This window comes from Burkholderia cepacia (assembly GCF_029962485.1).
Classification (GTDB): Bacteria; Pseudomonadota; Gammaproteobacteria; order Burkholderiales; family Burkholderiaceae; genus Burkholderia.
Map to the genome: position 1 here is coordinate 909,819 of NZ_CP073638.1, position 115,343 is coordinate 1,025,161.

Sequence of the window (115,343 nt, forward strand, 5' to 3'; positions counted from 1 at the left end):
ACGACGGCGAGTTCCGCTTCGAAGGCCGGCCGGTCGAATCGCTGAAGAGCCTCGACCGCACGGGCCTCGTCGCGTACGTCGGCACGTTCTCGAAGACGATCTTTCCCGAACTGCGGATCGGCTACGTGATTCCGCCGCGCGCACTGCGCGGCGCGCTGGCCAAGGCCAAGCAGATCGTCGACTGGCACACCTGCACGCTGACGCAGGCGGCGCTCGCGCGCTTCATGCTCGAAGGCGATTTCGCGCGGCACCTGAAGCGCGTGCAGAAGCACTACGACGCGCGCCGCAAGATGCTGATCGCGCACCTGCGCAGCGAACTCGCGCCGTGGTTCGACGCGATCGTGCCGACGGCCGGCATCCACCTCGCCGCGCACCTGAAACCGGAGATCGACGAAGCGGCGCTGGTCCGCACCGCGCGTGCGCAGGACATCGGCCTGTACGGAATCTCGGCGTTCCATGTCGGCGTGCCGGTCCGCGCGGGGCTGCTGTTCGGCTATGGCGGGATCGACGCGCTGCGCATCGACACGGCGCTCGCGAAACTGGCCGGGCTGCTCGGTTCGGGCATCGCCGGTGAATCGCCACTGGTCACCTGAATTTCCCCAGAATTGGTTATTCAAGCAGGCCAGTCCAGGTCTTAAAGTGGGTCCTGTCGCGCCACCCGGGCGCTACCCAACCGAACAAGGACCTGCCATGCAACCGCGCCTGAACTTCTATACCGCCAGCCCGAATGCCATCAAGGTGATGCGCAACGCCGAGGATTTCATCGCGAAAAGCTCGATCGAGAAGCCGCTCGCCGAACTCGTCCGCCTGCGCGCATCGCAGATCAACGGCTGCGCGTTCTGCGTCGACATGCACACGACCGACGCACGCAAGGGTGGCGAAACCGACCGCCGTCTCGCGACCGTCGTCACGTGGCGCGAAACGCCGTTCTTCACCGAGCGCGAACGCGCGGCGCTCGAATGGACCGAGGCGCTGACGCTGGTGGCCGGCAACCATGTGCCCGACGCCGTCTGGGAAGCCGTGAAGCCGCACTTCACCGACGAAGAGCTGTTCGACCTGTCGATGCTGATCGCGACCATCAACACGTGGAACCGCTTCGCGATCGCGTTCCGCAAGATGCCCGAGTAAGGAGGCGACGATGATCCGCTCCCCGCTCCATCGCGCCGTTCTGTGCACGGCGCTCGTGCTCGGCGCCGCCCTGCCGGCAGCAGCCCACGCGCACGATGCCGGCGACAACGTGCACGCGATCATGCAGCAGGCCGTGCCCGAAGCACCCGGCAAGCTCGTCGTGGTCGCGACCGTCGACTATGCGCCCGGCCAGGCGTCCGAAGCGCACCAGCACCTCGGCTCGGTGTTTGCCGTCGTGTCGAAAGGCGAAGTGCTGTCGCAGGTGAACGGCGGCCCGCTGCACCGCTACCGCGCCGGCGAAGGCTGGTACGAGGCGCCCGGTTCGCGCCACCAGGTGTCGCGCAACGCGAGCGCGACCGAGCCCGCACAGCTCGTCGTGTTCGGGCTGACCGGCGAACACGTGCCGCTCACGTCGCCGATCGATCAGTGACGACGTTTCGGGGGTGCGGGCCCGATCGGGCCCGCACCCCCGCTTCGCGACCAGCTTCCCTGCCATTCCGTACCGTTTCCTCGCAGCTTTCCTTCCGCCGGCTTCGCACCGCCGTTCCGCATTAATCGCTTCCTACACTGCACCACCGACACGCTGCCCGCCGTCGCGTCACTTCCCTGCCCGTCCGCGCCGCCACTCGACGCTCGCCTGATCCCGATCAATGGCGGCGAAAACCCTTCCTTGAAATTAACTAACTCATCAATTAGCGTCGATTTCATGAACGCGAAATCCACCGTCGCCAGGCCGCGCGGGCGCCGCCCGTCGGTAGACGATTTCGACCTGCGCGGCCACATGCTCGACGTCGCGATCCAGTTGTTCGCCGAGCGCGGCATCGCCGCGACGACGGTCGCGCAGATCGCCGCCGCCGCCGGCGTCACGTCGGCGATGGTCCACTACTACTTCACGAACCGCGAACAATTGCTCGACGCGATCGTCGAGGAACGGATCGCGCAGGCCATCGCGTTCGTGTGGCGGCCGACCGAGCCGCAGATCGAAAGCGATTCGGTCGCGCTCGTCGCCGAACTCGTCGACCGCTTCTTCGACGTCACGCGCCGCATGCCGTGGCTGCCGTCGATCTGGCTGCGCGAGATCATCCACGAAGGCGGGCTGCTGCGCGAGCGGATGGTCCGGCGCATTCCGCTCGAGCATGTCGGGCGTTTCGCCGAACGCATCCGCGGCGCACAGCAGGCCGGCACGCTGAACCCCGCGCTCGAACCCGCGTTCCTGTTCCATTCGATCATCGCGCTCGTGATGCTGCCGCTCGCGACCGCGAAGCTGTGGCAAAGCGCGCGCGGCCTGCCGCCGATCGATCGCGACGTGCTGCACCGGCACGTCCGCGCGCTACTCGGTTCCGGCCTGCAACCGCCGACCGCCGCGCCGCGCGCCCGCTCGCCGCGGAGGCCTTCATGAACGCGGCCCGCGCGCTGCCGCTCGCGCTGGCCGCCGCCGTCGCGCTGCTCGCCGGGTGCGGGCGGTCGACCGGTAACGGGACGACCTACCAGGGCTATGTCGAAGGCGAATTCGTGTACCTGTCGTCGTCGCAATCGGGCACGCTGACGCAGTTGTCGGTCGCACGCGGTCAGGCCGTCGCCGCCGGCGCACCGGCGTTCTCGCTCGAAGCCGTCAGCGAAACGGCCGCGCTGCTGCAGGCGCAGCATCAGCTCGCGGCCGCCCGCGCGCAGCTTGCCGACCTGCAGACCGGCAAGCGTCCGCCGGAAGTCGCGGTCACGCAGGCGCAGCTCGCGCAGGCCAGCGCACAGGCCGCGCGCGCCGCCGCGCAACGCGCGCGCGACGAACGCCAGTACGCGGCCGGCGGCTTGTCGAAGCAGCAGCTCGACGATTCGCGCACGTCCGCGCAGACCACCGCCGCGCAAATGCGCGAACTGCAGAAACAGGTCGACGTCGCGCGCCTGCCGGGCCGCGCGCAACAGGTCGCCGCCCAGGCCGCGCAGGTCGACGCCGCGCAGGCCGCCGTGGCCGAAGCGCAATGGAAGCTCGACCAGAAACGCGTCGCCGCGCCGGCGACCGGGCGCGTGTACGACACGCTGTACCGCGTCGGCGAATGGGTGCAGGCCGGCAATCCAGTCGTGCAGATGCTGCCGCCGCAAAACCTGAAGGTGCGCTTCTTCGTGCCGGAAGCCGCCATTGCATCGCTCGCGCCGGGGCGCGCGGTCGCGATCCATTGCGACGGCTGTGCGGCCGACGTGCCCGCGCACATCACCTACGTGTCGAGCGAGGCCGAATACACGCCGCCCGTGATCTACAGCAACGAGAGCCGGACCAAGCTCGTGTTCATGATCGAGGCGCGCCCCGCCGTCGCCGACGCAGCGAAGCTGCATCCGGGCCAGCCCGTCGCCGTGAGCGTGCAATGAACGCGCCGCCCGCACCGTACGCGATCGACGTCGACCGGTTGAACAAGCGGTTCGGCGACAAGCACGTCGTGAAGGACGTGTCGCTGCGCGTCGCGCGCGGCGAGATCTTCGGCTTTCTCGGGCCGAACGGCAGCGGCAAGACGACGTCGATCCGCATGATGTGCGGGCTGCTCACTCCCGACTCGGGCAGCGGCACCTGCCTCGGCTACGACATCGTGCGCGACAGCGCGCAGATCAAGCGGCGCGTCGGCTACATGACGCAGCGCTTCTCGTACTGGGAAGACCTGTCGATCCGCGAGAACCTCGACTTCGTCGCACGCGTGTACGGGATGCGCGACCGCAAGGCGGCCGTCGCGCGCGCGCTCGACGGGCTCGGCCTCGCCAGCCGCGCCGACCAGCTCACGGGCGCGCTGTCGGGCGGCTGGAAGCAGCGCCTCGCGCTGGCCGCGTGCATGCTGCACGAACCCGAGCTGCTGCTGCTCGACGAGCCGACCGCCGGCGTCGACCCGGCCGCGCGCCGCGACTTCTGGGAGGAACTGCACCGGCTCGCCGCGCAGGGCATCTCGGTGCTCGTCAGCACGCACTACATGGACGAAGCCGAGCGCTGCCACAAGCTCGCATACATCGCGTACGGCGAACTGCTCGCGCAGGGCACGTCGGCGGAGATCGTCGCATCGCAGCACCTGTCGACCCGCACGATCACCGGCGCTCGCCTGACCGAACTGTCCGCGCGGCTGCGTACGATGCCGGGCGTCGACCAGACGGTCGTGTTCGGCTCGGCGCTGCATGTGAGCGGCCGCGATCGCGCGCGGCTCGACGCGACGCTCGACGAGGTTGCCCGCGACACGTCGCTGCAGGTCGCGCCGATCGACACCGGGCTCGAGGATGTCTTCATCTTCATGATGGGCCGCGCGGCCGCGCCGCCCGGCGGGGTGTCGTCATGAACGCGTGGGCAAGCCTGCGCGAATCGTTCTCGGTCGCGCGCTGGTGGAGCATCGTGCTGAAGGAATTCCTGCAGCTGCGCCGCGACCGCGTGACGTTCGCGATGATCGTCGGCGTGCCGATTATCCAGCTCACGCTGTTCGGCTTCGCGATCAACACAGATCCGAAGCACCTGCCGACCGCCGTGATCGTCGCCGATGCGAGCCCGTTCACGCGCAGCTTCATCGCCGCGATGCGCAATTCCGCGTACTTCGACATCGTCGAGACGCTGCCCGACGAAGCGGCCGGCCGCCATGCGCTCGCACGCGGCGACGTGCAGTTCGTGCTGAGCGTGCCGGCCGATTTCTCGCGGCGGCTGCTGCGCGGCGAGCGTCCGTCGCTGCTCGTCGAAGCGGACGCGACCGATCCCGTTGCCACGGCGTCGGCGATCGGCGCGCTGCCGGGGCTCGTGCAGCCCGTCGCGGACAAGGACCTGACGGGCCCGCTTGCGCGCCTGAACGGCCGCCCGGCCGCGTTCGACGTCGTGCTGCACCGGCTGTACAACCCGGAAGGCATCACGCAGTACAACGTCGTGCCGGGCCTGATGGGCGTGATCCTCACGATGACGATGGTGATGATGACGGGCCTCGCGATCACGCGCGAACGCGAGCGCGGCACGATGGAGAACCTGCTCGCGACGCCCGTGCGGCCGCTCGAGGTGATGACCGGCAAGATCGTTCCGTACGTACTGATCGGGTTGATTCAGGTGTCGATCATCGTCGCCGCGTCGCGGTTCGTGTTCGACGTGCCGTTCGTCGGCGGCGTGTTCGCGCTCTACCTGTCGGCGCTGCTGTTCATCGCTGCGAACCTGACGGTCGGCATCACGCTGTCGTCGCTCGCGCAGAACCAGTTGCAGGCGATGCAGCTCGCGGTGTTCTACTTCCTGCCGAACATCCTGCTGTCGGGCTTCATGTTCCCGTTCGCCGGGATGCCGAAGTGGGCGCAGTTCATCGGCAACCTGCTGCCGCTCACCTACTTCAACCGCCTCGCGCGCGGCATCCTGCTCAAAGGCAACGGCTGGGCCGACCTGTGGCCGTCCGTTTGGCCGGTCGCGCTGTTCACCGTCGTCGTGATGGGTGTCGCGCTGCGCTTCTACCGGCGCACGCTCGATTAGGCGGCACGCGATGAAACCGGCCTCACCTCGCGCCTCCCATGCCACCCGCGGCTGCGCATTGGCCGCCGCGCTGCTCGTCGCCGGCTGTGCGGTCGGGCCGGATTTCCGCACACCGGATGCGCCGGCCACGCAGCGATACACGCATGGCGAGCCGCCCACGACCACCGCCGGTGCGAGCGGCCCGGCCGGCGACGCGCAGACTTTCTCGTCGGCCACGCACACGCCGCAGCGCTGGTGGACGCAGTTCGGCTCCGCACCGTTGAACCGGCTCGTCGATACCGCGTGGCAGAACAGCCCCACGCTCGCCGAGGCCCGCGCGCGGCTCGACGAAGTGCGACAGAACCATGCAGCCGAAGCCGGCGCGACGATGCTGCCGCGCGTCGACGCGAACCTGTCCGCCACGCGCGAGCAGGTCGACACCACCGCGTTCGGGCTGCCGGCCAACCTGCCGAGCCCGGGGCCGTTCACGCTGTACGACGCGTCGGTGAGCGTGTCGTACGTGCTCGACGTATTCGGCGGCAACCGGCGCGCGCTCGAAGCGCTGCGCGCGCAGGTCGACTATCAGGCATACACGCTCGACGCCGCGCGGTTGACGCTCGCGGGCAATGTCGTCGCCACCGCGATCCTGCGCGCGTCGCTCGCGCAACAGGTCGCGCTCACGCGGCAGCTCGTCGACGCGCAAACGCGGCAGTTGCGTATCGTCGAAGCGCGCCATGCAGCGGGCGGCGTATCGCTGGCCGACGTGCATGCGCAACGCGCGCTGCTCGCGCAGACGCAGGCGTCGCTGCCGCCGCTCTCGGCCCGCCTTGCGCAAGCCGGCCACCGGCTCGCGATCCTGCTCGGCGCGCCGCCGTCCGACGCCGCGCTGCCAGATCTCTCACTCGATGCGCTCGCGCTGCCGCGTACGCTGCCCGTCACGTTACCGTCGACGCTCGCGCGCGAACGGCCCGACATCCGTGCGGCGGAAGCCGTGCTGCATCAGGCGAGCGCGAACGTCGGCGTCGCCACCGCGAACCTGTACCCGCGTTTTTCGATTTCGGCGGGGATCGGTTCGGAACGCACGCGCATCGCGGATATCGTCAGCGGGCTCAACGTGTGGAATGTCGGCCTCGGTCTCACGCAGCCGCTCTTTCACGGCGGCGAGCTGCGCGCAAAGAAACGCGCGGCTGAAGCGGCCTATGACGCCGCGTTCGCGAGCTATCGGGAAACCGTGCTGCAGGCGCTGCAACAGGTGGCCGACGCGATGCGCGCGGTCGAACAGGATGCGGCCGAACTGCAGGCGAGCGATATCGCCGCGCGGGAAGCGGCGGCCAGCAATACGATTGCCGGCGACCGTTACGCGGCGGGCGGAATCAGCACGTTCGACCTGCTCGACGCGCAACGGCAGGCGTTGCAGACGTCGCTCGACCGCACCCGCGCGCAGGCCGACCGGCTTGCCGATACGGCGGCGCTGTTTCAGGCGCTGGCGGGGCGCTGGACGGATGAGGCTGCGCAGTGATCAGTCGTCCGGCGCCGGTACCGATTGAACACTGCGTCATGCACTTCATGAGCGGCGCGCCTGTCAGGCTCGACGGGTGTCGCCGCCCGCTTCCATTCGACGCCCGCTGATGACGGAACCTGCACTGCGCGCAATGCGTGCCGCCCATAAAAAAACCGGCCCGAAGGCCGGTTTTTCATACCGCATGCCGTAAGCGGCGCTCGCGCGCCGCGCGACATCAGAAGCGGTGGATCATGCCGACGCCGACTGCAACCTGGTTCTGGTTCGAACCTGCTGCCACGCCGTCGCCGATCTGCGTCGTCGCTGCCTGGATGCCGCCCGTCTTGCTCAGCGTATTGCCGGTTGCGTGCTGGTAAGCCTCGAGTGCGTACAGGCCCGTGCGCTTCGACAGGCTGTAGTACTGCGACAGCGTGACCTGATGGTACTTGGCCGCGCTCGTGATGCCGTTCGACTGCGTCGCCGCCGTGTACGAGTAGCCCACCGCGAAGTCCCACTGTGCCGCTGCCTTCCAGTGCAGCACGGCGCCAGCCGTGTTGAAGATCGCCGAGTTGCGGAACGCCGAGCCGACACCCGGGGTGTACTTGACGTTCGTGTACGACGCCGACACATCCCACGCCGGCGTGAACTGGTAGCCGGCCGTCACGCCGATGCGCTGCTGCGACTGTGCCGTCTGATAACCGGCGTTGATCGCCGACACGGCCGGCTGGCCGCCGCTCGTGACCGTCGAGTTGTCGCCCCACACGCCGCCGCCGAGCGTCGAGTTGTTGACCTTCTGATAGCCGACCGAGATACCTGCCGGACCGTTCAGGTACTGGACCGCCGCGCTCCACGTCGAGCCGCGGTTCACGCTGCCCGGCACGCCGCCGAACGAGTACGAACCACCGACCGTGAAGCCGTAGAACTTCGGCGACATATAAACAAGCGAGTTGTTCGCGCGGTAGCTGGTATCCAGCGAATCGATATCGCCCGGGTGCGCGCCGTATGCGCCCGTCAGCCACGTCGTCGGGCTATACGGCGACAGCAGCGTGTAGTACGCCGTGTACTGACGGCCAGCCGTCAGCGTACCGTATGCCTGGTTCGTCATCCCGACCCATGCTTGACGGGTGAAGATGCCGCCTGCCCATTGCGACGCACCGGTCGCCGAGTTCACGCCTGCTTCCAACTGGAAGATCGCCTTCGTGCCGCCACCGAGATCTTCGCTGCCCTTCAGGCCGAAGCGGCTGCCCGCCCATACGCCAGTGGACATCGACACCTTCGAGTGACCGCCGGACGTCGCACCGGTCGACGGTGCTGCATTGTTCTGGTATGCCAGGCCGTTGTCGACGATACCGTACAGGGTCACGCTGCTCTGGGCGTGGGCGGCGGTAGCGGCTGCAAGGCCCACTGCCGTCATGGCGAAAGCGACGCGCTTTTTCATTGATTCTCCGTCCTCAAAGAATGATTTCTTTTCTGGTGTGGTTTTATGACTGACACATGTGCGAGTACATGCCGACGCGATTCTGACGGATTACCAATTGTTTCCCAATACGTGCAGTCGGTCATCGTATGATCGACGCAACGCACGGGTTCACCAAGCAGTTACATAACACCTTGAAACGCTTGTGCGGCGGGCCTTTCCGGCATTTCCCGGTGAAAACCCTAGCTTTACATTTTTACGGGTGCAACGCGACCGTCCAATGTCGTCAGACGCCTTCGGCAAAAATCATCTTACAAATGCGCAATCGCAGCTGACACCGCGATTCACGCCGCCGCGCAGGATCGCTGACATTCATGACACCCATGTTTCGTGAAACGAAATCATGAAAACGTTTCAGTGCGTGTGGGGGAAATCGGACGGGGACGGCCCGGCGAATGCGGGCCGAGGAGGATGCCGGCGCGACGCGCCGGCGATAGTCAGCGCGATGCCGGGTCGGCGAGCCGCGCGGTCACTGCATCGGCGAGCGCGGCCATGCGCGCGCGGATCGCCGCGTTCGAACCGACCAGCGCGAGCGACGACGCCATGATCCGGTAGATGCGCTTTCTCGGCACCTTGGCCGGCTTCGCCGGATCGAGCCACGCATCGTGGCCGGCCAGCAGTTCGAGCGTTTCGAGGCCGATCATGATCGGCCACAGGCACGCGAGCCGCAGCCGCACGAAGCGGCGCGGGATCGCGAGCGTATACAGGCACGCGTCGCGATACTGGTCGAGCGTCACGCGCAACAGGTCGACCAGCACGCTGCGCGCGCGCGCCGACGCACCGGGTTGCATCAGGTCGGCCATGGCCAGCCCATGCGCGCCCAGTACGTCGTCCGGCAGATAGCAGCGGCCGATGCGCAAGTCCTTCGCGCAGTCGCGCAGGATGTTGGTCATCTGCAGCGCCTTGCCGAAACGGATGCCCTTCTCGCGCATGTCCGGCAGGTCCCAGCCGCGCGCGGCGCGTGTGTGCGCGCCCGTCATGTCGGTCCAGAACTCGCCGACGCAGCCGGCGACGAGGTACGTGTAGCGGTCGAGTTCGTCGCGCGTCGGCAGCGACGCGACCTGCCCCGACTGCTCGTCGGGGAACGTGCGCAAATCGAATTCCATCCCCGACGTGAGCGTCGCGACGACCTTGCGGATCGACGCGCGATCGGCGTCCGGCTGCGCGCGCAGCAGCGCGAGCATCGGCGCCATCGAGCCGAGCAGCACATGCTCGTGCGAATCGGTCTGCATCCGCGTCACGTCCTCGAGCGAATGCGACAGCGCCACGCCGTCGCCGAGCCGCTCGACCTCGTCGCGCAAGTCGGTCAGCAGCGCCGCGCGGCGATCGGGCGCGACGAGCGCGGTGTCGGCGATCGTGTCGGCCGCGCGCGCGAGCAGGTACGCAAGGCCGACCGGGTCGCGCATGCCGTCGGGCAGCACGCGCAGCGTCAGGTAGAAGGAGCGGGAAACGTTCTTCAGCAGGTCGCCGAGCAGGAAGGCGGAATCGGTTCGAGTCGTCATGGGTCGGGAAAAATCGGCCGGCGCGGGCCCCGGTCGCACACGGGCGCCGGACGCCCGCGCCGGCCCGCGAGTCGCCGCATCGTCGCGCCGGATGGGCGTTGGCCCCGGTGCAGCGATGCAAAATTCCCGCAAGTTTAGTGCATCCGGCGCGCGGCCTGCCTGCGGCGGCCGGATTGCGGCACGCGCCCGGTCATCGCCAGCGGTCCGGTCACGGGCATCGCGCCCTAAAAAACAACAACAGAAAGGTCGAAGTAATAAATATGTAATTATTCGATGCGACGATCGCGCACCGTTCGATTCCCGCCGCACGGCACGACAGCCGCGCCGCCGGAGCGAGCGCCCTTTTCCGACTCCCGTTTCGAAGGTTCATCGACATGCTCTTCAAGCGCCCGACCTCCCTGAGCTACGTCCCTCTCGCCTGTGCCGCCGCGTTTCTGCTCGCCGCGTGCGGCGGCGACGACGATGTGGCGTCCGATCCCACGCAGCCGATTTCCGCGAAGGTCCAGGTGGTCGGCCATCGCGGCGCGAGCGCGCTGCGCCCCGAACACACGCTGGCGTCGTACCGCAAGGCGATCGAGGACGGCGCGGACGTGATCGAGCCCGATCTCGTGTCGACGAGCGACGGCGTGCTGGTCGCGCGCCACGAGAACGAGATCTCGGGCACGACGAACGTGTCCGTGCTGCCGCAGTTCGCGAGCCGCAAGGCGACCAAGACGATCGACGGCGCGCAGCTGACCGGCTGGTTCACCGAGGATTTCACGCTGGCCGAGCTGAAGACGCTGCGTGCTCGCGAGCGCATTCCGCAGATCCGCCCCGCGAACACCGCGTACAACGACCAGTTCGAGATCCCGACGTTCGACGAGATCGTCGCGCTCGCGAAGCAGATGTCCGCGCAGACCGGCCGCACGATCCACCTGTACCCGGAAACCAAGCACCCGACCTACTTCCAGTCGATCAACCTGCCGCTCGAGGATCGCCTCGTCGATGCGCTGCTGAAGGATACGTACACGTCGCGCACGGCGACCGTCTACATCCAGTCGTTCGAGGTCGCGAACCTGAAGACGATCCGCAACCGGATCAAGTCGAGCCAGCCGAACTGGAAGCTCGTGCAGTTGATGGACGACGCCGGCCAGCGCCCGTACGACTTCGTGAAGGCGAACGACAAGCGCACCTACGGCGACCTGTCGACGCGCGACGGCATGCGCGAAATCGCGACCTACGCGAATGGCGTCGGCCCGTACAAGACGTCGATCATCGCGGTTGCCGCGGACGGCACGCTGCAGCAGCCGACGCCGTACGTGCGCTATGCGCACGAGGCCGGCCTGGTCGTGCATCCGTACACGTTCCGCCCGGAGAACAACTTCCTGCCCGCATCGCTGAAGGACGGCGGCACGCCGGCCACGCGCAACACGGCCGGCTCGGTGCGCGAGATCCAGGCATACCTGCGCGCGGGCATCGACGGCTTCTTCACCGACGATCCGGCCGTCGGCCGCACGGCCGTCGATACGTTCAAGCGCTGACATGCGCGAACCGGGCGTTGCGCGATGCGCGCGTTGCGCCCGGTTGCAACGACTCGGTCAGATCACGTTGAAGTGGTGCGTACCGTCCCGCTTCAGCTGATCGACCAGCCCGTATTCCCAGTCGAGATACGCCTGCATCGCGGCCGCCGCGTTGTCGGTGCCTTCGTACGGGCGCCGGTAGCGGTCGACACGCGCTGACGCGAGATGCGTCTCGCCGCTTTCGAGCGGCAGCCCGGCATCGATCCACGCGGCCGTGCCGCCGGTCAGGACCGAGATGCTGGCCGACGCCGGCAGCAGTGCACGCGCATCGTCCGCCGCAAACCGCGCCAGCAGGCTCGATCCGCACGTGAACACATAGCGCTTCGCCGGCGGGATCGCCGCGAGCGCGTCGCGCAACCGCGCGCGCACGGTGAACCACGCGCCCGGAATATGGCGCTTCACGTAATTCGCGCTGGCCGTCACGTCGACGATCGCGAGTTCGCCGGGCGCAGCCTCCTTCAGCCAGCCCGCGAGCGTCGCGGGCGACACGTCGGTCGCGGGCGGCGCACCGGCACGTCGCGCGGCGGCTGGCCGCGCTCGCCGGACGCCGCCTCGCCGGCCGGTTCCACGACGCGCACGTCCCAGCCCATCTGCGCGAGCCATGAGGCGGTCATGTCCGCGCGCACGCCGTCGTCGTCGGCGAGCACGATCCGTGCGCCGCGCACGGCCGCGTGATGATCGGTTTCCTGCACGAGCTGGCCACCCGGCGTGCTCAGAAAGCCCGACAGGTGGCCGGCTTCGTATTCCTCCGGCGTGCGTACGTCGAAGCGGTACAGCGTGCGGCCCGGCTCGTCGAGCGCGGCGACGTCGGCCAGCGCGATGCGCGGCACGCCGGCGCGTTCGGCCACCGCGCGTGCGGCCTGACGCGCGTGCGCGCGCTGCGTCGCGTCGATCTCGTCCGGAAAACGGCGTGCAGCGCCGCGCTCGAGCGTCTGACCCGCGAGCGTCCAGCCGATCGTGCCGTTGCGCAGTGCCGCGACCGGATTCGGCAGCCCCGCGTTGACGAGCGACTGCGTGCCGATGATGCTGCGCGTGCGGCCCGCGCAGTTGACGACCACCTGCGTTTGCGGATCCGGCGCAAGCGCACGCACGCGCAGCACGAGTTCCGCGCCCGGCACGCTCGTCGAGGTCGGAATGTTCATCGTCTGGTATTCGTCGAACCGGCGCGCGTCGACGATCACGACATCGGCCTTCGCATCGATCAGCGCCTGCACCTCCTGCGCGGACAGCGACGGCGTATGGCGCTCGGCCTCGACCCATTCGCCGAACGATTTGCTCGGCACGTTCACGTCGATGAACAGTTCGCCGCCCGCGGCCTGCCAGCCGGCGAGACCGCCGTCGAGCAACCGCACGTCGGTGTAGCCGAGCTGCGCGAGCTTCTCGGCCGCGCGCGGCGCGAGATCCTCGCCGAGCGCTTCGCCGAACACGACGATCGGCGTGTCGCGGCGCGGAATGCGCGTCCACGCGTCGAGTTCGAGCTTCGACAGCGGAAAGTTGGCGGCCCACAGTGGATGGCCCTGCGCGTACGGATCTTCCTCGCGTACGTCGATCAGCGCGAGCTCGTCGCGGGCGAGCAGGCGTGCGCGTACGTCCTGGTACGACGCGACGGGAAAACGGGAAAGGGAATCGGCGGATTGCGTCACGATGTCTCGGTGTTGAATACGTTGAAGTCGGTGAAGAAAGCGAAACGGATCGATCTTGAGCCTGCCGGCGCGCACCCGCAACGGGCCACGCCGACGAGCGTTGCGTCAGGCATTCGAATAGCCTGACACGAAAGGCTTCACGGTGCCGTCGTCCAGGAACACCGCGCGCTCGACCTTGCCGATGTTCGCGCCGTACACGTGGATGCTGATCGACACCTGGTCGGCAAACGCGTTGGTCACGCGATGGACATCGCCGATGCGCGGCGACACGGCCTCCACCTCGCCCGGCGCCAGCCGCACGGCGTCGCCCGCCGCCACCGGCTTGCCCGCGGCGTCGAACCGGTACGGCTGCGAGAACTCGCCACCGCGGAGCATCCCGATCAGCCCCCACACCGTGTGGTTGTGGATCGGCGTCGTCTGGCCGGGCCCCCACACGAAGCTGACGACCGAGAACCGCTCGTCCGGGTCGAGATGCAGCAGGTATTGCCGATAGCGCTCGGGATCGGGCTGCGCGAACGCGTCGGGCAACCAGTCGTCGTGTTCGACGAGGGCGGCGAGCAGTGCGCCGCCCTCGTCGAGAATGCGCGCCTCGTTCGCGCCGGATGCGAGCAGCGCGCCCAGACCGTCGACGAACGGACGCAGCGGCGTCTGCTGCAACGAAAGCGTACTCATCGGCTGTCTCCTCGAATATGATGCCGAATATGATGGAACGTCATGATGCACCCGAAAGACCATGCAGAACAAACATGAAAATTAGCGATATCGACGCTTTTGCAGCGGTCGTCCGCTGCCAGACCCTGAGTCAGGCCGCGGCCGAGCTCGGGATGACGCAGCCCGCGATCACGCGGCGCGTCCAGAATCTCGAGGAAGCGCTCGGCGTGATCCTGCTCGACCGCAACACGAAACCGCCGCGCCCGACCGACATCGGCCGGCAGGTCTTCGAGCAGTGTCGCGCGATCCTGCGCGAGGTCGATGCGCTGCGCGAGCTGACGGCCGGCGAGCAGCCGCCCGCCGGCGAATTCCGGATCGGGCTCACGCAGGGGCTCGGCGAACTGATGCTGCCCGCGCTGATCGCCGAACTCGCCACTCAATGGCCCGCCCTCGCGACCCAGGTCACGACGGCCTGGGGCGGCATGCTCGTCGAGCGTGTCGCGCGCCGCGAACTCGACGCGGCGCTCGTGTTTCTCGCGCGCGAAATGGTGTTGCCGGCGCAGGTCGTGGGCGAACGGCTGCTGGCCACGCGGCTCGTCGCGGTCGGCCGCAAGGGCGACTGGCCGCGACGCAGCTACCGGCTCGCCGACTGCCACGCGCGCGGCTGGGTACTCAATCCCGACGGCTGCGGTTTTCGCGCGGGCCTGCGGCGTGCGCTCGACGCGCAGGGCCTGCCGATGCCGGTCACGCTCGACACCTACGGCCGCGACCTGCAACTGCAGAGCGTCGCGAACGGCTTCGGCATCGGGCTGATGCCGCTGCCGCTCGTCGAAGGCAGCCCGCTGCGCGATGCGCTCGACATCGTGCCGCTCGCCGATTTCAAGCCGCAGATCGACCTGTGGCTGCTGCGCCGGCACGATGCTGCCCGCTTCGATGCGCCGCTTGCGGCCGTCGCCGCGCATGCGCGCACGGCGTTCTCGTTGCCCGAACAGACGCACGGCAAGGCTGCTTGACCGTACCGGGCGGCGGCGACATTGCGCCGCCCGATCAACGCCCGCGCCAGCGCTGCTCCAGTCACGCATCGCTGCGGCCGCCTCCGGTCTCGCTGACCGACGCCCCGCTCTTCGTTTCGCTCTTCGTTTCGCCCCGGCTCGCCGCGTCGAGCACCGCCCGCCCCGCCGCCACCGCGATCGCGTCGTCCTGTGGCGTATGCACGCGGCTGCACAGCACGTCGCGATAGTGGCGCTCGAGCGGATTGGTGCGACTCAGCCCGTGATTGCCCGACAGCTTCAACGCCTGCTCGACCGCGCGGATCGCCTGCTCGGTCACGGTGCGCTTGACGAGGCCGCTCGTCGTGACCGACGGCGCATTGCCCGCGTCGGTGCGCACGATGTGATCGTCGAGCAGCACGCGGTTCGCATGCAGCCAGCCCTCGATTTCGCCGATCGCTTCCTGCACGCGCGGCAGCGTCGCGAGCGGCGCACCGAGCCCGCTCGGCGCACGTGTCGTCGCGAATCCAACCAGCCAGTCGCGCGACGCGCGCGCCACCGCGTCGTACAGGCTGCCGAGCAGCGCGACCATCCACGCCTGCTGGTCGGCCTGCGCGTCGGCATCCGCATGGGTTGCAGTCGACACGGCCCACGCGTCCGGCGCACGTACATCGACCGCGTGATCGGCTGGCAGCCGCACATCGTCGAACACGACCTCGTGGCTGCCCGACGCACGCAGGCCGAGGTGGTTCCAGCTTTCGATCACGCGGATGCGGTCGCCATCGGCGTCGCGGTCGCGCGGCACGAGGAACACGCCGACGCGCGGCGCCGGCTCATCGGTGCGCGCCCACACGGCCAGCCAGCGCAGCGCCGGGATGCCGGTGCTGTACAGCTTGTGACCGGACAGCCGCCAGCCGTCACCGTCACGCCGAGCAATGGTCGCAGGCAGCCCACCGCGTGACGGCGAGCCGAGCGCCGGCTCGACGCGTAGCGCGTTGATCAGCGCGCCGTGCACGACCGCGCTGTCGAACACCGCGCGCCGCACCTGCGCGGGCCAGCGGTTGTCGGCACGGCCGAGCGCGCGATGCTGCAGGTACGTCATCGTCAGCACCAGCGCCGTTGCCGGATCGGCTCTCGCGACGGCGGCCACGATCCGGCTCGCCCGAGCGAGCGTCGCACCGGCGCCGCCATGCTCGCGCGGCACGACCTGCGCGATCAGCCCCGCGCGATGCAGCCGTGCGAAGTTCTCGTGCGGAAAACGGCCGCCGACGTCATTGCGGGCCGCATCCGCGGCGAGTTCGGGCGCGAGGCGGTCGAGCAGCGCGGCGACGCGCGCGTCGTCGACATCGTCGGTGGGCAGGAGGCGCAGCGAAGGCGGCTGCGGAGACGGCGAGGAAGCGGCAAGGCTGGCGGACATCGAAACGGATTCCCTGGGTAATACGGACAGGCGGCAAGCGCGACGGAAAGACGGCACGCGCGGCAATCGATCGCCGCGCCGCACGGCTTCTCGTGAAGCCGGCGATCCGGAACGCGCGGCGCCGGATTCGCTGGCGCCCGCGCGCCCGATCGTTCGTGAGCCCACAGCGTATGCGCAGCGCACACGCGCCCAAACCATGCAAATCTGATATTCAAATCGGGATTGATTATTTCCATTCCGCATGATCGCGGCGTTAACCTGCGCTCCATTCCTGCCCGGCCGCGTGCCGGGACATCCCTGCACCGGAGACCCAGATGAGCGTCGAATTCATCGGCATGATCCAGAGCCAGAAGCAGTCGGAGATTCACCCGGCGTCCGGCCCCGTGGTCGATCCCGACTACGTGCGCGACTTCGCGCGCGCCCACGAAACGGCCGGCTTCGACCGGATCCTCGTGCCGCACCATTCGACCGGCCCGTCGGCTACGCTGACGATCGGGTTCGCGGCCGCCGCGACCGAGCGCATCCACTTCATGCTCGCGCATCGTCCGGGCTTCACCGCGCCGACGCTCGCCGCTCGGCAGATCGCGACGCTCGACCAGTTCAGCCGCGGCCGGCTCGCCGTGCACTTCATCTCCGGCGGCTCGGACAGCGAGCAGCAACGTGACGGCGACTTCCTCGACCACGACGCGCGTTACGCGCGCACCGACGAGTATCTCGGCATCCTGCGACGGATCTGGACCGAGGCGCAGCCGTTCGATCACGACGGCGCGCATTACCGCTTCAAGCAGGGCTTTTCGGAAGTGAAACCGTTCCAGCAGCCGCATGTGCCGATCTACTTCGGCGGTGCGTCGGAAGCCGCGCTCGCGGTGGCCGGCAAACACGCGGACGTCTATGCGCTGTGGGGTGAATCGCTCGACCAGGTGCGCGACCTGACGACCCGCGTGCGCGCCGAAGCCGCGAAGCACGGCAGGCAGGTGCGCTTCTCCGTGTCGTTCCGCCCGATCCTCGCCGCGACCGAGGACGAAGCGTGGGCGCGCGCACACCGCATCCTCGACGAAACGCGCCGGCTGCGCGAAGCGGCTGGCCTCGGCGCCGGCGGCCCGCAGCAGAGCGAAGGCGCGCGCCGCCTGCTCGCCGCCGCCGATCGCGGCTCGCGCGTCGACAAGCGACTGTGGACCGAGATCGCGAAGCTCACCGGCGCGCGGTCGAACTCGACGGCACTGGTCGGTACGCCCGAACAGGTCGCCGATGCGCTGCTCGACTACTACGACCTCGGTGTGACGACATTCCTGATCCGCGGCTTCGACCCGCTGGAAGACGCGATCGACTACGGCCGCGAACTGATTCCGCGCGTGCGCAGCGCCGTCGCCGCACGCGACGCGGCGCGCCACGCTGCCTGAGCCCAACGGAGCGATACCTCATCATGTCCGCTGTCCTTTCCTCGCCCGTCCGCACTGCGTCGGGCCTCGAACTCGCCGAAGCACCGCGCCAGCATTTCTGGTTCGACGCGCCCGCGCCGCGCATCGACATCGCCGCCGAACGCCGCCACCGTCAGGAGCGGCTCGCGGCCGCGTTCCGCCTGTTCGCGCGCTTCGGTTTCGCGTCGGGCCTCGCCGGCCACATCACCGCGCGCGACCCCGAACTGCCCGACCATTTCTGGGTGAATCCGCTCGGCGTGCATTTCTCGCAGATCAAGGTGTCCGACCTGCTGCTCGTGAACGCGCGCGGCGAAACCGCCATCGGCACGCGGCCGCTGAACAAGGCCGCGTTCGCGATCCATGCGGCGATCCACGAAGCCCATCCGCACGTCGTCGCCGCCGCGCACACGCATTCGACCTACGGCAAGGCGTGGTCGACGCTCGGCCGCCCGCTCGATCCGCTCACGCAGGACGCCTGCGTGTTCTACGAGGATCACGCGCTGTTCGACGACTTCACGGGGATGGTCGTCGACACGAGCGAAGGCGCACGGATCGCCGATGCGCTCGCGAAACCGGACGGCACCACGCACAAGGGCGTGATCCTGAAGAACCACGGGATCCTGACGGCCGGCCCGACGGTCGAGGCCGCCGCGTGGTGGTACATCGCGCTCGACAACGCCGCGCACACGCAGTTGCTGGCCGAAGCGGCCGGCACGCCGCAGCCGATCGATCACGCCACCGCGCGCCACACGCACGGCCAGATCGGCGGCCCCGAGGGCGCGCTGCATGCGTTCGACAGCCTGTTCGCGCGCGTCGTCGCCGACGAACCCGACCTGCTCGACTGAGCGCCTTTCCGTACGACCGGAGACCAGACCACATGACCCGAACCACCGCACCCGCGCCTGTCCCCGCGCACGACGACACACGCCGCAAGCTGCTGCGCGCGGCCGGCGCCGCCGCGCTCGCCGTGCCGGCGATCACGCTCGGCCGCAAGGCATGGTCCGCGCCGCCGCTGAAGAAGCTCACCTTCGCGTGGAACCAGAACGCGTTCTGCCTGACGCCGATCGTCGTCGCGCAGGAGCGCGGCTTCTTCGAGAAAAACGGCCTGAAGGTCGAGCTGATCAACTACAGCGGATCGACCGACCAGCTGCTCGAATCGATCGCAACCGGCAAGGCCGACGCGGCGGTCGGCATGATCCACCGGTGGCTGAAGCCGCTTGAAGCCGGCTTCGACGTGAAGATCATCGGCAGCTCGCACGGCGGCTGCGTGCGGCTGCTCGGCGCGAAGGCGGCCGGCGTCACGACGCTGCAGGCGCTGAAGGGCAAGACGGTCGGCGTCAGCGATCTGGCCGCGCCCGGCAAACACTTCTTCTCGATCCTGCTCGCGAAGAACGGGATCGATCCCGAGCGCGACATCACGTGGCGGCAGTATCCGGCCGACCTGCTCGGCGTCGCGGTCGACAAGGGCGAGATCCACGCGATCGCCGACGGCGACCCGAATCTCTATCTGCTCGAAAAGCGCAGCAACGGCGCGTACACGGAACTCGCGACGAACCTGTCCGGCGAGTACGCGCGCAAGGTGTGCTGCGTGATCGGCGCGCGCGGCGATCTCGTCCGCAACGACCGGCCGTCGGCCGCCGCGCTCGCGCGCTCGATCGTGCAAGCCACCGAATACACGCACGACAACCCGAACGAAGCCGCGAAGGTGTTCGCGAAGTATTCGCCGAAGATCAGCCCCGAGGATCTGCGCAAGCTGTACGCGACGCTCACCTACACGCATCACCCGACCAACGTCGATCTGCAGCAGGAAATCGCGTTCTATGCGGACGATTTCCGCCGCATCAGCGTGCTGAAGAAGAGCACGGACCCGCAGCGCTTCGCGCAGCAGGTCTACGCCAACGTACTGGGGTAACGCGATGTCGACGATCGAACACGCTTCCACGGCCCGCACCGCCTCGGCGCCTGCCGGCGGCAAACCAGCCGCGCCCGCGCGCATCGCCTGCACGGCGTGCGAAGCCACGCTGGCCGCCGAAGCGCGCCGCGCGCGCACCTGGCCGACCGGGATCGCGGCCGCGCTCGCCTGGGCGGCACTCGGCGCGCTCACGCACCTGTGGCCGAACCGCGTCGTCGGCTTCAGCGACTGGGCGTATACCGATACGTTCGGCACGGCCGCGTGGACGATCGCCGCGCTGCTGCTCGCCGCCGCGACACTCGGCCATCTCGCCCCCGCGACGCGCACGCGGCTCGCACGCGTGCGCCCGGCCGGCCCGTGGCTCGTCGCGCTACCGCTCGTGCTCGCCGCGTGGGAAATCGCCACCGCGAAAACCGGCTGGCTGCCGACGCCGTTCTTCGCGCCGCCGCAGGCGCTGATCGAGGTCTACGTCGACGACTGGCCGCGCCTGCTGGGCAGCGCCGGCAATACGCTGAAGCTGCTCGCGCTCGGATTTGCCTACGGCGTCGCGGTCGGCTTCGCGGTAGGCGTGTCGATCGGCTGGTCGCGCCGGATCGGCTACTGGGTGCATCCGGTGCTGCGCGTGCTCGGCCCCGTGCCGGCCACCGCACTGCTGCCGCTCACCTTCTACTTCTTCCCGTCGAGCTATTCGGCCGCCGCGTTCCTGATCGCGCTCGCCACCGGTTTCCCGGTCGCGGTGCTCACGTGGTCGGGCGTCGCGAGCGTCAACAAGCAGTATTACGACGTCGCGCGCACGCTCGGCGCGAACGCGCGCTTCCTCGTGCTGCGCGTCGCGATTCCGGCCGCGCTGCCGCACGTGTTCGTCGGCATCTTCATGGGGCTGAGCGCATCGTTCACCGTGCTGGTCGTCGCCGAGATGATGGGCGTCAAGTCAGGGCTCGGCTGGTACCTGAGCTGGGCGCAGGGCTGGGCGTCGTACGTGAACATGTATGCGGCGCTGATCGTGATGGCGCTGCTGTTTTCCGGGTTGATCGCGCTGCTGTTCACGGTGCGCGACCGTGTCCTCGCGTGGCAGAAAGGAACCGTCAAATGGTAAGCGCCGCCGTACTCGAACCGTCCGTTACCGCAGCGCCCGCCGCTTCTTCCACCAGCACGCCGCCGCGCGGCGCGCGCATCGACATCCGCCGCGTGAGCCATGCGTTCGACGGCCCCGGCGGTGCGCTGCCGGTGCTCGACGACGTCACGCTGTCGGTCGCGGCCGGCGAATTCGTCGCGCTGCTCGGCCCGAGCGGCTGCGGGAAATCGACGCTGCTGCGCCTCGTCGCGGGGCTCGATGCCGCGCGGCAAGGCGCAATCGCGCAGGACGGCGTGCCGATCGAACAACCCGATCCGTCGCGCATCGTCGTGTTCCAGGACCCGACGCTGTACCCGTGGCGGCGCGTGCGCGCGAACGTCGCGCTCGGCCTCGAAGCGCGCGGCGTGGCGCGAAGCGCGCAGCATCGCGTCGACGATGCGCTCGCGCGCGTCGGGCTGCAGGACTTCGCGAACGTGTTCCCGCATCAGTTGTCCGGCGGGATGGCACAGCGTGTTGCGCTCGCCCGCGCGCTCGTCAACGATCCACGCCTGCTGATTCTCGACGAGCCGCTCGGCAAGCTCGATTCGCTGACCCGCCTCACGATGCAGGCCGAGCTGACCGCGCTGTGGCAACGCGACGGGTTCTCGGCGCTGCTCGTCACGCACGATGTCGAGGAAGCGTTGTTCCTCGCGCAGCGCGTGATCGTATTCGGGCCGCGCCCGGCACGAATCGTCGCCGAACTGCACGTCGACCTGCCCTACCCGCGCCATCGCGGCGACCCGCGCCTCGCCGCATTGCGTCACGACGCGCTGCGGCATCTCGGGCTCGACGCGAGCTGGTAAATGCGGGGAGCCGTTCGACGTCCGGTTGCTGCACGGCTCAGGCGCGCGCGATGAACGCACCGCCATTCGCCGACTGGGCCATCGCCTTCCTGCAACTGCTGTATCGCGCGCAAATCGCGTTGGCACGTGTGCTGCACGCGGCCGGCCTGACCGGTGACGCCGACGGTCAGGCTGCCTGGCCGTGGACGCACCGCGTCGCGCTCGAAACGCTGCGCATCGATGCCGGACTGACGCGGCAACTCGCGTTCGCCAGTGCAGTGACGGCGCTCGCCGTCGTGCTCGCCGGCATCGCGCTCGCTTCGCGCAAGTGGCGTATTGCATCGGCGATCGCCGCGCTGGCCGTCGCGTGGTTCACCCCGTGGCCACCGTCGTCGCTGTGGCTCGCGCCCGCCGTGCCGACGAGTTTCCAGCGCAATCCCGCGCCGTTTTCCGTAGCGAACGTGATGCGCGGCGCACACCTGTATGCGCAACACTGCGCGGCCTGCCACGGTGCGGACGGCCGGGGCGAAGGGCCGCTCGCGGCCACGCTCGCGCACTGGCCGCCGACCTTTGCCGGTGCGCTGCTTGCGCGTCGCCTCGACGGCGAACTGTTCTGGCGTGTGCGGCACGGCACGCACGATGAGCACGGCGCTTCGACGATGCCCGGTTTCGCCGCGACACTCGGCCCGCAGGACACGTGGGCCGTACTCGACTACCTGAAGGCGCTGGCCGCGGGCAGCGGCGCGCAGGCGGAAGGCGCGTGGCCGGTGCCCGTCCCGCTGCCGGCGCTCGACGTGCGCTGCGGCGACGCCGCGCCGCAATCGCTCGATCGCTGGCGCGAAGGCCAGCGCGTGCGCATCGTCGCGCTCGCGCCGGGCGCGCCGCCGCCGCCGGAAGACGCGCGCTGGCAAACCTTGCTCGTCACTGAACGCAGCGCGTCCGTGGCGCCTTCGACCGGCACGCGCGCGAACTGCGTCGCGACGACGCCCGATGCGTGGCGCGCGTTCGCGACGATCGCGGGGGTCGCGCCCGGGGCGCTCGGCGGCACACAGCTGCTCGCCGATCGCCGGGGCTGGCTGCGGGCGCGCGCGTTGCCGGGCAGTGCCGGCTGGTCGGATGCCGACCTGCTGTGCCGCTCGGATGCGGCTGCACGACCCGCCACGCCGGCCGCCGGCGGCGACGCGCTGACCGCCCTGCTGCTGCGCGTCGACACGGAACCCGTGCGCGACGTGCAGGCCGGGCTTCCGCATTGACTCCCCGAACCTTTCCCCTGACCGAACTAGACGATGAATCCGACCCGACGCCATTTCCTCGCGCAAGCGAGCGCCCTCGCCATGATCGCCGCGGCGCCTGTCGCGCTGCGCGCGCAATCGGGCGCACGGCCGCTGCTGCGCGCCGGCGACCAGAAAGGCGGGCTGCGCGCGCTGCTCGAAGCGGCCGGCGAACTGAACGGCCTCGCGTACGACATCGCGTGGACCGAGTTTCCGGCCGCCGCACCGCTCGCCGAAGCGCTGAACGCGGCGGCCGTCGACTGCGGGCCGATCGGCGACGCGCCGGTGATCTTCGCGCTCGCATCGGGCGCGCGCATCAAGGTGATCGGCGCGAACCGTTCCGATCCGTACGGCACCGCTGTGCTCGTGCAGCCCGACGCCGCGCTGAAAGGCGCGGCCGACCTGAAGGGCAAGCGCATCGGCACCACGCGCGGCTCGATCGGCCATTTCGTCACGCTGAAGGCGCTCGACGCGGCCGGCCTGCCGCCGGATGCCGTGTCGTTCCGCTTCCTGCCGCCGGCCGACACGATGCTTGCGCTCGCAACCGGTTCGATCGACGCATGGGCGACCTGGGAGCCCTACACGGCGCTTGCCGAAACGAGCGGCCGCGCACGCGTGCTGGTCAACGGCCGGGGGCTCTGGTCAGGCCTCAGCTATCTTGCGGCGACCGACGCGGCGATCGCATCGAAGCGCGACGTGCTGCACGATTTCCTGCGGCGCGTCGTGCGCGCGCAGACATGGTCGTACCGGCATGCCGACGCATACTCGGCGGCGCTCGCGCGCATCATCGGCATTCCGCCGGCCGCCGCGAAGCTGCAGTTCGAGCGCCGCAACACGCGCTGGCTGCCGATCGACGCAACGGTGATCGCCGAACAGCAGCGCACGGCGGACTTCTACCTGAAGGCCGGGCTGCTGCGCCAGCCGCTCGACGTCCGCACGACGTTCGACACGGGTTTTCCGCTCGCCTGAACAGCCGCACGGCAGCGTGCAACCGCTCCAACGGCTTCGGCACGATCTGGCACAATCGCGATTCGACCATCCTGCGTTCAGCCAGCGTCATGCCAGCCATCACCGAACTCTTCGTCTACCCGATCAAATCCTGCGCCGGCATCGCGCTCACGCGGGCGCAACTGCTCGAAACGGGCCTCGCGTATGACCGCCACTGGCTGATCACCGATCCCGACGGGCAGATGATCACGCAGCGCACGCACCCGCGCCTCGCACTGATCCGCACGGCGCTCGACAGCGATGCGCTCGTGCTGAACGCGCCGGGCATGCCGGAACTCCGCACGCCGCTCGACGGCGACGCAACGCCCGCGACGCCGAAAATGGCCGCGACCGTCTGGCGCGATACCGTCGACGCGATCGACACGGGTGCCGAAACGGCCGCGTGGCTCACCGACTACCTCGGCACGCCGACGAAGCTCGCGCGCTTCGGGTCCGGCTCACGCCGTGGCTGCAACCGCAAATGGACCGGCGAGATCGATACGCATACGCAGTTCTCGGACGGCTATCCGCTGCTCGTGATCGGCCAGTCGTCGCTCGACGACCTGAACGCGCGGCTCGCCGCAAAAGGCGCGCCGGCGATTCCGATGAACCGCTTCCGCCCGAACATCGTCGTGTCGAATCTCGATGCGTACGAAGAGGATTTCGTCGAACACCTCGACACCCATGGCGAAACGCCCGTGCGGCTTCGCCTCGTGAAGCTGTGCACGCGCTGCCCGATGCCGACGATCGACCAGGCCACCGGCGCGCCCGATCCCGCCTGGCCGCACGAGCCGACCGACACGATGCAGGGCTATCGCGCGAACCCGAACTACGACGACGCGCTGACCTTCGGCATCAATGCGATCGTCGTCGAAGGCGCCGGTGCGTGGCTGGAGATCGGTCAGCCGGTCGAAGCGGAGATCGGGTTCGGCGACTGAACCGCACTGACGACACCCTGTCACCTCACCGTCGGGAAGCCGCCGCTTGCTGCGTCGTCATGCGGCGCGCGGCACCGGCTCGGTCACCACCACCGGCAGCCGGATCGTCACGACCAGCCCGCCACCGGCCGCATCGGCGAGCGTCACGCCGCCCTGATGCACGCGTGCGATCTCCCGCACGATCGACAGCCCGAGCCCCGTCCCTTCGACCGTCTGCGTCTTGCTGCCGCGATGGAAGCGCTCGAACACCGCGTCGCGTTCGTCCACCGGAATGCCCGGCCCGTTATCGATCACGTCGAGCCGCGCGTGCTCGCCGTCGCGCGACACGCGCACCGTGATCACCGCATGGTCGCCCGCATAGCGGATCGCGTTGTCGATCAGGTTGCCGATCATCTCGCCGAGCAGATCGGACTGCCCGAGCACGTCGACGTCGGCCTCGTGCTCGAAGCCGAGATCGATGTCGCGCGCACGGGCGACCGGCGACCAGTCGAGCGTCACGCTGCGCGCGAGCCGGTGCAGTTCGACCGGCTTGTGCGCGACCGCATGGCCGCTGTCCGAATCGAGCCGCGACAGCGACAGCAGTTGCTGGACGATCTTCGCGGCCTGCCGCACCGCGCCGTTCGCGCGCCGCAGATGCCCGTTCGCGCGCGGCTGCTCGTCGGGCCGCAGCGCGAGCTCGACGCCGGCCTGCACGGCCGCGAGCGGCGTCTTCAACTGATGGGCCGCATCGGCAAAGAAGCGGCGCCGCGCGACCTGCATCCGCTGCGTGCGGCCGATGTACTGGTTGATCGAATCGACGAGCGGCGCCAGTTCGCTCGGCATCGCACCGGTGTCGAGCGGTGTCGTGTCGTCCTCGCTGCGCGCGGCGACGGTGGCCGACAGCCGGTTCAGCGGCCGCAGCCCGCGCCCGACGCCGAGCCACACGATCCCGAGCGCGAGCACGACCAGCAGCCCTTCCTGCAGCAGCGACCCGACCAGGATCTCGCGTGCGAGCGCCTGGCGCGCCTCGATCGTCTCGCCGACCATCACCCACACGATGCGCGACTGCGCGGTCGGCACGTCGTGCACCGGGATGCGCAGCGCGGCCATCCGCAACTGCTCGCCGCGATAGACGACGTCGTAGTAGCGCGTGACGAACAGCGCGCCGTCGCCCGCGTCGCGTCCCTGCGGCAGCGGCAGGTCCGGATAGCCGGTGATCGTGTGGCCGTTGTCTTCGCGGATCAGGTAGTAGATCTTGCCGCCGTCGCTCGATTCGAGCATTTCGAGCGCGAGATACGGCAGGTCGACCTCGATCTCGCCGTCGTTGAGCCGCACGCCTTCGCGAATCGACTTCAGCGACGACGACAGCGTACGGTCGAACGCGACGTGCGCGGCGCTCATCGCGCGCTGGTACGTGAGCCACGAGTCGAGCGCGAGCAGCCCGAGCAGCGGCAGCAGCAGCCACAGCGCGACCTGCGTGCGCAGGTTCGGGCGGGGCATCATGCCTCCCGCCGGACCGCCCGAAGGGGCGCAGCGGGGAATTCCGGTCCCATGCAAGGCAAGTGCGCGTTGGGGCGGTTCACTCGGCCGTCTCCGCCTTCGCTTCCAGCAGATAACCGAGCCCGCGCAACGTGACGATCGCGACACCCGTGTTTTCGAGCTTCTTCCGCAACCGGTACACGTAGATCTCGATCGCATCGGCATTGACCGACTCGTCGAGCCCGAAGATCTTCTCCGACAGCGTGTCCTTGTTGATCGCGCGGCCGTTGCGCAGGATCAGCACCTCGAGCACCGAGCGCTCGCGCGGCGTGAGCGACAGCGGCTCGCCCGCGAGATGAAAGCTGCGGTCGATACTGTCATACGAAAGCGGCCCGCACTCGACACGCGAATGCTCGTGGCCGAGGCTGCGCCGGATCAGCGCGCGGGCGCGCGCTTCCAGTTCGGTCAGCTCGAACGGCTTCGCGAGATAGTCGTCGGCGCCGAGATCGAGCCCCTTCACGCGGTCCTCGACCGACCCGTGCGCGGTGAGAATCAGCACCGGCACCGGGTTGCGGCGCGCGCGCAGCCGCCGCAGCACCTCCAGCCCGTCGAGCTTGGGGAGCCCGAGATCGAGGATCACCAGCGCGTAATCCTGCGTGCGCAGCACGTGGTCCGCCGCCTCGCCGTCCGCCATGTGATCGACCGCGAAGCGCGCGGCGCTCAGCGCGTCGTTCAGCGACTGGGCCAGGTTCGGATTGTCTTCGACGAGCAGCACACGCATGGGGATTCCGGTAAGGTCAGCGACAGGCCGCTACATTACATGATCCTTTCCATGCCGACGCCTCGCGGAAACACGGGTTGCGCGGGGGCCGCCAAGCCGCCGCGCGCCGCCTCGCCGGCTGCCGCTCAGCGCTCGGCAGCGGAACGGCTACCCGGCGTGAAGCGCGTATCGCCGGTCACGCGCCGCTCGCGAAAGCCGACCACCACCGCGGCGAACGCGACGCTCGCGCCGGCCGTGACGACGATCATCGGGCGCGCGGTACCGTCCGACAGCGATGCCAGCACGCCGCCGCACGCGGCCGTGATCGCCATCTGGATAAAGAAGAACAGCCCCGACGCCGTGCCGGCGATCTTCGTGTACGGCTGCATCACCGCGAACTGGCACGCCGGAATCGCGATCCCGACGGCGATCATCACGACGAACATCGGCACGACCAGGGCCGCTACGGCCGTCGGGGCGATCGTGCCGCCGATCCACAGCACGGTGGCGCCGGCCAGATTGACGACGGCCGCCGCCGCGATGACCGAATCGGGCTTCCAGCGCGTGCTGGTCCGCGCGAACGCGCTCGAGCCGATCAGGTAGCCGAGCACGGTCACGCCGAAGATCGCCGCATAGACCGGGCCGGACACGCCGATCTGCCGCTGAAACAGCGTCGACGATTCCGCAATGAACGGATAGTACGTGCAGTAGACGAAGCTGATGGCCAGCGAATAGCGCAGGAAACGGCGTTCGCGCAACAGGCCGGCGTAAGTCCGCAGGAGCCCCGGGCCGGACGCTGGCTGCACATCGCGTTCGCGCGTCTCGGGCAAATAACGCAGCACCATCGCGGTTGCAACCAGCCCGCCCGCCGCCAGCCACCCGAACACGCCGCGCCAGCCGAACCACTCGGCGATCGCGCTGCCGGCCAGCGGCGCGACCACCGGCGACAGCGCCATGCCGGCCGAGATATGGCCCAGCATCGTGGCCTGCGTCTCGGCCGGATAGCGTTCGCGCACGATGACGCGGCCGATCACCGTGCCGATGCAGCCGCCCAGCGCCTGAAAGATGCGCGCGACGATGAGGGCTGGGATGTTGATCGACAGCGCGCACGCCGCGCTCGCGACGACGTACACGCACAGGCCGCCGAGCAGCACGGGACGGCGACCGTAGCGGTCGGACAATGGCCCGGATACCAGCATCGACAGCGCATAGCCGACCATGTACAGGGTCAGCGTGAGCTGCAACTGCGCGTCGGTGCCGTGCAGCGCATCGGCCATCGCGGGCAGCGACGGCAGGTATGCATCGATCGTGACGCGCGGCAGGCACACGACGAGCATCAACAGGAACAACCAGCCCCGCTGGGGCAATGAACGTGTCTTCATGCGGCAAGTCCGTTTCCGGTCCGGAGAGATGGGGGTCGACAGCAATCTAAGGGGAAAGTGATATAAGCTGAAGGACCATTAAATCGACCACTGACTGGACCACTATGGCGCGAGGCAAAGCCGCGATTCCGCTGGACCTGCCGCGCCCTTCCGGGCTGGCGGCCGGCAGCCCGCAGTCGAAACAGGAATGCATCGCCGACACGATTCGCGACGCGATCCTGAAGCGCCTGCTGCCCGCCGACAGCCCGCTGCCGTCGAGCCGGACGCTGGCCGCGCGCTGGGACATCGCGCGCGGCACCGTCGAAGCGGCGTACGACATCCTGTGCGCCGAGGGCTACATCGCACGCACGCAAGGGTCCGGCACGCGGGTCTGCGCGGTGGTGCCGGACAGCTTTCTGCGCGCGGTCGCGCAGCCTCATGCCCGCGCTGCACGCGCCGCGCCGGCAAGCGCGCCGGATGCGGCCGAGCCCGAACACGGCGTACGCCCGGGCGTCCCGTTCGTCGCGCGGCTCGCCGATCCCGGCCTGATGCCGATGCAGCAATGGAAGAAGGCGCTCGGCGCGAGCCTGCTTGCCGCGACGGCGCACGACCTTGGTGCGACGCCCGCGCAAGGCGTCGACAGCTTCCGTGGCGAAATCGCCGCGTACCTGCGGGAATACCGCGGCATTCCGTGCGACGCCGGCGACATCTTCATCACGACCGGCATCCGCCATTCGATCGATCTCGTCGCGCGCACGCTGCTCACGCCCGGCTCGACGGTGCTGATGGAAGATCCCGGCTACGTGTCGGCGTGGCAGATCTTCACGCTCGCGGGCGCGACCGTGATCGACGTGCCGGTCGATCGGGAAGGCATCGACACGGCGTCGCTGGACCGGTATCCCGATGCGCGCGCGGCCTATGTGACGCCCGCCCACCAGGCGCCGCTCGGCGTCACGATGTCGGTGTCGCGTCGGCTCGAACTGCTCGACTGGGCGCAGCGCAGTCGCACGTGGATCATCGAAGACGACTACGACGGCGAATTCAGCTACCAGACCGCCCCGCTGCCCGCGCTGAAATCGCTCGACGCATGCGATCGCGTGATCTATTGCGGCTCGTTCAACAAGACGCTGTTCTCGGGGCTGCGTATCGGCTTCATGGTCGTGCCGGCGGAACTGCGGCCAGCGCTGTCGGCCGTGTGGCATGCGACCGCACGCGCGGTCGGCGTAGCGCCCCAGCTGGCGCTGGCGCGCTTCATCGCCAACGGCGATTTTGCGAAGCACCTGCGCGCCGCGCGGCACGCGTACCGTCAGCGTCGCGACATCGTGCTCGACCAGTTGGCGAAGCACGCCGGCGGACGGTACGCGGTGTCCGGCGAACACGCGGGCTTTCATTTCGTGCTGTGGCTGCCGCCCGGCATGGACGACGCAGCCTGTGTCGCACCGGCCCGCGCGGCCGGCATCGCGTTGCAGCCGATTCGCGAATTCTGTCGAAGCGCCCGGCGCGACGCGGGTGTCGTCGTCGGGTATGCCGCGCTGACCGCCGCGCAGGCGCGGCATGGCGGCCGGATCCTCGGCAAGTTGCTGGCGGCCTGCGCATAGCCCGCCGTCGTGACGGGCTTGCGCGCCCGCCCGAGCACCGCGTTCCTCCCTTTCGAACCGTGCCGCGCACCGCGGCACCGGCGGCCGCGGCCGCGTCGACCTCGGGAAATCCATGACACAAACAGCGCGACTGCGAACAGAAATGAAAGCAGGCTGAAAGTGCCCCGCAATTAACATCCGCTCCACTCGAACAACACTATGCGTAACTGGAGGAAGACATGCCGTTTGCACCGAAGCACCTCGCCGCCGCGCTGGCGATCGTCCTGGGCACTGCCGCCGGCAGCGCCGTCGCGCAGGTTCCGGCCGGGTATCCGGGTAACTACCAAGGCGTAATCGACGCCGCGAAGAAGGAAGGCAAGCTGATCGTCTACTCGACGACCGACACGGGCCTCGTACGTCCGCTGATCAAGGACTTCGAAAGCCTGTACGGCGTGAAGGTCGAGTACAACGACATGAACAGTACCGAGCTGTACAACCGCTACATCAGCGAGAACGCGGCGAGCAGCACCAGCGCCGACGTGCTGTGGAGCTCGGCGATGGACCTGCAGGTCAAGCTCGTCAACGACGGCCTGATGGCGTCCTACGATTCGCCCGAAAGCCCGAACCTGCCGCAATGGTCGCAATACCAGAAGCAGGCGTACGGCACGACGTTCGAGCCGCTCGCGATCGTCTACAACAAGCGCCTGATCCCCGAGAACGAAGTGCCGACGACGCGCGCCGACCTGATCAAGCTGCTCACCACGCAAGCCGACAAGTTCAAGGGCAAGGTCACGACCTACGACATCGAGAAATCGGGCGTCGGCTTCAACTACCTGACGCAGGACGCGCACGTAAACGAGAAGGTCACGTGGGAACTCGTGAAGGCGATCGGCGCGACCGGCCCGAAGCTGCAATCGAGCACGGGCGCGATGATGGAGCGCATCTCATCGGGCGAGAACCTGATCGGCTACAACATCATTGGTTCGTACGCTTACGCGAAGGCGAAGAAGGACAAGTCGATCGGCTATGTGTTTCCGAAGGACTACACGCAGGTCGTGAGCCGCCTCGCCACCGTGTCGAAGAAGGCGAAGAACCCGAACGCCGCGAAGCTGTGGGTCGACTACCTGCTGTCGAAGCGCGGCCAGACGCTGATCGCGAACCAGGCGAACCTGTACGCGATCCGCGCGGACGTGACCGGCGAAACGTCGGCCGCGAGCCTGTCGAAGGAGCTCGGCGATTCGCTGAAGCCGATCCAGATCGGCACCGGCCTGCTCGTCTATCTCGACCAGTCGAAGCGCCTCGCCTTCCTGAAGCAATGGCAGCAGGCGATCAAGCGCTGATCCGCTGAACAGCTGACCACCGGCCGCCCGCCGCGCATCGCGCGGGCGGCCCCTTCCCCTTACCGACTTCCTTGAGGCGGCCATCCGGATGGCCGCAGGGGCGAACTCATGCTTTCAACCAGCACACGCGGCACGGCACCGGCCGTTCCGCCCGCCACCGGCCCGCGCGACACGATTCCCGCGCTGCCGGTCAACAGCCTGCAGCCGCTCGCCGGCATGCTGCGCTGGATCGTCGTCGCGGTACTGACCATCGCGGTCGCACTGCCGCTCGGCTTCATCCTGTTCCAGAGCCTGCTGTCCGCGCCGTTCTTCGACGCGAACAGGACGCTCGGCATCGAAGGCTTCCGGTTCATCTTCAGCGATCCCGACTTCTGGTCGGCCGTGAAGAACTCGTTCATCATCGCCGGCGGGATGCTGTTCATCTCGATCCCGCTCGGCGGCATCCTCGCGTTCCTGATGGTGCGCACCGACCTGCCCGGCCGCCGCTGGCTCGAACCGCTGCTGCTCACGCCCGTGTTCGTGTCGCCGATGGTGCTCGCGTTCGGCTACGTGGTCGCCGCCGGCCCGGTCGGCTTCTACTCGGTGTGGTTCAAGGAACTGTTCGGGGTGCAGAACGTGCCCTGGAACGTGTACTCGATCTTCGCGATCACGGTGATCGTCGGCCTCACGCACGTGCCGCACGTGTACCTGTATTCGTCGGCCGCGCTGCGCAATCTCGGCTCGGACGTCGAGGAAGCCGCGCGCGTGACGGGCGCCCGCCCGTTCCGCGTCGCGCTCGACGTGAGCCTGCCGATGACGATGCCCGCGCTGCTGTTCGCCGGCGTGCTCGTGTTCTTCCTCGGCTTCGAGGTGTTCGGGCTGCCGCTCGTGCTCGGCGATCCGGAAGGCCACCTCGTGCTCGCCACCTACCTGTACAAGCTGACCAACAAGCTCGGCGTGCCGTCGTATCACCTGATGGCCGCGGTCGCCGTGTGCATCGTCGCGATCACGTTCCCGCTCGTGCTGCTGCAGCGCCGCCTGCTGAAGACCGCGAACCGCTTCGTCACCGTGAAGGGCAAGGCCGGCCGCGCGACGGTACTGCCGCTCGGCGTGTGGCGCTGGGTCGCGCTCGCGATCGTCGCGCTGTGGCTGATGCTGACCGTGATCGTGCCGATCTCGGGCATCGTGCTGCGCGCGTTCGTGACCAACTGGGGCGAAGGCGTCGCGCTCGCCGAGGTGCTCACGCTGTCGAACTTCATCGAGCTGTTCGAGCAGGACAACCTGGTGCGCGCGATCGTCAACACGCTCGGCATCGGCGTGATCGGCGGTGCGCTCGCGGTCGGCTTCTACTCGCTCGTCGCGTTCGCCGGCCACCGCCGCCCCGACTGGGCGACCAAGCTGCTCGACTACCTCGTGCTGCTGCCGCGCGCGGTGCCGGGCCTGCTCGCCGGTCTCGCGTTCCTGTGGATCTTCCTGTTCGTGCCGGGCCTGCGCGAGCTGAAGAACTCGATGTGGAGCATCTGGATCGCGTACACGGTCGTGTGGCTCGCGTACGGGATGCGGCTCATCCAGAGCGCGCTGCTGCAGGTCGGCCCCGAACTCGAGGAAGCCGGCCGCAGCGTCGGCGCGACCCGCAGCCGCGTGTCGCTCGACGTGACGCTGCCGCTCGTGCGTTTCGGCCTGCTCGCCGCGTGGCTGCTGATCTTCATGATCTTCGAGCGCGAATACTCGACCGCCGTCTACCTGCTGTCGCCCGGCACCGAAGTGATCGGCGCGCTGCTCGTGTCGCTGTGGGCGACCGGCGCCGTCGACCAGGTTGCCGCGCTTTCTGTCATCAACATCGCGATGGTCGGCGCCGGTCTCGGCGTGGCCCTGCGCTTCGGAGTGAAACTTCATGGATAAGCTCATCGTCGACGATCTGCATCTCAGCTACGGCGCCAATCCGATCCTCAAGGGCGTGTCGTTCGAACTGAAGGCCGGCGAAGTCGTGTGCCTGCTCGGCGCGTCGGGCAGCGGCAAGACCACGCTGCTGCGCGCGGTGGCCGGCCTCGAACAGCCGTCCGACGGCCGCATCCAGCTCGACGACCGCGTGTTCTTCGACGGCGCGAAACGCGTCGACCTGCCCGTCGAGCAGCGCTCGCTCGGCCTCGTGTTCCAGTCGTACGCGCTGTGGCCGCACCGCACCGTCGCCGACAACGTCGGCTACGGGCTGAAGCTGCGCCGCGTAGCGCCTGCCGAACAGAAGCGCCGCGTACAAGCCGCGCTCGACCAGCTCGGCCTCGGCCATCTCGCCGAACGCTTTCCGCACCAGTTGTCGGGCGGCCAGCAGCAGCGCGTCGCGATCGCACGCGCGCTCGTCTACAACCCGCCGGTGATCCTGCTCGACGAGCCGCTGTCGAACCTCGATGCCAAGCTGCGCGAGGAAGCGCGTGCGTGGCTGCGCGAGCTGATCGTGTCGCTCGGGCTGTCGGCCCTGTGCGTGACGCACGACCAGACCGAGGCGATGGCGATGTCCGACCGCATCCTGCTGCTGCGCAACGGCCGCATTGAACAGGAAGGCACGCCGGCCGAGCTGTACGGCGCGCCGCGCTCGCTGTACACGGCCGAGTTCATGGGTAGCAACAACCGGATCGACGCGCGCGTCGCGGCGGTCGACGGCGAACGCGTGACGCTCGCCGGCGACGGCTGGGAACTGCAGGCACTCGCCCGCGACACGTTCGCGCCAGGCCAGGACGCGCAGGCCGTGATCCGCCTCGAACGCGTGCAGGTCACCGACGGCCCGGGCGCGAACCGCCTGCAGGCCGATCTCGTCACGTCGATGTATCTCGGCGACCGCTGGGAATACCTGTTCCATTGCGGCGAGATGCGCCTGCGCGCGTTCGGCCACGTGCCGCGCGCGGCCGGCAAGCACTGGATCGAATTCCCGACCAACGACTGCTGGGCGTTCGCGAAAGCGGGCTGACCCGGTCGCGGCGGCACGCCTACCGCCGCATCTGTACGCCGCGCGCATCCCGCCATGCAATGACACGCCTGTCCCGCGGACGCATACCCGCGTTCGCCGCGGCCGGCTGCGCGCCGCCCCCCGTTTCACCCCACCCACAAGAATCAAGGAGACACCGTCAATGAAGTCACGCGCAGAACGTTCCCTTCGCGCCGCCGTCCTGACCGGATCGGCCGCCGTCGCCGGCCTCGCGGCAGGCGCCGCGCACGCGCAGTCGTCGGTCACGATGTACGGGATCATGGACGCCGGCATCGAATACACGAACCACGCGGCGCCGGAAGGCGGCAGTTCGGTCAAGCTCAAGTCGGGCAACAAGAACACGTCGCGCTGGGGCCTGCGCGGCGTCGAGGATCTCGGCGGCGGGCTGAAGGCCGTGTTCCGCCTCGAAAGCGGGATCGACCTCGCGAACGGCGCGTTCGACGACGGCCCCGACTCGATCTTCGCGCGCCGCGCGACGGTCGGCCTGAAAAGCAAATGGGGCGAACTGACGCTCGGCCGCAACTACACCGTCACGTACGACTACATGCTGCCGTTCGACCCGATGGGTTACGCGCAGAACTACTCGTGGGCCACGTCGTCGATGGCGACGGGCGGCCGCAAGGACGGCATGTTCACGCGCTCGTCGAACGCGGTGCGCTACGACGGCGAGTTCAGCGGCTTCAAGTTCGGCGCGATGTACGGCTTCGGCAACGTGCCGGGCAGCATGAAGACCAGCTCGAAATACGACGTCGCGGTCGGCTACGAGAAAGGCCCGTTCGCGGCGGTCGTCACGTTCGACCGGCAAAACGGCGCGGCCGACAGCGTCACGCCGGCCGATACCGTCAACTACATCCAGGGCATCCACGCGGGCCTGAGCTACGACTTCGGCAACCTGAAGACGATGGCCGGCTATCGCAACTACAAGCGCACGTTCCACACCACGGCGGCGAACCAGTTGAGCGACATGGTCTGGCTCGGCGGTTCGTACCAGTTCACGCCGGCGTTCTCGCTGATCGCGGCCGTCTATCACCAGAACATCAAGGGCGGCAGCGATGCCGATCCGACGCTGGTGTCGATGCGCGCGAACTACGCACTGTCGAAGCGCACGGTGCTGTATGCGGCCGGCGCGTTCGCGATCGCGAAACACGACCAGAAGGTCGGCGTGTCGCGCGATTTCGCGGGATACGGCACCACGCAGGTCGGTGTCACGGCGGGGATTCAGCAGCGGTTCTGAGTCCACCGCGATGGGTGACGACCGGCGTCTGTCGCCCGGTGTCGCCCTTTTACCCGACGCGCGGCGGCACGACGACGAATGACCGAATGTCGCCGCGCGGCTCGACCATCGGGCAATGTCCGGCAGGCGGCGGCTCGCTTGCCGCTCAGTCGCCGCGCATCGTGAACACCGGACGCACGAGACTGTTCGTATCGCTCCAGTGTTCGTCGACATCCGACAGCGGCACCGTGCGCGTGTCGATCGCCAGGCCCGCCGGCCCGGCCGCGTCGAACACACCGCGCACCGACGCCAGCAAGCGCGGCAGCGACACACTGCCGATGCCACTCCCCATCAGCTCGATTGCCGTCGCCCGCAACACGGCGCCCGGCAGCAGCACGTCCGCGCCGCCGATCGAGCCGATCTGCACGAAACGCAGCCGGCGGCCATCGGGCGTCGCCTTCGCGGCGGCAACCAGCAGCGCCTGCGCGCTGGCCCCCCACAGATAATCAAGCACGACATCCACGCCTTCACGGAAGTGCGGTTCGAGCGCACGCGCCAGATGCGCATCGTCCTGCTGCAAAGACACGACGGCATCCGCACCGGCATTCAGCAACGCCTGCAACGCAGCCGCGTTGCGGCCCGTCGCGATCACCTTCGCGGCGCCGAGATGCTTCGCGATCCGCACCGCCAGCCGCCCCGACGTACCCGTCGCGCCATTGACGAGCACCGTCTCGCCCGCGACAAGCCGCGCGCGTTCGGTCAGCGCCGCCCACGACGACATCCCCGGAATCGCGATCGCCGCGGCCGTGACGTCGTCGAGCGTGTCCGGGAGCGGCACGCACTGCGTATCGGGCGCGATCGTGCGCTCGGCCATCGCGCCGAACGGCGTGGGAGCGCCGAAGAAGTAAACGCGTCGACCATCGTCGAGGCGGCCAACGCCGTCGACGCCGACGACGAACGGATAGCGCGCGCCCGACGAGTAGTGCTTGCCGGATGCACGCGCCTGGGCGATCCGGCTCAATGCGGACGCCGTCACGTCGATCAGGCTGTGGCCTGCCATCGCGCGCGGCGCATCGAATTCCATATGAACGGGACGCTCGCCTGCGCCCGTCACGACTGCTGCTTTCATGGTGACTCCTTGATTCGGGGATCTCGATCGACGGTTCCGGCGCGCATCAGCGTGCGTCGAGCCACGCGCGCAGTGCGAGATCGCGCACTTCCAGCACGTCGAACAGGCCGAGCGCCCGCAGCGCGGGCAACGCGTCGATCGCGTCGGCCTCCGCGCGCGCCCGGTCGGCGGGTGCCGCGTTCGGGTCGGTCAGCACACGCGCGTTGACCAGGAATGCGCCGACAGTCCCCTTGCGGATCGTCGTTCCGCCGTTTTCAATCTGGTCGGCATGGTCGGGAAGCATCTGTTCGGCTCGCATCGCGTCGTACTCCGGTTGTCATCGATGGACGCAGTGTAGGCGTGCGAAGCCGGCCGATCTCCGGTATAACCGCCATTCGATACCGATATCCGGCCATGTCCGATCCGCTCCTGCCCGCCCGATTCATCACATCCGACGATGGCCCGTTTGTCGTCGCCGCCGTGCTGTCGCAACGCGACCCGCGCATCACGCCGCCGCATGCGCATGCGCGCGGCCAGCTTGTCGGCGCGCTGAGCGGGCTGCTGACGATCGGTCTCGACGATCAGGACTGGGTCGTGCCGGCGATTCATGCGATCTGGATTCCGCCGCATTGCCGGCATTCGCTGCGTTCGTTCGGGCCGATTGCCGGTTGGTCTGCGTTCGTCGCCGAAGCGCGTTGCGCGACACTGCCGGCTACGCCGCGCGCGATCCGCACGACGCCGCTGTTGCGCGAAGCCGTGCAGCGCGCGGCCAGCTGGGGCGATTCGGAACTGGATGCCGCGCAGACGCGGATCGCCGACGTGATCCTCGATGAAATCGCGTCGTCGGAAGTCGAGGCGCTGGGGCTGGTGCGGCCGCAGGACTCGCGGCTCATCAAGATTACCGATGCGCTGGCCACGAATCTCGCGGACAACCGACGCCTGGAGGAATGGGCCGAATGGGCCGGCATCAGTGCGCGGACGATGAGCCGCCGCTTCGTCGCCGAGACGGGGCTGACGTTCGCGCAGTGGCGTCAGCAGGCCCGGCTGCTGCGGGCGCTGGAGAGAATCGCGGATGACGTGCCGGTGACGACGATTGCACTCGATCTCGGGTACGACAATGTGAGCGCGTTCATCGACATGTTCCGGCGGGCGTTGGGGACGACGCCGGGAAGGTATTTGGAGGCGGGGCGACGAGCTGAGGGATAGCTGCAACCGACGGCAGGTGTGGACGGTCGCGGCCCACTTACTGATATGTCGGATAGGCTCCCGACAACCGTCGCCCGCCGCCGCTTCGTTCAATACGTCCCGTCGCCCTTCTTCACCGCCTCGCCGCCGTTCCCCTTGAACTGCGCGGCCAACCGCTCCGCGCTTCTCGCCAGCAGCGTCGTATCGACCCCGACCGCGACGAACAGCGCACCCGCTTCCAGATAACGCCGCGCGGCCACTTCATCCGCACTCAGAATCCCCGGCGCCTTGCCGGCTGCCTTGATCGTCCGGATCGCACCGTCGATCGCGGCCTGCACGTCCGGGTGTCCCGGATTGCCGAGATGCCCGAGATCGGCGGCCAGGTCAGCCGGCCCGATGAACACGCCGTCGACGCCTTCGACGCGCGCAATCGCATCGATCGCATCGAGCCCCGCGCGCGTCTCGACCTGCACGAGTACGGCCATTTCGTCGTTCGCGCGATGCAGGTAATCGCCCACGCGATTCCACCGCGACGCGCGCGCCAGTGCGCTGCCGACGCCGCGAATGCCGTGCGGCGGGTATCGCGTCGCCGCCACGGCCGCGCGCGCTTCGTCCGCGCTCTGCACCATCGGCACGAGCAGCGTCTGCGCACCGAGATCGAGCACCTGCTTGACGATCACCGGATCGTTCCACGGCACGCGCACGACCGGATGCGACGGGTACGGCGCGATCGCCTGCAGTTGCGCGAGGATCGTCGGCACCGTGTTCGGCGCATGCTCGCCGTCGATCAGCAGCCAGTCGAAACCGGCGCCCGCGACGACTTCGGCGCTGTACGGATTCGCGAGCCCGAGCCACAGCCCGACCTGCGCGTCGCCGCGCGCCAGCGCGGCCTTGAACACATTCGACGGAATCTGCATCGTTCGCTCACCTCACTCGAAGTAGCACTGGATCGTCCCGAGCGGACCGTAGTCGACGCTGAACGTGTCGCCCGATCGCGCCGCGCACGGCCGCGTGAACGAACCGCCGAGCACGATCTGCCCGGGTTCCAGCGCGACGTCGAAGCGTGACAGCCGGTTCGCGAGCCACGCGACGCCGTTCGCCGGATGGTTCAGCACGCCGGCCGCGACGCCCGTTTCCTCGACCACGCCGTTGCGCGACATGATCGCCGCGACCCAGCGCAGGTCGACGTCCTGCGGTTTCACGGGCCGGCCGCCGATCACGACACCCGCGTTCGCCGCGTTGTCGGCGATCGTATCGAACACCTTGCGCGGCCGTTTCGTATCGGGGTCGATCGACTGGCTGCGCGCGTCGATGATCTCGAGCGCGGGCACGACGTAATCGACCGCATCGTACACGTCGAAGATCGTGCAGTTCGGGCCCGACAGCCGCTTGCCCAGCACGAACGCAAGCTCGACCTCGACGCGCGGCACGATGAAGCGGCCGGTCGGGATCGTGCCGCCGTCCGCGAAGAACATGTCGTCGAGCAGCGCACCGTAGTCGGGCTCGTCGATCTGCGACGAGTTCTGCATCGCCTTCGACGTGAGGCCGATCTTGTGCCCTTTCAGCGTGCGGCCTTCCGCGAGCTTGAGGGTCACCCACGCGCGCTGGATCGCATACGCGTCGTCGATCGTGATGTCGGGATGGTCGAGCGAGATCTGGCGGATCTGCTTGCGCTCGCGTTCGGCGTCGTGCAGACGCTGCGCGAGCTGGTCGATGATGGCGGGTTCGAGCATGGTCGGATCGGGAATGGGGTTCAGCCGGCCCGCTTGTAGCGGGCGTGGATGTTGTTGTGCTTGTACGAGCCGCTTTCGCTGAACTCGGTCAGTTCCATCGACAGCGCGAGGTAGCGTTTCGCGTACAGCTCGGCGAAATGCGCCTTGATCGCGTCGAACAGCGCGTCGCACGCGGCCTTCTTCTGTGCGTCGGTGCGGCCCGAGCCGATCTTCAGCGTCACGTGGACGAATGCATCGTCCTCAGTGCCGTCGGCAACGCAGTAGTCCTGCAGCTCGATCGCGCGCGAACGGATGCCGCCGGTCGGGAACACGCCGTCCTGCGCGATCAGCGTCGCGTTGATCGTGCGCAGCAGCGCGGGAATGCGCGCGTCGTCGCGGATGTTCGCGGTGTATTCGACGACGATGTGAGGCATGGCAAATCTCCGGTCGGATTCGATTGCTTGGCGGGCCGCAGCCCTCAGGCCAGCGGGAAGATCGCGTTGATCTGCCCGGTGCCCGAACTCGCGAAATAGTCGGTGACGATCTCGACGGGCTTGTCGTAGCGGTCCCAGCCGAGCAATCCGAGCAGCATCGCCGTGTCGTGCATGCCACCTTCGCCGTGGCAGTGCGTGTTGTACTCGGGCAGCATCGCGCAGAAGGTCTTGAAATCGCCCTGCTTCCACAGCTCGACCACGCGCAGGTCGACCTGCCGGAAGAATTCGCGGCTGATCTGGTGGATCGATTCCTCGGGGCTGCCGTTGTCGTTGAAGCGGTGCGACAGCGAGCCGCTCGCGAGGAACGCGACGTTCGAATCGCTCTTCTCGATCGCTTCGAGCAGCGCCTCGCCGAAGCGGCGGCTTTCGTCGAGCTGATGCCACATGCACCAGCCGGCGATCGACACGACCTTGAAATGCTGGTCGGCGTTCATGTAGCGCATCGGCACGAGCGTGCCGTATTCGAGTTCGAGGCTGTCGATCTCGTGCGCGCGCGTCGCGACGCCACGCGCGCTGGCCGTCTCGGCGATCAGCCGGCCGAGCGCCGGGTTGCCCGGATACGCGTACTCCATGTCGCGAATGAAATGCGGCAGCTCGTTGCTCGTGTAGATGCCCGAGAACCGCGCATTGCAGTTCACGTGATAGCCGGCATTGACGAGCCAGTGCACGTCCGACACGACGATCGTGTCGACGCCGAGCGCGCGGCAGCGCTCGCCGATCAGCTGGTGGCCGCGGATCGCCGCTTCACGGCAGCCGTGATGCCTGCCGGGCAGTTCCGACAGGTACATCGACGGCACGTGCGTGATCTTCGCGGCGAGGGACAGTTTGCCCATCGTTAAGTCTCCATGATTCTTTCGAGTGGCGAGGCGCCCCGCGCCCGTCACACGCCCCAGCGCGGGATGTGATGCGAACCCATCGAGATGCACACGTTCTTGATCTCCGCGAACACCTCGAAACTGTACTCGCCGCCCTCGCGCCCGGTACCCGATTCCTTCACGCCGCCGAACGGCTGGCGCAGGTCGCGCACGTTCTGGCTGTTTACGAACACCATCCCGGCCTCGATCCCGCGTGCCAGACGATGCACCTTGCCGACGTCCTGCGTCCAGATGTACGACGCAAGACCGTACGCCGTGTCGTTCGCGAGCCGCAGCCCTTCGTCTTCGTCCTCGAACGGGATGATGCAGGCGACCGGCCCGAAGATCTCTTCCTGCGCGATGCGCATCCGGTTGTCGACGTCGGCGAACACGGTCGGACGCACGAAGTTGCCGTTGCGCAGATGGTCGGGCAACCCTGCCGGCTTGTCCGCGCCGCCCGCGACCACGCGCGCGCCTTCCTGCTCGCCGATGCGGATATAGCCCGTCACCTTCTCCCAGTGCTGGCGCGTGATCATCGCGCCGAGATTCGTGGCCGGATCGGCCGGATCGCCGACCACCAGGTTGTTCGCGCGACGCGCGAATTCCTGCACGAAGCGGTCGTAGATCGTGCGCTGCACGAAGATCCGCGAACCGGCGGTGCAGCGTTCGCCGTTGATCGAGAAGATCGTAAACAGCGACGCGTCGAGCGCGCGATCGAAATCGGCGTCGTCGAAGACCAGCACCGGCGACTTGCCGCCGAGCTCCATCGAATACTTCTTGAGACCGGCACGCTCCATGATCCGCTTGCCGGTGACGGTGCCGCCGGTGAACGACACCGCACGCACGTCCGGGTGGCGCACGAGCGCGTCGCCGGCCGTTGCGCCGTAGCCCTGCACGACGTTCAGCACGCCGGGCGGGATGCCGGCTTCGAGCGCGAGCCGGCCGAGCTGGTCGGCCGTCAGCGGCGACAGCTCCGACATCTTCAGCACGGCCGTGTTGCCGAGCGCGAGGCACGGCGCCGTTTTCCACGTGGCCGTCATGAACGGCACGTTCCACGGCGACACCAGTGCGCACACGCCGACCGGCTGGTACAGCGTGTAGTTCAGCATCTGGTCGTCAACCGGATACGTGCGACCGTTCATCTGCACGCACACTTCCGCGAAGAAGTTGAAGTTCTCGGACGCACGCGGAATCAGCTGCTTGCTCGTCTGCGCGATCGGCAGGCCCGTGTCCTGCGTCTCAAGCGCCGCGAGCATCGGCACGTTCTTTTCGATCAGCTCGCCGAGCTTGCGCATCAGCTTCGCGCGCTCCTTGGCAGGCGTGTTCGCCCATTTCGGGAAGGCTTCCTTCGCCGCGCGCACGGCCGCGTCGACCTCGGCCTCGCCGCCCGACGCGACGTCGGTGATGACTTCGCCCGTCGCGGGGTTCAGCGTCGTGAAGGTCTCGCGGCTCTCGACTTCGCGGCCGCCGATCCAGTGCTTGATGGTCATGTGCTCTCCTTGGGCGACGGGCTCAGCCGGCGCGATAGTAGTCTGCTTCGCCGACGATCGTGTTCACGAGCCGGCCAATCCCTTCGATCTCGGTCACGACCTCGTCGCCCGGCTTCGTGTCCGCCAGCCCCTCGGGCGTGCCGGTCAGGATCAGGTCGCCCGGCGAGAGCGTCATGAAGCCGCTGATGTGCTCGATCAGCGCCGGCACGTCGAAAATCATGTCGCGCGTGCTGCCGCGCTGCGTCTCCTGGCCGTTCACGGTCGTGCGCAGCATCAGGTTGCCCGCATCGCCGATCTCGTCGCGGCTGACAAACCACGGCCCGAGCGGCGTGCAGGTGTCGCGGTTCTTCACGCGCAGGTTCGGGCGGTAGTAGTTCTCGAGATAGTCGCGGATCGCGTAGTCGTTCGCGACCGTGTAGCCGGCCACGTAGTCGAGCGCCTGCGCGCGGCTCACGTTGCGCGCGGGCCGGCCGATCACGACGGCCAGTTCGCACTCGTAGTGCATGTGCGTCGCATCGGACGGACGCACGGTGCGCGACCGGTGGCCGATGAACGTGTTCGGCCCCTTCAGGAAGATCAGCGGCTCGCTCGGCGCCTTGAACGCGAGTTCCTTCGCGTGGTCGGCGTAGTTCAGGCCGAGTGCGAACGTCGTGCGCGGCGCGACGGGCGGCAGCCACGACACCCCGTCCTCGGCGACCACGCGCCCCGTATCGAGGCGGATCATGCCGTCGCCGGCCGGTTCGGCCGCATGCAGTGCGCCGTTGTAGATCACGCGCGCCGTCTTCATCGTGCTTCCTCCGCAATCAGCGTATGCCGCAACGTGCCGATGCCGGCGGCCGAAATCTCGATCGTGCTGCCCGCACGGGCGCGCGGTGCGCCGCCCGCGACGCCGAGCAACAGCACGTCGCCCGCGTCGAACGACATGAAAGCCGTCACGTCCGCGATCAGGTCGCGCACCGGGCGAATCAGCGTGGCGGTCGACGCGGACACCGCCGACTCGCCGTCGATCCGCACGGTCAGGCCGATCGCGTCGACGTCGCCAAGGGCGGCAGCCGGCACGATGGCCGGACCCAGCGGGCAGAAGCCGTCACGGCACTTGAAGCGCACGGCCGGACGGTAGTAATCGGGATGCGGCACCGACACGTCGCTCGCGAGCGTGAAGCCGTGCACGTAGTCGAGCGCCTGCGCGGCCGGGACGCGCGTCGCGCGCCGGGCGAACACGACGGCCACCGACGCGCCGATCTCCAGCGCATCGACGCCGGCCGGCACGACGACGGCCGAGCCGTCGGCCGCAAGCGTGTTGGCGGGCTTGATATAAAGGATCGGCGCCTGCGGCGGGCGGCCGTAAGGCGGTGCGTTCACGGCATCGCCGAGCGCGTCGAGCGCCGCGCGCTCGTTGAGCAGCGCGCCGTAGACGGTACCGATGGCGACCGGCAACGGCGGCGCCGTGGCGGTCGTGCAAGACAGCTCCATGCGTCATTCCCCTGCCGCGCGTCGCGGCGCATCGTCAATAGTTAATATCTTAAGTAAACAATCGGGCGCTGGCAACCTCGATTACCCTGAGATGCGAAATTCATCACCTTCGGCTGTTAAGATTGATGCGTCCCCGCCCTTTACCCACCCCGATGAACCGTACGCTCGACCATCGCAACCTGGCCATGCTGCTGCTCGAGGCCCGCGAAACGCTGATGGGTCTGTTTCGCCCCATTCTCAAGGAATTCGCGCTGACCGAACAGCAATGGCGGATCATCCGCGTGCTCGACGGCGAACCGGCGCATGCGCTCGAAGCGGGACAGATCGCCAGGCGCTGCTGCATCCTGAGCCCGAGCCTCACGGGCGTGCTGGAACGGATGGAGCGCGACGGCCTGATCACGCGCACGCGCGCGCAGGAAGATCAGCGCCGGCTGCTGGTCAGCCTGACGCCGCAAAGCAGGAAACTGGTGACGGAAATCGGCCCGCGGATCGACGAGCAGTACCGGCAGCTCGAATCGCGGTTCGGCCAGGACGGCCTGGAAGATATCTACCGCGCGCTCGACCGGCTCATCGAACTCGGCGGCAACGCGTGATGGCGGCGCCCGCTCCCGCCATGCGCGGGAACGGGCACCGCTCTGGTGCGGGCAGTCAGTGCAACGCGCCGCGCATCAGTTCGGTCACGGCCACGCCGCGCGACGTGCGCATGCATTCTTCGACGTAATCGATGAACGGCAACGGTTCGAAATCGATTTCGTCGCGCACGCGGCGGTTATCGAACACGCGATCGACCGTCGCGAATTCCCCGCAGCGCTGCAGCGCACGGCCGATCACACGCTCGAGTGCCGGATCGGGGCGCCCGAGCACGTCGCGCACCACGAGCGGCAATTCGGCCGGCGCGCACGCCGCGTAGCGCGGCGCCCCCGTCATCCCCGCCGCCTCGTCCATCGCACGCACGATCTGCGCCACCTGCGGCGCCTCGTCGCCGGCCGACACGTGATAGACGTCGTGCGCGAGCGTCGGCTTCACGGCCAGCAGCATCGTCGCGCGCGCCACGTCGTCCACCGACACGATGTCGATGCGCGTCATCGGCCGGGCGGTGAAGCGGCGCGCGGCGTGCGCGAGCCGGAACATCCAGAACGAATTCGGCGCGGGCCGTGTGCCGAGCACCGTGTGGCCGACCACATGCGACGGTCGCACGACGACGAGCGGCAGCCCGAGCGCGCGCAGGCGCTGTTCGGTTTCGGCCTTCGCATGCAGGTAGCCGGCCGCGAGTACCGCGCCCGGCAGGCCGTCGTCGTCGGGCGCCGTGTCGTCCGCCACATCGCCCGTCGTCTGTTCCTGCACGATGCCACCGCGGCCCGCATGCGCATAGGCCGTGCCGACGTACACGAAGCGCTGCAGGCGCGGCGCGCGCGCGAAGCGTTCGGCGAAATGCACGGCATCGGCGATGTCGGCCCGCAGGTGCGCGCCGTCGGCCGGCGAGGCATGGCCGGCGCAGTGAATCACGTGCGTCGCGCCGGCGAGGCGCGGTGCATCGGCGCCGTGCCACACGTCGCCGAGCGCGCCGACGATCACGTTCGCCTCGGTCAGGCGCGACGCCCAGTACGGGGCGAGCCCCGCACGCAGCGCCGCTTCGCGCAGCCGCGCGACGGCGTGGCCGCGATCCTGTGCACGCACGACGCACACGATGCGTTCGAGCAGCCCTGCATTGACGAGCGCCGCCAGCACGGTACTGCCGATGAAGCCGGTCGCGCCGGTCAACACCAGCCGTTCGACGTTCGCCGCCGCGACCGGTGCGCTGGCCGGCGACACGAGGCTCGTGCGCCAGTTGAGCGACAACGCGGTTTTCCAGATCAGCACGATAGTCTCCTTCGAAGAATCGGCCGGGCGGCGCGGCGCCCGCGGTTGCGGACTGCGCACGGCTCGCCGGCCGGGCCGGGGCTGACGCGCGCCCTGGCAGTCCCGATCGGGCATGCGGCCTGCGATCACGTCGATCGCGTCTCTGGCACGAGGCGGCGGCAGCCGCCGCGGACGGGCGTCCGCGGCACGGGATCGGGATGTTCCCAGTGTGGGGCCCGACCGTATGCAAGTCTGTCCCGAAAGTTTCGTGAAAGTGTGCCGATTTGTACGCGATTGTCGGAGTGTGTCGTGCCGGCCGCGCCGTCAACACGCTGAAACATCCGGCCGGGCGACGCCCGGACTGCGTCATGTCGCATCCGCCGGTGCCGACTTTGATGGCCGACCGCGCGCGACAGATCGACGCGCCCCGCGGCCATGTCATCCCATGTCTCGAACGTCATCGATGCGTACGCCGGCACTGCAATCGCCGGTAACGCCCGCTATTGCATGGCGCTCCGGAATGACCACGAATCGTCAGACGTCGTTTCATCTGAAACCGCAATAGACTCAATACGGATTTATTGCGGATTAACACTTGCGTTTCACACCAGTCTATCTAGACTGATCAAGTCAAAACGGTCGAATGTGTCATTTTTTTAGGAGACGATCACAATGCGCCTCACCATTCGGATTAATGGCAGCGAATCGGCAACCCGGCATGCCTTCGCGGTTCTGTGGGTCGATACCGACGAGGGGCTGTGGTCGCGCGAGGCACATCAGGGCATCGATCTTCCGACCTGGGGCAAGGTTCGCGACGTCGAGGGCGCGATGGCGCTCTGCGCGGCCGATAGCGGGAACGCCGTCTGCCAGTTGAAGGGACTGTCGTTCGATGCGATGCAGCGCGAACAGGGCCCCGCCGTACTCGCCGGCGATCACGCCGGTGCATGGCGGCTGCAGGAAGTCGATCGCTGCACGACCCAGCCGGAATACCGGGAATTTATTTCCGTCGCCCGCTAGCATTCATTGACGTAAATCGTCTGCGGTTTTCGGGTTTATTCCAGCATCAGCGATATTCATTTCGATATTCATTATTAACGACGCCCCTTTTCGGGGCGTTTTTCATTTTCCGGCATAAAGAAATAATCGAGGCCCGGGCAAATGATCACGTTGCGTCGACGGCGGCGATCGACCGGCACCGGCATCCGCAGCCGCCGAGCGACACGCGGCCGAGCACGCGCCCTGATCGCCAGCCGTGGCATCGACATCCCGCTTTGGCTGCGCGCTTCCTCCCCCTGTTTCCGCGTGAGACCGATGCGCCGTTTGACGTTTTTTCACGGGGCCGGAACACACTTTCCCCACACGGTGTTTACTCATTTATTACAATTGCATTATTCAGACTGACTTGCCGCCCTTCGGCGGCCCGACCCGGCCATTGCATGAGCGTGAAGAAGAAGACCCACCCCGCCGATCCATACACGGCCGCGACCAAGAATCCGATGCTTGCGTCGCGCCTGCCCATGTGGCGCTCGAGGCTGATCGTGATCATCGTGTTCCTTGCATTCGCCGCGCTGATCGGCCGCGCCTTCTGGGTGCAGGTCGCGAACAAGGAGTTCTACGTCGGCCAGGGCCAGAAACGCTACCAGCGCACGATCGAGCTCGACGCGACGCGCGGGCGCATCGTCGACCGAAACGGCGCGATGCTCGCCGTCAGCCTGTCGACCTATGAAATCTGGGCGAACCCGAAGCAGGTCGCCGACACCGACTACCCGCAGATCTCGAAGCTGCTCGACATGCCGCTCGTCGAGGTCAAGCGACGCCTCGGCAACGACAAGACGTTCGTGCTGCTCAAGCGGCAGGTCGACGCCGACACCGCGGGCAGGCTCGACAAGCTGGCGATCGACGGCATCACGCAGATCGCCGATTCGAAGCGCTTCTACCCGGAAGGCGAATCGGCCGCGCACGTGGTCGGCTTCACGAACGTCGAGGACAAGGGGCAGGAAGGCGTCGAGCTCGCGGCGAACGCGCGCCTGGTGGGCACGTCCGGGCAGCGCGAGGTCATCCGCGACCGGCTCGGCCGCATCGTGTCGGATACGCGCCCGCTCGTCCCCGCGCAGCACGGCGCGACGATCGAACTGACGATCGACCGCCGCATCCAGCAGCTCGCGTTCAGCCAGCTCAAGGCAGCCGTGGTCGAGAACAACGCGGTGGCCGGCAGCGTCGTGGTGCTCGATGCGCAGAACGGCGAGATCCTCGCGCTCGCGAACTACCCGACCTTCGACCCGAACGACCGCGCCCGCCTCACCGGCCAGCAGTTGCGCAACCGCGCGGTGATCGACACGTTCGAGCCGGGCTCGACGATCAAGCCGCTCGTCGTCGCGCTGTCGATCGACGAACGCAAGGTCACGCCGAACACGATCATCAACACGTCGCCGGGCACCTACAAGATCGGCCCGGCCGTGATTCACGACACGTCGAACCATGGGTCGCTGACCGTCTCGCAGGCGCTGCAGAAGTCGAGCAACGTCGCGCTCGCGAAGTTGGCACTGAACCTGCCCGCCGAAACGATCTGGAACAAATACCAGGAGTACGGGATCGGCCGCGCGCCGGAACTGACGTTCCCGGGTGTCGCGTCGGGCCGGCTGCGCGGCTACAAGCGCTGGCGGCCGATCGAGCAAGCGACGATGGCGTACGGCTACGGCCTGTCGATGTCGCTGCTGCAGATCGCGCAGACCTACACGGCCTATGCAGGCGACGGCACGCTGCACCCGGTGTCGCTGCTGAAGAACGGTACCGACCAGCAGACGATCGACGCGCATCGCGGCCATCGCGTGACGTCGCCGCAAACGGCCGCGTCGATCCGTTCGATGCTCGAGATGGCGGTGGGCGAAGGCGGCACGGGGCGCCGCGCGCGCGTCGACGGCTACCGGATCGGCGGCAAGACCGGTACCGCGCGCAAGCAGGTCGGCGCGACCTATGCGAAGGGCAAGTACCGTGCGCTGTTCGCGGGGATGGCGCCGATGAGCAACCCGCGCCTGATCGTCGCCGTGATGATCGACGAGCCGCGCGGCAAGGGCTACTACGGCGGCACGGTGGCCGGCCCGGTGTTCGCGTCGGTCACGAGCGGCTCGCTGCAGCTGCTCGGCGTGCCGCCCGATGCGCCGGTCGAGCCCGAGAAGAATGCGCCGGCGAAGGCCGCTGCGCCGCAGAAGACGGTCGCAGCGCCGAAAGCCGCAGCTCCGGCCAGGACGGCTGCCTCGCAGAAACCGTCGGTACCGCTCAAGACGGCCGCGCAGTCCGGCGCGGCCGCGTCGACGAAGGCCGCTGCGAGCTGACAACGTCGTACGGGCGATGCCGCATGCGCATCGCCCATCCCCCCGCTTTCATCCCACTCTCTAGGAACACTCCGCATTATTTGAGCGTTCCCGCCGCGTCCTCCTACAATTTTTGCGCGCCGCAGGCGGCCTTGCCTGCGCGCCGGACTACAACAACGGAGAGAGACGCATGCGATTCCACTGGAAAACACTCGTGCTGGCTACCGCGAGCATCACGCTGCTGGGCGGCGCCCCAGCCCGGGCCGCCGATGCCACCGACGTGAAAATCGGCTTCCTCGTCAAACAGCCGGACGATCCGTGGTTCCAGGACGAATGGCGCTTCGCCGAGCAGGCCGCGAAGGAAAAGCACTTCACGCTGATCAAGATCGCGACGCCGAGCGGCGAAAAGGTGTCGACCGCGCTCGACAGCCTCGCCGCGCAGAAGGCGCAAGGCGTGATCGTCTGCGCGCCCGACGTGAAGCTCGGCCCCGGCATCGCGGCGAAGGCGAAGCGCGCGGGGATCAAGCTGATGTCGGTCGACGACCAGCTCGTCGACGGCCACGGCGCGCCGCTCCCGGGCGTGCCGCACATGGGCATCTCCGCGTACAAGATCGGCCAGCAGGTGGGCCAGGCCATCGCGGACGAAACGAAGCGGCGTGGTTGGAATCCGGCCGAGGTCGGCATCATCCGGATCGCCTACGACCAGTTGCCGACCGCGCGTGAACGCACGGCCGGCGCGGTCGATGCGCTCAAGGCCGCCGGCTTCCCGGCCGCGAACGTGATCGACGCGCCGGAGATGACGGCCGACACCGAAGGTGCGTTCAACGCGGCGAACATCGCGCTCACCAAGCACGCGAATTTCAAGCGCTGGGTCGCGTTCGGCTCGAACGACGACACGACAGTCGGCGCGGTACGCGCCGCCGAGGGGCGCGGCATCGGCGCGGACGCGATGGTCGCGGTCGGCATCAACGGCAGCCAGGTCGCGCTCAACGAATTCGCGAAGCCGAAGCCGACCGGTTTCTACGGGTCGATCCTGCTGAATCCGCGCCAGCACGGCTACCAGACGAGCCTCAACATGTACGACTGGATCACGAAGAACCAGGCGCCGCCGCCGCTCGTGCTGACGTCCGGCACGCTGATCACGCGCGACAACGAGAAGCAGGCGCGCGCCGCGCTCGGCCTGTGAGCCTGCCCAAGGAGCCGACATGACACGCACCACCCTCGTGACGGGCGCCGCCGGCGGCATCGGCCAGGCGCTCTGCCGTACCTTCCTTGCGGCCGGCGACCGCGTGCTCGCACTCGATCGCGACCGCGCGTCGCTCGACCGCTTCATCGATACGCTCGGCGACGCACGCGCGACGGCGGTCGTCGACGACCTGACCGACGCCGAACGACTGCGCGCGATGCTCGAAGCGCATCCGCCGGTCGACGTGCTCGTCGCGAACGCGGGCACGGCCGCATCGACCACGCTGCGCGACACGACGCCCGCCAGCTGGCGCACCGATCTCGATGCGAACCTGACGGCCACCTACGTGAGCGTCGAAGCCGTGCTGCCCGGCATGCGCGCAAGCCGGCGCGGCGCGATCGCGATCATCGGTTCGGTGAACGGCGTGCACGCGCTCGGGCATCCGGCCTACAGCGCGGCGAAGGCCGGATTGATCAGCTACACGAAATCGCTCGCGATCGAATACGGCCGCGACGGCGTACGCGCGAACATCGTGCTGCCGGGCACCGTGAAGACGCCCGCGTGGGAGGCGCGCGTGCAGCGCAACCCGCTGGTGTTCGAGCAATTGAGGAAGTGGTATCCGCTCGACGATTTCGCGACGCCCGACGACGTCGCGCAGGCTGCCTTGTTCCTGTGCTCGCCGGCCGCGCGGATCATCACCGGCGTCGCGCTGCCGGTGGACGGCGGCCTGCTGGCCGGCAATCGCGTGATGGCGCAGGAGCTGACGCTCGAGACGTTCTACTGATCGATCGGGAAGCCGCCCGCGGGGCCGGCGGCCGCGCGGGCCACCGTGGTCTGCCCGGTGCGCGGCGCGATGCCGCGCGCCGTCAATGCGCAGTCGCGACCGGCTTCACCATCCGGCCGAGCACGTGCTCGGTCATCCCGCGTGCGAGTTCGGTCTCGCCCATGAACACGGTGCCGATTCCTTCATGCGACAGCAGCGCGGCCTCGTCGCCGCTGTTCGTGCACAGCACGACCTCGAGCGTCGGGTTGAGCGTGCGCGAGATCTCGACGATCTGCCGCACGTCGAACACGTCCGGCAGCGTGACGACCAGCATCCCGGCGCGCGCGATATGGGCCTGCACGAGCACGATCGGCTCGATCGCGTCGCCCGACACAGCGGCAATGCCTTCCGCGCGCAGCTTCTCGACGAGTTCGCGGTTCTGCTCGACGACGACATACGCGATCCCGCGCTCGTCCAGCGCATGCGCGATTCGCGTGCCGACCTTGCCGTAACCGACGATCACGACCTGCCCGGTCAGGTGCGTCTGCGGCGTCGACATCGGCAGTGCGGCGAGCGGATCGTCACGCGCCTCGAGCTTGCGCGCGAACGCCGAATGCTTGCGGATCCACGCGAGTGCCGGATCGATCATCGCGAACAGCAGCGTGTTCATCGCGATCGAGATCAGCGCGACGGCCAGGATCAGGCTCTGCCCCTCGGCCGACAGCAGCCCGAGCGCCCGGCCGAGCCCCGCGAGGATGAACGAGAATTCGCCGATCTGCGCGAGGCCCGCGCCGACCGTCAGCGCGGTATTGAGCGGATAGCGGAACGCGATCACGAGCGCGACGGCCGCGAGTGTCTTGCCGATCAGCACGATCGCCGCGACCTCGATCACGTGCAGCGGCTCTTCAAGCAGCACCTTCGGGTCGAACAGCATGCCGACCGAGATGAAGAACAGCACCGAGAACGCGTCGCGCAGCGGCAGCGTCTCGTCGGCCGCGCGTCGGCTGAATTCCGACTCGCGCATCATCATCCCGGCGAAGAACGCGCCGAGCGCGAACGACACGTCGAACAGCTTCGCCGCGCCGAACGCGATGCCGACCGCGGCCGCGATCATGCACAGCGTGAACAGCTCGCGCGAACCGGTGCGCGCGACAAGCCACAGAATGCGCGGGAACACGCGTTTGCCGACCACCAGCATCAGCGCGATGAACGCGGCGACCTTCAGCATCGTGACGCCGAGCGTGCCCCACACGCTGCCGCCGGCCGCATGCGCGTCGCCGGGCGGCGTGCCGCCGAGCAGCCCCGCGACGGGCGGCAGCAGCACCAGCACGAGCACCATCACGAGATCCTCGACCACCAGCCAGCCGACCGCGATGCGCCCGTTGACCGTCTCGACAAGCCCGCGCCCTTCGAGCGCGCGCAGCAGCACGACGGTACTCGCGACCGACAGCGCGAGCCCGAACACGAGCGCCGCCCCGAGGCTCCAGCCCCACGTGAGCGCGAGCCCGCCGCCGAGCAGGGTCGCGACGGTGATCTGGACGACCGCGCCCGGCAGCGCGATCTTGCGCACCGCAAGCAGATCGCCAAGTGAAAAATGCAGGCCGACGCCGAACATCAGCAGCATCACGCCCACTTCCGCGAGCTGCTGGGCGAGCGACAAATCGCCGACGAAACCGGGCGTGCCGGGGCCGATCACGATCCCGGCAAGCAGATAGCCGACGAGCGGCGGCATTTTCAGCAGCGACGCGAGGTAACCGAAGATCATCGCGAGACCGAAACCGGCCGCGAGCAACGCAATCAGGCTGACGTCATGAGGCATCCCCCCTCCCAAGTTCTTGTAACTATTTAGTAAGGTTCAAGAATGGAAGGATAAGGGATGAGGCGGAAGAATGGCGCGCGGCCGCGAAAATTTCACGCGGCGGCGCGCCTTTGCGGGGTGCAACCCCGGCGAAATAAAAGGCGCCGCGCGGGTGCGGCGGCGCCTTGAGGCAAATCGGACTGGCAGGGCTGGCGCCCCGCCGCCTCCGTCAGCGCGACGCTTGCGGGAACCGCGCGCCCGGCGGCGGTTCGGGCCGCGTCGACGGCACGCTCTTGCGCACCTTCACGACCTGCGCGGCCGTCACCGGCGCGCCCGTGTTGCCCCAGCTCGTGCGCACGAAGTTCGACACGTCCGCGACTTCCTGGTCCGACAGGCGCCAGCCGAACGGCGGCATCGTGAAGGTCGACGGCGCGGTGCGCGTCCCCTCCAGTGCGCTGCCTTCCAGCACGACGTGGATCAGCGAGGTCGGATCGTCGCCCTGCACGACCGGGTTGCCGGCGAGCGCCGGGAACACGCGCGTGTAGCCGTGGCCGTCGCTGCGGTGGCAGGCCATGCAGTTGTCGCGATAGACGGCCGCGCCCGGCTTGCTCGCGTCGCCGGCCTGCAGCGCCTTCGCGGCAGCCGCGTCGTACACGTGCGGCTGCTCGCCCTGCACGCGCGGGGGCAGCGTCTTCAGGTAGCGCGCGATCGCGTTCAGGTCGTCGTCGGTCATGTGCTGCATGCTGTGGCCGACCACGTCCGTCATCCCGCCGAATGCAGCCGTGCGCAGCGTACGGCCCGTCTTCAGGAACTGCACGATCTCGGTTTCGTTCCACGTGCCGAGGCCCGTGCGCGGCTCGCCGCGCAGGCTCGTCGGCACCCAGCCGTCGATCGCCGCGCCGCCGGCCAGGAAGTCCAGGCCGTCCGCGTCGGTCAGCCCGCGCTCCTGCATCGTCGGCGCGCGCGGCGTGTGGCATGCGCCGCAGTGGCCGAGACCCTGCACGAGATATGCGCCGCGCGCGACCACCGGATCGGTGTACGGCGCCGCATCGAACGGCTTCGGCGTCGGCGCGAACATCTTGCGCCAGATCCCGAGCGGCCAGCGCATCGACAGCGGCCACACGATGTCGACCGCACGGTTCTCGTGCTCGACGGGCGCGACGCCATGCATGAAGTACGCGTACAGCGCCTTCATGTCGTCGTCGGTCAGGCGCGCATACGACGGGAACGGCATCGCCGGATACATCGTGTCGCCGTTCTTGCGCACGCCTTCGCGCACCGCGCGCGTGAAGTCCTCGTAAGTCCAGCCGCCGAGGCCCGTCTTCGGGTCCGGCGTGATGTTCGTCGAGTAGATGCCGCCGATCGGCGTGTCGAACTTCAGCCCGCCCGCGAACGGCTTGCCGCCGCTCGCGGTGTGGCACGCGATACAGTCGCCGGCGCGCGCGAGGTATTCGCCCCGCTTGATCAGGTTCGCATCGGCGGACTGGGCCGCGGGTGCGGCCGCCGGGCCGGAAGCCGCCGCGGGAGTGGCCGGCTGCGCAAACGCCGTCGGGCCCGCGAAGCCGAGCGCGGCCCAGGCTGCACCGGCCGCCAGCGCGCGCGACATCCGGCGTGCGACGTTGTGGTTCATCGTCCTCTTCATACGGTCACCAGCGGGGCGGGATTTTTCAGGTATTGCTCGCGGATCGCGCGTGCCGACCAGTAGGCCAGCGCCGCGATGATCCCGGTCGGGTTGTAGCCGATGCCCTGCGGCAGCGCCGACGCCCCCATCACGAACACGTTGTGCACATCCCAGCACTGCAGGTAGCGGTTCAGCACGCTCGTCTTCGGGTCGGTGCCCATGATCGCGCCGCCGACGAGGTGGGTCGTCTGGTACGCGCGCGAATCGAAGTGCTTGCCGAACTCGCGCGTCGACACGGCGATTGCCTTCGGCCCCATCGCTTCCGCGATCTTCTTCATCTGCCCGGTCACGTATTGCGCCATCTTGATGTCGTTGTCCTTCCAGTCGAACGTCATCCGCAGCAGCGGCTGGCCGTACGAATCGCGATAGGTCGGATCGAGGTCGAGATAGACATCGCGGTACGACATGTTGGTGCCGTGTGCGTCCATCGAGATCGTGTGCGCGTAGTTGTCCTTCACGGCCTTCTTCCACGCGGAGCCCCACTGCGGCGTACCGGGCGGCGTCGCGATGCCGCTGATCGGCTTCACGCCGGCCTGGTTCACCCACAGCGGCGAGCCGCCGACGAAGCCGAGCGGGCCGTGGTCGAAGTTGTCCGCGTTGAAATCGTCCACCGCGACGCCGTTGCCGCCCGCGCCGATGAACGGGTTCGTGTAGGTGTCCTTGTCGAAGAACGCCTTGATCGTCGACAGGTTCTGGTACGCGAAATTGCGGCCCACGACGCCCTCGCCCGAGATCGGGTCGTACGGCTTGCCGATGCCCGACAGCAGCAGCAGGTGCACGTTGTGGTACTGGAACGCGGCCACGATCACGAGATCGGCCGGCTGGTGCACTTCGCGCCCGGCCGGATCGACGTAGGTCACGCCCGTCGCGCGCTTCTTCGTGTCGTCGAGATCGACGCGCAGCACGTGGCACTTCGAGCGCAGCTCGAAATTCGACGCCTGCTTCAGCGCGGGCAGGATGTTCAGGTTCGGCGACGCCTTCGAGTACATGTAGCATGCATAGCCGCTGCAGTAGCCGCAGAAGTTGCACGGGCCCATCTGCACGCCGTACGGGTTCGTGTACGGGCCCGACGTGTTCGCCGACGGCAGCCGGTACGGATGCAGGCCGAGCGACTTCGCGGCATCGGAGAAGCGCTGCGCCGAGTACGTATTGAGCTGAGCGGGCAGCGGGAAGTTGTCGCTGCGGTTCGCTTCGAACACGTTGCCGTCGCCGACCACCTTGCCGCCGACCTTGTATGCTTGACCCGACGTGCCGAACACCTTCTCGGCGAAGTCGAAATGCGGCTCGAGCTCCTCGTAGGTCACGCCCGTATCCTGGATCGTCATCCCTTCGGGGATGAACTTCCTGCCGTAGCGCTCTTCATAGTGGCTGCGCAGGCGCAGTTCTTCCGGCGTGATCCGGAAATGCACGCCCGACCAGTGCAGCCCCGCGCCGCCGACGCCTTCGCCCGGCAGGAACGCGGCGAGCTGCCGGTACGGCAGCGCGGTGTCCTGCAGGCCGTGGCGGATCGACACGGTCGTCTTCGACAGGTCGAGGAACAGCTTCTTGCGGATGTTGTAGGTCAGCTCGTCGATCGTGTTCGGATACGCGCCGTCCGGATAGGTATCGCGATATTCGCCGCGCTCGAGCGCGACCACGTTCAAGCCCGCTTCGGTCAGTTCCTTCGCGAGAATCGCGCCGGTCCAGCCGAAGCCGACGATCACCGCATCGACATGCGGCTTTTTCTCTGCGGCCATCAGCTGCGCTCCCCGTTGATCGAGACGGGGCCGTACGGATAGGGCTTGCCGCTCTGGTTGACGAAATCCATGAAGTCGGCACGCGCGCCCGGAAAGCCGATCATCTTCCACGCGGCCATGTCGTGATTGCCGCCGTGCACCGGATCGCAGAAGTAGCCTTCACGCGTGTTCTGCAGCAACTGGCCGAAGAACAAGCCGGGCGGCACGTCGTCGATCTGCGCGCCGCCCTTCTCCAGCGCGCCGAGCACGGTGTCGCGCGTCGGTGCATCGAGATCCGCGAACGCCTTGCCGTGCGTCTTTTCGCAATAGCGGTTGACGGCCGCGATGCCGAGCCGGTAGATGTCGCGCGGCACCAGCTTCAGCTGGTAGCCGAGCTCGGGCACGCCCTGCTGGAACGGCCCCTGCATGTACCACGTCGCGCCGTGCGCATACGGCGTCTCCATCTGGCGATCGATGAATTCGGGCACGCCCGATTCGAGCGCGCCGGGGCCTTCGGCGTCGGCCGGGATCAACCGGTCGACGGCGGCCTGGACGAACGCCCACTCCTTCGCATCGAAGAAGGTCGGCCTGTACGGGGCACGTTCGGCGCTGGACGAGGCGGCGGGTGCGTTGCCGGCCGTCGTCGCGGACGGCGACGTCGAGCGCAGGTCGCAGCCGGCGACCGACGCGATCGGCACGAGCGCGACCGACGTGCGCAGGAAACGGCGGCGCGAGTTGGGTTTGTCAGGTGGCGTGGACATGGTCGGGTGTTGATCGTTGGGGATCGGGGTCCGGACGCGCGCACTCCGCATGCGTCGTATCCGGTACGGCAGCCATGCCGCACGCGGCCGGCCGTCCTGTTCTTTCGTGTGTTGCGAACAACCTCGATGCGGGCAGCGGCCGCGCACTGCGCAGCGGCGCCTTCATGCAGCCGCACGACGCGCCGGTTCCGGCTGCGCTGTACGGATCGACCTCTTATTGGGCCTGATCATCAGACAAATGACGGTCTTTCGACCGGCATCTGCCTGCCATCGCCATGACCCTTATTCAACTTAGACGTCGCGCTTGCCGACGGCAAGCGCGACGTGCACGACCCTCTTTCGGGCCCGGCGACGAGTGCGGCGAATTATATATGGAACCGGTTCCATTACGAGGGGGTTCGATGCAATTCAATGCATCGAAAATCGCAACAATTGAAAAATCCGGAAACCGGAATGCGCAAGGATGGCGCAATGGCAGCCCGATGCGCGCGCGGCGCGGGCGATTGTGCTGCGGCGTGCGCGGCCGATGGCTGTGGCTTTCCAGCCACGCGCCGCAGCGCCGGCCTGCCCGTCGACCCGAACGGCCTGGACGGCCCGGCCGGCATCGGCGAACGGATCGCCGGTGTCGCCCGCCTGTCACGGAAATCCGTTCTTCGTCGAAAGCGGCGTCGGGTCGATCGATGCCGTACCGGCCGAATGCCCTACCCGGCTCGACACGACAGCGAGCCGACCGGCGCGCCGCTCACCACGGCCAGAACATCGACGCGATCGACAGCGCCAGCGCCGCGCACAGCGGCGAGTAATACAGCGTGTCCATTCGTGCGAAACGCGACCCGCGAACTCGCTTGAAGAAGCCGACATAGCGGAAATCGCCGACGGCGCGCACCGCGAAAATCAGTGCGAACGCAACGACCGCGAATGCGATCGTGCCGGGATACGCGTTGCGCCCCAGCCAGCCGGCACGCGCGGCGACCACGCATGCGCCGCCCAGCAGCGCCGCCGCAACGGCAAGCGTGCCGATGACGGTCGGCCGCAGCAGCGACACGCCATCCTGTTCCGGAATCGCCGCACGCTTGCCGCGCTGCCCGCCCAACGCCCAGTAGACGTGAACGAGCGCGATCGCGCAAAGCGTCGGCACGCTGAAATACGCACCGGTCATGTCGGTAGTGTCCTTGTCTCGTTGTTCTGCCGGATGGGTTCCGGCACGCGGCCCCGGCCCGCGCCACGCATGACGATACCGAAACCCGGCAACGCGTGCATTGCGACCTCCGGTCGCAACCCGCGGCTGCGCATGGTGCGATGCAGTGCGCGTGACCGTCTCACGGGGCGGCCGCTTGACTTCCCTTGGCGCGCTACTACCCTGTTATTCCAGTACTGCGGTCGGCATGCCGCTGCACGATCGTGCCGCTCGCACGACAACGATAACGAAGGCCATGGAGGCAACTCATGCTGATCGGTGTGCCGAAGGAGATCAAGAACCACGAATATCGCGTCGGCCTCACGCCGGCCGGCGCACACGAACTGACGCGGCACGGCCATCGCGTGCTCGTGCAGCGCGGCGCGGGCACCGCGATCGGCCTGCTCGACGACGACTACACGGCCGCCGGCGCATCGCTCTGCGACGCCGCCGACGAAGTCTTCGCGCGCGCCGACATGATCATCAAGGTCAAGGAACCGCAGCCGGCCGAATGCGCGATGTTGCGGCACGGCCAGATCCTCTATACGTACCTGCATCTCGCGCCCGATCCCGACCAGGCAGCCGCGCTCGTGAAATCCGGCGCGGTCTGCATCGCGTACGAAACCGTGACGGGCCCTGGTGGCGGCTTGCCGCTGCTCGCACCGATGAGCGAGGTGGCCGGACGCATGTCCATCCAGGTCGCCGCCACCCATCTCGAAAGCCCGCGCGGCGGCCGCGGCCTGCTGATGGCCGGCGTGCCCGGCGTGCCGGCCGCGCACGTCGTCGTGCTCGGCGCGGGTGTCGTGGGCACCGGCGCGCTGCAGATGGCGGTCGGCCTCGGCGCGCGCGTCACCGTGCTCGACAACAATGTGAACCGGTTGCGCCAGCTCGACCTCGTGTTCGCCAACCGGATCTCGACCGTCTGCTCGAATGCGCATACGGTCGACGAAGCCGTGCGCGACGCCGATGTCGTGATCGGCGCGGTGCTCGTGCCGGGCGCATCGGCGCCGCGGCTCGTCACGCGCGGCATGATCGCGACGATGCGCACGGGTGCGGTCGTCGTCGACGTCGCGATCGACCAGGGCGGCTGCTTCGAGACCTCGCATGCGACGACGCATGCCGACCCGACCTTCGTCGTCGACGGCATCGTGCACTACTGCGTCGCGAACATGCCCGGCGCGGTCGCGCGCACGTCGACCTTCGCGCTGAACAACGCGACGCTCGGGCATGCGCTCGCGCTCGCGGACAAGGGCTGGAAGCAGGCCATGGCCGACGATCCGCATCTGCGCGCGGGCCTGAACGTCTGCGACGGGCACATCACGTACGAAGCGGTCGCGCTGGCGCTCGGTCTGCCCTATGTGCCGGCGGCCGGCGTGCTCGCATGACCGTGCCGGCATGACGTGAACGCACGGCGGGCGCCAAGCGCCGCCCGCCGCATTCACGCGCCCTTCGACCGGCTCCGCTTCGTTCCGCTGCCCTCGCCCATCGTACGTGCCAGCAGCGGCCGCAGTTGCGTGAGCGTGCGTGTGTTCAGCACGTCGGGCCGCGTCAGCCAGCCGCGCCGTGCCTGATCGACGCCGTACGCGAGGTTGTCGAGTTCGTCCGCGCTGCACGCATCCGAGCCGATCGCGACCGGCACGCCGGCCTTCGCGGCCTCCCGGCACCAGATGTCGGGCAGATCGAGCCGCCGCGGCTGTGCATCGAGTTCGACGAAACAGCCGCGCGCCGCGGCCTGCGCGATCACGCGTGGCACGTCGAGTTCGCATGCCTCGCGTTCGCCGAGCACGCGGCCGGTCGGGTGCGCGAGAATCGTGAAATGCGGATGGTCTATCGCGCGCAGCATCCGATCGGTCTGCGCGTCGCGCGACAGGTCGAAGCCGTCACGTACCGCGCCGACCACCAGATCGAGCCGGCCGAGCATCGTATCGGGCACGTCGAGGCTGCCGTCCTCGCGAATGCCGGCTTCCACCCCCTTGAGCAGCACGAAATCGTCGAAAGCCTCATTGACGCGATCGATTTCGTCGAGCTGCCGCGCGAGCCAGTCGAAGTCGTGACGGCCGCGGCCGGCTTGCGGTGCGCGGTCGGTCACGGCCAGGTACGCGAGCCCGCGCGTACGGGCCGCAGCCGCCATCGCGCGCAGGCTGTCGCGGCCGGCCGACGCGTCGGTATGTGCATGCAGGTCGCCGTGGAGATGTTTGCGTTCGACCAGGGCCGGCAGCGTGCCGGCCCGCGACGCGTCGATCTCGCCGCGATCCTCGCGCAGCTCGGGCGGCACCTCGTGCAGCCCGATGGCGGCGTAGACCGATGCCTCCGTGTCGCCGGCAATCCGCTCGTCGCCGCGAAACACGCCGTATTCGTTGATCTTCAGGCCGGCGGCCTGCGCGATCCTGCGCAGCGCGATGTTGTGGGCCTTCGATCCCGTGAAATAGACCAGCGCCGCGCCGAACGCATCGGCATCGACGACCCGCAGGTCGACCTGCAACCCGCTGGCGAGCACGACGCTCGACTTCGTCTTGCCGTGCGCGAGCAGGCGCGCCACGTCGGCGTAGCCGACGAACGCATCGGCGACGGCGACCGGGTCGCTTGCGGTGACGAGGATGTCGAGATCGCCGACGGTTTCGCGGCGGCGCCGGAAACTGCCGGCCGGCACGGCTTGGCGGACGCCCGCGACCGCGCGCAGGCGGTCGAGCAACGGCATCAGCGATTGCGCGGCATCGGGCAGCAGGAAGCGTTGCGGCTCGCGCTGCAGGCGATCGTCGATCGCTTCGAGCAGATGGGCTTCGGTTCTCGCGCCGAAGCCCGGCAGTTCGCGCACGTGCCCGTTCTTCGCTTCCGCGCGTAGCTGTTCGAGCGAATCGACGTGCAGCGCATCATGCAGCGCCTTCACGCGTTTCGCGCCCAGCCCCGGCACGTCCAGCAACTCGACGATCGCACCCGGCAGCGCATGTCGCAGCGTTTGCTGCAATTCGCAGGTGCCGGTCGCGGCGATCTCGCGCAGCTTCGACGCGAGATCCGGCCCGATCGATGGAATCTTGCCGAGATCGTCGCCGTTCGCGACCATCGCCGGGATATCGCGACCGTAGTCGGCGATCGTCCGTGCGGCATTGCGGTAGGCCCGCACGCGAAACGGATTGGCGCCCTGGATCTCGAGCATGTCCGCGATCTCGGCGAACACGGCCGCGCACTCGGCATTGTGGATCGGCATGATCGGCGTGGCTCCCTTCCACGTGGATGGCGCCGTGCGCTGGCGCGACGGCGTCTGCCCGCACGGCATCGCATGTCGACGCTGCCGGGCGCCCGTCCTTCATCGTACGCCCGCTGCGCATCGCGTGCAGCGCCGTTGCGGCCGCGACGTCAGAGGGAGGCGCGCGGTGTCGTGGCGTAACGCCGCTCGTAGATCGACTGGCAATGCGTGCAGCGCTCGGCGGTCGGTCGCGCCAGCAGGCGCTCGTAGCCCACCGCGCCATCGCAATCGATACATTCGCCGTAGCTGCCGTCGCGCATCCGCTGCTGGGCGCGGCCGACCGCACGCAGCTCGGTCAGCTTCATGCCGATCAATGCATGATCGACGTCGACGAACAGATCCGCGTTCGCCTCGTCGCCCTCGTCCGGCGCCGCGCCGGCAAGGTCCGCATAGGATTCCGACGCGCGCTGGTCTTCGCTCGTGCGGATCTCCGCACGCAGCGTCTGCTCGCTCTCGTTCAGCCGCTGTTTCAGCGTCTGCCGTTGTTGTTGGTCGAGCGCCATGGCCGTCTCTCCTGTTCCGGGTTCCGCGCGAAAAAGTGCGGCGCGCGGTGTCGCGCCGGTGCGCGGCGAAGCGGCGTCACCGCCATGGCCGCGCGTCCGGATGGGCGCCCGGCAGCATGAAGCGCAGGACGCATTCGACGCAGGATAAACCCATTGAACACGCGTGTGTTGACAGGAATCAGCGTGCAGGCCGAGCGGCCGAAAATCGGGGACGGACGCGAAAATCCGACATCGCCGGATTCGTCTGACGCAGGCGCCGTCGGCATCGATCCAGCCGTTGCGCGGGACTGCGTCACCGCGCGTCAGGCATCGGCACGGACGATGTCGAGCAACGCGCGCGCCGAGCGCTGCCAGCTGTACTGCTGCGCATGCTCGCGGCCCATCGTGCGCAGCCGCGTGCGCAGTTCGGGATCGTCCATCACGCGAGCGATGGCGGCCGCGATGTCCGGCGGCGAATAGGCATCGCAGAACAGCGCGCCCCCACTGCAGACTTCCGGCAGCGAACCCTCGTGCGACACGATGACGGGGCACCCGCATCGCATCGCCTCGAGCGGCGGCAGCCCAAATCCTTCGTACAACGATGGAAAAACGAAACATCCTGCGTGTTCGTACAGCGCCTTCAGTTCGCCGTCTGTCACGTAACCGGCCCACGTGACGTACGGATCGTCCTCGCGCAGGCCGGCCTCGCGTACACCGAATATCTTCGCATTCGCGCCGCCCGCGATCACGAAGCGCAACGTCGGGTGCGACGTGCGCATCAACGCTATCGCGGCCAGCGCGCGCCCGAGATTCTTGCCGGGCGCGAGCGAGCCGACGAACAGCACGTAGCCGTCCGTCTCGAGATTCAGGCGCGACAGCACGCCGGGATCGGCATCGATCCGGTCGATATGATCGACTGCGCCCGGCACGACGGACAGGCGCGCCGGCGGCACACCCAGGCGCGCGGCCAGCCGCGCCCGCGAAAAATGCGACACCGTCACGATATGGCGCGCGCGCCGCTTCAGAATGGAGAACGCGAAGCGATACCACAGACGGAACGCGAGCGAATAGCCGGCCGGCAGATCGAAGATCGCCGCGTCGTGAATCATCACCAACTGATCGCGTTTCGCCAGCGGGCCGATGTTGCACAGGCTCAGCAGGGTCCGGCCGCGCGTCGTGCGCGGCAGTGTCCATTGTTCCCACAGCGCACCGTGCCGGCGCCCGGTGGTCTGCGGCCGCGCGCCGGCCGGCATGGCCGCCGGATCGTGATCGGCCGGCACGACGAGCGACGGTTCGTCGCCGGCGCTCGCGATGCGCGCGAGTTCGGCCGTCAGTTCGTATGCGACGCGCTGAACGCCCGTCATGCGCTGCGCGGTGAATTTCCCGTTGATTGCGAGGCGGCGCAACCGCGCGGTGTGCGCGGCTGTGCCGACGCCCCGTTCCGCGCGCGTGTCCTGCAGTACCGGTGCGCTTCGCTCCCGAATCGACGTTGACATGATCGTGACTGTTCCGATGGCTGCGACGCGACGAAGCGTCGCCGGACACTCCGCGGCGCGGAATGCTGCTGTGCCGTCAGTGTGTCCGCCTCCATCGTTCCGGTCGGTACGTTCGACCGCACAAAACACGGCTTTCCTGACGCTTCGCCATCCTCAGAAAGCGTTGCGCCCGATGAAGCCGCGCACGACCGTCAACAGGATGATCTTCATGTCGAACCAGAAGCTCCAGTTCTGCATGTAGAAGAGATCGAACTTCACGCGCGCCGCCATCGCCTCGACCTTGCGGGTCTCGCCGCGGTAGCCGTTCACCTGCGCCCATCCGGTGATGCCCGGGCGCACGCGATAGCGGTACATGTAGCAGTCGATCAGTTGACGATAGAGGTCGTCGTGTTCGATCGCGTGCGGGCGCGGTCCGACGACCGACATCTGCCCGAACAGCACGTTGAAGAACTGCGGCAGCTCGTCGAGCGACGTGCGCCGCAGGAAGGCGCCGACGCGCGTGATGCGTGCATCGTTGCGCGACGCCTGCCGCAAGACACCCGGCTGCGCGCGATGCACGCGCATCGTCCGGAACTTCAGGATGTCGAACTCGCGGCCGTCCACGCCCTTGCGGCGCTGCCTGAACAGCACGGGCCCCGGCGACGACAGCTTGACCGCGACGGCCAGCATCGACAGCAGCGGCAACAACGGAATCAGCACGCCGAACGCGAACAGCCGGTCGAACGCGAACTTCGCCCACAGCTCCGGCGTGGAGCTCGGCGTGGTCGCGAGATTGATCGCCGGCATGCCGAGCACGTCGGTCGCCGAGCGATCGACGACCGCCATCTGCCGCACGTCGGGCAACAGCCGCAGCTCGACGAATTCGTCGCGCAACTCGCGCACGATGCGCTGGATCCGCCATTCGTGCGACATCGGCAGCGTCAGCCACACTTCGTCGATCTCGCCGCTGCGGATCATGTCGCGCAGCGTGGTCCAGTCGTCGATCACCGGCACGCCGCCGATGCCGACCGCGGCGGCCGGCGCGTCGTCATCGAAGACGCACGCCGCCACGAACGGGCTGCTCGGCGCGAGCTGCATCCGCTCGATCGCTACGCGCCCGTACGCCGTTGCGCCGACCACGGCGACCCGGCGTTGCCGCGCACGCGGGTCGTTGTGTGTCAGCACAAATGCCAGCAGCGCGGCGCGGCCGAACAGCAACGCCGCGCCGCCGGCCAGCACCGTGTCCACGATCCAGCGTGTCGTGACCGTGCCGCCGCGATTCATGATCCACATCGTGCCGGCCACCGTCAGCACGCTCGCGCAGACGACCGCCACCAGCGTCTGCGTCAGCACGTGCGCACCGCCCTGCACCGTCACGCCGCCGCGCACGGTGCGCAGGTAGCGCGGCAGCAGCGCCACCGTCAGCACGCACAGCAGCGCGATCGCGCCACGCTGCGCATCGGACAGCCCGTGCCACGCCAGGCCGAACGCGACCTGCGCCGCAAGCGCTCCCGCCAGCACGAGCACGACGTCGACCGCCGCGATCGCGGCACGCCGCAACGTATTCGTTCCACCGGACATCGACTGCATCGTTACGCACCATGCGCCGGGAATCCGCAACGCACCTCCGGCATGCGCGGGCGAACCGGCGCCTGCCTCGCATTCCCGCGCGACCCGAGCAACCGGCGATAGTCGGCGCGAATCAGGTCGTAGCATTCACACGAGTGATGTTCGAGACCATCGCGGTCGAGCACCGTGATGCGACCGCGGCGCTGCCGGATCAGCCCGGCTTCCTGCAGGTTGCCGGCTGCCTCCGTCACGCCTTCGCGCCGCACGCCGAGCATGTTCGCGATCGTCTGCTGCGTGACGGCCAGTTCGTCGCCGTCGATCCGGTCGTGCGCGAGCAGCAACCAGCGGCTCAACTGCTCGCTGACCGAGTGATGCCGGTTGCACAGCGCGCTGCGCGAGATCTGCGCCATCGCCGCCTGACAGTAGTTGAGCAGCAGCCGGTACGTCGCCGGCGATCGCTCGAATTCGGCACGCATCACGCAACTCGGCACGCGATACGCCATCCCGCCGATGCGCACCTCGACCCGGCTCGACGCCGCGACGCCACCGACCAGCGTCCCGAGACCGACCACGCCTTCACGGCCGACCACCGCCACTTCGACCATCGCACCGTCCTCCATCAGGTGCTGCACCGACATCATCGACGTCGTCGGAAAATACAGATGGCGCATCGGCTCGCCAACCCGGTCAAGCATCCCGGCCTTGATCCGGACGAGTTCCAGATGCGGTGCGATGGTGCGGATGCTGTCCTCCGGGAGTGCATCGAGGATGGCGTTCGCCGTGTAGCTCGAGTGAAGATGAAGCATGTCTGTATCCCTTTTATTGTCCGCGCCGCCTGCAGCCCCATGCACGGAATTCGTTATCGCGATGCGCGTCCGGACGTTGACAGCGGTTGCGGCCCACAACCCTGATTCCGACCGACCATCGACTTGTTACCGCCGGATCGAGTCGACCGTCCCGTTTCGACACGCGAATTCGAATAAGCGATTTACGTGCCAATACCCGCCCATCCTTAATATATGAATCACGCCTGATTTAGATCACCGGAATACTCGGCCTCGCACCATAAAAAACGTCTCATTTCCGGACACTCTTCCGGCGATGGACACCGCAAGTGATTTGACTGATCAATTCACGCGCATGGAACCAGGGCAAACAAGCCGGGGCCGCGAGGCTTATCGTTCATATACTTACAGCCGATTTTCAATTGTTTCCGCGACGTCTCGGACGGCACTTTCCAGCGGCGCCACGCTTCACACGCTTGTTTGAAACTGTCTCAAATTTGAATCGGCATACGCATTTCGCGCTCTGTCACCTATCGCACACATCACACGCAAACCATTGATATTGCTGGATATTTATGCGCACCCCGCTTATTTGTCAAATAATGTTCAATGTATGCCCGATGATTTTCACGTACGCTGCCAACCGTGATCCGATTGATTCCTGATCCACATTGAATGCCCGACCTGCACCGCATTCCGTTTCGAGACGATTAATTCAACGGAGATGAATCATTAAATCGACATGACGTTTCCGCTTGCCCAGGATCGTCAAACTTTGTGAAATGACGTAATGTGCAATTGATCGATTTCAATCGCGTGCTAGCCTTTTTGCAGCGTCGTCATTCGATTTTCAATGAACACAAGTCCGCACGATCGTGCTAATTCCCGTTTCTCCGGGACGCCACGACGACGCGCGACCGCCACCCTACGAGGATGTGCCGTGACTCTCCAGGCCCACGACGCCGTCGCCCATGCGAACGGCATGATCGAGCTTTCCCACAGCTTCGATGCCAACCGGTTTCTCGCGGCCATCGACCGCGACGAACTCGCCACGCTGGCGCCCCACCTTCAGCTCGTCCACCTGAAATCGGGGCAAGTGCTGTGCGAACCCGGTGAAATGCTCACCGAGGTGTACCTGCCCGTCACGACGGCAATCTCGCTGCAATACGTGTCGTCCGGCGGCATGACGCTGGAAGTCGCGGAGATCGGCAGCGAGAGCGTGGTCTGCGACGACGTGATCGGCGGCAGCGGCCGGATGCCTTGCCGTGCGGTGGCCTGCCGCGACGGCTTCGTCTACCGGCTCGACCGGCGCGTATTCGCCGCCGCATTCGACACGTCGCCGGTGATCCGTCATCTCGTGTTCGTCTGCGTGCGGCTGTTGATGGCGCAGGTGTCGCAGATCACGTTCTGCAGCCGCCATCACGTGCTGAAACATCAGCTATGCAGATGGTTCCTGCTCGCGTACGACCGCACACGCAGCATCGAGATCCAGGTGACGCACAGCATGCTCGCGCAGATGCTCGGCGTGCGGCGCGAAACCGTCACGGATGCCGCGGGCGAGATCCAGAAGCTCGGCCTGATCCGCCAGTACCGCAGCTCGATCGAGCTCGCCGACCTCGACGGCCTCGAAAAGATGTCGTGCGGCTGCCGCGCGATCGTGCGCGACGAAATGAAGCGCATCCTGTCGGCCGATTCGGGCGTGCCGGCTGCATCGCGCGCGTGATTGGCGGCCGGGCGCGGCGTGGTGCTCCGGCACTGCAAGCGTGCCGGGTCAGCTGTTTGTAGGGTGGCGAACAGAACGCCGTGCCTGCCAATGGTCTACTGATGCCGGACTGCCGGGGGGACGTCAGCGCACATCGCGCGTCTGCCCGAGCGGACGACACCATGCACGCCGGAGCCGCACGTGAAAAACGAAATCAGAACCATCCTCAAGCACGTCGCCCACCTTGAAGCCGCCATCGATTCGATCGGCGACGGGGACGACCTCTACGAAGCGGGCCTTTCCTCGCTCGACACGATCCAGCTGATGCTCGCGATCGAGAAGCAGTTCAACATCGAGATACCCGACGAGATGCTGAACCGCAACCTGTTCCGCAGCATCGACGCACTCGCGGACACGATCGCCACACTCCAACGCACCGAGCATTCGGCATGAGCGCGCTGCTTCCGGAACTCGCGGCCGACAGCGAATCGCATCGGCTCGACGAGGCCGCGCACGCCGTCGCACAGATCGCCGCGCAACATGCGGATGCGGTCGATCGCGACGCGCGCTGCCCCGTCGAGGCGATCGAGGCGATGCGCGCGCGCCGGTTGCTCGGCGCCATGGTGCCGTCCCATCTCGGTGGGGCGGGCGCGTCGCTGGAAGACATCGCGTCGGCCTGCTCGATTCTCGGCCAGGCTTGTGCGTCGTCGGCGATGGTGTTCGCGATGCACCAGATCCAGGTCGCGTGCATCGTCGACCATGCCACCGACCAGGGCTGGCACAAGCTGTTCCTGCAGCAGCTCGTGCGCCACCAGTGGCTGCTCGCGTCGGCCACGTCGGAAGACGGCGTCGGCGGCAACCTGCGCGCGAGCCAGTGCGCGCTCGAAACCGACGGCGGCGGGTTCCGGCTGCGCAAATCCGCGCCGACGATCTCGTACGGCGACTACGCGGACGGCATCCTCGCGACCGCACGACGCGACGCCGACGCACCGGCTTCCGAGCAGGTGCTCGTCACGCTGCTGCGCGACGGCTATACGCTCACGCGCCGCGGCGAATGGGACACGCTCGGGATGCGCGGCACCTGCAGCAACGGCTTCGTGCTCGATGCGCAAGGCGCCGCCGTGCAGTGCCTGCCGGTCCCGTTCGCGAAGATCGCCGAAGAAACGATGGTGCCGGTCTCGCACATCCTGTGGGCCGCGGTATGGGTCGGCGTGGCCGGCGACGCGTTCCATCGCGCACACCAGTTTTTCCGTGCGCAGGCGCGCCAGACCGACAGCGCACCGTCGCCCGCGGCGCGCCGCATCGCCGAATCGCTCGCGCTGATGCAGGCGATGCAGGCCCGCGTCGACGCCGTGCTGCGCCTCCATGCGAACGCGGCGTCGGGCTCGTGGTCGGCCGGCATGGCCCGGGCCGCCGAGATCAACACGCTGAAGACCTACGTGTCGACGACCGCGCTCGAAGTCGCACACCAGGCGATGATGATCTGCGGGATGGCCGGCTACAAGCAAGGCACGCCGTTCAGCATCGGCCGCCACATTCGCGACCTGCTCGCGGCGCCGCTGATGATCAGCAACGACCGCATTGCCGCCAATACTGCGAGCCTGCTGCTCGCGCTGCGTCCTGCGACGCTGGAGAAACATACGTGAACGACCGCCTCGCCGTACCTTCCACCGCCACCACACCCGCCGACGCGCCGCTCGACCGCGCAGGCGTCAATCCGCTGCGCGACGAACTGATCGACGCGGGCCTGCTGGTCTCGACCGGCATCCAGGGCCTGTTCGGCCGCAGCGAACGATTCGAGCGCGTCGTCGAAGCGCTCGACGCATTCGTCACGCGTATCGGCGCCGACCAGCAGGCCGAAGTGCTGCGCTTCCCGCCGGCGATGAGCCGCCTCGAGTTCGAGCGCAGCGAATACATGAAGAGCTTCCCGCAGCTCGCGGGCAGCGTGCATTCGTTCTGCGGCGATGAGCATCAGCACCAGCGCCTGTTGCAGTGTCTCGATCGCGGCGACGACTGGACCGAAAACCAGAAGCCGACCTACGTCGTGATGACGCCGGCCGCGTGCTACCCCGTCTACCCCGTCGTCGCACGTGCGGGCGCACTGCCCGCCGACGGCCGGATCGTCGACGTGTTCTCGTACTGCTTCCGGCACGAGCCGTCGCTCGACCCGACCCGCATGCAGCTGTTCCGGATGCGCGAGTACGTGCGGATCGGCACGCCCGAACAGATCGTCGCGTTCCGCGAAACGTGGATCGAGCGCGGCACGCGGATGATCGAGGCGCTGCGCCTGCCGAACGCGATCGATCTCGCGAACGATCCGTTCTTCGGACGCGGCGGCAAGATCGTCGCGAACAGCCAGCGCGAGCAGAACCTGAAGTTCGAGCTGCTGATCCCGATCGAGCGCGACGACCGCCAGACCGCATGCCTGAGCTTCAACTACCACATGGACCATTTCGGCCTGCTGTGGAACATCCGTACCGCGACGGACGACGTCGCGCACACGGGCTGCGTCGGCTTCGGTCTCGAGCGGCTCACGCTCGCGCTGTTCCGCCACCACGGCTTCGACATCGAGGCATGGCCGAGCGAAGTGCGCGACGTCCTGTGGGGCGCGCGATGAAATTCGTTTCCCGCGACGGCGAAGACGCGTCGTTCGAGGATGTGCGTCATCGCGCACGCCACTACCGGCCACACCCGCTGCATAGTCAGGAGATGGTCTGGAAGCAGACCAACTGCTACGTCGACATGTGGCTCGAGGTGCTCCGGTGGTGGGGCCTGAATCCGTACGCGGCGCTGCCGTTTACGATCGCGCTCGATTTCGAGGGCGACCAATTCACGTTCTTCAAGTTTCCGCACGACGAACTGGAGCGGCTCTACGGGATCGTCGTGCAGGAGCACTCGATCTACGAGCCGCTCGACCAGCACATCGAGACGCAGGTCGCGCGCGGCCACCTGATGATCGTCGAGGTCGACGCGTGGTTCCTGCCCGACACCCGCGGCAGCAGCTACCGCACGCAACACACGAAGACGACGATCGGCATCGACGCCATCGACCGCGTGAAGCGCCAGATCGGCTATTTCCACAACAGCGGCTACTACGTGGCCGAGGATTTCGACTACACCGGGCTCGTCGGCGGCAGCTCGCCGATGACGCTGCCGCCGTACGTCGAATGCGCGAAACGGCGCTTTACGCCGCTCGGCGAGCGCGAACTCTGCGACGCATCGCTCGCCGCGCTGCAGCGTCATCTGCGGCGCCTGCCGGTCGTCAATCCGATCGCCGCGTTCCGGCGGCAGTTGCAGACCGACGCGCGCACCCTTGCCGATTCGCCGCTCGAGCACTTCCACGCGTACTCGTTCAATTCGGTGCGGCAGCTCGGCGCGAATTTCGAACTGTTCGGCCATTACGCGCGCTGGCTGCAGGCCAGCGGCTGCGTCGGCCCGTTCGCCGAGATCCGCGCGGCGTGTGACCGCATCGCGTCCGAAGCGATGGTGCTGGAATTCCGGCTCGCGCGCGCCTGCGCGCGCGGCAAGGAAGAACGCGGAGATTCGACGCTCGAGGCGATCGAGGCCGCGTATGCCGACCTTGTCGTGTGCGCGCGCCAGATCGGCTCGCCGCTGCGGCATGTCGCGCCCGTGCGCAGCGATGCGGCGCCCGTGCCGGTCATGCGGTGACGCGCGCGCGCAGCCTGCCCGCATGGTCGATGCTCGCGACGGCCGCGGGCGCCCTGCACGAACCGCGTGACCTGCCTGGCAACGACGGCGACTGGATCGCGGCGCCCGTACCCGGCACGGTTGCGCAGGCGCTCACGCTGGCCGGCCGGCCCGACGACGCGCGCTCGCTCGACGAGCGCGACCACTGGTACCGGATCGAACTGCGCGGGCACGGGCCGCGCGTGCTGCGCTTCCACGGCCTCGCCTCGCTCGCTCAGGCCTGGCTCGACGACACGCCGATCCTCCGCTCCGACAGCATGTTCGTCGCGCACGACGTGCCCGTATCGCTCGACGGCACGCACCGGCTGACGCTCTGCTTCCGTGCACTCGCGCCGCACCTGCGCGACGTGCGCGCGACACGCCGTGCGCGCTGGCGCACACGGCTCGCCGAGCCGGCCGCGCTACGCACGGTCCGCACGTCGCTGTTCGGGCACATGCCGGGCTGGTTCCCGCCGGTTGTCCCGGCCGGGCCGTGGCGGCCCGTCGACGTACTCGATCCGGCCGACGGCCCTGCTCTGGTCGATACCAGCCTGCAGGCGCGCATCGAAGGCGACACGGGGTGGCTCGACGCGGAACTGACATTCGCCGCGCCGCTGCCCGACAGCGTCGCGGCGCGGCTGTCGTGCGGCGAACATCAAGCGACGCTCGAACGCGCCGGCGCCGACCGGCTGCGCGCAAGCGTCGCCATCCCCAACGTTCGCCGCTGGTGGCCGCATACGCACGGCGAGCCCGCACTCTACGAGATCACGCTGCATATCGGCGACGAACGGCGGCCGCTCGGCTCGACCGGGTTCCGCACGATCGAGATCGACGGCGGCGCCGACGGCAAGGGTTTCGGGCTGCGCATCAACGGCGTGCCGGTGTTCGCGCGCGGCGCGTGCTGGAGCAGCGCCGCCCCGCTCGCGCTGCACGCGGACGACGCGGCCTACGGCCGCCTGCTCGGGCTCGCACGCGACGCCGGCTTCAACATGATCCGCGTCGGCGGCACGATGACCTACGAGGCCGACGCATTCCACGCCTGGTGCGACCGGCTCGGGCTGCTGGTCTGGCAGGACTTCATGTTCGCGAACTTCGACTACGCGCTCGACGACCCCGCGTTCGCGGATAACGTCGACCGCGAGGCCGATCAATTTCTCGCGCGCCGCGGCGCCTCGCCGTCGCTTGCGGTGCTGTGCGGCGGCAGCGAGATCGCGCAACAGGCCGCGATGTCGGGGCTCGGACCGAAGCAGCGCTTCGTCGAACTGACGGCCGACCGGCTGGCCGGCCATGCGGCCGCGCGACGCCCCGACGTCCCGTACGTGCCCGATTCGCCCGACGGCGGCGTGCTGCCGTTCACGCCGCGCGAACGGGTGTCGCACTACTACGGCGTCGGCGCGTACCTGCGCCCGCTGGACGACGCGCGTCGCGCGGATGTGCGCTTCGCGAGCGAATGCCTCGCGTTCTCGAACGTGCCGTGCGATGCGACGCTCGCGGAGCTCGGCTGGCCCGGCGTACATGAGCCGCGCTGGAAAGCGGCCGTGCCGCGCGACCCCGGCACGTCGTGGGATTTCGAGGATATCCGCGACCACTATCTGCAGACGCTGTATGACGTCGCGCCCGACCGGCTGCGGCGCGAGGATCCGGCCCGCTACTTCGAGCTGTCGCGTGCGGTGATCGCGGACCTGATGCGCGAGACGTTCTCCGAGTGGCGGCGCACCGGCTCACGCTGCGCCGGCGCGCTCGTGTGGCAGTTCCAGGATGTGATGACCGGCGCCGGATGGGGCGTGATCGACGCCGCGCAACGGCCGAAATCGGCGTGGTATGCGCTGCGGCAGGTGCTGCAGCCGGTCCAGGCGCTGCTCGTCGACGAAGGCTTGAACGGGCTCGACGTGCACGTGGTCAACGAGCGCCCGGCGCCGCTGTCGGCGGCAATCGAACTGGTCGCGCTGCGCGACGGCCGCACGCCGGTCGCGCGGGCCGGCGGCCCGGTGCGGATCGCCGCACACGACACCATGCGGATCGGCTCGGCCGACCTGCTCGGCCGCTTCTTCGACTGGACCTATGCGTACCGCTTCGGGCCCTGCGAACACGATACCGTCGTCGCGACATTGCGCACCGACGACGGCACGCTGTTGTCGCAGGCGTTCCATTTCCCGTCCCGCACGCATCCGACCGTGCTGGCGCGCCGCGAACTCGGGATCGAGGCGTGCGTGTCGCGCGCGGGCGACACGTGGCACGTCGACATCGACACGCGGCACGTCGCGCGCCACGTGCAGATCGACGCGCCGGGTTTCATGCCGCGCGACGACTGGTTCCACCTTGCCCCCGGCACGCCGGCGCGTGTCGCGCTCGTTCCGCTACGCACCGCCGGGAACGACCCGGCGACCGGCGACAATGTGCCGCCCGTGGTGGAAATCCGTGCAGTGAATGCCGCGCGCGCGGTGCGCGCGACGCAGGCCGGTTGAGGCAACGCTCGCGGCCGCTTCATGCCGCGAGCGTGTTCCATCCCTTATCGATCCAGCCGCTCAGTCGGACGAACCCGTACCGCGCGGTCGCTCGATGCCGTACGCCTCCATCCAGCGATACAACGTCGCGCGCGACACGCCGAGCTCGCGCGCGGAAGCCGCGACGCGGCCGCGCGTGCGCAGCAACGCGGTTTCGATCGCCTCGCGCTCGATCGACTTGCGGATGTCGGCCACCGACGGCGACGCCGCATCGAGACAGTATTCAAGTTCGAGATCGCGCGCGGTGATCAGGCGCCCTTCCGTCATCACGACCGCCCGGCGCACCCGGTTGATCAGTTCGCGAACATTGCCCGGCCAGTCGTGCTTGTACAGCGCGGTGATCGCATCGGTCGAGAAACCGCGCACGCGATGGCGCGCATCGCCGCGGAAACGTTCGAGCATGTGATGCGCGAGCAGTTCGATGTCCTTGCCGCGTGCGCGCAGCGGCGGCTGGTCGATGCGCATCACGCACAGGCGGTGGAACAGGTCGGCGCGAAAGCGCCCTTCCTCCATCGCGTCGCGCAGGTCGACGTGCGTGGCCGACACGATCCGGACATCGACCGGCACCGGGTCGCTGCCGCCAAGGCGATGAATCGAACGCTCCTGCAGAAAGCGCAACAGGCTCGCCTGGCTCTCGTGCGGCAGGTCGCCGATCTCGTCGAGCAGCAGCGTGCCGCCGTTCGCGGCTTCGACATAGCCGATCTTGCGCGCGTTCGCGCCGGTAAACGCGCCGCGCTCATAGCCGAACAACTCGGATTGCAGCAGATGCGGCGGAATCGCGCCGCAGTTGACCGCGACGAACGGGCCGTTGCGCCGTTCCGAATGGCGATGGATGGCGACGGCCGTCAGTTCCTTGCCGGTACCCGTTTCGCCGAACACAAACACCGGGGCGTCGGTGCGCGCGAAACGCCGCACCGTATCGAACAGCCGCAGCATCGCGCTGCAGGTGCCGACGATACCCTTCTCTTCCGATTCGAGCTGTTCGCGGTCGCGTGCGAACAGGCACTCCATGCCGTACGCATGGCCGACCGTATCGGCGATCCGCTGATGCGACGCGGGCAGCGTCACGTAGTCGAAGCAGTAGTCGCGCAACAGCGCGCGCACGTTCGGCGATGCGGTCTGGCCGACGTCGACGAGCGCGACCCACACGACGTCGCGCATCGACGCGCAGGTCGACGCGATGCTGCCGATCGCATCGGCATGACCGCCGCTGAGATCGAGAATGCCGCAGGTGATTTCGCCGGACGTTTCGCGCAACTCGTTCGCGTGCGCGACGACCGACACTTTCCAGTCGCGACGCGACAGTTCCTTTCGCAGCATCACGGACGGCGACTGCGTCCAGTAGATCAGCGGACGCTGCCCGTTACCGCTCCCCGCGCCGGCGCTCTTATCGCGCGTTATTGGCATATTCATAACGAACCATCACTTTCTCCACTCCGCGACTCGTTCGCGTGCGCTGCGGCCGGCGGCGCATGGCCACCTTTCCGCGCTGCGTTTCCGCAGCCTTGGCGAAGATCGAAACTGCACACGGCGAGAACCCCCGGAGGTCGAGCCGGATGTCATCCGGCCTCGTTGTCATCGAACTCGAACGGAACGCGCGGCTGCGGGAGCCACGACATTCCGGCTTTGAAGCGACCCGCCGTCAGGCGGGGCACGTCGGCAAACGTAACTTCCATCCGCATGTGCGTCGCGTCGTACACGACAGTCGCGCCCGATGCTGAACCAGATGGCGGCCAAACCGCTCGTGGAATGACCGCCGCATTTCATCCGTTCGTGAATTTACACCCCGTTTCGCGATGGTCTTGTTACCAAAAGATAATCCTGAATCAGCCGGTTACGCAGCCGGTCGCCCCGCGCGACACACCTTTGGTCACTGAGATTTGATTATCTATGAGCATTCCCGTCAATCAGTGGCAAATACTACTTTTCAGCAAGATAACCACGAATGATTGCGCGCGATTTACACCGAAATACGCGAAAAAGACCGGCACCGCATGCCACGCGCCGCATAATCGCGCGCACCGCCCGACAGCCACGCCGCTTCGAGACGGCATGCGGTGCGTGCAGCCGTTACATGCCGTAATCTGCCGGCGCGGTCGCCGCTCAGGTTCGCAGCGCCGTCTCGTCATGCCGGGCTGGCCGATCGCGCATGCCGTCCTCGCTCGGAGCGTCGTCTTCCGGCGTGAAACCGGCCGGACCGGCCATCTCCTCCTGCAACGCAGCATAGCCGTCCATCACGAAGCGTGTGAGCTCGTCCCGAAAGCGTGCCGAGCCGAAGAATTCGGCATTCGCCCGACACGCATGCGGATCGATCGACCCGCGCGGCAGCGCTTCGAAACGGGCAAGCGCATCGAGCAGCGCGTCGACCGTCTGCGCGCGGTAGAACAGGCCCGTCGCGCCGGCGCCCGGCCACGCGCGCACAGATTCGCGCACGCCGCCCTTGCCGTACGCGATCACCGGCGTGCCGCAGGCCTGCGCCTCGACCGGCGAAATGCCGAAGTCCTCTTCCGCCGCGAACACGAATGCGCGCGCACGCTGCAGGTGGTCGTGCAGCACGTCGAACGGCTGGTAGCCGAGCAGCGTGACGTTCGGCCCGGCGAGCGCGCGGATCTTCGCCATCTCCGGCCCGTCGCCGATCACGACGAGGCGGCGTTCCGGCGTACGCGAGAACGCGTCGACGATCAGGTCGATCCGCTTGTACGGCACGAGCCGTGATGCGGTCAGGTAGAACGCCTCCTTGTCCGAACGCAGCGACAGGTGGTCGACGTCGACCGGCGGATAGATCACCGTCGCATCGCGCCGGTAGGTCTTGCGGATGCGGCGTGCGATGAAGTGCGAATTCGCGGCCACGCGATCGACGCCATTCGCCGAGCGCGCATCCCAGTTGCGGATGTAATGCAGCAGCGCCCGCGCGATCGCCGATTTCGGCCCGCGTGCGAGCCCGGCCTCGTTCAGGTACTGGTGCTGCAGGTCCCATGCATAGCGCACCGGCGAATGCACGTAGCTGGCGTGGAACTGGTCCGGGCCGCTCAGCACGCCCTTCGCCACCGCATACGAGCTCGACAGCACGACGTCGTATGCCGACAGGTCGAATTGCTCGATGGCCAGCGGAAACAACGGCAGGTAGCTGCGGTAGCGCGTACGCGCGAACGGCAGCTTCTGGATGAAGGACGTGCGCACCGCGCGGCCGCGCAGGCAGTCACGATCCTCCAGGAAATCGACGAGGCTGTAGACATCGGACTGCGGAAAGCAGTCGATCATGTGCGCCAGCACGCGTTCGGCGCCGCCAGGCACGACCAGCCAGTCGTGAACGATCGCAATCTTCAAGTACCGCTCCCGATTCTTCATTGACATTCGATATGAACGAGCCGCGCAACGCGGCCGTCATGCCGTGGCAATTATGGGAAAGCACCGCCACGACCGGTGTGTGCTACCGCACATTGCGCTGTTGTCGGTGCGCCAGGACTGTCCTACCGCACGCCAGCCGACAAACCGGAACGTGAGTGCGCTTTCGAACAGACCGGCGCGCGCGGTATCCGCATGATGATCCTCGCCGCACCGCACCGGACACACGCGTCCGTGCGGCACGGCGTGCTGAAGGTTTCACGCGAGGACCGCATCATGGAATGGCATTGTTGTGAATTCGAACATCTGAGCGCCGTCGATCTCTATGCAATCCTGCGCGCACGCAACGCCGTGCTGGTCGTCGAGGATGCGCATACCCATCTCGACATCGACGGCAAGGACGCGGGCGCATTGCACGTCTATGCAACCGTGCGCAACGGCGACACAGCGGAAGTCGCGGCCTACGCGCGCCTCCTGCCCGGCGACGACATCGACCCGGACGTCGTGATCGACAAGGTACTGACGAGCGAAGCGTGCCGCGACGGCGATACGCTCGAGCACCTGCTCGAACGCGCACTGACCGCCGCGCTGGCCGCGTGGCCGGACGCCGCGCTGCGCATGCACGTCCCCGCACCGCGCCAGGCGTTCTACAAACGTTTCGGATTCCGCAAGGCATACGGACCGTATCTCGAACAGGGCGCGCCGTTCGTCGGCATGATCCGGCCGGCCGACCGCGCCGCCGGCGCGCTGCGCCAGTTGCTGTCCCGGGCCGTTTCGACCGCCCGGCCCCGAACCGAAGACGCACGCGCCGACGGGCGCGTACACAACCGGCTGCCCGCCGATACCGGAGCCAACCGATGACCCGCACCCTACGCCCGGTTCCCGAACCCGATCTGCCACGCATCCTGCCGGTCATCCTCGCCGGCGGTTCCGGCACGCGCCTCTGGCCGCTGTCGCGCGAACAGTTTCCGAAGCAGCTGATCGAATTGACGTCGAACGAATCGCCGCTGTCGGCGACCGCGCGCCGCCTGAACGGCATCGCGAACGCCGCGCTGGGCGACACGCTGTTGCTGGTGTGCGGCGAACAGCATCGCATCATGAGCGCCGCGCAAGTGGTCGACCGCGCGGCGCCCGCGCGCATCCTGCTCGAACCCGCCGCGCGCAACACGGCGCCCGCGCTCACGCTCGCCGCACTCGACGCCAGCGCGCTCGAGGACGATCCCGTGCTCGCGGTGATGCCGGCCGATCACGTGATCGCCGACGTCGGCGCGTTCCAGGACGCGGTCGCTCGCGCGGCACGTTACGCGCAGGAAGGCGCGATCGTCACGCTTGGCGTGCTGCCCCGCCGCGCGGAAACGGGCTACGGCTATATCCGGGTCGGCGAGCCGCGTACGAGCCGCCACGGCGGACAAGGCGGCTACTCGATCGGACGCTTCGTCGAGAAACCCGACGCAGCGCTCGCCGAGCGCTACCTTCAATCGGGCGACTACTGGTGGAACAGCGGGATTTTCGTCATGCGCGCATCGGTCTGGCTCAAGGCGATACGCGCACTGGCGCCCGAGATCCATGCGGCATGCGAGTCGGCATGGCGCGCGGGCGTCGCCGAGGATCCGTTCTTCCGGATCGACGCGGAGGCCTTCGACGCCTGCCCGTCCGACTCGATCGACTACGCGGTCATGGAGCGCCTCGCCGACAGCAGCGAGCTCGGCATCGAAGGCATCGTGGTGCCGCTGTCGGCCGGCTGGTCGGACGTCGGCACGTGGGATGCGATCTGGGAAATCATGCCGAAGGACGATCACGGCAACGTCGCGCGCGGCCCGATCGTGTTCGAGGACACGCAGGACAGCCTCGTACGATCGGAAGGCCGTCTCATCGCGTGCGTCGGGATGAAGGATGTCGTCGTGATCGAAACGCCCGACGCGGTGCTCGTCGCGAACAAGCACGACGTGCAGCGCGTGAAGAACATCGTCGCACGCCTGAAGAGCGACCGGCGCCCGCAGGCGAGCGAACACCGCAAGGTGCAGCGTCCGTGGGGGCATTACGATTCGATCGATCTCGGCGAGCGGTTCCAGGTGAAGCGGATCGTCGTCGAACCGGGCAAGCGGCTGTCGCTGCAGATGCACTATCACCGCGCCGAGCACTGGATCGTCGTGCGCGGCACCGCGAAGGTGACGCGCGGCAACGAGACCTACCTGCTCAGCGAGAACGAGTCGACATACATCGCCGTCGGCGAAGTCCATCGTCTCGAGAATCCCGGCCGGATTCCGCTGGAGATCATCGAGGTGCAATCGGGCAACTATCTCGGCGAAGACGATATCGTGCGCTTCGACGACCAGTACGGACGCGCCGTCGTCGACACGCTGCCGGAACGGCACGCGGTGCCGCTCGCCGCGCGGGAACCGCAGGTGCAAGTGGCGGAGGGAGACGTCGTGCGGTAATCGCGGGCCACGCACGCCGGCGCGTGCATCGAGTCGTCAATCGATGCCGCGCTGCGACGCTCGCGCCTGCCTGAGCGCTTCACGCACGCGCGGCAGCACCGAGGTGTCCGCCCCGACCTTGTCGATCGATGCCGGCTGCACGACCGGTGCCTTGCACGGGTCGGCGTTCCCGCCGCCCGAGGTGCAATCTCCGCCCCCACCCACCTGCACCGGCATCCCGCCGATCGCGGACAACTGGTTGTCCGCGATCCGGTACTGCGATACGTTGCCCCATACGCGAATACCGGCGAACCGTGCGCGCGACACACGGTTGCCGATCACAGCCACGCGCGTCACCGAACCCGACCACGTACTGACGTCGATCGCGGCCTGCTGCGTCAGCGGGCGCGGATCGGTACGCGCGGCCGCGGTCTGGATATCCGAAATCTCGTTGTTCTCGACCAGCACGCCGGACGCACCGTAGGTCCGGAAGCTGTCCTCCTGTGCGACGAGAATGCCCGCACTCACCTGTACGTTGCGCACGACGTTGTTCGCGATCGTCACGTCGGCGCCGCCGACCACCGTGATGCCGCGCCCCCATGCATTACCCTCGAGCGAGTTGTCGGCGATCAGCACGTTGCGACTGAGCACGCCGTCGCCCTGATAGCTCACCACCGCGATCATGTCGTCGCCGGTGCCGCGCACGACGTTACCGCGCACGAGCACGTTGCGCGCACCATGCGTGATGTGAATGCCGTCCGCGAGGGTCGCGAGCACTTCGTTGCCGACGATCGCGACATCCGTTCCGCCAAACACGAAAATGCCGCCACCGCCGCCGTCGATCGCGTTATCGAGCACCTGCACGTCACGCCCCGTCACTTCGATCTTGGTCGACCTGGGCGTGCCCATCCGCGTCGAGCCCGTTCCCGCCAGCCTGAATCCGGCGATCGTCGTGCCGGTGCCGCGCATCTCGATCGTCTGGTCGTCCGGCACCGTCGCGATCAGCATCGCGCCGTAACCCGACAGCACGACCTGCGCTTGCCGGACGACGAGCGAGCGGCCGACGATGTATCGCCCCGGCGCGAACACGAGTCGTTGGCCCGGCTGCAGCGCATCCAGCGCGCGCTGCAGTGCGTCGGCCTGATCGGCGCCGTCGGGCGCCGGGGCGACATGGGCATCTGGCACCGCGGTCCGGATCGTCGTCTGCGGCGCCGGAGTCGCGTGAGTCACCTTCGCAGCGTGCGCCTCGCTGGGGGGGCCGGCGGTCATCCACACACCGAGCAGCGCGCAGCAAAGACGTGAAAAGCATCGGCGCCCGGTCATGTGTGCCGCTTCCACGCGTGTCATGCCGGTTGCGGACGCATGGTCGCGCCGCGCCCCGGCCATGCCGGAAATCCGGCAACGCGTGCGGTGCCCGTGCGCAGCGCAATCAGGTAAGCCGCCATCGGCACCGCCACACCGGCAAGCGTGCCGATCGCGAGGTGCGTCGCAAGACTGCCGATGCCCACGCGCATCAGCACGATGCGCACGCCGGCCATCACCAGGATATGCATCAGGTAGATCGGCATCGACGCGTACCCGATCGCCGCGAGCCAGCCGGCACGCGCGGACGACGATGCATGGCGGTATGCAAGCTGCAGCATCAGTGCGATGCCGGCGAACGCGGTGGGCACGGCCCAGACGCTCGTTGCACTTCCGACTCCATGCGCGAAAGCAACCGCCGCGACGAAGGCGAGCGCCGTCAGCCCGCACGCCGCTGGATGGCTGTTGCGTTCGAGCCAGCCCGGCAACGCACGCGATGCCACGACGCCGGCCACGAAGAACGGCCAGTTCATCAGCGTGGTCGACACGATGCCCCACTGCGTCGCCGCGCCGATCGCGAGCCCGAGCAGCGCGCTTGCCACGAGCGCACCGCGGATGCGCGACGGCATCGGCACCTGCAAAAATGCTGGCACCCGTCGTGCAATCAGCCAGACGCCGATCATGCAAAGCATCAGCGCGTACAGGAACCAGAACTGCGCGAACGGCCGCCAGCCGATCGCCAGCAGGTCGCCGAACGTGAACGGATGATTGGTGCCGTGCGATGCCATCGCAATCTGCACGCCGCCTTGCAGGACCGACCACAGCAGGTACGGATAGACGATCGTGCGTACTTTCGACCCGATGAACCGCTCCGGCGCGCCACGCAACGAGCTGCAGACGTGCAGCCCGGACAGGAAGAAGAACAGCGGCATGTGAAACGTGTAGATCACGTAGTCGACCCACGCGAACACGGTAGAGGGCATCCCGGCCGGCACGAGGCCCGACGAGACGGCGCCGCGCAATACATGCCCGTAGACGACAAGAATGATCCCCGCGCCGCGGGCGACGTCGAGGCTGGTTTCACGTGCAGTCGTAGTCATGTGAAGGTCGATGCGGTGGCCCCGTCAGGGCCCGCGCGCATGGTGAGTGGTCGTGAGAGACTCCACTCTATGCATGCCGCCAGCGGAAGACTGTGGGCTGGGCGACAGTTAGCCGATGTCGGGCGTGTGCCGGATCGCGGCGCCGCGCACGGTGGCGGACAGAGGTGGCCTCGCTCGTTCGGACAGGTTTCTGAGATTTTTAAGTGGAACGTCCGAGGCAGTCATGCTGCCGATTTAATCGCAGGCAGCGTCGCGAAGTATGCTTCATCCGGCGTTTGATCTGCCAGGCTCGAATGAGGTCGTTTCCGGTTGTACAGGTCAATGTAATCGGAGATGGAGCGCCGGGCATGGCTGACCGACTCGTACTTGATGCTGCGCCAGACCCGCTCGACGAACACGTTGTCGCGCCAGCTTCCCTTGCCGTCAATCGACAGCCGCACGCCCCGGCTCAGCACGGCCTCGGTGAACGCGCCTGCCGTGAACTGGCTACCCTGACCGGTACTTGCGATGTCCGGCAGTCCGTACCGGGCGAACGCTTCTTCCCGCACCTCGACGGCGTGCGTGGCTTCCAGCGTGATGGCGACCCGGTGTGCGAGAACCTTGCGGCTCGCCCAGTCCACTACCGCCGTCAGGTACACGAAGCCGCGCGCCATCGGAATGTACGACGTATCGAGGGCGAACACCTGATTGGCGCGCTCGATCTTCATGCCGCGCAGCAGGTACGGCCAGATCTTGTGCCGTCCGTTGCGCCGGCTCGTGTTCGGCTTGCAGTACAGCGCCTCCACGCCCATGCGTTTCATCAGCGTGCGCACGCGACGGCGGCCCACCTCATGACCTTCCCGGCGCAGCAGGCGCGCCAGCATCCGTGCCCCAGCAAACGGAAATTCCATGTGCAGTCCGTCAATGCGGCGCATCAGCAACTGATCGGCTTCGCTCACCGGCCGTGGCCGATAATACGCACGCGAACTCGCGATACCGACCAGTCGCGTCTGCTGCGAAACCGGCAGCACATGCCTACGGTCGATCATCGTTTTGCGCTCAGCAATCCCGCCTTGGTGAGCGCGCCTTCTAAAAAATCGTTCTCCAGCGTCAACTGGCCGATCTTCGCGTGCAGAGCCTTCAGGTCTACCGGCGGCTCGCTCGATGGCGCACCTGCCGTGCCGAACACGTTGGCTGCGCGCTCCTGCAACTGCCGTTTCCATTCCGTGATCTGGTTCGGATGCACATCGAACTGCTGCGCCAGTTCGGCCAGCGTCCGCTCGCCCTTGACCGCTGCCAGCGCCACTTTCGCTTTGAACGCCGCTGAGTGCGTCCGTCGGGTTCTCTTCGTCATCTTCCAGGTTCCTATGCCGGCATTGTCGCTGGCTCAGGCCGGAACGGATCACGATGACGATGCGCGAGCTGGACCGATTCAAGGTCATTCAGGACGTAGCCGACGGCAAGCGCGCGTGCAGCGCGTGTCCTTCAAACGCGTCGACGAACGCTATCGCAACACCTGCGCTCGATCTTCGCATTACATATGCGTCACGCGCCGCAGCACGAAGTAGAGATTTGACGAAATGCGGTTCACGTAGGGAATGGACTCGAACGTCCGGTTCATTCGCGCGCAGAGATTCGCGGCTGCGTCGAGCAGCTTCGAGCCGTTCACGCCTTTTGCGAAGGTTGGAAAGACCTGATGGTAGCCGCATGCCTCGACGACGAATCCCGAACGGAGAAAAATGTTCTTCGCGTATTCCAACCGATACAGCCGATTGTGGCCGTTGTAGTTCTTCATGGCCCGCGACATGTTTTCCGTGAGCGACGTGTGGTTCGGCAGGAACGTGACGATGAAGATTCCATCCGGTTTCAGCACGCGCCAGATCTGTTCGATACTGTGTTGCTCGAACGCGACGTGCTCGAGGACGCCGCTACCGAGCACGACGTCGAAGAAGCCGTCCTGATATGGCAGCACGTATTCGTGCTCGAGCACTCGGAAGTCGAGGTTCGCGAAGCCGTGGAATTCCTGGAAATCGTCGCCGGCGATGTCGCAGCCGTGAATATCGAGATCGGGATAAAGCACGCGCAGCATGCACGAATCCGGCGCATGCCGGCAGCCCCAGTCGAGCACTTTCGCGTCGTCGGAGATATACGACGCATAAAGTTCCAGTGTGCGCGCATGCCGGTCGAGCGTCGCGTCGTTCCCGATGGCCGACTTGATGTAGGCGCTATATATGCCATTGGGATTGCGCTGGACATAAGCGCGGCACAGGTCGGCGTAGGTTTCCTTTGCATGGCGGATACGCGAGCGGTCGAGCGGTTTCGTGTCGATCGGTTTGTGCACGTGGGCTCTCCTGTCTTGTTGACGATGGTTGTATTGCCATAGCGCAATCCGGCCATGCATGGAGACGGTGCTGCCCGGCGGCGCCGTGCATTGCTGCTGCGTGAAGAGACTCACTTGTTAACAATGTAACCGGCGTGCGAACGGAGGACTGCGGGCCAGACTACAGAGTGCGTCCGTCGGGTTCTCTTCGTCATCTTCCAGGTTCCTATGCCGGCATTATCGCTGGCTCAGGCCCGGCCGTTCCACTTATCCGACTGTCCGAATTTGCGAGGCCACCTCTGACGACGCTCGTTGCGGCCGCTTCACGAACCATCTGAACACGACGATCAGCAGCACGACCGGCACGAAATCCCGTCCGCTGAATAGATTTGGAATCCGCAGGATTTCCATCAGCGACACATAGAGCACCGCGTGCGCGCAGCACCAGAAGCCGCTCCCGCTCCGCCACCCCGCGTAGCCGCGCCCGAACACCCAACCGGCGAACGCCGCGTTCAGCAACCCGAACCAGCCCCATTCGTAAAAGTGGACGAAGATGCCCGACGGATTGTTGAACTCGGGATCGGCATAGCTATTCAGGAACAGGTCGACGCTGTCGCCCGAGTCGAGCCACGGCTGCAGCATCGCGCCGATCACCGGGAAGTGCAGCAGCCAGTCGAACGTGAACATCGGATGCCCGCTTCCCCAGCCGAGCACGTTGAGGATCCCGGCGCCGTTGTTCAGCGACGTCGAGTAATACAGGCCCAGGCGCTCGAGCGCGAAATCGAAGATATTGTCGTAGATGTGGATGTAGTAGGTTACCCACGACCGGTTGTATTCGTTCACGATGAACAAGCCGAGCATCAGCGGAATCGCTGCATACGGGCCGAGCGCGAGCAGCCGCGAGCGCTTGCGGCCGAACCGGAATCGCACGACCATCAGTGCGAACGGCAGCACCACCTCGATGATCGCGAGCCGCTCCGCGAAGATGAAACTGCGCAGCAGCGTCAGCACGGTGAGCACGGCCAGGTAGACCTTGTAGCGGTTGAAGCCCTTCACCGGCTCCCTGAACACGTAGAAATACAGCGCGACGAACGGCGCGGTCGCCTGCGTGAACGTGCTCAGGCCGGTAATACGCCCTTTCAGCTCGATCAGCTCGAACGTGTTCACGGTGCCGGACAGGAACGACACCAGCACGGCCGGATGCATGAGGATGCCACTCATCATCACGAGATAGCCGAACAGGGCGAGCGCGAACACGAAGTCGAGCACGCGCGGCGACAGTTCGACCGGCCCGTCGTCGGGCCCGCGCCGGAACTGCGCATCGGTCGTGGCGAACCACGCGGAAGCCGTCAGCACCAGCAGGAACAGGCCGCCCGCGAACGCGGAATAGCCGTCGAAATAGATGCGCGCGATCGACTTCTGGTCGCCGAGCAGGCTCATCGACAGCAGCCCGTACAACGGCAGAATGAAGAGCAGCACGAGCCGTGCCGGATCTTCCCACCAATAACCCGCGTAACCGGCCGCGCTGCCGGCGCGAACCTCGCGGCCACGCCTCGCCGGCCGACGCGTGCGCGAGCCGGCCGCCACTCGTTTGTTCATGATGTCCGTTCCATTGCTTCGCGTGCGCGCACCTTGCCGGGCGGCGCCACGCGCTCGCCGCTCAGCGGGCCGGGCCGCGCGCGCCCATCACGCCGGTGTAGCCGGATGCGGCCTGATGGGTGTTCGCCTCCGTGTAGCCATAGTCGTACCGTCCCGACGCGCCCTTGAAGTCGTTCAGGATCACGCCGCGCACGTCGATTTGCGCGTGCTCGAGCCGTCGAGCGCTTTCGTCGAGTTCCGCCAGCGTCGTCACGCCGCTGCGCGCGACGAGGAACACGGTTCCGGCCAGGCGTCCGAGCACCAGCGCGTCGGCCACCGGCAGCAGCGGCGGGCCGTCGATCACGACCATGTCGTAGCGTGACGCGACGTGCTCGATCAGTTCGGCGAATGCGGGCTGCAGCAACAGTTCGCCCGGATCGGGCACGACGTTGCCCATCGCCATGAAATCGAGGCCAGGCACCGCATCGCGCCTGATCGCCTGGTCGAACCCGTGCGTGCCGGCCACGACGTCGGACAGGCCAGGCGCGCGGCCGAAGCGGAACTGCTCGTGCAGCGATCCCTTGCGCAGGTCCGCGTCGATCAGCAACACGCGCCGCTTCGCCGCGCCCACCAGCGACGCAAGATTCGCCGCGACGAACGATTTGCCGACGCCCGTCGTCGGCCCCGAGATCAGCACGACGCTATTCGGCGCGGCGGGCATCGCCAGTTGCAGCGCCGTGCGGAAATTGCGCAGGCTTTCGAGCGCCGCGCCCTCCGGCGCTACCGGCATCGCCGGCTTGCGCCCGCTGCGCCGCCGCGCGGCCTTCGACGGCGGCACGGTCGGGTCAGACGGCGGGCTGTGCGGCACCGCCGCGAACACCGGCAAGCCCGTCGACCATTCGATTTCCTCGGCGTCACCGACCGTTCCGGCCACCCGCTGCCGCACGATCACAACCGCGGCGCCCGCCAGCAGGCCGAGGAGAAGCGACGCGATCACGGCCATCCCGCGATGCGGCCCGGTGGGCGTCTCGGCGATCTTCGCCGCGTCGACGATACGCACGGTACCGGTCTTGCTGGCCCGCGCGAGGATCATCTGCTGACGCGTGTTGAGCAGGTTCGTGTAGAGCGCGGTATCGACGGCCACGTCGCGCTGCAGCTGCAGCACGCCCTGCTCGACGGTCGGCAGTTGCTGGATCTGCTTGCGCACCGTGTCGAGCGAGTGTTGCGCATCGGCGAGCTGCGCATCGACCGCCACGACGGCCGGATGCTTGGGCATGAACCGCGTCAGCAGTTCCTCGCGGCGTTGCTGCAGCGTCTGCACGCGCGTCTCGATGTCGACCGACTGCTGGCGCAGCGCAAGCCCTTCGTCGCTCGTATTGACCGTGCCGTGCGATGCGCGGAATGCGTTGAAACGGCTTTCGGCCTTTTCGAGCTGTGCCTTCAGTTGCGGCAACTGCGCATCCATGAAGCGGATCAGCTTGTCGGCCGCTTCTGACTTGCGCTGCGTGTTCTGCGCCAGATACGCGTCGCCGACCGCATTCAGCACGCGGCTGTCGTGCACGGGATCGGGGCCGTCGAGCGTCACGCCGATCATGTTCGACTGCTTGCCGCGCTCCGAGATCAGCGCGTTCTTCTGCAGCCACGCGGTCGCCTCTTCTTCGCCGTAGCGCGTCAGGTCGAAGCGTGCGCCGGGCTCGCCCGCCACGTCGCGCACGAACACGTCGAGCGGCCCCTGCGGCGTCTCGACATGCAGCGGCTGGCCGATCCTGCCCTGCCAGACGGGCCCGGTCCTGCCGAGCAATCCCGTGCGCTGCAGCGTATAGGTGCCGCCGTTGCCGACGACGAGCGCGAAACGCTTGCCGACGAAACGCTTCGGCACGTCGAAGGTCGGGACGTCGATGCGCTCCGTGCCGTACACGTAACCGCCCGGCAGCGGCGACGACAGCCCGTCGGCCGCGTTCACGAACCGCCAGCCGATGACCGGCAGGTAATGCGGCCGCGCATCGATGGCCAGGTTGGTGTCGTCGACCGCGCGCGCCATCACCGCGCGCGACTTCAGCACCTCGATCTCGGTCGACGCATCGGTCTTCAGGTCGAACACCGACGACGGGTCGCCCGGCGGCGAGTTCGTTTTCGACTCGGTCGGGCTTTGCTCGACCTGGAACAGGATGTCGGTCCGGTAGACCGGCCGCGCGCAAAGCGCATAGAGGGCCCCGGCCAGCGCACCGGCAAGCGCCGTGCACAGGATCAGCCGCCGGCCGCCGTGGAGCATGGCCCAGTAGCGGCGGTACGGATAGGACGGCCGCAGCGCGGGCCCGTCGTGCGGGTCAGGGAGAGTCTGGGCGTTCATACAGGATCGGTCCCGTAGACGCGACGCATCGCAATTGCGCGATCCGTCACGAGGTTCACGGCGAAATGGCCTTGGCCGTCAGCGCACCCTGCGCGGACGACGGAATCAGCAGGTTGACGACACGGCTCCAGCGCACCAGCGACGACGCATCGACGAACACCACGTCGCGACGCTCGAGCGGGAACCGGTCGGCCAGTGCGAACGAGGCCGGCGAACGCCCGTCAAGGTGAAAGACCTGCGGCCGGTTGCCGGGTCCGCGCCGCACCACGAACACTTGCCGCGCATCCGCGGTGTACTGGCTGACGCCGCCCGTGTCGCCGAGCGCCTCGCCGAGGCTCATCCGGCCGTCTGTCAGCGTCAGCGTCGCCGGACGCGACACCTCGCCGAGCACGAACACCTTGCTGTCGCTCGCCGCGCGCACGCGTACCAGATCACCATCGCGCAGCAGGATGTTCGTCGGGTTGATGCCCGCGGCCAGCATCGCCGGCAGGCTCACCATCACGGTCTTGTCGCCGCGCGTCACCGACACCTGCGAGCGGTCGGCCGTCGTGGTGAAGCCGCCTGCGCGGTCGATCGCCTCAGGCAGCGTCATCGGCATGTCGTTGACGATCTGCAGCCCCGGGGTGCGCACTTCGCCGTCGAGATAGACGCGCTTGCTGCGGTACGCCTGGACGCGCACCGCGATCTGCGGCTTGCGCACGTACTCGCCGAGCCGCTTGGTCAGCACCGCGCGCGCCTGCGCCTCGGTCAGCCCCGCCACGTGCACGAGGCCCGCATACGCGAACTGCACGCTGCCGCTTGCGTCCACCGTGTAGCCGGTCGCGACCGAACTCGCGCCGACGCCATCGCCGCCGCCCGTCGTCTGGGTCGTCGGCAGGTTCAGTTCAGGGTGATCCCACACGACGATGTTCAGCACGTCGCCGGGGCCGATCACGTAGGGCTTCGGCGTGCCGAACAACTGGCGGATTTCGGCATCGACATTCGCATGCTGTGCCGCATGTTGCTGCTCGACGTACGCCGGCGTGATCTCAATCAGGTCTTCGCTCGACACATTCTGCACGCCATCGAGACCGCCCGCGCCCGATGCGTCGGCGCTCACGCGCGCATTCGCGTCGCGTTCGGCCGGCGGGTAATACGTCATGCCCGGTGAAAGCGCGCACGCGCTCAGCGTGCACACGGTCGCCGCCAGCGTCACGCGCGACAGCCAGCGCGTGCGTGACTGCCGCATCGCACGTGTCGATTCTTTTTGCGTCGTCGTTGACATGGTGTCCTTCCGAAACTGTGCGGTAACCCGCCTAACGCGGCGGGCTCCGGCATTACGCTTGCCTGCGCGGCTCGCATTGCGGCGCCGCGCTTCCTTCGTCACCGCACGTCATTCCGTACGATTCGTCATGAACTGCTCTTTGTCGCTTTCGTCACTCGTCTGCATCCTGTCGGCCGGCTTCGCCTGCGCCGCCGATGCGCAGTCGCTGCGCCCCGACCCGGCCGATACGCCGGCCTTCATCTCGCCTGCGGCGATCGACCCGACCCTGCCGATCCCACGGCAACGTTCAGCCCAGACCGCGGCGGTCAGCGCCGCGACGCCGGCTTCCGATTCCGCTGCTCCGGGCCTTGCACTTCCCGCCACCCGTGCCGACGTGGAACCGGAATCTCGTGCCCGTGGCGTGCTGCGTCGGCCGCTCGTGCCAAGCCGGCCGGGCCGTCCGAAAGCCGCAAGCGCATCCGGCGACGGCGCATGGGATACCGGCACGCTGTACGCATCGCCGTACACGACATCGCCTTACGCGCAACCGGGTGACGCCGACTGATGTCGCCCGGTCATGCGCCGGTGTAACGGCGCTCGCACCGATACGGGATTGGACACCGGCGCGACGGGCGCGTCTGTGAGCAAGCCCACCGAACGCCGATCTTCATGCGAACGGGGATCGCCCCCCCTAACCGCCCCACCTCGCGCGGCGGGCGTCAGGAACTTCTGACCGACACATTCGCGTAGGAGCGGCCGGCCGCGTCGGGTGCCGACGGATCGGCAACGCGTACGACCGCCCAATCCGAGTCGCCGCTCAACATCTGCGTGCAGAGATCGATCACGGCGGCGGTTCCCGCGATGCCGTACAGCGCGTGATCGACCTGCGGCATCAGGTGCAGCCGCACGTGGCGCGAGCGCCGAAACGCGTGCTCGACCGCGCCGAAGTGACGCCGGACATCGTCGATTCCTGGATCGAGCGCGCCGTAGACGAGCATCGTCCGAACGTTGCGCTGCGCGAGCTCGCGCATCACGCCGCGCGGCGTACCGGCACGCGGCTTCCAGCCGATTCGCGCGGCCGCCCTCTTCACGGGCACGCTGATGCGTGCGATCCCGTTGGCGGCCACCGCGCGCAGGATCGGGCGCACATCGCGCCGTTCGAGGACGAGCCGCTTCCAGCGCCGCCAGTCGCGCACCGACAGCCAGTAGCCGCGCACCGAGTTGATCCGCTGTTTCTGCGCCGCTTCGAGCGTGAGCCCGACCGGCCACACGAAGCGCGCGAGGTTGATCGCGATTACGCCGCCAAGCGATGGCGTTTTCACCGCTGCATGCAATGCCGCGTAGGCGCCCGAACAAATGCCGGCCGCGATGACGTCCGGATGACCGATCGCGCGCAGCCAGTCGGCGGCCGCCGCGACGTCGTCGATCGCCTCAGGCGAATACACGACGCCCGACTGGTCGTCCGGTGCATCGGGCCCGCTGTCGCCCACGCCACTCACGTCGATCCGCAACGTCGTCACGCCGGCTCGCGCCAGCGTACGGGCCAGACGTACGCCGAAGCGCCCTTCGCCGCTGCGCGGATTCGTCGACGTGTTCGCGATCACGAGCGCCGGGCCGACCGGCGTGGCCGGCGGCGTGTCGGCCGGGCGGCACAGCACGCCGACCAGTCGGTTCGAACCGACCGCGACGACCTGCTCCGTCATGTCGCCCATGTCGAGCGCGACGGCCGACTCGCCGCTCCATGCATGCACGGCGCGCGGCGGAACGCCGGCAGCCGCCGCGGCGACGCCCCGGCCCGGAGCGCGCGCGACGATCCAATTCACCACCGTGTCGATCGCCGCGTGCGGCAGGTGCGAACGCGTGCCGTCGAGCATCGTCGTGGACCATTCACGAAACGGATCGCACGTCACCTCCACGCCACGTGCCACGAGTGCGTCACGCAACGCAGGCCCGTCACCCTGCTCCGGCTGGACCAACAGCATCGCGCCAGGCAACACCGGCGCATCGCGCACGACGTCGCAAAGATCGATGGCCTTCAGCGCATCGGCGAATTCGGCCGGGAAGCGATGCCCGAGCACGTTCATGCAGGGTTCGTCGCGATGCGCAGCGCGGGTCGCGGGCGGCATCGTATCGAGCCACTGGCGATGCACGAACGACAGCTCGCGCAGGTACGCCCGGCCGCGCACGACCGGTGACAGTGCCACCATCGCATCGACGCGCGGCGACGCGCGTCGGCCGGCGGCGGCCAGCATCGCGAACAGCGCGCCCGCGCGAATGCCGACGAGCGTCAGCGCGGTCACGCCGGCTTCGTCGCGCAGCAGGTCGATCGCACGATGAATGCTGTCGACGCTGGCGGCGTACCGTCCGGCGTCGAGATCGTCGCCGGCCGAATCGCCGGCGCACGGGTAGTTGAACCGCAACACCGTGATGCCCTCGCGGGCGAGACGCTCCGCGACTGCCCGCATGAGCTTGTGCGTCCATGCGGCCTCATGGCCCAGCGATTCGCACAGGATCACACCCTGTGCCGTCTGTCCTTCGTGCAGCCACCCGACGCAGCTGCCGAACGTTATCGGCTTCACTCGGTACTCCTCGGATCGGTATTTGTTTTTCCGTGCACAACCGCGCCGGCGGTACCGCGGGAATACGCGATGGCGCGATTCCAGCCGCGGGCCGGCGCTGGCAGAAACCGGCTGCAGCCATCCGCCGCGCCCCTGCGCGGCCCGCTCGCCGTGTTTCATGTGTCCGATTAGATCATCGGGCCCGACCGCCCTTCGGTGCGCCAGCTTACAAATGCATTCATCACTGGCGCGATGCAACGCCGGCCCCCTTTCGCGATTCGTTCCGTCATGCGAACGGAATCCGCGAACGGTAGGCTCGCGAACAATGCCCCGTTGTTCGGCCCGTATCATGGCCGCCATACGATGTTGCCCGTGCCGGCATTGCCGGTCAAAACCGGCGCCGCCGGAACGGGTCGCGAATCCTCGCAGCCGGGTCAGCGCCGACCGGCCGCGCATCCGTACGGCTGCACGCAACCCGCCGCCATGCGATACCCAACGGCGCCGACCGAGCGAATGTCAAACCTCAAGAAGAATTTCCTGCTGCTGCTGACGTTGCAGATTTCGATGTATGCGGTGCCGCTGCTGATCGCGCCGCTGCTGACGCACGCACTGGGCCCGGAAGGCTACGGCCAGCTCGCGTTCTCGCTGGCAGTGATCGCGTATCTCACCAACTGCACGAGTTACAGCTTCGACTTGACCGCCACGCCGCGCATCGCGCTCGCACGCGACGACCGCGCCGAGCGCTCGCGCATCTTCTGGGCGACGCTGTATGCGCAGATCGGGATCGCGGCCATCTGTTTCGTCGTGCTGGTGCTGCTCACCTTGCTGATCGGGCGCTTCGGCGACGACCGCGACCTGCTGCTGATCGGCTTCGGCATGGTGGCCGGCGTCGCCTTCACGCCCGGCTGGTATTTCCAGGGGATGGAGAAGCTGCGCGCACTCAGCGTGATCCTGTTCGTCGGCCGGGTGCTGAGCCTGCCCGCGATGTTCGCGCTCGTCCACAGCCCGGCGGACATCGATCGCGCGATGATCGTCAACGCCGCGGTGCCGGTGCTGTCGGCGATCGCGCTGGCCATCTACCTGTACTTCCATCGCGAAATCGACTTTGTCCGCGTAGGCGTGGCCGACATCGCCGAATCGCTGAAGGGCGGCTGGCAGGTGTTTCTCGCGTCGACGTCGATCGCATTTTATGCATCGACCAACACCGTGCTGCTCGGCTTCGTGTCGGGCAACGTCGCGGCCGGTTACTTCGCCGCCGGCGACAAGCTGATCCGCGCGGCGCTCAGCCTGCTCCAGCCGCTGAAGGCCGCCACCTATCCACGCATCAGCTACCTGATGCGGCACGCACGCGACGACGCGTTCTCGTTCCTGCGCAAGCTGTTCGTCGTGCAAGTCGTATTGGTACTCGGCATCTCGCTCGTGATTTTCTTCGGCGCGCCGCTGGCCGTGGGCATACTGTACGGCCCGTCGTACGAACCGACGGTTCACGTGCTGCGCTGGATGGCGTTCATCCCGTTCATGGCCGGCATGACCGACCTGTTCGGCGTGCAAACCATGCTGCCGCTCGGCATGAAGACGGCTTTCACGCGCATCCTGATGTCGTCCGGCATCCTGAACATCGTGCTGCTGCCCGTGCTCGCGAAATACTTCGCGGAACTGGGCGCCGCGGCCGCCGTGCTGGTCGCGGAGGCTGCAGTCGCCGCCGCGCTCGCGGCCGTCGTCTATCGCGCCGGCATTCCGCTGCCCGGCAGCTCCCTTGCGCGCCGCTAGCATGCGGCCGCATGACGGCGCGGTGCCGGTTTCCCGCGCCGAGAAGCCCGAACCCAGTTCATGCGGGAGCCGCTCATGGCAGACCTGACCATTGCAATCTGCAACTACAACCACGGCGCCTATCTGCGTGCCGCGATCGACTCCGCGCTCGCGCAGACCGCCGACGATATCCGTGTCCTGGTGGTCGACGACGGATCGACCGACGACTCCCGCGAGATCATCCACTCGTACGGGGAACGCATCGCGGCGGTCTTCCAGGAAAATCGCGGCCAGGTCGCTGCATACAACCGTGCGCTTGAGCACGTCGCGACCCGCTACGTGCTGCTGCTCGACGCGGACGACCTGCTCTACCGCGACGCGTCCGCCCGCGTGCTGGCCGCGTTCGCCTCCGGCGACTTCGTGAAGGTGCATTTCCGGCTCGACGTGATTACGCGGGATGGCACCGCGACGGGCGTCACCGTCCCGCAGTCGGACGTGGCCACCGATTGCGGCCGCCTGCTGCGCGCGGGCTGGCTGTATCCGTCGCCGCCTGCGTCGGGCAATGCGTACCGAAGCGACGCGCTCAAGCGCATCTTCCCGGTGCCAGTCACGCCCGACAACCTGCACGGCGCCGATTTCTATGCGATCTACGGGATCGCGCTGCTCGGTCCGGTCCACATGATCGACGCCACGCTCGGCGGCTATCGTGTCCACCAGCCGGCCGCCCCTGCCGCCGGCGACACCGGCCGCGGCACGGCCGATCTTGCGTTCGCCAATGCGGAGGATGCCGCCACCGGTGCGCTGAAGGCCGCGCGCCGATGGTCGACGCTGCGCACCATTGCCGGCACGCGGCTTCACGAAGCGCTGCCGGGCGAACCGTTCGATTTCTCGATCGAAAAAGCGCGCTTCGCGAGCACGCTGTACCGCGCGCCGCTCGCGCGCCGCTGGCGCTGGTTCCTGTCCGAATCGGGCCGCTACTGGCATACCGTGCTGCGCAATCCGTTCTGGCGGCCGTTCAAGAAACTGGCCGTCACCGGGCTGTCGCTCACGTGCCTGCTGCCGTCGTCGACACTCAGCGACCGCGCGATTCGCTACATCGCGAATCCGCTCGCGCGGGCCCGCCCCTCGACCGATTCGCAAACCGCAACCCGCGCTGCCCGATAACGACGTGCGTGATCCATTCGATGCGCACGCAACGAGCCGGGCCGTCTTCGTCAACGCATTTCCGCGCGAAAACGCCTGTATCCAGGTACTTCTTACGCCACCGCACGATCGCGATCGGGAACGTTGACCGTCTTTCCACCTCACCACACGACCGATCCGAAAAAAGATCGTACGTATCGGTAGAAACACCGATGCTGTAGTCAAACTACATTCGTACGATTGGTCGCTGCAGAGAATCGCTACATCCGATTCGACAGTGTCCGACGGTCCGCGTCGCCGTCCTCGATGTTCGATCGGGCCCAACCGGCCGTAACGATTCCCCGCCTGGCCTGGCATGCCGACGCGCAATCACCCTGCATTGCCAGCCGAATGCGTCCGGTGCGAATCCACCGGACGTGCGCAGCTCCAGACATCATTCGAACAACCGGCAATACGATCATGGAGAGCAACATGCGGGACAAACTCTGGCCGGCCGTCGTGCTGGCAGCGACCCTCTGCACCACCGCCTACGCAGGCGACGCCGATTTCAATTCGCAGGGCGACGCGACCGATGCATTCGCGTCGGCCGCCGCGCAACGACGCGCCGACCTGCTCGTGCGCAAGATGACGCTCAACGAGAAACTTCAGTTCATTCATTCGCAATACGAAATGTCCAAGGTGCCGGGCGGCGGCGCCGGCTACATCCAGGGCGTGCCGCGGCTCGGCATTCCCGATCTCAACATGGTCGACTCGGCGACCGGCTCCGGCAGCACGTCGCAGGCCAGCACGACGTTTCCGGCAACGATCGCCGTCGCCGCGAGCTGGGATCGCCGGCTGTCGTACGACTACGGCAAGCAGGTCGCGATCCAGTTGCGTGCGCAAGGGTTCGGCATGGGTCTCGGCGGCGGCACCAACCTCGCGCGCGAGCCGCGCGGCGGCCGCCTGTTCGAGTATCTCGGCGAAGATCCGCTGCTCGCCGGCGACCTGCTCGCCGAACGCACGCTTGCCACGCAGCGGCAGAAAGTCATCGCGACGATCAAGCACTACGCCGGCAACGAACAGGAGCACGGCCGGATGGGCGGCAACACGCAGATCGACGAACGCACGCTGCGCGAGCTTTACCTGCTGCCGTTCGAGATCGCCGCGAAGCGCGGTCGCCCCGGTAGCGTGATGTGCAGCTACAACCGCTTGAACGGCGCGTATGCGTGCGAAAACAATCACCTGCTGAACGACGTGCTGAAGAACGAATGGGGCTTCCAGGGCCAGGTGCAGTCCGACTGGGGCGCCACGCACAGCACCGCGGCCGCGATCAACGCCGGGCTCGACGAGGAAGAGGACGTCGGGACGACCGTGTACCTGACGCCGGCGGCCGTCAAGCAGGCGATCGCGAACGGCTCGGTGTCGACCGCGCGCCTCGACGACATGGTGCGCCGCAAGCTCGCCGTGATGATACGCGTCGGTGTGATGGACGATCCGGCCAAGGGTGGCGGCACGATCGATTTCTCGGCCGCCAACCGGTTCGCGCAGGCTGCTTCCGAGCAGTCGATCGTGCTGCTGAAGAACGACGGCAACCAGTTGCCGCTGGCCGCATCGGCGCTGTCGCGCATCGCCGTGATCGGCGGCCATGCGGACGCGGCCGTGCTGTCCGGCGGCGGCTCCGGCAACACGCGCGATCCGGTCTCGGGTTCGTTCGCGGGCTGCGGCGGCCTGACGTTCGGCTCGTCGACGGGCTGCAGCTGGTGGCGCAATCCGTGGCTGAAGGTCGACGTGCCGATCGTCGCGGCGATCCGCGCGCTCGCGCCGGCCGCGCAGGTCACGTACGCGGGCAACAGCGACCAGCAGTCGCCGTTCCGCGCGTACACGCAACAGGAAATCGACCAGGCCGCGGCACTCGCGGGCCGCTCGGATGTCGCGATCGTCGTGGTCGCGCAGCCGGCCGGCGAGGATTTCGGCGACCTGCAGAGCCTGAGCCTCGCGAACCCGTCGAACCAGGATGCGCTCGTCGAAGCCGTCGCACGTGCGAATCCGCACACGATCGTCGTCGTCCAGAGCGGCAATCCGGTGCTGATGCCGTGGAAAGACAACGTGTCGGCCATCGTCGAGGCGTGGTATCCGGGCGAAGCCGGCGGCAAGGCGATCGCGAACGTGCTGTTCGGCGCGGTCAATCCGTCCGGCAAGCTGCCCGTCACGTTCCCGGCGCGCGATCAGGATTCGCCGACCTGGGGGCAAAACGGCACGTTCGACAACGATCCCGTCTACGCGGAAAAGCTGAACATGGGCTATCGCTGGTATGACGCGCGCAACATCAAGCCGATGTTCGAGTTCGGCTACGGGCTGTCCTATACGCACTTCGCGTATTCGGGGCTGTCGGTGTCGAAGCAATGGGACGGCTCGCTGAGCGTCGCCTTCACCGTGCGCAACGACGGGCGTGTCGCCGGCGCGGAAACGCCGCAGGTCTATCTCGGCGTGCCGTACAAGGACGAACCGCCGAAGCGGCTGGTCGGCTGGGAGAAGATCCGTCTGAATCCGGGCGAGGCGCGGCATGTGCGCGTGACCGTATCGCCGCGCATGCAAAGCGTGTGGGATACGTCGCGTAATGGCTGGCGGGTCGTATCGGGCGGGACGGTGTATGTCGGTGCGTCGTCGCGCGATATCCGGCTTCAAGGCAACTGATCGCGGCTGAACCAACGGGGAACCGCGCGCCACGCGCCCGGCTTCCCCGTGTTTGCCGATCGTCCGAAAGGCGTTACCTGAGCAGCAGCGCGAGCACCGTCGCGAGCGCGGCCATCGCGACGATCGCCGCCACCATGCCGGCCAGGTGCGCGGCTACCACCAGGCCGGCCGGCAAGCGCGACGCGATGCCGGCCATCACGCACCGCCCGCTTCCAGCGTGTCGAGCAGCGGCCGCGCCAGATGCAGAACCTGGTACACCGTGCCGGCCCCGCCTTCGTCCGGCTCGTGTTCGGTGACGAGCGCACGCGTCAGCCGCCAGCGTAGCGGGTCGAGACTCACGGCCGCCGCCACCACACCCTGCCGCGCCGCCGCTTCGCGATTGCGTGCGACCTCCCGTGCAAGCGTCGTGTCGAGGTCGGCATCCGCCGGAATATCGATGGTTTCCAGACGGGCGAAGCGTCCCGTCGACGCACCGCCCTTGCGCGCGTCGAGGGCAACCTGCGTGTCGATTGGCGCGCGCCCGAAGCTGTCTGTCACGACCCGATAGCGACCGTCGGTCACGAACCCGGCAAACGCCTGTTCGCTGCGCCACAGATAGAACGACGCATAGCCGTTTTCCGTCGCACCGAAACGGCCGGCCTCGCGGAGCAGGAATCCCTTGAACAGCAGTTCCGGCGCGTCGTCCCACAACCTGCCGCGCTCGCGGACACGATTGCGGATGATGTCGAGGTCGTAGTCCGCCGGCAGGCGGTGCACGTAGTACGCGGTCAGCATGATCGACTCCTGACGAAAGAAACGGTGGAATTCACAACGGCCTGGAAACAGCGTAGAAGAGCTTGAGTTATTTGAAAAGGCGATGGCAGAATATTTCAATGATTCGCTTTTCAAATGGATGAGTGCGCGATGAAAACACTCGACATCGAAGCCGTGCAGGCGTTCGTGCTGACTGCCGACCTCAAGAGCTTCACACGGGCCGCCGAAGCCATGGACACGACGCAATCGGCGGTGAGCCTGAAGATCAAGCGGCTCGAAGACGGTCTCGGCCGCCGCCTGCTGGAGCGCACGCCACGGCAGGTGCGCCTGTCTGCGGACGGCACCGCGTTCCTGGCGCCCGCGCGCGAACTGGTGGCCGCACACCACGGCGCGGTCGGCGCATTCGGCACCGGGCAGCGGCGGCTGGTGATCGGTGTCAGCCACCATGTCGTCGGCGCCGATCTGCCGATGCTGCTGCGGCGCATGAGTGAAGCGGAACCGGCGCTCGTGCTCGAGATCCGCGTCGCGGCATCACGCGACGTACTCGACGCGTTCGATCGCGGCCAGCTCGACGCAGCCGTCGCGCTGCAGCACGACAGTCGGCGGCTCGACGGCGAAACCATCCTGTCGGAGTCGTTCGGCTGGATGGCGGCGGCGGATTTCGAGTACCATCCGCCGCAACCGCTGCGGCTGGCCACCCAGGCCGAGCCGTGCAGCGTGCGCCGCATGGCGGTCGGCGCGCTCGACGAAGCCGGTGTCGCCTGGACGGAAGTCTTTGTCGGCGGCGGTGTCGCGACGATCGGCGCGGCGGTGTCGGCGGGGCTGGCCGTCGCGGCGCTCGGGCATCGCGTGGCGCCTGCCGCCACGGTCGACGTGGGCACGCGATACGGGCTGCCACCGTTGCCGGCACGCGACGTGGTGCTTCATTCGAATCTGACCGATGCACGTGCGCGGCAGGCATTGCGCACGCTGGGCGCGGCGCTCAGGTCGTCGGTCGGCATGCGTTGAGGTCGCACGCGTCGGTGCTCGTCGTCTCGCTCACGCCTGGCCGATGCCGAACCGCCTCTCCCGGAGAGAACACACATGCGTCCGCTGGAAGAACGGGCTGCACGACTCCTACGAGAGCATGCGCTGGCCAGGCTGGCAAGCCGAGGTTCAGGGCTGGCCACGGACCAATGCTTCAGCTTCTATCCGTTCCTGTGGACGAAAGACGGATCGGTCGACGTTTCCGATCTGTACGCACTCCAGATCGGCGCCGGGCCCGTGGCGTCACGGCAACCCTGACCGGGCATCCGGACACCGCGATTCGCGGAGATGCCGCCGCGTCTGGGTCGCGTTTTGACCGCATCGACATGCTTCGATGCGCGCCACGGTAAAATTCCCCGTTCATGTCACCCGCCCGTGCAGGTCACCCATGCCTGCCCGGGTCAACATCAAAACCATCATCGCGTTGATTTCCTTGCACTTTTCATCTCGCGGCGCATGAGTTACTCGCTCGCCACCACCTACACCCGCGAACTCGAGATCCGCAAGAGCCGCTTCATCGGGCTCGCGATCCCCGTCGACGACCGCGACGCCGCGATGCAGGCGCTGCAGCGCCTGCGCGACGAGCATCCAACGGCCACTCATGTGTGCTGGGCGCTGCTGGCGGGCGGCCAGTCCGGCATGTCGGACGACGGCGAGCCGTCGGGCACTGCGGGCCGGCCCATTCTAGAAGTGCTGCGCCATCACGATCTCGACGGTGTGCTCGGCGCAGTCGTGCGTTACTACGGCGGCGTGAAGCTCGGCGCGGGCGGACTGGTACGCGCATACACCGATGCAATCGCGTCGGCGCTGCTCGATGCCGAGCGCATCGAGCGCGTTCGCCAGACGCGGCTCGCGATTGAGATCGGCTACCCCGAGGAGGCGCGCGTGCGCCGCTGGATCGAACAGGCCGGCTATGAACTGGTGGACAGCGCGTACGGGATGACGGTGAAGCTCGTGATCAAGCTGCCGGAAAACGCCGAGGCCGATGCGCGAGCGGAACTGTTCGACCTGACGCAGGGACGCGCGGGTTTCCCGGTGCTTTGAGCGTCGACACTCGGCCACGCTCCGTTGGATTCGTTTTTATACAGGCTCTCAGGTTCTGGCTTCCGCGTGGGTCTCTCGGCGCGGTCGTATGCTTTGGCGCGTCGGAACGGCTCGATTCGACGTTGACGACGCTCATCGAAGCGCACATTACGGCACGCTTTCGACACTGTCAATTCGATATCTTGAAAGACTGTAAAACCCGTCCCGTGAATCCGTCGATCCCGGCGAAGACGCAAAAAAAACGCACCGCATGACGCGGTGCGCTTTTTCCTATCAAAACCCGCCTGGGTGAACCAGGTCAGTACGTATCCGGCACGATCATGTCGTCCGGCGTCGGCCGGCGGATGTAATCCTCGTGATGCTCGCGCGGCGGCAGGTCGATCGACGCGTGCGGCACCTCGTGATACGGCACCTGGGTCAGCAGGTGGTGGATGCAGTTCAGCCGCGCGCGCTTCTTGTCGACGGCCTGCACGACCCACCAAGGCGCTTCGGGAATATGCGTGCGCTGCAGCATCTCTTCCTTCGCGGCCGTGTAGGCCTCCCAGCGGCGTCGGCTTTCGAGGTCCATCGGGCTCAGCTTCCACTGCTTCAGCGGATCCTCGATCCGGGCCTGGAAGCGCACTTCCTGCTCGTGATCGGTGATCGAGAACCAGTACTTGACGATCTGGATCCCGCTGCGCACGAGCATCTTCTCGAACTCAGGCACCGACCGGAAGAACTCCTCGTACTCGTCGTCCGTACAGAAATTCATCACGCGCTCGACGCCCGCGCGGTTGTACCAGCTGCGGTCGAACAGCACGATCTCGCCGCCGGCCGGCAGATGCGCGACGTAGCGCTGGAAATACCATTGCGTGCGCTCGCGATTGCTCGGTGCGGGCAGCGCGGCGACGCGACACACGCGCGGGTTCAGGCGCTGCGTGATGCGCTTGATCGCGCCGCCCTTGCCGGCCGCGTCGCGCCCTTCGAAAATGACGACGAGCCGGTGCCCCGTGCTCACAACCCAGTCCTGCAGCTTCACGAGTTCGCCCTGCAGCCGGAACAACTCGCGGAAATATTCCTTGCGCGCCTCGCGACGCTCTAGCGAAAACAGCAACTCGTCGCCGTCGTCGAAGCGCCGGTCGTCGAGTTCCATCTCGAGTTCTTCGTCGTACGCGTCGACGAGATCCTCCTCGAAACGACGCTGGCGCGCTTCCATCGAGTTCGTATCGGCGAGGTTGTCGGTCTCGGTGCGGGTATCGTTGTCGCCCATGGGGCCTCCTTCCATCATTGACGCAGCCAAACGCCGCCATTATCCCAGTGTCGCGCGTCAAATTCATGAAAATTGGCGCCATACCCGTCAGAAGCGGAAGTTCAACAGCACACTGGCCAGCACCGGGTTCGCCGAAATGTCGAACGTATTCGATGCGAGCGTCCGGTTCGGCTGGCTGATGTCGAGCGTGATCTTCGTGCGCAGCGGGATGTAGGTGACCATTCCGGTGATCCAGAGCCGGCGCGTGATCTGGTAGCTCGCACCGACGGTAAACACCGGCTCCCACACGCTCTTCACCTTCGCCGACACGTTGGTCCGGCCCGACAGCAGCAAGTCGCCACCGGCATCCCAGATCCGCTGGAACAACGCCGGGTCGAGCAGCAACGACTGCAGGCTGCCGATGTCCGCGCCCGCCGCAAGCAGCCCGCCGAGCGACGCCAGCTTGCGCTGGAACACGGGGTTCAGGTTCGTGTTCGTGAAGCGCGTATAGCTGAGGCCGATGCCCGCGAACGGGCGAAAGCGGTCGTCGCGCTCGCCGAGGTAGTACTTGAACACGACGGACCCGAGCCACGCCCGCGTGGTCGCGAGCGGGTTGCTTTGCGTGTTCGCGAGATCGATCAGCGGAAAGCGCCCCGGGACGCCGGCAAAAATACGATCGAGCGGCAACGCGATGCTGCCGCGCCCGCGCAACGTCAGCACCGGCGGAATGCCGGCCCCGAGTTCGGCCGCCCAGTTCTCCGAGAAAAAGTGCGTGAAGGTGAACGCCAGCGTGTTCGTATTGCTCAGCGACAGGCTCGAACCCTGGTTCTGGAAGCTGTTCAGCCCAAGCGCGTCGGTGTGCGTCGTCACGGGCGTCGACCGGCCGGTGGTCGCGATGAAGTGCCAGCCGAGGCCGACCATGTTGCGGTCGTCGCTCATCAGCTGCTCGAGCAACGGCGGCGCCTGTGCGGCCGGCAGATCGGGCAGGCTCGACGGATCGACCGGATGCAGCTCGTACGGCATCCGGTCCGCGTGGACGACGCCGCCGGCCGGTGCGTCATCCGCCGTTGCATCGTGTGGCGCGGCCGGATCGCAGCCGCCGGCCGCACCGTTGCCGTCGAAGCCGATACCGTCCGTGCCATCGTCGCGCACTGCCGCGCACGCACGCAGCGCTCCGCCGGTTCGCTGCCCGAGCGTGATCTTGCGTGCGGTCAGCGGAATGGCATCGGGTGGCGGCACGTCGACCGACGCACCTTCGCGCCGGCCACGCACCGGCTCCGTATCGGTCGCCCACGCGCGCGCATCGAACCCGTCCGCATCGCCGCCCGGCCAGAAGCCGATCCCGTCGGCGCCGGCCTGCCAGCGCGACTCCGCATCGCCGTCCGGCTGCGGCGCGCCGTGCGCGGCGGCCGCGCACGCGAACAGCGTCGCGCCGATCCAGCGCGACAGCGGACGCGCGGCGCCCGGCCGCGCGCGGCGGCGGGTAGTATCGCGATTCGTCATCGGCTCAGGCCGGCACGCCGAACAGGCGCTGGCGGATCCGGTACAGCGGCTCGAACAGCCATTCGAGCAGGCTGCGCCGCTCCAGCACGATGTCGGCCTTCAGCATCATCCCGGCCCGCAGCGACAGCGGCCGCCCTTCGAACGACGGCGTACGATCAGCCAGTTCGACCCAGGTCTTGAAGTAGGTCTGCGGCGCGGCCGCATCGCCCGGCAGGTTCAGCTCCTTCGCCGAGAACGCAACGGGCGAGATCGACAGCACCTTGCCGCGATAGGTGCCGAACTTCTCGACCGGATAGCTTGCGTACGCAACCTTCACTTCCTGTCCCTTCTTCACGAAGCCGGCTTTCGACGACGGAATGTAGACCTCGGCGATCAGCCCGTCGGCCTTCGCGGGCAGGATCTCGACGACGCGCGTGCCCGGCGGGTCGATCACGCCGCCCTGCACGACGTCGAGCCGCACGATCTGCCCGTCGGCCGGCGCGTACAGCACCTGGTTCACGTTCTCGTCGATGTTGTATTCCTTCGCGTTCAGCTCCTCCTGCTTGATCTTCAGTTCCGCGTTCGCGCCGTCGTACTTGCTCTGCATCGTGTCGAGATCGCCGCGCAGCTTCATCGCATTCTTCGCGAGCTCGGCGCGGCGCAGCAGCAGGTCCTGATATGCCTGCCCGGCCTGCAGGTACTGCGTGTTGACCTGGTTGTACTGTTCGAGCGTCACGACCTGTTCGTCGAGCAGCTGCTTCACGCGGGCGCGTCGTTCGCCGTACTCGTCGACGATGCGCTTCTGGTCCTGGATCTGCCGGTCGATCAGCCCGCGGCTCTCGCCCTGCGCGGCGATCTGCTGGTTGATCTGCTGCACCGACGACTTGTATTCGAGGCGCGCCGCATCGATCTGCTGCGTGACCTCGACGCGCTGCCGGTCGAGTGCCGCGCGCATCCCCTGCACGTTGTTCGCCTGGCTCACGAAGCTCGTGTCGCGCGTCACCGCCAGCAGCCGCTGGCCGGCCTTCACCTGCTGGTCCTTGCCGACGTAGATGTCGCGTACGGCCCAGCCCGGCGGTGCGCTGACGCCGATCAGCCCCGAGCGCGGCGTCAGCATCCCCGACACGCTCTCGGTATTCGCGTAGCTCAGTTCGACGAGCGCCGTCACGAACATCGCGAACATCGCCAGCGACAGGTAGCAGAAGAACCGCATCGACACCGGCACGTCGACGACGCCGTGGATCACGGTGCCGAAGGTCGTGCCGCGCGCGAGCTTGCGCGACGGTTTCTGTTCTCGGAGGGCAGCGTTCCAGTTCGGCATGGGGCAGGCTCGTCAGGAGCGACGCCGCGTGGCCGCATCGAGCAGCGGCGTCGGCATCAGGTAAGGCGTGAAGTGTTCCCAGAAATGCCATTGCTCGGGCTGGCGCACGAGTGCCTGCTCAAGCCGGTCGACGATGCGCTGGTGCGTCGCGCGCACCGGCGACGCGTCGTCGTCCGCGCCGAGCATCGGCGCGAGCGGGCTGGCCGCGAGTTCGGTGAAATGCACCGCGCAGCGATCGCGAAACGGCACGCCCGTCGCGTACGCGACGAGCAGCGGGATCCCCTGCTCGACCGCGAGCTTCACGCCGCCGCCCGCCATCCGCACCCAGCGCCCGCCGAGCCGGCAGCGGTTGGTCTTGCCGAACTTGCCGTGCAGGTCGGAGAACAGCAGGAACACGGGTGCCTCGCGCCGCAGGCTCGTGATCAGCCGCCGCAGGTGCACGCGCTCGTCGATGTCGATGAACTCGACTTCGCCGGCGCCGTATTCGGCAACAAGCCGCAGCGCATCGTCGAAGAACGCGCCGGGCGCATCGCGATGCAGGATCACCATCAGCTTGCGATCGTCGGGAATCATGAAGCGCAGCTTCGTGACAAACAGCATCAGGTTGCCGAAGTGCAGCCCCGCGAGCATCAGCGGGCCGCCGCGCGCGAGCGCCGTGCGCAGCTGGTCCTCGCCGTCGCACGCCATCCCGTCGATCATCGACTTCATCGATTCGAGGCTGTGCGTGCGCAGCTTGAGCCCGGCGAACTCGGCCTCGAACAGCTCGCGCACGATCGCGGCCGACACTTCCCGCACGCGCCGCGGATCGTCGTTCAGGTGCGCGCTCAGCATGTACGCCACCGCGCGCTCGATCGATTCGCGAATGCACGGAAAACAGCGCAGGCACGCGCCCGAACACCAGCGCATCAGCCGCAGCCCGCGCGCGGGCGACGTGCGCAGCGCGACCGCGCGCACCGCGCGGCGCACCAGGAACGCATACGAGAACGGATTCAGCAGAAAGAGACGCCCGAGCATCACCGCGTCTCCTCGTTCGTGCGCCATGCGTCGGTCGCGTCGATCAGTACGCCGTCGTGCATCTGGTAGATGCGGTCGACCATCGACAGGATCGACGCATCGTGCGTGACGAGCACGATCGTGCACGGCAGCGTCAGCACGTTGCGGCAGATCTCGTGCGTCGTCGCCTGGTCGAGGTTCGACGAAAACTCGTCGAGGATCAGCAGGCGCGGCTCGCAATATAGCGCCCGCGCGATCAGCAGCCGCTGCATCTGGCCGGCCGACAGGAATTTCTGCGTATCGCCGAGCGGCGTGTCGTAGCGATGGTCGAGCCGCTCGATCTCGTCGTGGATGCAGGCGAGCTTCGCCGCGTCGAACATCGCGCCGATCCGCGGCGCCGGCGCAAAGTTCGTGATGTTGTCGCGGATCGTCCCGCGAAACAGCTGGTCGGACTGCGTGACGGCCGCGAGATGCTTGCGGTACTGCCGCAGGTTTACTTCCGCGAGATCGACGCCGCCGACGAACAGCGTGCCGGGGTCCGGCCGCACGAGCCCGCAGATCAGGTTCAGCAGCGTCGTCTTGCCGCTGCCGGTGCGGCCGACGATCGCGATCTTGCTGCCGGCCGGCACGTCAAGCGCGATGTCCCGCAGGATCGGGCGGTTGCCGCCCTTCGGCGTGTACGACAGCGCACGGATCGACAGCGCGCCATCGAATCCGTCGACCGGCCGCACGACCGCGTCCGGCGCAGGCTCCTCGGTCTCGGTCTGCAGCACGTCGGCGACGCGGTCCATGTGAACCTGCAGCACCTTGCGGCGCACGTAGAGCTGGATCGAATCGATGAACTTGTCCGCGAACAGGTTCTTGTACTGGATGAACGCATAGATCACGCCGATCGTGCTCTGGCCGTGCATCACGAGCCACGCGCCGTATGTGACGATCACCAGTTGCTCGACATGCACGATCCCCTTCGAGATTGCATCGAACAGCAACTGCAGCCGCTCCTGCTGGCGCATCGCTTGCAGCTTCTGCGTGAACGCGTTGACCCACAGGCTGCTGCGCGCGGTCTCGGCCGACAGCAGCTTGATCGAGTGTGCGGAGCGGATGTTCTCGATCAGCAGCGCGTCGGCTTCGGCGCCGCGCGTGAGGATCTGCGACATCGCGTCCTGCAGTTGCGGCTGGATCGCGAGCCGGCTCAGCGCGAACAGCACCATCCCGGCGAGGCTGATGCCGGCCAGCACGGGGCTGTAGTACAGCATCAGCACGAGCGTCAGCGTGCAGGTCACGATATTCAGCAGCCCGCCGACCAGCCCGTCGACGAGAAACCGCCCGACCTCGGACACCGACGACACGCGCGAGATCGAGTCGCCGGTGTTGTGGAACAGGAAATAGCCGATCGGCAGCCGCGCGAGATGGCCGACCATGTTCGCCGACAGTTGCTGCGACACGATGTTGCGCAGGTAGCTCTTGATGTTGCCGACGAGGTTCGCGTACAGCGTGTCGAACAGGAACACGATCGCGAACAGGATCGTCAGCAGATACAGGATGTCGACGTCGGTCTTCTTCAGCGCCTCGTCGATCGTCAGTTGCACGTACGACGGGCCGAGCAGCAGCAGGAGCTGCGCCGCGACGCCGCCCGCGATACCGATCGCGAGGCTCTTGCGGATGCCCGTCAGACCTTCGAGGTAGTCGCGCAGCCGGATCCGGTCAGCCTGCCCCGCCCGCGTGAAGCCGATGTCCGGATTCAGCTCGAGCGCGTAGCCGGTGATGTGCGTGAGCGCCTGCGCGAGCGGCAGCTTCGTCTCGCCGAGCGCGGGGTCGACGATGTGCACGCTGCCGTAGCCGACCTTCGTCAGCACGACATAGTGGTTCATCCCCCAGTGCAGGATGCACGGCGTCTTGAGCGCGTCGAGCTCGCCCGCGTCGAACTGCAGCCCGCGTGCGCGCAGGCCGAGATCGTTCGAGATCTCCATCAGGTCGAAGAACGACAGCCCGGAATCGATCCGGACCGGATAGCGGTTGCGCAGCGTGCGCAACGTCGTTTCGCGCCCGTGCCACGACGCGATCATCGCGAGGCAGGCCAGGCCGCACTCCGTCACCTCGTCCTGCAGGACCGGACGGACTTTACGCGTATTGAAAAGCATGGTCGGACACCCGGGGCGCGACGACGCGCCGCCCGGGCCTGCCGGTGCGGGCCCGTGGCGGGTCGTGCGCGATACGCATGGGCGCAGCCGGCACGCTGCCGGCTGCGACGGAAGATCGGTGTTACCGGCCGCCCGGCGGGCCGCTCAGCGCGACGAGCCGAGCGACATCCGGAACTGTTCGACGGCGTGGGTCTGGTACTGGGTCATCAGGCCCTGGATCGTGGTCCCGATCGACTGATTGACGAGATCGACCGTATAGGCAGCCGAATTGGAGTAAAGCGACGCGCCGCCGCGAATCTGGCGGGCCTGTTCTTCCGTGATGTCTCGCATTTGTTGTGGCCTTTATATTGTTGGAATGCCCGCCACCGTCAGCCAATTGAAATATCAATGGCCGTTAACTTTATTACGGGGATAATCCGGCACTCCTGCCTCCTGATAATCGCCCGAATCCGGAATAATGCATTCCGGAGTCGCTTTATTGCCACTGCGGCGATCGATTCTTTTCCTTCTGTTTCGCAGCATTTTGCGCGGGGGGCGCCTCCCCGCGCACGGCGGTTACTTGCCGGTGTTATTGAACGTTTTCGGGTTCTGCAGGTAATTGCCGAGGCTCGGCAGGAACTGGCCGAGCGCGGTCACCACCGGCGCGGCGTCAACGGCGAGGCTACCCAGCGAGCTGATCGCACCGCCGCCATGCACATTCCTGACCTGTTCCGTCGTCATGACCTTCATCATTCTCTCCTCGTAAAAAATAAAGATGATGCAAAGAACCTTCATTGAAAGACAAACGGCTTTTAATCCCTAGCGACTTGTTAATCTAATAATCACTGCGATTACGAGCCGAAATCAGGCTATCATGCGGTCGCATCGGAATTCAATGGAGGACACACTCTTACAGGTGCGTTTTCCGATATGTGACGGGTAGCAGGCATTCATGCTGTTTGAATTTCAATTTCAAGACGTTTAAATCCCGCCGCAACGCATTGCGGCACGGGCAGGAGACGGAGACGGCCATGTTTGAAACGAGGCGCGCGAATCGCGGATCGGCGACGCGGAATGCGGGTATTTCCCTATCAAGAATTTCGACTAGGTGGAATCCCCGACTTGCAACCATGACAGCGTTCGCTGTAACAGTGGTCGGCGTATCGGCAAACGCGCATGCGTTTTGCCTCGACACGGCCTACCAGTACGCATCCGTGCACGATCCGCGCTACCTGCAGGCGCGCAGCGAGTACGATGCGGCCCGCCAGAAATTCCCCGAAGCGCGCGCGCAGATGCTGCCGCAGGCCGCGGCGCAACTCGAATGGGGACGCTACGGCACGCACGCGAACCTGTTCGGCATCGACGTCAGCGGGTCGAGCAATGCCGCGTACGGTTCCGCGCAAGTCACTCAAGCGTTGTTCAACGTGCCCTACCTGTACGACATGCGGCGCGCGACCGAATACGAGGAATCGGCGAAGCAAAAGCTCGAGGTCGCGAAGCAGGACCTGATCCTGCGCGTCGCGAACGCGTGCTTCGACCTGCTCAGCGCGCGCGAGAAACTGCAGTCGGCCGACGACGAAGTGAGCGCGCTCACGCGGCTCGAAAGCGACACGCGACGCATGGCGCAGCTCGGGATGAAGACGATCGGCGACACGGCCGAGATCGAGGCGCGCCGCAGCCTCGCGGAATCCGACGAGGCACTCGCACAGACCGACGTCGACGCGCGTCGTGCGCGCTACGAGACGCTGCTCGGCTCGACGATCGATTTCTCGCGCTGGCCTCGGCTCGCGATGCGCGGAACGTCGCCGCGCATTCCGTCCGGCGACTACGCGCCGCAGGACAACCCCGCGTACCGTCAGGCGTATCGCGACGTCCAGGTCGCGCGGCTCGCGGCGAAACGCGTCAGCGCCGAGCACTTGCCGACCGTCGACCTGTTCGCGTCGTATTCGCGCGGGCTCAACCCGAACCTGCGCGGGCTCACCGATCGCTCGGACTTCCATCAAAGCGCGTTCGGCGTGCAGGTGACGATCCCGATCTTCTCCGGCGGCAGCGTGTACTACCGGCAGGTGGAAGCCGAGCACGTGACCGAGCAATACCGCAACCGGCTGCGCGAGGTCGAGGAGCAGTTGGGCACCGATCACCGCGAGGCGCTGTCCGCGCTCGAATCGGTCGGCAAGCGCATCCGCGCGCTGCAGCAGTCGCTGCAGGCCGCGAGGCTCGCGTACGACTCGTCGATGAAGGCGCATCAGGTCGGCTACAGCACGACGTACGAAACGCTGAACCTGAGGCGCGACATCTCGGGCATCCGGCAGAAGCTGTTCGACAGCTATCTCGATGCGCTGAAGCTGCAGTTGAAGCTGAAAAGCGTGCTCGGCACGCTCGACGAACAGTCGCTGGTGGCGGTGGACAGCTTCCTCGAAAGCAACGCGGCGAACGACCGCGGTTGAGCACGCATCGGCACGCCAATAAAAGGTTGTACGCACAACGTTATTGGGTGTGTCGATGTATCGGCGCATCGCGATGCCATCTCGCATCCTCCCGCAAACTTGCGTCCGACGCTGCACGTTCGTGGTGCGCGATGTCCGGTCCCGACCGCACAAGACATCGGCCGCAGCCCCATCACGACGTGCAGGGGTATACGCGATGTTGCATCAGAAAAAAACTTTGCATAGAGTGCTTCCCATCGATCCGGCGGACAAAGACGTCCCACGATCGTGCGCAGCGCGAGCCAGATAGCCCGCGCTTCGCCGGCCGCGTATCCGGCCACTCATCCGCATTCCCGTTATCCGACAGCGTTGTCGGATGAACGGACCGGCAAAGAAGCCCTTGCCTCGCTCGTCGAGGCAAGGGCTTTTTTTTGCGTTTCGAAAACGCACGTCTTCACCTGAACCAGGAGCACACCATGCGTCATGGCGATATTTCCAGCAGCAACGACGCCGTCGGCGTCGCCGTCGTCCAGTACAAGATGCCGCGCCTGCACACCCGCGCCGACGTGATCGCGAATGCACGTGAAATCGCGGAGCGCGTGGTCGGCATCAAGCGCGGCCTGCCCGGTATGGATCTCATCGTGTTTCCCGAATACTCGACGCACGGGATCATGTACGACGCGAAGGAGATGTACGACACGGCATCGACGATCCCCGGCGAGGAAACCGACATCTTCGCCGCCGCATGCCGCAAGGCGAACGTGTGGGGCGTGTTCTCGCTGACCGGCGAGCGCCACGAGGAACACCCGAACAAGGCGCCGTACAACACGCTCGTGCTGATCAACAACCAGGGCGAGATCGTGCAGAAGTACCGCAAGATCATGCCGTGGGTGCCCGTCGAAGGCTGGTATCCGGGCGACTGCACGTATGTGGCCGACGGGCCGAAGGGGCTCAAGATCAGCCTGATCATCTGCGATGACGGCAACTATCCGGAGATCTGGCGCGACTGCGTGATGCGCGGCGCCGAACTCGTCGTGCGCTGCCAGGGCTACATGTACCCGGCGAAGGACCAGCAAGTGCTCGTGTCGAAGGCGATGGCGTTCATGAACAACTGCTACGTCGCGGTTGCGAACGCGGCCGGGTTCGACGGCGTGTATTCATATTTCGGCCACTCGGCGATCGTTGGCTTCGACGGCCGCACGCTCGGCGAATGCGGCGAGGAAGAAAACGGCGTGCAGTATGCGGAGCTTTCGGTGAGCCTGATCCGCGACGCGCGCCGCAACATGCAGTCGCAGAACCACCTGTACAAGCTGCTGCACCGCGGCTACACGGGCAAGATCGGTTCCGGCGAATCGCCAAACGGCGTCGCGCAATGCCCGTTCGAGTTCTACGCGAACTGGGTCAACGATCCGGACGGCACGCGCCTGGCCGTCGAGCGCCTGACGCGTGCGACACCCGGCACGCCCGAATGCCCGATCGAAGGCATTCCGTCCGAAGCGCCCGCGCATCGCTGAACCCGCGCCCCGCCCGGCCGTTCGCGCTGCGTGCGCGAACGGCGCCGTCTCACTCTGGAGCCTTCATCATGCTCGGTGTCGCTCTCTTCTTCATCGGCGCGGTGCTGGTCGTCAACGGCGTCGCGCTCACCGGCCGCATCGAACCGCGCGACGCGGCCGGCCTGAACCTGCTCGTCGGGCTGCTCGCGCTGCTGATCAACCTCGCCGGCCTCGTGCAGGCATCGGCGCCGCCGCAGTATTTTTCGAGCGCGGGCGGGCTGCTGTTCGCGTTCACGTACCTGTACCTCGCCGCCGTCCAGTGGCGCGGGCTGCAAGGCGCGGGCCTCGGCTGGTACTGCCTGTTCGTCGCGATCAGCGCGCTCGTCTATGCGGGTACGTCGAACGACGTGCGTTTCGGGGCGATGTGGCTGCTGTGGTCGAGCCTGTGGTTCCTGTTCTTCGTCGCGCTCGGGTTGAAGCGGACCGTGCGCTTCCTGCCCGGCTACACGATCGCGATCGGCGTCGGCACCTGCTGGTTGCCCGGCATGCTGATGATGACGGGGAGGTGGTAATGAGCGCACGCGATACGCCGCTGGCCACCGATCCGCTCGCCGGGCACCGCATCGCCGATGCGCCGTTCTACCAGCCGGCCGGCGCCGAGGCCGACTGGTTCGAGACGGCCTGCCGGCATCACCTGCCGGTCCTGCTGAAAGGGCCGACCGGCTGCGGCAAGACGCGCTTCGTCGAATACATGGCGTGGCGCATGGGCCTGCCGCTGATCCAGGTCGCGTGCAACGACGACACGTCGGCGGCCGACCTGACGGGCCGCCACCTGCTCGACGCCGACGGCACCTATTGGGCCGACGGGCCACTCACGCTCGCGGCGCGGCATGGCGCGATCTGCTATCTCGACGAGATCGTCGAAGCGCGCCCCGACGCAACGGTCGTGATCCACCCGCTGACCGACTCGCGACGCGTGCTGCCGCTCGACCGGCTCGGCGAGGTCGTGCATGCGCATCCGGATTTCCATCTGGTGATCTCGTACAACCCCGGCTATCACGGCGAACACCGGCGGTTGAAGCCGTCGACGCGGCAGCGCTTCGTCGCGATCGACTTCGGCTATCCGGATGCGGAGCACGAAGCCGACGTCGTCGTGCGCGAAAGCGGCGCCGATCGCGACACGGCGCGCCGGCTCGTCGATCTCGCACAGCGCACACGTGCGCTCGCGCAGGCCGGCAACGGGCTCGACGAAGGTGCGTCGACGCGCCTGCTCGTGCATGCGGCCCGGTTGATCGTCGCGGGTCTCGCGCCGCTCGACGCGTGCCGGATCGCGATCAGCGACGCGGCGACCGACGAAGCCGACACGCGCGCCGCGTTACAGACGATGGCCGCCGCGCACTTCGCGACATGAGCGCGCAGCACCTCGCCCGCTTCCTGCAGGGGATGACCGCACACGAGACCGACGTGCGGCTCGACGATGCGGCGCTGCGCACGACGCTCGGTCACGCCGCATTGCGTGTGCCGGGCAGATTGTCGCCCGCCGCGCGCGTCGCGGCGGCCGCGCACGCACTCGCGCACTGGCTGCATTCGCCGTCCGGCGAACCGGCCGACACACTGACGCCGATCGGCATCGCCGTTGCCGGCCTGATCGAGGATGCGCGCGTCGAAACGCTGCTCGCCCGCACCTGGCCCGGGCTGGCAACCTTCTGGGCGCCGGCGTTCGCACCGATCGACCGCGAAGGGCTGACGTTCGGCCACCTGTGCGCGCGGCTCGCGAAGGCGCTGTTCGATCCAGCGTATCGCGACGGCAACCCGTGGGTCGACAAGGGCGCGCAGCTGTTCAACGAAAAACGCGACGCACTCGACGACTACCGCGCGTTCCGCACGATCGCGTCGCGGCTCGCGAACGATCTCGGCCAGATGCGCGTGCGCTTCGAACCCGACGACGGCGCATGGCTGCCTTATCGCGATGACAACGCGTGGCTATGGGCGCAACCCGCCGCTGCGTCGGAACAAGCCGGCAACGAAGGCGTCGAGACGTCGGCCGCGACCGGCGGCCAAAGCGACGAACCCGACGACGAACCGCCACCGGCACCCGATGCGCCGCGCTACCCCGAATGGAATTGCCACACGCAGCGCGAGCGCCGCGACTGGACGACCGTCATCGAACGCGCGCCCGTCACGTCGGCGCCGTCGCCATCGCTTGCCGCCCTGATCGACGCCGATCGGCACGCGGCGAAGCGGATGCCATCCGCGCGCGCGACGGAACCGATGCGTCGCATCGGCCGCCAGCTCGACGGCGATGCGCTCGACGTCGATGCGGCGATCGCCGCACGTATCTCGCGCCGCACCGGGCATGCGCCCGATCCGCGCGTGTTTCGCCGCCGCGTGCCGCACGATGCGCGCGGGCCGGTGCTGATCCTGCTCGACCTGTCGGCGTCGACGGCCGCGCAAGTCGCCGCGCTCGAGAAGCGCGCCGCATTCGTGCTCGGCGACCTGTTCGACCGGCAGCAACGGCGCTGGGCCGTTCACGGCTATACGTCGGACGGCCGCCATCGCGTGTACTACGCGCGCTTCAAGAATTTCGGCGAAGCGTTCGACCCCGGCCGCCGCGCGGCGCTGCTCGCGGCCGACGCCGGGATGAGCACGCGCACCGGAGCGGCGCTGCGCCATGCGCTGACGTTGCTGCGGCGCGAAGCGGTCAGCGCGCGCGCCGCCGTGCTGATGATCGGCGACGGCGAAGCCGCCGACATCGACGTGTTCGACCCGCGCTACCTCGTCGAGGATGCACGTCACGCGGCACGCCAGGGCCGGCGGCGCGGCGTCGCGATCGCCGGTCTGTCGTTCGGCGCACCGCCCGGGTTGTCTACAATACTTGGCGTCGGCCCGAGCTGCCTGCACGCGGCGAACGGCGACGCACTGCCCGCCGTCGTCGCGCACGCGGCCGGGCGGCTGACCGCGTGACGGTCCTACCCGCAAGAATCAGGATGGACGAATGAACAGTGTGAAGGTTGGCGTGTTGTTCTCGCAGAGCGGATGCACGTCGCACCTCGGCCAAAGCCAGTTGCGCGGCACGCTGCAGGCGATCGCCGAGATCAACGAAGCGGGCGGCGCGAACGGCTGCGAGATCGTGCCCGTCGTGCGCGACGCGTGCTCGGACCCGGCCGTCTACGCGCGGCTCGCCGAGGAACTGATCGCCACCGAGCGCGTGAACGTGCTGTTCGGCGGATACATGTCGAGCAGCCGCAAGGCGCTGATTCCGATCGTCGAGAAGTGGGACAAGCTGCTGTTCTACCCGACCCTCTACGAAGGCTTCGAGTTCTCGCCGAACGTGATCTACACGGGCGCCGCGCCGAACCAGAACAGCGTGCAGCTCGCCGCGTTCATGACCGCGCAGTTCGGCGCGCGCGTGTACCTGGTCGGGTCCGACTACATTTACCCGTACGAGTCGAACCGCATCATGATCGACCTCGTCACGCAGCATCCGGACGGCCAGATCCTCGGCGAGGTGTACATGCCGCTCGTCGCGTCCGAGCAGGATTTCGCGGCGGTCGTCGAGGATATCCGCGCGAAGGCGCCCGACTTCGTGTTCAGCACGCTGGTCGGCGACAGCACGGCCGCGTTCTACCGCGCCTATGCGCAAGCGGGCCTCGATGCGCGCAAGATGCCGATCGCGAGCCTGACGACCTCCGAGATCGAACTCGGCCAGATGGGCGCGGCCGCGGCCGGCCACTACACGTCGTCGCCCTATTTCCAGACCATCGATTCCGACGTGAACCGGCGCTGCATCGCGCAGCTCAAGGCGCGCTTCGGCGACGACGCAAGCGCGTCCGCGCCGTGGGAAGCCGCGTATTTCCAGGCCCACGTGTTCGCCAATGCGCTCGCGCGCGCCGGCACCGATCAGCGCGACCGGCTCGTCGAACATCTCGCGGATTCGGAATTCGACGCGCCGCAGGGACGCGTGAAGATCGACCGGCTCACGCAGCACACGTGCCTGTATCCGCGCATCGGCTGCGCGACGGCCGACGGCAATTTCACGATCGTGCGCGAAGCGACGCGACGCGTGCATCCCGATCCGTACCTGATCACGCACTCGCTCGGCGACCGCGTGCACACGCCCGATGAACTGAAGGCGTAACCGACGATGCGCGCCCGCACCCCGATCCGCTCGACGCCGCGCCTGCTCGCCGAACTGCGTTCGCTCCGCGTGATGGTGTACTACCCGGACGACGACAACGGCCTGCTGCTGGTCGAGCAGTTGTCGCGCATCGGCTGCCCGACCGAGCAGCGCTGGCCGCCGCCCGCCGCGTTGCCCG

General features: G+C 67.5%; 97 protein-coding genes and 1 pseudogene (2 of these 98 cut by a window edge). 51 read left to right on the top strand and 47 right to left on the bottom strand.

Annotated elements, in window-relative coordinates; translation table 11 throughout:
* From KEC55_RS20530 to KEC55_RS20565, 8 genes are all read left to right on the top strand, one after another.
* Positions 1-593: the end of a PLP-dependent aminotransferase family protein gene (locus tag KEC55_RS20530; protein ID WP_282511365.1), read on the top strand. The gene continues 892 nt to the left of window position 1, outside the view; only the last 593 of its 1,485 coding nucleotides appear in the window; the start codon falls outside the window, past its left edge; its stop codon occupies positions 591-593.
* 97 nt (positions 594-690) lie between these two features.
* Positions 691-1,128 carry a carboxymuconolactone decarboxylase family protein gene (locus KEC55_RS20535; RefSeq protein WP_176045270.1) on the top strand — a complete coding sequence of 146 codons (438 nt, stop codon included), beginning with the start codon at positions 691-693 and terminating at the stop codon, positions 1,126-1,128.
* Positions 1,129-1,138: 10 nt separating this feature from the next.
* Entirely contained in the window at positions 1,139-1,558 is a 420-nt protein-coding gene (locus tag KEC55_RS20540; protein WP_282510167.1) for a cupin domain-containing protein, read from the top strand.
* A 276-nt stretch (positions 1,559-1,834) separates the two neighbouring features.
* On the top strand, positions 1,835-2,527 hold the full coding sequence (locus KEC55_RS20545; protein WP_282510169.1) for a TetR/AcrR family transcriptional regulator: 693 nt from the start codon (positions 1,835-1,837) through the stop codon (positions 2,525-2,527).
* Positions 2,524-3,489, top strand: coding sequence for an HlyD family secretion protein (locus KEC55_RS20550; protein ID WP_282510171.1), 966 nt, complete (start codon positions 2,524-2,526; stop codon positions 3,487-3,489). Before KEC55_RS20545 ends, KEC55_RS20550 begins: the two co-directional genes overlap by 4 nt.
* A complete protein-coding gene (locus KEC55_RS20555; RefSeq protein ID WP_282510173.1) occupies positions 3,486-4,433 on the top strand; it encodes an ABC transporter ATP-binding protein in 948 nt (315 codons plus the stop codon). Before KEC55_RS20550 ends, KEC55_RS20555 begins: the two co-directional genes overlap by 4 nt.
* A complete protein-coding gene (locus KEC55_RS20560; RefSeq protein ID WP_282510175.1) occupies positions 4,430-5,584 on the top strand; it encodes an ABC transporter permease in 1,155 nt (384 codons plus the stop codon). The genes KEC55_RS20555 and KEC55_RS20560 overlap by 4 nt, the downstream gene beginning before the upstream one ends.
* A 10-nt stretch (positions 5,585-5,594) precedes the next feature.
* Entirely contained in the window at positions 5,595-7,082 is a 1,488-nt protein-coding gene (locus tag KEC55_RS20565) for an efflux transporter outer membrane subunit (RefSeq protein ID WP_282510177.1), read from the top strand.
* 217 nt (positions 7,083-7,299) lie between these two features.
* Here KEC55_RS20565 and KEC55_RS20570 read toward each other — a convergent pair whose 3' ends face one another.
* Both KEC55_RS20570 and KEC55_RS20575 read right to left on the bottom strand, forming a co-directional pair.
* Positions 7,300-8,499: a porin gene (locus KEC55_RS20570; RefSeq protein WP_282510179.1), complete on the bottom strand. Its 1,200-nt coding sequence runs from the start codon at positions 8,497-8,499 to the stop codon at positions 7,300-7,302.
* Between the two features lie 476 nt (positions 8,500-8,975).
* On the bottom strand, positions 8,976-10,040 hold the full coding sequence (locus KEC55_RS20575) for a squalene/phytoene synthase family protein (protein ID WP_282510181.1): 1,065 nt from the start codon (positions 10,038-10,040) through the stop codon (positions 8,976-8,978).
* A gap of 374 nt (positions 10,041-10,414) precedes the next feature.
* Here KEC55_RS20575 and KEC55_RS20580 point away from each other — a divergent pair, with 374 nt between their 5' ends.
* Complete coding sequence (locus KEC55_RS20580; RefSeq protein ID WP_282510182.1) at positions 10,415-11,560, top strand: glycerophosphodiester phosphodiesterase; 1,146 nt, start codon at positions 10,415-10,417, stop codon at positions 11,558-11,560.
* Positions 11,561-11,617: 57 nt separating this feature from the next.
* On the opposite strand, the pseudogene KEC55_RS20585 reads toward KEC55_RS20580, so the two are convergent.
* A pseudogene (locus tag KEC55_RS20585) lies at positions 11,618-13,242 on the bottom strand (rhodanese-related sulfurtransferase).
* Between the two features lie 105 nt (positions 13,243-13,347).
* Positions 13,348-13,914: a cysteine dioxygenase gene (locus KEC55_RS20590; protein ID WP_059240701.1), complete on the bottom strand. Its 567-nt coding sequence runs from the start codon at positions 13,912-13,914 to the stop codon at positions 13,348-13,350.
* A gap of 17 nt (positions 13,915-13,931) precedes the next feature.
* Between KEC55_RS20590 and KEC55_RS20595 the strand changes: the two genes are divergently transcribed.
* Entirely contained in the window at positions 13,932-14,906 is a 975-nt protein-coding gene (locus KEC55_RS20595) for a LysR family transcriptional regulator (protein ID WP_282510184.1), read from the top strand.
* Positions 14,907-14,967: 61 nt separating this feature from the next.
* Here the strand turns inward: KEC55_RS20595 and KEC55_RS20600 are convergent, their stop codons facing one another.
* Positions 14,968-16,299, bottom strand: coding sequence for an acyl-CoA dehydrogenase family protein (locus tag KEC55_RS20600; protein ID WP_282510186.1), 1,332 nt, complete (start codon positions 16,297-16,299; stop codon positions 14,968-14,970).
* Positions 16,300-16,613: 314 nt separating this feature from the next.
* Between KEC55_RS20600 and KEC55_RS20605 the strand changes: the two genes are divergently transcribed.
* From KEC55_RS20605 to KEC55_RS20640, 8 genes are all read left to right on the top strand, one after another.
* Complete coding sequence (locus tag KEC55_RS20605; protein WP_282510188.1) at positions 16,614-17,699, top strand: LLM class flavin-dependent oxidoreductase; 1,086 nt, start codon at positions 16,614-16,616, stop codon at positions 17,697-17,699.
* A gap of 23 nt (positions 17,700-17,722) precedes the next feature.
* Positions 17,723-18,562 carry a class II aldolase/adducin family protein gene (locus KEC55_RS20610; protein WP_282510190.1) on the top strand — a complete coding sequence of 280 codons (840 nt, stop codon included), beginning with the start codon at positions 17,723-17,725 and terminating at the stop codon, positions 18,560-18,562.
* A gap of 32 nt (positions 18,563-18,594) precedes the next feature.
* Positions 18,595-19,629 (top strand): ABC transporter substrate-binding protein, encoded by a 1,035-nt coding sequence (locus tag KEC55_RS20615; protein ID WP_282510192.1) that lies wholly within the window; start codon positions 18,595-18,597, stop codon positions 19,627-19,629.
* A 4-nt stretch (positions 19,630-19,633) separates the two neighbouring features.
* Positions 19,634-20,725, top strand: coding sequence for an ABC transporter permease (locus tag KEC55_RS20620; protein WP_282510194.1), 1,092 nt, complete (start codon positions 19,634-19,636; stop codon positions 20,723-20,725).
* Positions 20,719-21,546, top strand: a complete 828-nt coding sequence (locus KEC55_RS20625) for an ABC transporter ATP-binding protein (protein ID WP_282510196.1) — start codon at positions 20,719-20,721, stop codon at positions 21,544-21,546. The genes KEC55_RS20620 and KEC55_RS20625 overlap by 7 nt, the downstream gene beginning before the upstream one ends.
* A gap of 50 nt (positions 21,547-21,596) precedes the next feature.
* The gene (locus KEC55_RS20630; protein WP_282510198.1) at positions 21,597-22,778 is read left to right on the top strand and encodes a c-type cytochrome; all 1,182 of its coding nucleotides are present in this window, start codon (positions 21,597-21,599) and stop codon (positions 22,776-22,778) included.
* Positions 22,779-22,811: 33 nt separating this feature from the next.
* The gene (locus tag KEC55_RS20635) at positions 22,812-23,765 is read left to right on the top strand and encodes an ABC transporter substrate-binding protein (RefSeq protein ID WP_282510200.1); all 954 of its coding nucleotides are present in this window, start codon (positions 22,812-22,814) and stop codon (positions 23,763-23,765) included.
* 89 nt (positions 23,766-23,854) lie between these two features.
* Positions 23,855-24,721 (top strand): MOSC domain-containing protein, encoded by an 867-nt coding sequence (locus KEC55_RS20640; protein WP_282510202.1) that lies wholly within the window; start codon positions 23,855-23,857, stop codon positions 24,719-24,721.
* Between the two features lie 57 nt (positions 24,722-24,778).
* Here the strand turns inward: KEC55_RS20640 and KEC55_RS20645 are convergent, their stop codons facing one another.
* The 3 genes from KEC55_RS20645 to KEC55_RS20655 all read right to left on the bottom strand — a co-directional run bounded on the left by KEC55_RS20645 (position 24,779) and on the right by KEC55_RS20655 (position 28,321).
* Positions 24,779-26,200: a sensor histidine kinase gene (locus KEC55_RS20645; RefSeq protein WP_282511367.1), complete on the bottom strand. Its 1,422-nt coding sequence runs from the start codon at positions 26,198-26,200 to the stop codon at positions 24,779-24,781.
* A gap of 79 nt (positions 26,201-26,279) precedes the next feature.
* Positions 26,280-26,960, bottom strand: a complete 681-nt coding sequence (locus KEC55_RS20650; protein ID WP_006484260.1) for a response regulator — start codon at positions 26,958-26,960, stop codon at positions 26,280-26,282.
* 125 nt (positions 26,961-27,085) lie between these two features.
* Positions 27,086-28,321, bottom strand: a complete 1,236-nt coding sequence (locus KEC55_RS20655; RefSeq protein WP_282510210.1) for a multidrug effflux MFS transporter — start codon at positions 28,319-28,321, stop codon at positions 27,086-27,088.
* 104 nt (positions 28,322-28,425) lie between these two features.
* Between KEC55_RS20655 and KEC55_RS20660 the strand changes: the two genes are divergently transcribed.
* From KEC55_RS20660 to KEC55_RS20680, 5 genes are all read left to right on the top strand, one after another.
* Positions 28,426-29,898, top strand: a complete 1,473-nt coding sequence (locus tag KEC55_RS20660) for a PLP-dependent aminotransferase family protein (protein ID WP_282510212.1) — start codon at positions 28,426-28,428, stop codon at positions 29,896-29,898.
* 218 nt (positions 29,899-30,116) lie between these two features.
* A complete protein-coding gene (locus tag KEC55_RS20665) occupies positions 30,117-31,217 on the top strand; it encodes an ABC transporter substrate-binding protein (protein ID WP_282510214.1) in 1,101 nt (366 codons plus the stop codon).
* 108 nt (positions 31,218-31,325) lie between these two features.
* Complete coding sequence (locus KEC55_RS20670; protein ID WP_282510216.1) at positions 31,326-33,098, top strand: ABC transporter permease; 1,773 nt, start codon at positions 31,326-31,328, stop codon at positions 33,096-33,098.
* Positions 33,091-34,158 carry an ABC transporter ATP-binding protein gene (locus KEC55_RS20675; protein ID WP_282510218.1) on the top strand — a complete coding sequence of 356 codons (1,068 nt, stop codon included), beginning with the start codon at positions 33,091-33,093 and terminating at the stop codon, positions 34,156-34,158. Before KEC55_RS20670 ends, KEC55_RS20675 begins: the two co-directional genes overlap by 8 nt.
* Positions 34,159-34,318: 160 nt before the next feature.
* A complete protein-coding gene (locus KEC55_RS20680; RefSeq protein WP_282510220.1) occupies positions 34,319-35,410 on the top strand; it encodes a porin in 1,092 nt (363 codons plus the stop codon).
* Between the two features lie 145 nt (positions 35,411-35,555).
* On the opposite strand, the gene KEC55_RS20685 is transcribed toward KEC55_RS20680, so the two are convergent.
* Together KEC55_RS20685 and KEC55_RS20690 are read right to left on the bottom strand one after the other, a co-directional pair.
* Positions 35,556-36,518 carry a quinone oxidoreductase family protein gene (locus KEC55_RS20685; RefSeq protein WP_282510222.1) on the bottom strand — a complete coding sequence of 321 codons (963 nt, stop codon included), beginning with the start codon at positions 36,516-36,518 and terminating at the stop codon, positions 35,556-35,558.
* Between the two features lie 46 nt (positions 36,519-36,564).
* Positions 36,565-36,816, bottom strand: a complete 252-nt coding sequence (locus KEC55_RS20690; protein ID WP_282510224.1) for a hypothetical protein — start codon at positions 36,814-36,816, stop codon at positions 36,565-36,567.
* 95 nt (positions 36,817-36,911) lie between these two features.
* Here KEC55_RS20690 and KEC55_RS20695 point away from each other — a divergent pair, with 95 nt between their 5' ends.
* Complete coding sequence (locus KEC55_RS20695; protein ID WP_282510226.1) at positions 36,912-37,703, top strand: AraC family transcriptional regulator; 792 nt, start codon at positions 36,912-36,914, stop codon at positions 37,701-37,703.
* A gap of 89 nt (positions 37,704-37,792) precedes the next feature.
* Here KEC55_RS20695 and hpaI read toward each other — a convergent pair whose 3' ends face one another.
* Genes hpaI through KEC55_RS20730 form a run of 7 tightly spaced genes read right to left on the bottom strand, consistent with a single transcriptional unit; the run spans position 37,793 to position 43,705 of the window.
* Entirely contained in the window at positions 37,793-38,599 is an 807-nt protein-coding gene (gene hpaI / locus KEC55_RS20700) for a 4-hydroxy-2-oxoheptanedioate aldolase (RefSeq protein WP_282510228.1), read from the bottom strand.
* Positions 38,600-38,611: 12 nt separating this feature from the next.
* Complete coding sequence (gene hpaH / locus KEC55_RS20705) at positions 38,612-39,415, bottom strand: 2-oxo-hept-4-ene-1,7-dioate hydratase (protein WP_282510230.1); 804 nt, start codon at positions 39,413-39,415, stop codon at positions 38,612-38,614.
* A 20-nt stretch (positions 39,416-39,435) separates the two neighbouring features.
* The gene (locus KEC55_RS20710; RefSeq protein ID WP_282510232.1) at positions 39,436-39,828 is read right to left on the bottom strand and encodes a 5-carboxymethyl-2-hydroxymuconate Delta-isomerase; all 393 of its coding nucleotides are present in this window, start codon (positions 39,826-39,828) and stop codon (positions 39,436-39,438) included.
* Between the two features lie 44 nt (positions 39,829-39,872).
* Entirely contained in the window at positions 39,873-40,721 is an 849-nt protein-coding gene (hpaD, locus tag KEC55_RS20715; RefSeq protein WP_282510234.1) for a 3,4-dihydroxyphenylacetate 2,3-dioxygenase, read from the bottom strand.
* Between the two features lie 47 nt (positions 40,722-40,768).
* A complete protein-coding gene (gene hpaE, locus KEC55_RS20720; protein ID WP_282510236.1) occupies positions 40,769-42,232 on the bottom strand; it encodes a 5-carboxymethyl-2-hydroxymuconate semialdehyde dehydrogenase in 1,464 nt (487 codons plus the stop codon).
* 22 nt (positions 42,233-42,254) lie between these two features.
* Positions 42,255-43,019 (bottom strand): fumarylacetoacetate hydrolase family protein, encoded by a 765-nt coding sequence (locus KEC55_RS20725; protein WP_282510238.1) that lies wholly within the window; start codon positions 43,017-43,019, stop codon positions 42,255-42,257.
* Positions 43,016-43,705, bottom strand: a complete 690-nt coding sequence (locus KEC55_RS20730) for a fumarylacetoacetate hydrolase family protein (protein ID WP_282510240.1) — start codon at positions 43,703-43,705, stop codon at positions 43,016-43,018. The genes KEC55_RS20725 and KEC55_RS20730 overlap by 4 nt, the downstream gene beginning before the upstream one ends.
* Before the next feature lie 152 nt (positions 43,706-43,857).
* Here KEC55_RS20730 and hpaR point away from each other — a divergent pair, with 152 nt between their 5' ends.
* Entirely contained in the window at positions 43,858-44,298 is a 441-nt protein-coding gene (hpaR, locus tag KEC55_RS20735) for a homoprotocatechuate degradation operon regulator HpaR (protein WP_034179682.1), read from the top strand.
* Between the two features lie 55 nt (positions 44,299-44,353).
* On the opposite strand, the gene KEC55_RS20740 is transcribed toward hpaR, so the two are convergent.
* The gene (locus KEC55_RS20740) at positions 44,354-45,565 is read right to left on the bottom strand and encodes an SDR family oxidoreductase (RefSeq protein WP_282510249.1); all 1,212 of its coding nucleotides are present in this window, start codon (positions 45,563-45,565) and stop codon (positions 44,354-44,356) included.
* A gap of 651 nt (positions 45,566-46,216) precedes the next feature.
* Between KEC55_RS20740 and KEC55_RS20745 the strand changes: the two genes are divergently transcribed.
* From KEC55_RS20745 to KEC55_RS20760, 4 genes are all read left to right on the top strand, one after another.
* Positions 46,217-46,561 (top strand): DUF3564 family protein, encoded by a 345-nt coding sequence (locus KEC55_RS20745; RefSeq protein WP_176045228.1) that lies wholly within the window; start codon positions 46,217-46,219, stop codon positions 46,559-46,561.
* 419 nt (positions 46,562-46,980) lie between these two features.
* Entirely contained in the window at positions 46,981-48,876 is a 1,896-nt protein-coding gene (locus KEC55_RS20750) for a peptidoglycan D,D-transpeptidase FtsI family protein (protein ID WP_282510254.1), read from the top strand.
* A gap of 169 nt (positions 48,877-49,045) precedes the next feature.
* On the top strand, positions 49,046-50,041 hold the full coding sequence (locus tag KEC55_RS20755) for an arabinose ABC transporter substrate-binding protein (protein ID WP_282510256.1): 996 nt from the start codon (positions 49,046-49,048) through the stop codon (positions 50,039-50,041).
* Between the two features lie 19 nt (positions 50,042-50,060).
* A complete protein-coding gene (locus KEC55_RS20760; RefSeq protein WP_282510258.1) occupies positions 50,061-50,825 on the top strand; it encodes an SDR family oxidoreductase in 765 nt (254 codons plus the stop codon).
* A gap of 82 nt (positions 50,826-50,907) precedes the next feature.
* Here KEC55_RS20760 and KEC55_RS20765 read toward each other — a convergent pair whose 3' ends face one another.
* The 5 genes from KEC55_RS20765 to KEC55_RS20785 form a co-directional block, all read right to left on the bottom strand.
* A complete protein-coding gene (locus tag KEC55_RS20765; RefSeq protein ID WP_282510260.1) occupies positions 50,908-52,623 on the bottom strand; it encodes a cation:proton antiporter in 1,716 nt (571 codons plus the stop codon).
* Between the two features lie 208 nt (positions 52,624-52,831).
* A complete protein-coding gene (locus KEC55_RS20770) occupies positions 52,832-54,244 on the bottom strand; it encodes a c-type cytochrome (protein WP_282510262.1) in 1,413 nt (470 codons plus the stop codon).
* Positions 54,241-56,019: a GMC family oxidoreductase gene (locus KEC55_RS20775; RefSeq protein ID WP_282510265.1), complete on the bottom strand. Its 1,779-nt coding sequence runs from the start codon at positions 56,017-56,019 to the stop codon at positions 54,241-54,243. Before KEC55_RS20775 ends, KEC55_RS20770 begins: the two co-directional genes overlap by 4 nt.
* Positions 56,019-56,759 (bottom strand): gluconate 2-dehydrogenase subunit 3 family protein, encoded by a 741-nt coding sequence (locus tag KEC55_RS20780; RefSeq protein ID WP_282510267.1) that lies wholly within the window; start codon positions 56,757-56,759, stop codon positions 56,019-56,021. The genes KEC55_RS20775 and KEC55_RS20780 overlap by 1 nt, the downstream gene beginning before the upstream one ends.
* Before the next feature lie 742 nt (positions 56,760-57,501).
* Positions 57,502-57,918, bottom strand: coding sequence for a DUF3995 domain-containing protein (locus KEC55_RS20785; protein ID WP_282510269.1), 417 nt, complete (start codon positions 57,916-57,918; stop codon positions 57,502-57,504).
* Between the two features lie 287 nt (positions 57,919-58,205).
* On the opposite strand from KEC55_RS20785, the gene ald reads away from it, so the two are divergent.
* Complete coding sequence (ald, locus tag KEC55_RS20790) at positions 58,206-59,321, top strand: alanine dehydrogenase (protein WP_282510271.1); 1,116 nt, start codon at positions 58,206-58,208, stop codon at positions 59,319-59,321.
* A gap of 53 nt (positions 59,322-59,374) precedes the next feature.
* Here the strand turns inward: ald and polX are convergent, their stop codons facing one another.
* The 5 genes from polX to KEC55_RS20815 form a co-directional block, all read right to left on the bottom strand.
* Positions 59,375-61,141, bottom strand: coding sequence for a DNA polymerase/3'-5' exonuclease PolX (gene polX, locus KEC55_RS20795; RefSeq protein WP_282510272.1), 1,767 nt, complete (start codon positions 61,139-61,141; stop codon positions 59,375-59,377).
* Between the two features lie 149 nt (positions 61,142-61,290).
* Positions 61,291-61,683: a TraR/DksA family transcriptional regulator gene (locus tag KEC55_RS20800; protein WP_282510274.1), complete on the bottom strand. Its 393-nt coding sequence runs from the start codon at positions 61,681-61,683 to the stop codon at positions 61,291-61,293.
* Positions 61,684-61,985: 302 nt separating this feature from the next.
* On the bottom strand, positions 61,986-63,158 hold the full coding sequence (locus tag KEC55_RS20805; protein WP_282510276.1) for a glycosyltransferase family 4 protein: 1,173 nt from the start codon (positions 63,156-63,158) through the stop codon (positions 61,986-61,988).
* 153 nt (positions 63,159-63,311) lie between these two features.
* Entirely contained in the window at positions 63,312-64,718 is a 1,407-nt protein-coding gene (locus tag KEC55_RS20810; RefSeq protein ID WP_282510278.1) for an undecaprenyl-phosphate glucose phosphotransferase, read from the bottom strand.
* Positions 64,719-64,729: 11 nt separating this feature from the next.
* A complete protein-coding gene (locus KEC55_RS20815) occupies positions 64,730-65,512 on the bottom strand; it encodes a Crp/Fnr family transcriptional regulator (protein ID WP_282510280.1) in 783 nt (260 codons plus the stop codon).
* Between the two features lie 919 nt (positions 65,513-66,431).
* Between KEC55_RS20815 and KEC55_RS20820 the strand changes: the two genes are divergently transcribed.
* The 6 genes from KEC55_RS20820 to KEC55_RS20845 all read left to right on the top strand — a co-directional run bounded on the left by KEC55_RS20820 (position 66,432) and on the right by KEC55_RS20845 (position 73,345).
* Entirely contained in the window at positions 66,432-67,214 is a 783-nt protein-coding gene (locus KEC55_RS20820) for a Crp/Fnr family transcriptional regulator (RefSeq protein ID WP_282510282.1), read from the top strand.
* 180 nt (positions 67,215-67,394) lie between these two features.
* Positions 67,395-67,646 carry an acyl carrier protein gene (locus KEC55_RS20825; protein ID WP_006490451.1) on the top strand — a complete coding sequence of 84 codons (252 nt, stop codon included), beginning with the start codon at positions 67,395-67,397 and terminating at the stop codon, positions 67,644-67,646.
* Positions 67,643-68,839 (top strand): acyl-CoA dehydrogenase family protein, encoded by a 1,197-nt coding sequence (locus tag KEC55_RS20830; RefSeq protein ID WP_282510284.1) that lies wholly within the window; start codon positions 67,643-67,645, stop codon positions 68,837-68,839. The genes KEC55_RS20825 and KEC55_RS20830 overlap by 4 nt, the downstream gene beginning before the upstream one ends.
* Positions 68,836-69,810, top strand: coding sequence for an amino acid--[acyl-carrier-protein] ligase (locus tag KEC55_RS20835; protein WP_282510286.1), 975 nt, complete (start codon positions 68,836-68,838; stop codon positions 69,808-69,810). The genes KEC55_RS20830 and KEC55_RS20835 overlap by 4 nt, the downstream gene beginning before the upstream one ends.
* Positions 69,807-70,862 carry a DUF1839 family protein gene (locus KEC55_RS20840; RefSeq protein ID WP_282510288.1) on the top strand — a complete coding sequence of 352 codons (1,056 nt, stop codon included), beginning with the start codon at positions 69,807-69,809 and terminating at the stop codon, positions 70,860-70,862. Before KEC55_RS20835 ends, KEC55_RS20840 begins: the two co-directional genes overlap by 4 nt.
* A gap of 29 nt (positions 70,863-70,891) precedes the next feature.
* Entirely contained in the window at positions 70,892-73,345 is a 2,454-nt protein-coding gene (locus tag KEC55_RS20845) for a glycosyl hydrolase 2 galactose-binding domain-containing protein (protein WP_432626316.1), read from the top strand.
* A 60-nt stretch (positions 73,346-73,405) separates the two neighbouring features.
* On the opposite strand, the gene KEC55_RS20850 is transcribed toward KEC55_RS20845, so the two are convergent.
* Entirely contained in the window at positions 73,406-74,797 is a 1,392-nt protein-coding gene (locus KEC55_RS20850; RefSeq protein ID WP_282510292.1) for a sigma-54 dependent transcriptional regulator, read from the bottom strand.
* Between the two features lie 690 nt (positions 74,798-75,487).
* Complete coding sequence (locus tag KEC55_RS20855) at positions 75,488-76,711, bottom strand: glycosyltransferase family 4 protein (protein ID WP_282510294.1); 1,224 nt, start codon at positions 76,709-76,711, stop codon at positions 75,488-75,490.
* 213 nt (positions 76,712-76,924) lie between these two features.
* On the opposite strand from KEC55_RS20855, the gene KEC55_RS20860 reads away from it, so the two are divergent.
* Positions 76,925-77,590, top strand: a complete 666-nt coding sequence (locus tag KEC55_RS20860) for a GNAT family N-acetyltransferase (RefSeq protein ID WP_282510296.1) — start codon at positions 76,925-76,927, stop codon at positions 77,588-77,590.
* Positions 77,587-79,167 carry a mannose-1-phosphate guanylyltransferase/mannose-6-phosphate isomerase gene (locus KEC55_RS20865; protein ID WP_282510298.1) on the top strand — a complete coding sequence of 527 codons (1,581 nt, stop codon included), beginning with the start codon at positions 77,587-77,589 and terminating at the stop codon, positions 79,165-79,167. The genes KEC55_RS20860 and KEC55_RS20865 overlap by 4 nt, the downstream gene beginning before the upstream one ends.
* Before the next feature lie 36 nt (positions 79,168-79,203).
* On the opposite strand, the gene KEC55_RS20870 is transcribed toward KEC55_RS20865, so the two are convergent.
* The 7 genes from KEC55_RS20870 to KEC55_RS20900 form a co-directional block, all read right to left on the bottom strand.
* Positions 79,204-80,469: a right-handed parallel beta-helix repeat-containing protein gene (locus KEC55_RS20870; protein WP_432626312.1), complete on the bottom strand. Its 1,266-nt coding sequence runs from the start codon at positions 80,467-80,469 to the stop codon at positions 79,204-79,206.
* Between the two features lie 20 nt (positions 80,470-80,489).
* Positions 80,490-81,548: an acyltransferase family protein gene (locus tag KEC55_RS20875; RefSeq protein WP_282510302.1), complete on the bottom strand. Its 1,059-nt coding sequence runs from the start codon at positions 81,546-81,548 to the stop codon at positions 80,490-80,492.
* A gap of 221 nt (positions 81,549-81,769) precedes the next feature.
* Positions 81,770-82,881, bottom strand: a protein-coding gene (locus KEC55_RS20880; protein WP_432626313.1) for an IS3 family transposase whose coding sequence is annotated in 2 segments (ribosomal slippage) — positions 81,770-82,617 and positions 82,617-82,881 — 1,113 coding nt in all. Because the reading frame shifts where the segments join, the coding sequence is not laid out codon by codon here.
* Between the two features lie 180 nt (positions 82,882-83,061).
* Complete coding sequence (locus KEC55_RS20885) at positions 83,062-83,868, bottom strand: class I SAM-dependent methyltransferase (RefSeq protein ID WP_282510306.1); 807 nt, start codon at positions 83,866-83,868, stop codon at positions 83,062-83,064.
* Between the two features lie 246 nt (positions 83,869-84,114).
* Positions 84,115-85,446 (bottom strand): oligosaccharide repeat unit polymerase, encoded by a 1,332-nt coding sequence (locus KEC55_RS20890; RefSeq protein WP_282510308.1) that lies wholly within the window; start codon positions 85,444-85,446, stop codon positions 84,115-84,117.
* 61 nt (positions 85,447-85,507) lie between these two features.
* On the bottom strand, positions 85,508-87,775 hold the full coding sequence (locus KEC55_RS20895; RefSeq protein WP_282510310.1) for a polysaccharide biosynthesis tyrosine autokinase: 2,268 nt from the start codon (positions 87,773-87,775) through the stop codon (positions 85,508-85,510).
* Between the two features lie 55 nt (positions 87,776-87,830).
* Positions 87,831-89,039, bottom strand: coding sequence for a polysaccharide biosynthesis/export family protein (locus KEC55_RS20900; protein ID WP_282510312.1), 1,209 nt, complete (start codon positions 89,037-89,039; stop codon positions 87,831-87,833).
* A 58-nt stretch (positions 89,040-89,097) separates the two neighbouring features.
* Here KEC55_RS20900 and KEC55_RS20905 point away from each other — a divergent pair, with 58 nt between their 5' ends.
* Positions 89,098-89,583, top strand: a complete 486-nt coding sequence (locus KEC55_RS20905) for a hypothetical protein (RefSeq protein WP_282510314.1) — start codon at positions 89,098-89,100, stop codon at positions 89,581-89,583.
* A gap of 154 nt (positions 89,584-89,737) precedes the next feature.
* Here the strand turns inward: KEC55_RS20905 and KEC55_RS20910 are convergent, their stop codons facing one another.
* On the bottom strand, positions 89,738-91,597 hold the full coding sequence (locus KEC55_RS20910) for a serine aminopeptidase domain-containing protein (RefSeq protein ID WP_348995899.1): 1,860 nt from the start codon (positions 91,595-91,597) through the stop codon (positions 89,738-89,740).
* Between the two features lie 492 nt (positions 91,598-92,089).
* Between KEC55_RS20910 and KEC55_RS20915 the strand changes: the two genes are divergently transcribed.
* From KEC55_RS20915 to KEC55_RS20925, 3 genes are all read left to right on the top strand, one after another.
* Positions 92,090-93,346, top strand: a complete 1,257-nt coding sequence (locus KEC55_RS20915) for an oligosaccharide flippase family protein (protein ID WP_282510318.1) — start codon at positions 92,090-92,092, stop codon at positions 93,344-93,346.
* Positions 93,347-93,421: 75 nt separating this feature from the next.
* Entirely contained in the window at positions 93,422-94,489 is a 1,068-nt protein-coding gene (locus KEC55_RS20920) for a glycosyltransferase family 2 protein (protein WP_282510320.1), read from the top strand.
* A 450-nt stretch (positions 94,490-94,939) separates the two neighbouring features.
* Complete coding sequence (locus KEC55_RS20925; protein ID WP_282510322.1) at positions 94,940-97,141, top strand: glycoside hydrolase family 3 C-terminal domain-containing protein; 2,202 nt, start codon at positions 94,940-94,942, stop codon at positions 97,139-97,141.
* 73 nt (positions 97,142-97,214) lie between these two features.
* On the opposite strand, the gene KEC55_RS20930 is transcribed toward KEC55_RS20925, so the two are convergent.
* Together KEC55_RS20930 and KEC55_RS20935 are read right to left on the bottom strand one after the other, a co-directional pair.
* A complete protein-coding gene (locus KEC55_RS20930; protein ID WP_282510324.1) occupies positions 97,215-97,340 on the bottom strand; it encodes a hypothetical protein in 126 nt (41 codons plus the stop codon).
* Positions 97,337-98,029, bottom strand: a complete 693-nt coding sequence (locus tag KEC55_RS20935; protein WP_282510326.1) for a DUF4865 family protein — start codon at positions 98,027-98,029, stop codon at positions 97,337-97,339. Before KEC55_RS20935 ends, KEC55_RS20930 begins: the two co-directional genes overlap by 4 nt.
* A 15-nt stretch (positions 98,030-98,044) precedes the next feature.
* On the opposite strand from KEC55_RS20935, the gene KEC55_RS20940 reads away from it, so the two are divergent.
* Together KEC55_RS20940 and KEC55_RS20945 are read left to right on the top strand one after the other, a co-directional pair.
* The gene (locus tag KEC55_RS20940; protein WP_282510328.1) at positions 98,045-98,902 is read left to right on the top strand and encodes a LysR family transcriptional regulator; all 858 of its coding nucleotides are present in this window, start codon (positions 98,045-98,047) and stop codon (positions 98,900-98,902) included.
* Between the two features lie 474 nt (positions 98,903-99,376).
* Positions 99,377-99,964: an IMPACT family protein gene (locus KEC55_RS20945; protein WP_282510330.1), complete on the top strand. Its 588-nt coding sequence runs from the start codon at positions 99,377-99,379 to the stop codon at positions 99,962-99,964.
* 298 nt (positions 99,965-100,262) lie between these two features.
* Here the strand turns inward: KEC55_RS20945 and ppk2 are convergent, their stop codons facing one another.
* The 7 genes from ppk2 to KEC55_RS20980 all read right to left on the bottom strand — a co-directional run bounded on the left by ppk2 (position 100,263) and on the right by KEC55_RS20980 (position 107,858).
* Entirely contained in the window at positions 100,263-101,213 is a 951-nt protein-coding gene (gene ppk2, locus KEC55_RS20950; protein WP_282510332.1) for a polyphosphate kinase 2, read from the bottom strand.
* An 87-nt stretch (positions 101,214-101,300) separates the two neighbouring features.
* Positions 101,301-102,695, bottom strand: coding sequence for an OmpW/AlkL family protein (locus KEC55_RS20955; RefSeq protein ID WP_282510334.1), 1,395 nt, complete (start codon positions 102,693-102,695; stop codon positions 101,301-101,303).
* A gap of 4 nt (positions 102,696-102,699) precedes the next feature.
* Positions 102,700-103,995, bottom strand: coding sequence for an HlyD family secretion protein (locus KEC55_RS20960; protein WP_282510336.1), 1,296 nt, complete (start codon positions 103,993-103,995; stop codon positions 102,700-102,702).
* Between the two features lie 12 nt (positions 103,996-104,007).
* The gene (locus tag KEC55_RS20965) at positions 104,008-105,012 is read right to left on the bottom strand and encodes a hypothetical protein (RefSeq protein ID WP_282511369.1); all 1,005 of its coding nucleotides are present in this window, start codon (positions 105,010-105,012) and stop codon (positions 104,008-104,010) included.
* Positions 105,009-107,129, bottom strand: a complete 2,121-nt coding sequence (locus KEC55_RS20970; protein ID WP_282510338.1) for a peptidase domain-containing ABC transporter — start codon at positions 107,127-107,129, stop codon at positions 105,009-105,011. Before KEC55_RS20970 ends, KEC55_RS20965 begins: the two co-directional genes overlap by 4 nt.
* 144 nt (positions 107,130-107,273) lie before the next feature.
* A complete protein-coding gene (locus KEC55_RS20975; RefSeq protein ID WP_166953149.1) occupies positions 107,274-107,459 on the bottom strand; it encodes a hypothetical protein in 186 nt (61 codons plus the stop codon).
* Between the two features lie 225 nt (positions 107,460-107,684).
* A complete protein-coding gene (locus KEC55_RS20980; protein ID WP_006495012.1) occupies positions 107,685-107,858 on the bottom strand; it encodes a hypothetical protein in 174 nt (57 codons plus the stop codon).
* 281 nt (positions 107,859-108,139) lie between these two features.
* On the opposite strand from KEC55_RS20980, the gene KEC55_RS20985 reads away from it, so the two are divergent.
* From KEC55_RS20985 to KEC55_RS21015, 7 genes are all read left to right on the top strand, one after another.
* Positions 108,140-109,555: a TolC family protein gene (locus KEC55_RS20985; protein ID WP_282511371.1), complete on the top strand. Its 1,416-nt coding sequence runs from the start codon at positions 108,140-108,142 to the stop codon at positions 109,553-109,555.
* Between the two features lie 455 nt (positions 109,556-110,010).
* Positions 110,011-111,048: an aliphatic amidase gene (locus KEC55_RS20990; protein WP_282510349.1), complete on the top strand. Its 1,038-nt coding sequence runs from the start codon at positions 110,011-110,013 to the stop codon at positions 111,046-111,048.
* A gap of 68 nt (positions 111,049-111,116) precedes the next feature.
* A complete protein-coding gene (locus KEC55_RS20995) occupies positions 111,117-111,599 on the top strand; it encodes an AmiS/UreI family transporter (protein ID WP_282510351.1) in 483 nt (160 codons plus the stop codon).
* Complete coding sequence (locus tag KEC55_RS21000; RefSeq protein ID WP_282510353.1) at positions 111,599-112,438, top strand: CbbQ/NirQ/NorQ/GpvN family protein; 840 nt, start codon at positions 111,599-111,601, stop codon at positions 112,436-112,438. Before KEC55_RS20995 ends, KEC55_RS21000 begins: the two co-directional genes overlap by 1 nt.
* Entirely contained in the window at positions 112,435-113,991 is a 1,557-nt protein-coding gene (locus KEC55_RS21005; RefSeq protein ID WP_282510355.1) for a nitric oxide reductase activation protein NorD, read from the top strand. The genes KEC55_RS21000 and KEC55_RS21005 overlap by 4 nt, the downstream gene beginning before the upstream one ends.
* Before the next feature lie 31 nt (positions 113,992-114,022).
* A complete protein-coding gene (locus KEC55_RS21010; RefSeq protein ID WP_282510357.1) occupies positions 114,023-115,165 on the top strand; it encodes a transporter substrate-binding domain-containing protein in 1,143 nt (380 codons plus the stop codon).
* Between the two features lie 6 nt (positions 115,166-115,171).
* Positions 115,172-115,343 carry the 5' portion of an ANTAR domain-containing response regulator gene (locus tag KEC55_RS21015; protein WP_282510359.1) on the top strand. Its footprint extends 440 nt past the window's final position, so 172 of the gene's 612 nt are visible here — the first part of the coding sequence; the start codon lies at positions 115,172-115,174; its stop codon lies off the right edge, out of view.

Excerpts from the sequence above, each read along its gene's own strand:
- KEC55_RS20535 (WP_176045270.1), top strand. The coding sequence starts at position 691 with ATGCAACCGCGCCTGAACTTCTATACCGCCAGCCCGAATGCCATCAAG.
- KEC55_RS20540 (WP_282510167.1), top strand. The coding sequence starts at position 1,139 with ATGATCCGCTCCCCGCTCCATCGCGCCGTTCTGTGCACGGCGCTCGTG.
- KEC55_RS20545 (WP_282510169.1), top strand. The coding sequence starts at position 1,835 with ATGAACGCGAAATCCACCGTCGCCAGGCCGCGCGGGCGCCGCCCGTCG.
- KEC55_RS20550 (WP_282510171.1), top strand. The coding sequence starts at position 2,524 with ATGAACGCGGCCCGCGCGCTGCCGCTCGCGCTGGCCGCCGCCGTCGCG.
- KEC55_RS20555 (WP_282510173.1), top strand. The coding sequence starts at position 3,486 with ATGAACGCGCCGCCCGCACCGTACGCGATCGACGTCGACCGGTTGAAC.
- KEC55_RS20560 (WP_282510175.1), top strand. The coding sequence starts at position 4,430 with ATGAACGCGTGGGCAAGCCTGCGCGAATCGTTCTCGGTCGCGCGCTGG.
- KEC55_RS20565 (WP_282510177.1), top strand. The coding sequence starts at position 5,595 with ATGAAACCGGCCTCACCTCGCGCCTCCCATGCCACCCGCGGCTGCGCA.
- KEC55_RS20570 (WP_282510179.1), bottom strand. The coding sequence starts at position 8,499 with ATGAAAAAGCGCGTCGCTTTCGCCATGACGGCAGTGGGCCTTGCAGCC.
- KEC55_RS20575 (WP_282510181.1), bottom strand. The coding sequence starts at position 10,040 with ATGACGACTCGAACCGATTCCGCCTTCCTGCTCGGCGACCTGCTGAAG.
- KEC55_RS20580 (WP_282510182.1), top strand. The coding sequence starts at position 10,415 with ATGCTCTTCAAGCGCCCGACCTCCCTGAGCTACGTCCCTCTCGCCTGT.
- KEC55_RS20590 (WP_059240701.1), bottom strand. The coding sequence starts at position 13,914 with ATGAGTACGCTTTCGTTGCAGCAGACGCCGCTGCGTCCGTTCGTCGAC.
- KEC55_RS20595 (WP_282510184.1), top strand. The coding sequence starts at position 13,932 with ATGATGCCGAATATGATGGAACGTCATGATGCACCCGAAAGACCATGC.
- KEC55_RS20600 (WP_282510186.1), bottom strand. The coding sequence starts at position 16,299 with ATGTCCGCCAGCCTTGCCGCTTCCTCGCCGTCTCCGCAGCCGCCTTCG.
- KEC55_RS20605 (WP_282510188.1), top strand. The coding sequence starts at position 16,614 with ATGAGCGTCGAATTCATCGGCATGATCCAGAGCCAGAAGCAGTCGGAG.
- KEC55_RS20610 (WP_282510190.1), top strand. The coding sequence starts at position 17,723 with ATGTCCGCTGTCCTTTCCTCGCCCGTCCGCACTGCGTCGGGCCTCGAA.
- KEC55_RS20615 (WP_282510192.1), top strand. The coding sequence starts at position 18,595 with ATGACCCGAACCACCGCACCCGCGCCTGTCCCCGCGCACGACGACACA.
- KEC55_RS20620 (WP_282510194.1), top strand. The coding sequence starts at position 19,634 with ATGTCGACGATCGAACACGCTTCCACGGCCCGCACCGCCTCGGCGCCT.
- KEC55_RS20625 (WP_282510196.1), top strand. The coding sequence starts at position 20,719 with ATGGTAAGCGCCGCCGTACTCGAACCGTCCGTTACCGCAGCGCCCGCC.
- KEC55_RS20630 (WP_282510198.1), top strand. The coding sequence starts at position 21,597 with ATGAACGCACCGCCATTCGCCGACTGGGCCATCGCCTTCCTGCAACTG.
- KEC55_RS20635 (WP_282510200.1), top strand. The coding sequence starts at position 22,812 with ATGAATCCGACCCGACGCCATTTCCTCGCGCAAGCGAGCGCCCTCGCC.
- KEC55_RS20640 (WP_282510202.1), top strand. The coding sequence starts at position 23,855 with ATGCCAGCCATCACCGAACTCTTCGTCTACCCGATCAAATCCTGCGCC.
- KEC55_RS20645 (WP_282511367.1), bottom strand. The coding sequence starts at position 26,200 with ATGCCCCGCCCGAACCTGCGCACGCAGGTCGCGCTGTGGCTGCTGCTG.
- KEC55_RS20650 (WP_006484260.1), bottom strand. The coding sequence starts at position 26,960 with ATGCGTGTGCTGCTCGTCGAAGACAATCCGAACCTGGCCCAGTCGCTG.
- KEC55_RS20655 (WP_282510210.1), bottom strand. The coding sequence starts at position 28,321 with ATGAAGACACGTTCATTGCCCCAGCGGGGCTGGTTGTTCCTGTTGATG.
- KEC55_RS20660 (WP_282510212.1), top strand. The coding sequence starts at position 28,426 with ATGGCGCGAGGCAAAGCCGCGATTCCGCTGGACCTGCCGCGCCCTTCC.
- KEC55_RS20665 (WP_282510214.1), top strand. The coding sequence starts at position 30,117 with ATGCCGTTTGCACCGAAGCACCTCGCCGCCGCGCTGGCGATCGTCCTG.
- KEC55_RS20670 (WP_282510216.1), top strand. The coding sequence starts at position 31,326 with ATGCTTTCAACCAGCACACGCGGCACGGCACCGGCCGTTCCGCCCGCC.
- KEC55_RS20675 (WP_282510218.1), top strand. The coding sequence starts at position 33,091 with ATGGATAAGCTCATCGTCGACGATCTGCATCTCAGCTACGGCGCCAAT.
- KEC55_RS20680 (WP_282510220.1), top strand. The coding sequence starts at position 34,319 with ATGAAGTCACGCGCAGAACGTTCCCTTCGCGCCGCCGTCCTGACCGGA.
- KEC55_RS20685 (WP_282510222.1), bottom strand. The coding sequence starts at position 36,518 with ATGAAAGCAGCAGTCGTGACGGGCGCAGGCGAGCGTCCCGTTCATATG.
- KEC55_RS20690 (WP_282510224.1), bottom strand. The coding sequence starts at position 36,816 with ATGCGAGCCGAACAGATGCTTCCCGACCATGCCGACCAGATTGAAAAC.
- KEC55_RS20695 (WP_282510226.1), top strand. The coding sequence starts at position 36,912 with ATGTCCGATCCGCTCCTGCCCGCCCGATTCATCACATCCGACGATGGC.
- hpaI (WP_282510228.1), bottom strand. The coding sequence starts at position 38,599 with ATGCAGATTCCGTCGAATGTGTTCAAGGCCGCGCTGGCGCGCGGCGAC.
- hpaH (WP_282510230.1), bottom strand. The coding sequence starts at position 39,415 with ATGCTCGAACCCGCCATCATCGACCAGCTCGCGCAGCGTCTGCACGAC.
- KEC55_RS20710 (WP_282510232.1), bottom strand. The coding sequence starts at position 39,828 with ATGCCTCACATCGTCGTCGAATACACCGCGAACATCCGCGACGACGCG.
- hpaD (WP_282510234.1), bottom strand. The coding sequence starts at position 40,721 with ATGGGCAAACTGTCCCTCGCCGCGAAGATCACGCACGTGCCGTCGATG.
- hpaE (WP_282510236.1), bottom strand. The coding sequence starts at position 42,232 with ATGACCATCAAGCACTGGATCGGCGGCCGCGAAGTCGAGAGCCGCGAG.
- KEC55_RS20725 (WP_282510238.1), bottom strand. The coding sequence starts at position 43,019 with ATGAAGACGGCGCGCGTGATCTACAACGGCGCACTGCATGCGGCCGAA.
- KEC55_RS20730 (WP_282510240.1), bottom strand. The coding sequence starts at position 43,705 with ATGGAGCTGTCTTGCACGACCGCCACGGCGCCGCCGTTGCCGGTCGCC.
- hpaR (WP_034179682.1), top strand. The coding sequence starts at position 43,858 with ATGAACCGTACGCTCGACCATCGCAACCTGGCCATGCTGCTGCTCGAG.
- KEC55_RS20745 (WP_176045228.1), top strand. The coding sequence starts at position 46,217 with ATGCGCCTCACCATTCGGATTAATGGCAGCGAATCGGCAACCCGGCAT.
- KEC55_RS20750 (WP_282510254.1), top strand. The coding sequence starts at position 46,981 with ATGAGCGTGAAGAAGAAGACCCACCCCGCCGATCCATACACGGCCGCG.
- KEC55_RS20755 (WP_282510256.1), top strand. The coding sequence starts at position 49,046 with ATGCGATTCCACTGGAAAACACTCGTGCTGGCTACCGCGAGCATCACG.
- KEC55_RS20760 (WP_282510258.1), top strand. The coding sequence starts at position 50,061 with ATGACACGCACCACCCTCGTGACGGGCGCCGCCGGCGGCATCGGCCAG.
- KEC55_RS20765 (WP_282510260.1), bottom strand. The coding sequence starts at position 52,623 with ATGCCTCATGACGTCAGCCTGATTGCGTTGCTCGCGGCCGGTTTCGGT.
- KEC55_RS20770 (WP_282510262.1), bottom strand. The coding sequence starts at position 54,244 with ATGAAGAGGACGATGAACCACAACGTCGCACGCCGGATGTCGCGCGCG.
- KEC55_RS20775 (WP_282510265.1), bottom strand. The coding sequence starts at position 56,019 with ATGGCCGCAGAGAAAAAGCCGCATGTCGATGCGGTGATCGTCGGCTTC.
- KEC55_RS20780 (WP_282510267.1), bottom strand. The coding sequence starts at position 56,759 with ATGTCCACGCCACCTGACAAACCCAACTCGCGCCGCCGTTTCCTGCGC.
- KEC55_RS20785 (WP_282510269.1), bottom strand. The coding sequence starts at position 57,918 with ATGACCGGTGCGTATTTCAGCGTGCCGACGCTTTGCGCGATCGCGCTC.
- ald (WP_282510271.1), top strand. The coding sequence starts at position 58,206 with ATGCTGATCGGTGTGCCGAAGGAGATCAAGAACCACGAATATCGCGTC.
- polX (WP_282510272.1), bottom strand. The coding sequence starts at position 61,141 with ATGCCGATCCACAATGCCGAGTGCGCGGCCGTGTTCGCCGAGATCGCG.
- KEC55_RS20800 (WP_282510274.1), bottom strand. The coding sequence starts at position 61,683 with ATGGCGCTCGACCAACAACAACGGCAGACGCTGAAACAGCGGCTGAAC.
- KEC55_RS20805 (WP_282510276.1), bottom strand. The coding sequence starts at position 63,158 with ATGTCAACGTCGATTCGGGAGCGAAGCGCACCGGTACTGCAGGACACG.
- KEC55_RS20810 (WP_282510278.1), bottom strand. The coding sequence starts at position 64,718 with ATGTCCGGTGGAACGAATACGTTGCGGCGTGCCGCGATCGCGGCGGTC.
- KEC55_RS20815 (WP_282510280.1), bottom strand. The coding sequence starts at position 65,512 with ATGCTTCATCTTCACTCGAGCTACACGGCGAACGCCATCCTCGATGCA.
- KEC55_RS20830 (WP_282510284.1), top strand. The coding sequence starts at position 67,643 with ATGAGCGCGCTGCTTCCGGAACTCGCGGCCGACAGCGAATCGCATCGG.
- KEC55_RS20840 (WP_282510288.1), top strand. The coding sequence starts at position 69,807 with ATGAAATTCGTTTCCCGCGACGGCGAAGACGCGTCGTTCGAGGATGTG.
- KEC55_RS20845 (WP_432626316.1), top strand. The coding sequence starts at position 70,892 with ATGCTCGCGACGGCCGCGGGCGCCCTGCACGAACCGCGTGACCTGCCT.
- KEC55_RS20850 (WP_282510292.1), bottom strand. The coding sequence starts at position 74,797 with ATGAATATGCCAATAACGCGCGATAAGAGCGCCGGCGCGGGGAGCGGT.
- KEC55_RS20860 (WP_282510296.1), top strand. The coding sequence starts at position 76,925 with ATGATGATCCTCGCCGCACCGCACCGGACACACGCGTCCGTGCGGCAC.
- KEC55_RS20865 (WP_282510298.1), top strand. The coding sequence starts at position 77,587 with ATGACCCGCACCCTACGCCCGGTTCCCGAACCCGATCTGCCACGCATC.
- KEC55_RS20870 (WP_432626312.1), bottom strand. The coding sequence starts at position 80,469 with ATGACCGGGCGCCGATGCTTTTCACGTCTTTGCTGCGCGCTGCTCGGT.
- KEC55_RS20875 (WP_282510302.1), bottom strand. The coding sequence starts at position 81,548 with ATGACTACGACTGCACGTGAAACCAGCCTCGACGTCGCCCGCGGCGCG.
- KEC55_RS20890 (WP_282510308.1), bottom strand. The coding sequence starts at position 85,446 with ATGAACAAACGAGTGGCGGCCGGCTCGCGCACGCGTCGGCCGGCGAGG.
- KEC55_RS20895 (WP_282510310.1), bottom strand. The coding sequence starts at position 87,775 with ATGAACGCCCAGACTCTCCCTGACCCGCACGACGGGCCCGCGCTGCGG.
- KEC55_RS20900 (WP_282510312.1), bottom strand. The coding sequence starts at position 89,039 with ATGTCAACGACGACGCAAAAAGAATCGACACGTGCGATGCGGCAGTCA.
- KEC55_RS20915 (WP_282510318.1), top strand. The coding sequence starts at position 92,090 with ATGTCAAACCTCAAGAAGAATTTCCTGCTGCTGCTGACGTTGCAGATT.
- KEC55_RS20920 (WP_282510320.1), top strand. The coding sequence starts at position 93,422 with ATGGCAGACCTGACCATTGCAATCTGCAACTACAACCACGGCGCCTAT.
- KEC55_RS20925 (WP_282510322.1), top strand. The coding sequence starts at position 94,940 with ATGCGGGACAAACTCTGGCCGGCCGTCGTGCTGGCAGCGACCCTCTGC.
- KEC55_RS20940 (WP_282510328.1), top strand. The coding sequence starts at position 98,045 with ATGAAAACACTCGACATCGAAGCCGTGCAGGCGTTCGTGCTGACTGCC.
- KEC55_RS20945 (WP_282510330.1), top strand. The coding sequence starts at position 99,377 with ATGAGTTACTCGCTCGCCACCACCTACACCCGCGAACTCGAGATCCGC.
- ppk2 (WP_282510332.1), bottom strand. The coding sequence starts at position 101,213 with ATGGGCGACAACGATACCCGCACCGAGACCGACAACCTCGCCGATACG.
- KEC55_RS20955 (WP_282510334.1), bottom strand. The coding sequence starts at position 102,695 with ATGACGAATCGCGATACTACCCGCCGCCGCGCGCGGCCGGGCGCCGCG.
- KEC55_RS20960 (WP_282510336.1), bottom strand. The coding sequence starts at position 103,995 with ATGCCGAACTGGAACGCTGCCCTCCGAGAACAGAAACCGTCGCGCAAG.
- KEC55_RS20970 (WP_282510338.1), bottom strand. The coding sequence starts at position 107,129 with ATGCTTTTCAATACGCGTAAAGTCCGTCCGGTCCTGCAGGACGAGGTG.
- KEC55_RS20975 (WP_166953149.1), bottom strand. The coding sequence starts at position 107,459 with ATGCGAGACATCACGGAAGAACAGGCCCGCCAGATTCGCGGCGGCGCG.
- KEC55_RS20980 (WP_006495012.1), bottom strand. The coding sequence starts at position 107,858 with ATGAAGGTCATGACGACGGAACAGGTCAGGAATGTGCATGGCGGCGGT.
- KEC55_RS20985 (WP_282511371.1), top strand. The coding sequence starts at position 108,140 with ATGTTTGAAACGAGGCGCGCGAATCGCGGATCGGCGACGCGGAATGCG.
- KEC55_RS20990 (WP_282510349.1), top strand. The coding sequence starts at position 110,011 with ATGCGTCATGGCGATATTTCCAGCAGCAACGACGCCGTCGGCGTCGCC.
- KEC55_RS20995 (WP_282510351.1), top strand. The coding sequence starts at position 111,117 with ATGCTCGGTGTCGCTCTCTTCTTCATCGGCGCGGTGCTGGTCGTCAAC.
- KEC55_RS21000 (WP_282510353.1), top strand. The coding sequence starts at position 111,599 with ATGAGCGCACGCGATACGCCGCTGGCCACCGATCCGCTCGCCGGGCAC.
- KEC55_RS21005 (WP_282510355.1), top strand. The coding sequence starts at position 112,435 with ATGAGCGCGCAGCACCTCGCCCGCTTCCTGCAGGGGATGACCGCACAC.
- KEC55_RS21010 (WP_282510357.1), top strand. The coding sequence starts at position 114,023 with ATGAACAGTGTGAAGGTTGGCGTGTTGTTCTCGCAGAGCGGATGCACG.